This window comes from Microbulbifer mixtoriginis (SeqCode), from assembly GCF_052467705.1.
The window spans coordinates 132,011-245,893 of sequence record NZ_CP174322.1 but is presented as its reverse complement, the minus strand read 5'-3'; the positions used below and the strand labels follow the sequence as shown (position 1 = coordinate 245,893).

Below are 113,883 nucleotides of genomic sequence, written 5' to 3'. Positions count from 1 at the left end.
ATCCTGGTGGATGAGTTCCAGGATACCAACACGATTCAATACGCCTGGTTGCGCCTGCTCGCTGGGGAGCAGTGCCATATCACCGCTGTGGGTGATGATGACCAGTCCATTTACGGTTGGCGCGGCGCCAAGATCGAGAATATCCAGCACTTTTCTACAGATCTGCGTGAAGTGCAGACGGTGCGCCTGGAACAGAATTATCGCTCCACTTCCACTATTCTGAACGCCGCCAATGCGGTGATCGCTAATAACAGCGGTCGCCTGGGCAAGGAGTTGTGGACCAAGGGTGAAGAAGGCGAGCCTATCGCCGTCTACGCCGCCTACAACGAGCAGGATGAGTCGCGCTTTATCGTCGAGCGTATCAATGACTGGGTGCGCGATGGCAATCGCCGCGACAGCATTGCCATCCTCTACCGCTCCAACGCCCAATCCCGGGTGCTTGAAGAGGGGCTACTGCGCGATCAGGTGCCCTACCGTATCTACGGTGGCCAGCGCTTCTACGATCGCCTGGAAATTAAAAATGCCCTGTCCTACCTGCGCCTGATCGGCAATCGCAATGATGACACCGCCTTTGAACGGGTAGTGAATACCCCCACTCGTGGTATTGGTGCGCGCACGGTGGAGATGGTGCGCTCCTATGCCCGCGAGCAGGGCTGCTCCCTGTGGCAGGCGGCCAAGCTGATGTTACAACAGCGGGTTCTGGCTGCGCGCGCCGGTAATGCTCTGCAGAGCTTTCTGGATCTGATCAACCAGCTGGCTGCAAATGCGGAAGAGAAAGAGCTGGATGCCATTGCCGAGGATGTGATCGAGACTAGCGGCCTGCTGGAATTCCACGGCAAAGAAAAAGGTGAGAAGGGTCAAACACGAGTGGAGAACTTGCAGGAATTGGTCACTGCTTGTCGCTCTTTTGCCGGTGTGGACCTGCCCGAGGGGGAGGAAGATGAGGAGGAAATCCCTCTTCTTAACCAGTTCCTCGACAGCGCCGCCCTCGATGCCGGTGAAGGCCAGGCGGATGAGTTTGAAGATGCCGTCCAGCTGATGACCCTACACTCCGCCAAGGGCCTGGAATTTCCTTTGGTGTTTATGGCGGGCGTGGAGGAAAACCTGTTCCCTCACAAGATGTCTGCACAGGAGCCCGGCCGCATGGAGGAAGAGCGACGCCTCTGCTACGTGGGTATCACCCGTGCCATGCGTAAGCTGTATATTACCTACGCGGAAAACCGGCGCCTGTTTGGCAGCGAGACCTACAACAGTCCGTCTCGCTTTATCGGTGAGATTCCGCCAAATTTGGTGCACGAAGTGCGCTTGAAGACCGAAATTTCCCGTCCCCTCTACCAGGCGGATTATGGCAAGGTGGGCCAGTTTTCCGACCCGGCGCCAGATTTCGATGATTTACCACCATTGGCACTGGGTGGCCGGGTTGAGCATGCCAGGTTTGGCGAGGGCACCGTAGTGCAGTTCGAAGGTAATGGCCCCCGTGCACGCGTACAAGTGAATTTCGATGATGCTGGCAGTAAATGGCTGGTAGTGGCTATGGCTAAGCTGCAGCCTTTATAGATTGTTTGCTTTGGTAAAAACCAAGTCAGATTAGGAATTTTTTCTACACTGATTTCGGTTTTTCCCAAAATCCCGACCATTTAAAAAAGATCATCTATCGATGATCAGCGCCTTACAAGAAAAAAGATAATTAAAAGCGATGAAAAAAGTTAACTGGTATCCCGCTATTATTTTGGGCCTACTGGCCCTACTCGTTGTTACCTTTGCTGCACTGGTCACTTCCCGCGCAGCACAGGGCCCTGCACAACACTTTTCCGATAATGACAACAAAGAATTGTTCGAGTGGAAGCTTGTCACCACTTGGCCAAAAAATTTCCCCGGCCTTGGCCAGGCCCCAGAGCGCTTTGCAAAAAACGTTGAGTTGATGTCCTCGGGCCGCCTCAAAATTAAAGTTTATGGTGCGGGTGAGCTGGTACCCGCTCTAGGTATTTTTGGTGCGGTATCTGAGGGCGCTGCACAGATGGGACATGGTGCCGCCTATTATTGGAAAGGCAAGATTCCAGCGGCCCAGTTTTTTACCGCGGTACCTTTTGGTTTAAACGCCCAGGAGATGAATGGCTGGTTGCACCACGGTGGTGGTTTGGAACTCTGGAAAGAGATTTATGAACCGTTCAACCTGATACCCCTGGCCGGTGGCTCTACTGGGGTACAGATGGCCGGCTGGTTTAACAAACCAATTAACTCTGTTAAGGATTTGCAGGGCTTAAAAATGCGAATTCCCGGTCTGGGCGGTGAAGTATTAAACCGGGCCGGCGGTACCGCTGTGACTATTCCCGGTGGTGAACTCTATACCGCGCTGCAGACTGGTGTTATTGATGCGACCGAGTGGGTTGGACCTTATAACGATCTCGCTTTCGGTTTCCATCAGGTTGCCGAGTACTACTACTATCCCGGCTGGCATGAACCCGGCTCAATGATGGAATTTATCGTCAATAAAAAAGCCTTTGAGAAATTGCCCAAAGACCTACAGGCCATTGTGCGCGTGGCTGCCCGCGAAGCAAACCAGGACATGTTGGATGAGTACACCGCTCGTAATAATCGCGCCCTGCGTGAGCTGGTGGAAACACATGGAGTCAAAGTGAAGCGTTTGCCAGATGATGTGCTTGCCCATTTAAAGCAGATCAATACTCAACTGATGCAAGAGACCGCAAATAAGGACCCAGAATTTGCGCGTATCTATAAAGCCTTTAAGGATTTTGAGCGGGATGTGCGGCCCTATCACCAGATAAGTGAAGAGGCTTATTACCAGGCGCGGGAACTTGATGGGGAAAGCAAGAAACAGGAATAAAAGGCAGAATTAATATCATAGAAGGGAAACTGGTTTAAGGCAGTTTCCCGAAATAGTTTTGCAAGTCGTTTCAGGGCAGAGGTCTGGTATGCCCTCTATCGTCGATAGCGACAAAAACAAACTCACCCTCGGTGACCTTTACCTGCTCACCAGAGTCCACCCGTGTCAGCCATACCTCAACCATTGTTCTAATAGAGGAACGCCCTACCTCTATAGCCTCGGCATAACAGCTGACCGTAGAGCCAACCGGAACCGGGCGTAAGAACACCATACTGCCGACCGCTACGGTAGTTACCCTGCCGCGCGCAATGCTTTGGGCCAAGATTGCTCCAGCCAGGTCCATTTGCGACATCAGCCAACCAGCGAATACATCCCCCTGGGGATTGGTATCACGGGGCATAGCCAGGGTTTGCAGGGTAAGCGTGCCTGTTGGTTGCGGGTTTTCATCAAGGGCTGAAAGTGCGGACATCGACTACTCACAGATTGTTAGAGTTATTGGTTTCCACCTGAGGGAAGGTGGCGCATTCTAGCACAAATTGAGTAGTATTTGACCAGTACTTGCCTGAGTTTTTTCCAACGAAAACGAGGGAAGTTTTTCCCAGCCACCCCCCTAGGTGGCCGGGAAATTAGTGACAAGAGCCCTAAAGTGTCTCTATTGCCAACAGATTGTCGTCCGGGTTTTTATCGATCATCTTGATATAGGGATCAAAGCCAGCAATGCTCGGTTTGCCCTTCACCTCAAACTCCAGCAGGGTGGTCTCTTCACTGATCTCCTGTTTGGCCAAGTAGAGCACATTGTCTGAACTGGCGTTCTTGTCGGGATCTTCTGCAAAAATGGCAACATCTATCCAGTTATTGATGGGAATTTCTTGCTCCTGTCCATCCCCTTTGGCTTCATATTTGTGCGCTTCCAGCTCCAGTAATACGCGATAATTGCCGTTCTCCAACAGCTCATAGGTGGCATTTGCGACTTTGAGATCAAAGAGGACTACTCGCTCCAGCATATCGGTGATCAGCTCTTGCTGGGGTGGTTCGGCGTGGGCTCGGAGTCTTGCCACTAAATCCATGCTGGTGGGATAGGGATCACTGGAGAAGCCTTTGTCTTTTAACAGGGAAGCCAAAGCCGCATTGACGGCATCTTCACCCATCGCATCCTTAAGGGCGTACATCGCTAGCGAGCCCTTGTCGTAATGGATATAGGTCTGGTTCTCGTTGCGAGATAAAGGTAACTCCTCAAGTAACTCGGTACCCCGAGCGCTCAGGTAGCCATCCAGCTCATATTTGAGGAAACGACGCATTTTTTCAGGGCCGTACTCCCGCTCCATCACCATTAGTGCTGAGTACTGCGCCAGGGTTTCAGACAGTAGAGTCGCTCCTTGTACATTGGCGCCAATCAATTGATGCGCCCACCACTGGTGCGCCACCTCGTGGGCGGTTACATAGAAGACATAATCAATCTCATCCGGGTCTCGCAGATCGGCGACAAAACCGATAGATTCAGAGAAAGGTACGGTGTTGGGGAATGCCTGGGCAAAGGATTCATAGCCCGGGAACTCTACGATACGCAGTTGGCGATACTGATAAGGGCTGAATGCCTCACTGAAATACTCCAGGGACTTTTTCACCCCCTCAACCATACGATCTATGTTGTAGTCGTGGGGCTTGTGGTGGTAGACCTCAATGGCAACGTCCTGCCACTTATCTTTGACCACTGTGTAGTCCGCTGAAAGGTAGGAAAAAAAGTTGTGAATGGGCGCGTCCATCTTGTAATGAAAATAATGGCGCTCTCCCTCCTGCCAGTCTTTTTGTAGGTAGCCGGGGGCCAGTGCTATCTGTCCCAAGGAAGTACTGACGGTGGTTTCAAAGTTGATCCAGTCGGAGTCGCTGCGAAGATAGGATTTTCGGTAGTGCTCTTTGTCCTCCAGTTTGGGCATGCGCTGCGGCGGCGGTAGATCGTGCTTTTTACGCAGGTGACGATCAGTCAACTCAAAATTGCTGTTGTAACCGATAAAGGGCAGCGCTTCGTAGTTATTAAAGAAGGTACCGTTCTGCACCAAGGTGGTGGAGGAGCCGGAGTTCATAAAGCCGCGATTGATCCTGCTCAGATCAAACTCCAGCGTGAGGGACTGGCCGGGTTCAAGTGGGCGATCCAGCTCGAAGAAATAGTGTCCGAACTGCTCGTCCTTTTCGCGTAACTTGGCCTGATTTAGGGATAACTGGTTAACTGTAAGGCCGCGATCCAGCCCTATAACTACCTCATCAATCGACTCCTCACGCTTGTTAACCAGGAAGTAGCGGCCGCGCACTTCATAGCGGCGTTCATTGGGGAAGATATCCACATCCACTTTGACATCGGTGATATGTGGTGCGAGTTTATCCTCCAGGGCCTTGTATTTCTTTTCATAGTTTGCGGCCAGTCGCTCACGATCCTTGCTGGTTTCGTAGTGATTGAGAATATTGGTGTTGTAGAAAATAAAGGCGCCAGTGCCGATAAACAGTAGCAGGGTTGTGGAGGCAGTTAATCGACTGGAAAGCCCCAGTTGGAAGCGCAGGGCTTTGACCCGGCTAGTTAGAGGAGCCAGGGTACCGCGCTGCCAGAGCCCGTAACTCAAGATGGCCAGTATCAAGCTGAAGCTGATCCAATATAACGCAAACCAAGCCCGACCCTGATCAAAGTGACCATAACCATTCATATCTGAGTAAGGTGCGGCGTTCCAGTCTGCAAATTGATAGAGGTTGTGTTCGAACCCAAGACCATCAAGGACACTGGAGCTAATTAAGTAGCCCACCATCAGTAGCATGCCGAGGAATTTATTGCGGGTTATCACCTGGGCAAAGATAGATAGGACTGCCATCAAGTAGAACGGCAGCGCAAATTGATACCAGAGTCCGTAAAAATACAGTCCAGGCTCAAGAGTTGTATATCCCTTGCCCAGCTGTACAGCCACAGTGGTAAGCATGCAGGCTATCAGGATACCGCCCAGAACTACCAGCATTGCAATAAACTTGCTCGCTACGAAAATCCAGCTGGGTGTGGGCACGGCATCCATAATTTCATGGCAACCGGCCTGGCGTTCTCGCCACACCAATTCAGCCCCATAGTAGATCAGAATAATCAACATGATGAGGCTAAAAGCACCTTCTATCAGACTGACCATAGAACGAGTCACCGGGTATACCGAGGTGCCAAATACTGCCTCCAGGTTCAGGGATGCGCCCAAGACATTCAGAACACCCAGTGCCAGGATTACCCAAAAAGCTAGGCTTTTTACTACTGCTTTTACTTCAAAACCGCAGCGTATACGGAATTGTTGCCAAACCGTGGCTGCCCCAAAGTTTGGAGTAATTCGCGGTAGGGGCTTGATGTACCTAGGTATCTCACTATCTGCAGCTTCTGTGGTGCGGCGGCGCGACCAGAGAGGTTTGCGTTCGGCAAATGAAAAGCATTTATAGCCTAAGCCGATAAATAATAAGCTGGCGCCCAGCCATAGTAAGCGGTTGATTAGAAAGTTTCCCTCTAGTGTGATCATAGAGGTATTGCGATCGAAAGCGGTCCAGTAGCGAGTTGTCTCCTGGAAGGCGGCGATACCAAAGGGGTCAGCCAGTGCGGCAGCACTTCGATAGGCGGGTTCATCCATGATTCCCTGGCTGGTGAAATAGAGTACCAGGAAGGTGATCAACCCCAGGTAAGTGGCCATCATGCTGCGAGTTATGGCTGCCAGGCTAAAAAACATGGCGCTGCAAAACAGCATGGTGGGAAGGATAAGTATGAATAAGGTTTGCAGGTAGTGGGATATTTGAGTGGGGCCCAAGCGCTCTGGGTCTAACCAAGGCATCCATGAACCGAGCAGCATACCCAGCGCCGTAGATGAGAAAGCGAGGAAGGCCACGGCAAATGATCCTGTGAAGCGTCCCAATAGATAATCACGCTTACTGATAGGGGTACTGAAGACAATACCTTCCATTTTCATATCGCGATCACGCAGCACCGGATTGGCTGCGAAGGCGGCAGTGATAAAAATACTGAAAACGCACATTACTAACAGGGTTAGCATAATCGTGTAGGGAGAGTTGATCAGGGTGCTACCTCCACCGCCGCCGATCTGTATGTTGTCGACGGTCATAGCACCAAAAGTCAGTAGAAAAAATACCAGGCTGGTCACATAAAACAGTGGCTGGCGCAACTGGTAGTGAAATTCAAACTTAGCAACCGATAAAAACATATCGAAATCCTCCCCCACCTCAAGCGGCGCTAGCCACTTGAGCTTCTTTATTGCTAAACAGGGTGGAGAAGTAGACATCTTCAAGGTCCGGTTGCAGTTGCTCAAAGCCTACTGCCGGTTGGGTATCTGCCAGCGCATGCACAACATGGCGCCCGGCTAATAAACGAGTGGAAATCACATCAAAATTATTGTGGCATTCTTCCAGCTCAGATTTATCGACGGTGCGCCGCCATACACGTCCTTGCAATTTAGAGATAAGTTCTTCAGGTTTGCCTTGGGCCACAATTTGACCTGCGGCCAGGATCGCCATATTGGGGCACAGATCGGCAACATCTTCGACAATATGGGTGGAAAGAATTACCACTACGTTCTCGCCAATTTCGCTAAGCAGGTTGTGAAAGCGATTGCGCTCCTGAGGGTCGAGACCAGCGGTAGGCTCGTCGACAATAATCAGCCGTGGGTCGCCGATCAGGGCTTGGGCAATACCAAAGCGCTGGCGCATACCTCCAGAGTAACCGCTTAGGTTTTTTTTGCGATCCTTAAATAAATTGGTCTGGTGCAGTAATTCAGCCACCATTTCGCGACGCTCTTTGCGATTACTAATACCTTTTAGAACTGCCATATGATCGAGCATATCTTCAGCACTGATTCTCGGATAAACCCCGAAATCCTGTGGTAGATAACCCAAGGTGCTGCGAATTTTCTGAGGGTTACTGGCCACATCGATACCATCAAAAGTGATGGAGCCGCTGTCTGCAAATTGCAGCGTGGCGATAGTACGCATTAAAGAAGACTTGCCGGCACCATTGGGGCCGAGCAATCCGAACATACCCTTGGGAATATCCAAGTTGACGTTTTTAAGCGCATGCACGCCGTTATCGTAGGTCTTGGAAAGGCTGGTAATATTTAGCATTTTTTAAATCCTTTTTAATTTTTTATTCGTGCTTGGATATCGATAGCAGTGTTTAATTCCTTTTGATGGATCTATTTTTAAGGAGAGATATCCACAGAGGTTTATTGAAGGTCTGGCGAGCAAATTAAAAAATTTAATGCCAATTTAGCAGGTGCTGGTGACTTGCCGTAGGGAATCAAGATGTGCCGATGAATTTAAGGGGCGAAGGGTTTATTAAGTTTCAATGTTAGTACGATCGTTTTGGTCTGGATCCAATCGGTAGCGATACAAGGTCTTATCACTACCGATCGTTGTCTTTTGGGTTAATTCTGAACCACCCCCGGCAACCAAGTCACCAGAGCAGGCCAGAGTGCTAGGAGGCACAAAATCAACAGCTGAATAGCGATAAATGGCATAACGCCGCGATAGATAGCGGAAGTGGCCACTGAACTTGGCGCAACGCCGCGAAGATAAAACAATGCAAATCCAAAGGGTGGAGTAAGGAAGGAAGTCTGCAAGTTGATTGCAATCATGATGCCCAGCCAAATCGGGTCCACACCCATCGCCAACAACACCGGCCCAACAATGGGCACCACCACAAAGGTGATCTCAATAAAGTCGAGAATGAAACCGAGCAAGAAGATCACCAGCATGACCAGCAAGGTCGCACCAATAACACCCCCAGGCAGACTGTGGAAAATACTGGTGACAAGTTCTTCACCGCCATATCCACGGAAGACCAGTGAGAACAATGAAGCACCAATAAGAATGGCAAACACCATCGCGCTTACCTGTAGAGTGCTGCGACCCACCTCCCCCGCTTGCGCCCAATGCAGAGCACCGCGACTGTAAGCCAGTAATCCTGCGCCTAGAGCACCGACGGCGGCGGCTTCTGTAGGCGTTGCGGCACCGGTAATAATTGACCCCAGCACTAATAGCATCAAAGCGATAGGAGGAAAAAGGCTACTCAGTAGCGGCCAAACTTCCAGAGGTTGCTGCTGCGCGGTCTTGGCCTTACTCGGAGAACGGCGCGCCACAAACAATAGATAAACAATGTAGGCTGCTACCAGCAATAGGCCGGGAATAATGGCACCGATAAAAAGGTCACCAACGCTGACCGGCTTGGGGTTAAAAATACCTGCGGATAGTTGTGCCTGCTGGTAGGCGTTGGAGAGAGTATCCCCAAGCAGCACCAGAGCAATAGAGGGGGGAATAATCTGCCCGAGGGTGCCGGTGGCGCAGATGGTGCCGGTGGCGAGCTTTGGGGAGTAGCCCTGCTTCAACATAGAGGGCAGGGACATTAATCCCATAGTCACCACGGTGGCGCCCACAATACCGGTACTAGCGGCCAGAAGTGCGCCGACGACCACTACAGAAATGGCCATACCCGCCGGCGCGCCCATAAATACTTTGGTCAGATTGACCAACAAGTCTTCGGCGATTTTTGCTCTCTCGAGAATGACTCCCATCAAGACAAAGAGCGGCACGGCAACCAGGGTGCCGTTTTGCATAATGCCGTAGAGGCGGTCGGGGAAGGCACGCAGTAGCTCGGCATCGAAAGCGCCATACACGATACCCAACCCGGCGGTGATTAGGGCCGTACCGGCGAGCGTGAAAGCTACCGGGTAACCGAACATCAGTAGCCCGCAAACGGCGGCAAACATCAATAGAGGTATCAGCTCGATCATGCCTCTGCCTCCTCCACCTGCTTGAGCAATCGTGGTTTCGCTACAGATTCGCTTACCGGGCTTGAAACCTCCATAAGCTGTAGCAGAGCACGAATAAACTGGGCGGTGCCGGCGAGACCGAGGGTTACTGCCGCGAGGGGAATCAGACTTTTCAGCAGGAAAACACCGGGAAGGCCGCCGGCATTGGCGCTCTCCTCAAGCACTGACCAACTATTCAGAGCAAACTGCCAGCTGCTCAGCAACATAAAAGTGCAGACTGGCAAAAGAAATAGCAGAAAACCCACAGCATTAACCCAAGCCTTACCCCTGGGACCCATTCGCCGATAGAAGACATCGACACGCACGTGGGCGTCGGTTTGCAGCGCATAGGCCAGGCCCAACATAAAGGCGGCACCGTGCAGATAGATTACGGACTCCTGTAGCGCTATGGAGCCACTGTCGAACAGGTGGCGCAGAGCCACAACGCAGGACTGTATTAAGACCATGGCCCAGGTAAACCAGGCGAGCAGGTGGCCGGTGCGACTGGATAGACTCTCCAGTGCACGCGCTCCACGCATCAGAAATAGCATGGGGGCTTCTCTCTTTACATCTTATTGTTATCTCGTTTGTATGCAGGTTACCGCTTTGCCTGCCCGGGCACCAGCGGGGTAAATTTCCGGCTGTAACTTTTTTGTCATGTTTTATTCATAGAATCGTCATCCGTTGTTCCTAGCATCGCCGCGTGAAATAAAAAACACTCATCGGAGTTACACATGAACAAGCAAATTTTGGCTACTTCCCTGGCGGCATTGACCCTTGCCACCTCTCAGGTAGCCCTGGCGGCTCGCGACTACATCAGTGTTGTGGGTTCTTCCACTGTTTACCCTTTTACCACCACTGTGGCGGAGCGTTTCAGCCGTGCTACCCAGTTCAAGACTCCGGTAGTTGAATCCACAGGTACTGGCGGCGGCATGAAGCTGTTCTGTCAGGGCGTTGGTGAAAGCACTGCAGACATCACTGGTGCTTCCCGTCGCATTAAGCAGTCCGAGCTGGAGATGTGTAACGGCAACGGCGTTGATGTTGTGGAAGTACAGATTGGCTACGACGGCATCGTGCTGGCCAATGCGAAGAAAGCAACGCCTTTCAAGCTTTCCCGCAAAGATATTTTCCTGGCCCTGGCAAAAGAAGTACCGAACCCGGATGGTTCCGAAACGCTGGTAGCCAACCCTTACAAGACCTGGAAAGACGTAAACCCTGCGTTGCCCAATACCAAAATTGAAGTTTTGGGGCCGCCCCCCACTTCCGGTACCCGCGATGCCTTCGCGGAGCTGGCAATGGAAGGTGGTTGTAAGAAATTTGGCTGGATCAAGGCCATGAAGAAAAAAGACAAGAGCGCTTACAAGGCGATCTGTCACAACGTACGCGAAGACGGCGCTTATGTTGAAGCCGGTGAGAACGATAACCTGATAGTCAACAAGTTGGTTGCCAATCCGAATGCCCTGGGCATCTTTGGTTTCAGCTTCCTCGACCAGAATGCCGATAAAGTACAAGGCTCTTTGATCGAAGGACAGGCTCCGACTTTCGACTCTATCGCCGATCAGGGATATCCAGTTTCCCGCCCGCTGTTTATTTACGTGAAGAAGGCACATGCCGACGTAGTGCCAGGTATCAAGCAGTTCCTGGCGGAGTTCACTAATGAGCGCGCTTGGGGTGATGAAGGTTACCTGACTGACAAAGGTATGATCCCTTTGCCCCAAGAGAAACGCCAGAAAATTGCTACCGACGTTCGCAAGCTGAATGCCCTGAGCAATCTTGCTGCGAAGTAAATTTATCCTGGAGTAGTACAGTCAAAGGGAATTGACGGCCAAGCTCGAGAGGGCTTGGCCGTTTTTATGAAAGCCAAGTGGAAACACAGGGAAAAGTCGGGATAATGCCGACATCGACATTTTTAGCACGGTAATTCAATGCAAACCCCCACACTGTTCGCCCTTTTGCTGCTGTTGATTTTAGTGGCCTACGGTACCGGCTTTAGTCGTGCACTGAGTGCAGCGCGCAGCCGCGGAGGCCTGCGTAATCTGGCCTCACTGCCCAGCTATCATGGATTATTTACCGCGCTTTGGTGTGGTTTACCGGCACTTTTACTACTGGGTGCCTGGCTGATTTTTGATGATGCCATTATTCGCTCTATGGTGATGCACAGCATCGCCGACAAGCCCGATACCATTGCCGGGCAGAACCTGCTCTTTGCACAAATTCAAAATCTCGCCGCTGGCCATTTGGTGGGAGAGTCATCCCCACAGTTACAGTTGGCTGCCGAGCACCTCAGTCAGTTGCGCAATAATTCCAATACTCTACAGGCCTTTTTAAGCCTGGTATTGGCGGTGGGCCTGGGGGCATTTGCACTGTTGCGTTTTTCTCCGGAGCTGCGTGCCCGTGAGAAAGTGGAAAAAGTCCTGAAGGCTATTCTGATTACCTGTGCCTGCGCCGCGATTTTTACCACTGTGGGTATTTTGTTCTCGGTACTGTTTGAGTCGCTGCGCTTTTTCCAGTCGGTGCCAGTGACTGAATTCTTGTTCGGCCTGCATTGGAGCCCGCAGATGGCCCTGCGCGCCGATCAGGTTGGTTCCAGCGGAGCCTTTGGTGCGGTACCCCTGTTTACCGGCACCCTGATGGTTTCCGCAATCGCCATGTTGGTGGCGGTGCCTGTGGGCCTGATGGCCGCTATTTATCTGGCCGAGTACGCCAGCAAGCGCGTGCGCAACGTGGCCAAGCCTATTTTGGAAATTCTCGCCGGTGTACCCACCGTGGTATACGGCTTTTTTGCGGCACTGACTGTTGCCCCATTTATTCGCGACCTGGCCACCTCAATGGGTTTACAGGCCTCCAGTGAGAGCGCCCTGGCCGCTGGCCTGGTGATGGGGATTATGATTATCCCATTTGTCTCTTCATTATCTGACGATGTTATTAATGCAGTTCCGCAGTCCCTGCGCGATGGCGCTCTGGGATTGGGTTCAACCCAATCGGAGACCGTGCGCAAGGTGGTGATTCCCGCCGCCCTGCCGGGAATTGTCGGCGGTGTACTCTTGGCGGTATCTCGCGCAATTGGTGAAACCATGATCGTCGTGATGGCCGCGGGCCTCGCCGCCAACCTGACTGCGAACCCTCTGGATTCGGTCACCACTGTTACCGTGCAAATCGTGACGCTACTGGTCGGCGACCAGGAGTTTGACAGTCCCAAGACCCTGGCCGCATTTGCGCTTGGCCTGATGCTATTTATCTCCACTCTGGTGCTGAACTTTATCGCCCTGCACGTAGTGAAAAAATACCGGGAGCAGTATGACTAATCTCACCCAGACGCAGGTTCGTGAGCGCATCGAGAAGCGCCTCGCCAGCCGCCATCGCAAGGAAAAACTGTTTCGCGGGCTGGGCATTGCCAGTATCGCTTTCGGCATACTCGCGGTTGTCATTCTATTCAGCGATATTATCAGCAAGGGTAGCGGCGCCTTTGTGCAGACCGCCATTGAGCTGGAAGTGCACTACGATGCGCAGGTACTCGGTATTGAGAAGGTCGATGACGAGAGCCTTGCCTGGGCCAATTTCACTGGGGTGATCCGCGCGGCGTTGCGCGAGCGTTTTCCCTCGGTGACTGGCCGCAGTGACAAGCGTGAGCTCTATAGCCTGGTCTCCTCGGGGGCACCCTTTAACCTGCGTGATCGCCTGGCTGCAAACCCAGAGCTACTCGGTACGAGCGAGAAAGTATGGTTTGCCGCTGACGACGATGTGGATACTTTTGTTAAAAGCCTGAAGGATTCCAAAGAGGGCTTCCGCGGCCGCACATCCGAACAGAAAGCCGGCTGGATCGAACAGTTGCTACAAAGTGGCGAACTAAAGAAGCGTTTTAATACCACTTTCTTTACCAACGGCGATTCGCGCGAGCCGGAACAGGCAGGTATCCGCGCCGCTTTGATGGGCTCGCTATTTACATTGCTGGTGACTTTGGCGCTGTCTTTCCCAATCGGGGTGGCTGCCGCTATCTACCTGGAAGAATACGCGCCGAAGAATCGTTGGACCGATCTGATTGAGGTGAATATCAATAACCTCGCGGCGGTGCCGTCCATTGTATTCGGCTTGCTGGGGCTGGCGATCTTTATCAACTTTTTTGAGTTGCCGCGCTCAGCGCCTCTGGTTGGCGGTCTGGTACTTACCCTGATGACGTTGCCGACAATTATTATTTCCAGCCGTGCGGCGTTGAAGGCGGTGCCGCCTTCGATTCGCGAAGCGGCGATGGGCATGGGTGCCTCGCGTATGCAGGTGGTTTTCCACCATGTATTGCCGTTGGCCATGCCCGGTATGCTCACCGGTGCGATTATTGGAATGGCCCAGGCCCTGGGTGAGACCGCGCCCCTTCTGATGATCGGTATGGTTGCCTTTATTGTGGATGTACCCGGCGGAGTTACCGATCCGGCCACGGTATTGCCGGTACAGATTTTCCTCTGGGCCGACAGCCCAGAGCGCGCCTTTGTGGAGCGTACCTCTGCAGCCATTATGGTGCTGCTGAGTGTATTGATTCTTATGAATACCAGTGCAGTAATGCTGCGCAAGAAACTTGAGCGCCGCTGGTAACAGCGCGGATAATCGGAAAACAGGATTATTTATGAGTACCATGACCCTGGATGCCGCCGGACATTCTGAAGCGGCGCAACCCGAACTGACCGGTGAAAAAATGGCAGTGAGCCAAGCCGAGGTGCGGAAAACAGTGGGCCAGCCCTTCACTGATACCGCCAAGTTACGCATGCGCAATGTGAATGTGTTCTACGGTGAAACCCAGGCTATTCACAATGTGGGCCTGGATATCGGCCGCAATGAAGTTGTGGCGATGATCGGCCCATCCGGTTGTGGTAAGTCCACTTTCCTGCGCTGCCTCAACCGCATGAATGACACCATCGAAGGCTGTCGGGTGGAAGGCGAACTGAGCCTGGATGGCGACCCCATTTATGGTCCCAAGGTGGATGTTGTGCCTTTACGCGCTCGGGTGGGGATGGTGTTCCAGAAGCCCAATCCCTTCCCCAAGTCTATCTATGAAAATGTGGCCTACGGCCCCAAAATCCACGGGATCGCCAGCCGCCGCGCCGACCTGGATGAAATTGTGGAAAACAGCCTGCGCCGCGCCGGCCTCTGGGATGAAGTTAAGGACCGTTTGGACAAGCCGGGCACCGGCCTCTCTGGCGGTCAGCAGCAGCGTTTGTGTATCGCCCGAGCCATTGCCGTGAGCCCTGAGGTTATCCTGATGGATGAGCCCTGCTCCGCCCTGGACCCTATTGCCACTGCGCGTATTGAGGAGCTGATCGATGAGCTGCGCGAGAACTACACTATTGCCATCGTGACCCATTCCATGCAACAGGCGGCCCGCGTTAGTCAGCGCACGGCTTACTTCCATCTGGGGCACCTGGTTGAAGTCAACGATACAGAGACCGTGTTCACCAATCCGGAGCACGAACTAACCGAAGCCTACATTACCGGCCGCTTCGGCTAAGCCAATCTTGCTCCGAGGGATAACTATGGAAATGCACTTCGATCAGCATATCTCCCGCCAGTTCAATGAGGACCTGGAGGGAATCAAGACCGAGATGTTGGAAATGGGCGGCATGGTCGCCCGCCAAGTAGCCGATGCCGTCGATGCTCTGTCGAATGCCGATAGCCAGCTCGCCGAGGAAGTCCTGCGCGTCGAAGAGGAAATCGACAAGTGCGAGATGGCCCTGGACGAGCACGCGACTTTAATCATCGCCAAGCGCCAGCCCGCCGCTTCGGATCTGCGTATGGTGATGTCGGTAACCCGAATCGCCCGCGACCTGGAACGTATCGGTGATGAGGCCAGCAAAATCGCGAAAATGGCGATTGCCCTGACCGATGAAGGCACCTCACCGCGCGGCTATACCGAGATACGCCATCTGGCAAATGCTGTACGCAAAATGCTCAACGACGCCCTGGATGCCTACACTCGTTTCGATGTGGAGTCCGCATTGCGCACCCTCGCCGAGGATGAACAGGTGGACATGGATTACCGCACCGCCGTCCGTGAGCTGGTGACTTATATGATGGAAGATCCGCGCAGTATTTCCCGCGTCATTAATGTGCTGTGGACACTGCGCTCACTGGAGCGTATCGGTGACCACGCCAAGAATATTTGTGAGCAGGTAGTCTACTTGGTGGAGGGGGCGGATATTCGCCACGGCCACGAGAGGAATTTGAATTTAAGGAAATCCTAAGTTTCCTCAGCCAAAGAAAGGTCGCTCATAGCGGCCTTTTTTATTGCAGGCAGATTTTAAGAACTTGAAATATTTAGGGGCTTGGCGATGAAATATATTTTTGAGGTTCAAATTAAGGAAGGTTTCACAGCGGAAGAATATGCCGACGCCTGGGTACGTGCGTCTCAGTTAATTCAGCAAGCACCTGGGGCTATGGGCACGGAACTTTTGCAAAAGATCGGTGACGAAAATAGCCTCATAGCGATAGCCACTTGGCACAGTAAAACAGAACGCGATGCTATGCAGGCTGAACATACGTTTGCGATTGATAAAATTATTCAAAGCGTGGCTCCTTTTGTGGGTATACGACCTTTAGGAGAGTTTAAAGAATTTAGAGAGGTAGTAGCTTCTTATGCTGATGATGATGAACTTTCTTAAGCTTGCCTCGTCAAAACTGAACATAAGCTGAATAAATTAAATTTTTCAAAAATTAAAAAACTGTAAATTTTAATCGGTCTCTGAATGAGTATTTAAAATACTTGATTACGGATAATTACATCTAAGCAAGAAGCTTTAATTCTGTCTGCCCCCTGTTCTCATTCCCTTCGTCGCAAAGTCTTCTCAAACTGACTTTGTGTAATTAACTGTTGTTGCAGACAAAAATTCTTTTGTTACAATCCGCAGCCCAATTTGGATCCCTACGTTAACGAAGGATTTTGAAATGAGATTCAAGCTCGCAGCTCTCCCCCTGATGCTTCTTGCGGCTACTACAACTGCCGAGGAGTACAATTCTTTTACTAAAGCTAACTACAGCAATTTAGAAAAAGGTGATGATAGTTTTACTCTTGATAGTCGCTACTTCTTCAGCGGAAAAGAAACTCTAGGCCCACTGAAAGAATTTGAATATATAAACAAAGTTAGCAATGTTTACGGTGGCTTCTCTCATTTAAACGAAGGCAGTGAAGATTCCGATATTCTGACCATCGGTGGAGAGTATTTTGCATCCAATGGTCTGGTTTTAGGTGCTCAGTTAGCCGATTGGGGTGAAGAAAATATTGATACTTTATCAGTAGGTTATCTCTTCACACCTAACTTCCTGGTTAGCCTGGAACATGAAGATAACGACAGTGATAATGAGCTGTCTGTTAATGCTCGTTATAACCACCAGCTGAATGGAACCGATTATATCGGTTTCGACTTTTCAGTTGATGAAGAGTTTGATACTCGCAGCCTGTCTTCTAAGTACTTTACTCACCTGGGTGGTGAACAGTACTTAACGATTGATCTGGATTATATCAGCTACGATGAGGACGATGACTATTGGAAGTTGGGCACAGAGTACTTCTTTACTCAGCGCACCTCCGTCGGCTTTACTTTCGATGAAAAAGAAGAGTTTAAGCTGGGTATGAACCATTTCTTCAACCGCAACTTCGCTGTTGAAGCTGCTTATGTTTCCAATACTGATAGTGATATCGATTACGATATCTACCAAATTGGTATGACCGTACAGCTGTAAGTAAGAAAAGGGCTATCTTAGATAGTCCTTTTCTTTTCTTAGTTAATTATTGGATGTTACCTAAACGTTTATTTCTTGTCGTATTGTTATTGTCTCTAGAAATAAAAAATAAATCCTATTAAAATCTTACAAATCAAATCTATAGTTGGAAAAGGATTTTATGAAGGGTTTTAAAGTATCAGTTGTTCCCCTGATGGTGCTTGCTACTGGCGTAACGGCGGAGGAGTATAAGTCGATAACTACTTTGAGTTATTCAGATTTAGAGTACTCATTTCATGACCATTACAATAGCCCAATGGGGTGGCCATATTTTCCAACGTCCGGTTATAATGCTAAAGAAGTAAAAAATAAAACCTCAACCGTTGGTACTACTTACTATTTTGGAGGGAAAGAAACTCTAGGGCCTCTAAAGGAGTTTGAGTACATCAATAAGGTTAGCAATATATCAGCACAATTCTCCCGATATGAAATTCGGAATGATTATTTGCGGAATGATCATCATCAAAATTCAATTTCTACAAAAGGTGAGTATTTTGTAGAAAATGGTGTGGTGCTGAGTGCTACTATAGAGGATCAAAAATATGCCAACATTTATGATCAATCGATTGGTTATTTTTTCACCCCGAATGTTTTAGTGAAATTAAACTATAGTAATACTGATTTTAAGTATTTTGATGAAGAAGAAGAGTTTTCATTAACCGCCCAGTATAGCCACCAATTAAGTGATACTGGTTATCTTGGTTTTACAATGAATGTCGCTGAGGAAACTGACGATCACATTTTATCTTCTAAATATTTCGTAGATTTCGGAAATGATAAGTATCTAAGTGTTGAAGCGAGTTATTATCACGGAAACGGAAGAATATGGGGGGATGCCTCGGAGTTGAGCGCAGAATTTTATTTTAATAAAGAGACCTCCGTCAATATAGCTTATGATGAAAATCATCGTTATAAATTAGGGTTTTCCCACTTCTTTAATCAGAATATTGCCGTTGACGTAGCTTACTTAGCCGCAGCAACAAATAAATACAATGGGTATTATGCAGAATTTGGATATTTGGAGTGTGATGATTGCGATGCTTATCGGTATGATGAGTACCGGCTGGGCTTAAGAGTTCAGTTATAATTTTATGAAAATATAAGGGCTATCCACTAGCCCTTTTAAATTTTTAAATCAAAATTTCTAAACTATAAATTTAGCCCTTCCCAGTTAAGGCCTGTATCCGGGCCTGAGCTTTAGAGCCAATCTCTCCCCCTGCCCCGGCTGCTGTCTCGTAGTGCTTGAAAGCGCTTTGCTTATTCCCCTGCTTTTCATACACCTCGCCCAAATAGAAGTGTGCATAAGCTGTTTCCAAATAACGTAGAGAACGGTTTAAGTCCCTCTCCGCAGCAGTGTAATTTTTAAGTTGCGCACTAGCCATGCCGCGTTTTAACCAGTGGGAAGACAGTGCAGGGTTTTTCTGTACGGCACGGTCGTAGGCCTGATGGGCTTTATCAAATTGTTTTTTCTGGGCGAGTAAATCTCCTTCCAGTGCGAAGAAAGAGGCTTCTTTTGGTTGTTGCTTTTGTGCCTTTCGTACCAGATTCAGTGCCGTATCAAACTGCTTTTTATTGGCTGCTTTTAGAGCATCATCATAATTTTCATAGGCATCCGCATCGCGTTTTAGTTGTGCTATGGCCTTTTGATAGGCATCGCGGTTGGTGACCCCGTTCTTGGGCAGTGATTTACTGTGCTCGATATTGGCGCTGACGCGGGACTGTGATGGGGGGTGGCTGGCGAAGAGGGCTTCCAGGCCGTTGCTCTGCTGCCCTTTGGAGAGTTCGACGAATTTGCGCTGCAGTCGCACGGCGCCCTGGGGGTCATAGCCGGCGGCAGCCATATATTTCATGCCGTATTCGTCGGATTCCAGTTCGTTGCCGCGACCGTAGCGGGCGATATAGGCGGAACCTCCCAGCTGGCTGCCGGTGGAGATAAGGTCCGCATAGGCGGAATCTTTGGTGGCCGCACCGAGTACAGCCAGGCCGGCCCCGAGCACCTGTTGTTGTGACATGGCGGTGGCGGAGTGGCGTGCGGCGGCATGGACAATTTCGTGGCCGAGTACAGCGGCCAATTCCGCCTCATCCTCAAGCAGGACCAGCAGGCCTCTGTTAATGGCGATTTTGCCAGCGGGAAGTGCCCAGGCGTTGGGAACGGAGTTATTCAATACTACAAATTCGTAGGGCAGCTGCGGCTGGTCCGAGACCCGAGCCAACTTTTGCCCGACCCGATTCACATATTCCTGCAAGCTGGGATCTATGGTGTACTGACCGCCCTGTTGTTGTTGGTTGATTGGGTATTGCTGCTGTCCTAAGTTCAATTCCTGCTGGGCCGATACCAGAGAGAACTGTTGCTCTCCGGTCACTGGATTGGTGACACAGCCACTGATAATAGAGGTTGACGTCAACGCCACTGCGGCGAAGAAAGCCTGGTTACGCGAGATCATTGCTTGCCTCCCTGTATAATGCCGATTATTCAACGATCACCCATTGTACACAGTCGGGGAATAGAGGTTATGACGGCACTTCAGGTAATAGAGTTATTTGCGGGCACCAACCCCGATGGCGAGCCGGTGGTAGAGCGCTTACAGGTACGAGTCAATGAGGACGACAGTTGCCAGCTGGTACGTTCTCCCGCATTTATTAAAGGCATCGCCAGTGGCGATTGCATTAAAGTGGATAAAGATACCCAGCAATTTGAGCTGGTTAAGCGCTCCGGCAATTTGGCGATCCGTGTTTTTTGCCGCGGCGACAGCGCCGAACTCTCCGACCGCTTGAGCCCGCAGCTGGAGAAACTTGGAGGAGAGCTGGATCTGGAAGTTCCACGCATGCTGGTTTACAGCATCCATGTCAGCTGTGGTTTCGATAAGATTGAGGAAATTCTCAATAGTATTTGTGATGGTGCCAACAGTGCCTGGTATTACGGCAATGTCTACGATCCGAAGGATGGCCAAACACCCCTCAACTGGTGGCAGGATATATTGAAGCCCGAATAGAGCAGTGCCCCGATCCTAGCGGTTGGGCTCAAATAGAAAGCGAAGCAGCACAAGTAAGGCACCCGATGTTAATAGTGATTTCTCCAGCCAAGACGCTGGATTACGAGAGTGAAATACCCACACTGGAAACCACTCAGCCAGACTTTCTCAAGGAGTCAGCGGCATTAATTGGCGAACTGCGTGATCTGAGCCCACAGCAGATCTCCAGCTTGATGAAGATTTCCGACAAGCTCGGTGTGTTGAATTACGACCGCTTCCAAGACTGGAAACGCCCTTTCACAGATAAAAATGCGCGCCCGGCCCTACTCGCCTTTAAGGGGGATGTTTATACCGGCCTGGCCGCTGAAACTATGGGCAAGCGCGATTTCAGTTATGCGCAAAAGCATTTGCGAATGCTCTCCGGTCTCTATGGCCTGTTGCGCCCGCTGGACCTGATGCAACCCTACCGCCTGGAGATGGGCACCAGATTTGAAAACAGCCGCGGTAAAAATCTGTATGAATTTTGGGGAGAGCAAATTACTGAGACGCTCAATGCCCAGTTGCATGTGCTGAAGAGCCGGGAATTGGTCAACCTTGCCTCTAATGAGTACTTCAAGGCGGTAAAGCCCAAGGCGCTCAATGCAGAGGTCATTACCCCCCATTTTAAAGATCTAAAAAATGGTCAGTATAAGATGATCAGCTTCTTTGCTAAGAAAGCGCGGGGCATGATGAGCCGCTGGGCGATTGAGCAGCGGGTGAAGAAAGCGGAGGAGCTTAAGGGCTTTGATGTAGCCGGCTATGCCTATAACTCGGGCATGTCCAATGAGCGCGACTGGGTTTTCACTCGGGATGAACAGCAATGAGCGATACCAGCCTGCCGGATGCACCGGCTTGTGCGCGTAATCGCGATCCAATTCTTACTCATCTGTGCCGCCTGCTGGATGGTAGCCATAAGGTATTGGAGGTGGGGAGCGGCACAGGTCAGCACGCGGTCTTTTTTGCACCGCGCCTGCCCCACTTAATTTGGCAGACCTCGGAGCGGGCGGAAATGCTGCCCGGTGTGCGAGCTTGGTTGGCGAGTGCGCCCGCACAGAACTTGCGCGAACCTCTGACTCTGGATGTCGATGCGCCCTGGCCTGCGCTGAATTTCGATGCGGTGTTTACCGCGAATACCCTGCATATTATGTCGAGGGAGTCAGTACAGCGATTCTTTCACAAACTGCACACTCTGTTAGAACCCAATGGCTTGCTGGTTGTATATGGACCCTTCAAGATTGATGGCAGTTTTATCGGGCCCAGCAATGCGGATTTCGATACCTACCTCAAAGAGCGCAACCCCGATAGCGGTATCCGTGATCTGGAGTGGTTGGATCAATTGGCCAGTGATGTCGGCATGCGTCGGGAAGAGCTAAATTACCTGCCAGCGAACAACCAGCTGGTCGTTTGGCGTAAATACGATAACAAGGAGTGATTATGCCCGTATGGTTTGAAGTTTCCGTTGTTGTGGCGTTTGCCATTGCAGCTGTGTTTTTTTTCGCCAAATATCGTGAAACTGCTGCAGCTCTGCATGAAAGTGAGCGCATGAAAACGCGTCTCTCCAATGACCTGAATCGCTATAAAGATGTGCCGCGGCTGCGCGCTCTGCGCGATGCCTTGGTGGGAAACAAGCCTCTGCCTGTGGATGACAATGGCAATGAGCATCTGTTGTTAAGAGATGGGGATTTAAAGTTGCACCACCTGATCCTGCGCCGGGAGAGCACCCCGGTGCACGATGAAGAAGAGGCCACCTATATCAAAAATGGTGAGCCGGTAAAGCTGCCGGAATTTGAATAGTTTTATCATTGAGGGGGTGGATCAGGAATCCGCACCCTCGGTCTCCATTAGTTCCCGAGAGGGGCTCTCTTCCAGCTTGGTAGAGGGGAAGTGCAGGGTGAAAGTACTGCCCTGGGCTGGGACACTGTGCACGCTCATTTCCGCACCGTGGCGCAATAGTACATGCTTGACGATAGCCAGGCCCAATCCTGTGCCGCCGCTGTCGCGGGAGCGGCCGGGGTCTACCCGGTAAAAACGTTCGGTAAGGCGCGGGATATGCAGCGAGTCTATACCGATACCCTGGTCCCGCACACTGAAGTGGCCGCCATCGTTATCCTGCCACCAGCGCAGTTGTATCTCCCCGTTCCCCGGGCTGTATTTCACCGCATTGAGCGCCAAGTTGGCGAAAGCGCTGTGCAGCTCACTGGCATCGCCGCGGATACTGCAATCCCCTTCGCACGCCACACTGACCTGGTGACGGTCGCCGCTAAAGCTGCGCGCCTCACGGGCAACTCGCTCCATCAACTCGCGCACATCTACAGAGACGTCACCCGTTTTTCGCTCTGACGTTTCCAGGCGTGCCAGAAGAAGCAGGTCGTTGACCAAGGTGGTCATACGTGCCGCCTGCTCCTCCATCTGAACCAGCGGGCGCCGCCAGGCGGGAGGTGCCATATCACTGTTCTGCAGGGTTTCCAGGTAGCCGGCAATTACGGTAAGAGGAGTGCGCAACTCGTGGGAAACGTTGGCGACAAAATCACGACGCATCTGCTCGAGATTGTGCAGGCGGGTGATATCGCGAACGATAACCAGGGCTTCATCCTTGCCGTAGCGGGTCACTTCCAGTTGCAGATGCAGGGCTTCATTACCCGGCGCTGGCAGGGTCAGCGGTTCGCGAGGGCTGTTGTCCTCGCTGTGCATATAGCTGACAAAGCCAGGGTCACGCACAAAGTTCACCAGGGACTGCCCCTGATCACTGGACTGCAGGCCGAGCAGCTCGCCGGCGGCGGGGTTCCACCAGGCCAGGTGGTCGCCATTTTCCAGGGCTACAATGCCTTCGCGCAGGGCGCTGGTGCTGTCCTGAACACGGCGTAACATGACATGCAGCTTTTGCTTCTCACGGCGGTGACGGCGTTGCATACGGTAGAAGTCGTCATAGATTTCACCCCAGATACCAAAAGCAGTGGGAGCGGGGCCGCGGCGGCCATTGGCCAGCCAACGATTGAAGCGGTGCTGCTGCCACAGCACTGAGAGCAGGTAGGCTGCCAGCCCTAAAATCAGGGTGAGCGACCACTCGGACGTGGTGAAGCCGAGGGTCAAGCAGCCCAGAGCAATAATTAAGAAGCGCGAAAATTCGCCAATACTGCGATCCAACATAGCCTTGCCGTGTTACCTGGCAGTTGTCGGGAGGGCTGATGTCCACCCCCGCACTTAATACATCTTAGAAACCCGGTCCTCTGTGGGAGTGACCAATGGTTACCGCGGGAGTCAGTGCCGATCTTGGCAGATTGTCACACTTTTTCGGCAGTTTGCACAGAAAATCGATAGCCGGTGCCGCGCACTGTCTGGATATAACGGTCGTGACCGTCAAGTGCCAGAGCTTTGCGGAGGCGGCGGATGTGTACGTCGACGGTGCGCTCCTCCACATAGACATTGCCACCCCAGACGTGATCCAGCAGCTGGGTGCGTGTGTAGGCGCGTTCCTGGTGAGAGAGAAAGAAAGTCAGCAGGCGAAATTCAGTAGGCCCCATATCCACCGGCTGTCCCTTGATGGTGACCCTGTGGCTCAGAGGGTCCAGTACCAGATCGCCGGCGCTGAGGGGGTCTTCGGGGGTGGCCGGGCCGGCGCGGCGCAGTACCGCCTTGAGGCGCGCCACCAGCTCGCGGGGGGAGAAGGGCTTGGTGATATAGTCGTCGGCGCCCGTCTCTAACCCTTTGATTTTATTGTCTTCTTCGCCTTTGGCGGTGAGCATGATGATGGGCACCGCGGTGGTCAGCTCATCGCGCTTAAGTCGGCGGGCCAGCTCTACTCCGGATACATCGGGTAGCATCCAATCGAGAAGAATAAGGTCTGGCTTTTCATCGATGACTAAGGCGTGGGCCTCTTGGGCGTTTTCCGCCTCCAGGCAACGGTAGTCTGCCATTTCTAAAGCCACCCGCAGCATATCGCGTACAGGGGCTTCGTCGTCGACAATCAGGATCGTTTTACTGTGCATTTGGCTGCCATACCCGCTCTGTTGTCAGAAGTTCCCGGTTATGGCCGAGGATTAAACGGGATTTATATGACAAATATATGACGGTTATGCCTGAACTCCCAGACCTGGATCAATTGAAGAGGTAATGTAGGAATATTCCGGCAAAAAACACTAACCCTACCCAGTTGTTGTGGATAAATGCCTTAAAGCAGGCCTCTCTCTCCCGGTTGCGGATCAGCCATTGCTGGTAGGCGAAGAGCGCCGCTATAGCCGTAACTGCCAAGTAGTAAATGGCGCCGAGGCCGAAGCGCTGGCCGATCAACACCAGTGCCATTAGCACCAAAAGCTGCAGGGTGGCAGTCATGGCTCTGTCCATTTCCCCGAACAGAATTGCCGTGGATTTAACTCCAATTTTTAGGTCGTCATCCCGATCTACCATGGCGTAAAAAGTGTCATAACACAGGGTCCACAAGAGGTTGGCGACATAGAGAAGCCAGGCCTGGGGGGGGACTTCGCCGGTCACTGCGGCGAAGGCCATGGGGATCCCCATACTGAATGCCGCGCCCAACACCACTTGTGGCAGGTGAGTGTGCCGCTTGGCAAAGGGGTAGCAGAAGGCCAATGCCAGTGCTGGCAATGACAATAAAATCGTTAGCTGATTGGTGGTGAGCACCAGCAGAAAAGCCGCGAAGCTGAGCCCGGCGAATAGGCCAAGAGCCGCCTTGGGAGTAACGTTACCGGTGGCCAGGGGGCGCGTGGCGGTGCGCTTAACATGGCCGTCAATCTCGCGGTCGGCGAAGTCATTTACCGCGCAGCCGGCCGCACGCATCAGGATGACGCCCAAAGTGAACACTGCAAATAGGTGCAGCCCTGGCCAGCCCCCCGCCGCAAGCCATAGTGCGACCCAAGTGGGCCACAAAAGTAATAGGGAGCCAATGGGCCTATCCATGCGCGCCAATTGCCAATAGGGCATTACGGCGGGCCAGCGCGCGGCGATTTGTTGGCTAATCACGGTGGCTAATCTCCCTGTATTTGGTTATTGGTTTGCGGGGACTGCAGGTGGGCCATCGGGGCAGAACTGCGATAGAAAGGCCTCTGCGACCAAAAGGGGTTTGCCCCGCAGCCAAAAAATTGAGCGGCGCCCCCAGGCACTGTCGCCGCCGTCGCAGAGTCCTTGAGCCTGCAAGTCGGGGTTGCGCCGCAATTGGTTGAACTCTATTTCGCCTCGGCGAATCCCTGGTTCGCTGAACAGCAGCTCCCCCAGAGGGCGGTCGTCGAGACTGCGTAAGTTGCGGGACTTACCCTGCAAACTGCGCAGGGGAAGTACACTGCGCGCGTAAACCCAGGGTTGGCCACACCCTATCAGTAGTACCTCCCGCACCAGGGCGCGGCTGTGGCGATTTAAATTGAGCGCGCGGCATTCCTCCGCGCGGGGTAGCTGCCAGCTCTGACCAAGTACCCGCACACTGAAATCCCCTCCACTTAGTTGCTTCAGTGCAGCGGTGAGCGAACCGGTGTATGCCAGCCACGGCATCAGGTTTTCTGGTGGTTGGGACTGTGCCGATTCAAACGGCCGCCCCCGCCAATCGCCCGCAGGTACAAATGGAGACTGGTGCAACGATAACTCCGCAGTCGGTAAAAAGGGCATTGTACCCTGCCCACTGGCGGCTGGCGCCACCCCGTTGGATTTTTGCTCACCAGGGCGGCAATGGATATAGTGCTCCCTTTAATGAAAACAATGAATTTATAAAGAGAAGCTTGTTATGGGGCTTACGACCAAAATTCTGCTGGGGATGATCGCGGGTATTGGGCTGGGAATCCTGATCAATATCCTGAATATGAGCCAGTTGCTCGGTGAGGGTGTTACCAACGCAATCAACCTCTACCTGACGGGTGGCCTGTTCGACATTATCGGGCGAATTTTTATCGCCTCTCTGAAGCTGATGGTGGTGCCGTTGGTGTTGGTTTCTCTGATCAGTGGTGCCTGTGCCCTGTCTGAAGGAAGCCGGATCGGTCCGTTGGCGGGTAAAACTGTGCTGCTCTATATGCTGACAACGGCTATCGCTATTACCCTGGCCCTGTGCATGGCACTGATCTTCCAGCCTGGGGTAGGTGTGAGCGAGGCTGCTGCTGCGGCAACGTCTTCTTTCCAACCAAAAGAATCCCCCCCACTTTCTGAAGTGCTGGTAAATATTTTTCCCACCAACCCAGTCGCAGCCATGGCCGAGGGCAATATGCTGCAAATTATCGTGTTTGCCCTATTAATGGGCTATGCGATCTCCCGCTGCGGCGAGCCAGGGAAGCGCATTGCAGCTTTCTTCAACGATCTCAATAGCGTTGTACTGCGCATGGTGGGGGTGTTGATGGTGTTTGCTCCCTACGGAGTTTTTGCCCTGTTGGCGAAAACTTTTGCTGGTTTGGGCTTAGAAGGCTTACTGCAACTGGGTAAATACTTCCTGGTGGTACTGGCAGCCTTGATTATTCATGCACTGGGCGTCTATTCGATTCTACTGAAGCTGTTGAGTGGTCTAAAGCCCCTCGAGCTGCTGAAAAAGATGCGTCCGACGATGATTTTTGCTTTTAGTACAGCTTCCTCTGCAGCAACCATACCGGTAACCCTGGCGACAGTTGAGAAGCGCTTAGGTGTGGACAATAAGGTGGCTGCTTTCACCGTCCCCCTGGGTGCAACCATCAATATGGATGGCACCGCGATTATGCAGGGTGTGGCTACGGTCTTTATCGCTCAGTTCTTTGGTATTGAGATCGGCTTGACCGGATTTCTAACAGTAATTCTTACCGCTACTTTGGCCTCCATCGGTACCGCAGGAGTGCCCGGAGTGGGCCTGATTATGCTCGGTATGGTGCTGCAGCAGGTGGGACTGCCGCTGGAGGGGATTGCCATTGTGATCGGCGTAGACCGCCTGCTGGATATGGTGCGCACCGCAGTGAATATCACTGGAGATGCGGTAGTGAGCAGTGTGGTGGCGAAGAGTGAAGGCGCCTTAGATGAGGAGACTTACTATGACGCCAATTACAAGAGTGTCAGCATCAACGACAACAGTACAGTAGGCGCCCACTAGGGCGTTCTCCTCAAGCCTCGGCGAAACGGGGCTTGTTTTGTAACCAGCGCTTAATTAGCTGCTGTCGCATCCCTTCCGTCAAATGTGGGGATATGGCTATTTTTTGCACTTGTGGCAGCAGTTCCGCATCCCGCTGCAGATCTGCAATACGGTGTTGGATCTCTCCAGTCTGGCGGGTGCCGAGAATTTCCCCTGGTCCGCGCAGACGCAGGTCTTCCTCAGCGATGGCGAAGCCGTCGCTATGCTGACGCAGCGCCTGTAGGCGCGCCCGTCCATTTTGTGACAGCGGTGTACCGTAGAGAAGCACACAGTGACTGGCTATGGAGCCGCGCCCAACCCGACCGCGCAGCTGGTGCAGTTGGGCGAGGCCCAGGCGCTCTGGGTTTTCGATAATCATCAGACTAGCGTTGGGCACATCTACCCCCACCTCGATCACCGTGGTTGCCACCAGCAGGTCTACCTCACCAGCTTTGAAGGCGCTCATTACCTGCTCTTTCTGCTCCGGCTTAAGGCGCCCGTGTACCAGGGCCACACGCGCACCGTCGAGCATCTCCACTAATTCCTCGGCGGTGGACTCTGCGGCCTGAGCCTGCAGGCTCTCGGATTCCTCAATCAGGGTGCAGACCCAATAGGCCTGGCGCCCTTCGGCGATGGCACTGTGCACTCTTTCCATCACCTGGTCGCGGCGGTCGTTAGAGATCGCCACGGTGTTAATAGGCTGGCGACCGGGAGGCAGCTCATCAATGATGGAGCAGTCCAGGTCGGCAAATGCAGACATAGCCAGGGTACGGGGGATCGGGGTGGCGGTCATAATCAACTGGTGCGGTTGCAACCTGCCGGTGGCACCGCTGGCGGCGCCCTTCTCACGCAGCTCCAAACGCTGGCGCACCCCGAAACGGTGTTGCTCGTCGATAATCACCAACACCAGGTTATGGAATTCCACACCCTCCTGGAAGAGTGCGTGGGTGCCAACCACAAGCTGCGCCTCGCCACTGGCAATTTTGCCCAACTGCTCGCGGCGCTCGGCGGCTTTTAAGCTGCCGGTAAGTTGCGCTACCTGTACGCCGAGAGGCTCAAGCCAGTTATAGAAATTGATTCTATGCTGCTCGGCGAGAATCTCTGTCGGCGCCATCACCACCACCTGAGCACCAGCGCCGATGCCTTTGAGGGCAGCCATGGCTGCTACCAGGGTTTTACCGGCGCCGACATCTCCCTGTAGCAGGCGCATCATGGGGAGGTCTTGGGCGAGGTCTTCGGCGATCTCCTCACAGACTCTTTGCTGTGCACCGGTGAGCGAAAATGGCAGGCGCGAGAGGAAATCTCTCTCCAGAGATTTGTTTTTGGGCAGTGGCGGTGCCGCAACCCTTGCGCTGTTGCGCCGCAATTCCAGCAGGCTCAAATGGTGCGCGAGCAGCTCTTCCAGGGCCAGGCGTTGTTGTGCGGGGTGTGTGCCGGCGGCGAGTTTTTCCAACTGGGTGCCGGCAGGTGGAGAGTGCAAATAAACCAGGGCGTCACTCAGTGGGTAACGCAATGGCTTTGGAAGTAAATCTGCAGGGAGCAGTTCGGTCACGGCTCCACTGCGCAGGAGCTCCACGGCTTGCTGCATCAGACCGCGCATACGCCCCTGGCTGACGCCCTCGGTCAGGGGGTAAACCGGTGTCAGGGTTTCCTCGGTAGTAGCGTTTTCGCTGCCGACAACTTCAGTCTCGGGATGGTAGAGCTCCAGGCCGGCGGCGCCACGCCGCGCCTCGCCGAAGCAACGCAGGCGTACGCCGCGGGCAAAGCGGTTTTTCTGCGCAGCAGAAAAGTGGAAAAAACGCAGAGTGATACTGCCGCTCATATCCTGAAGCTTGACTACCAGACTGCGTCGGCGGCCGAAAACTACATCGGCGGCAGTTACCTCGCCCTCAATAACTGCATCCATCCCAGCAGTGAGCCCGGCCACCGGTACTACCCGGGTGCGGTCCTGATAGCGCAACGGCAAGTGGAACAGCAGGTCTTGCAGAGAGTGGATATGCAGTTTGGCCAGGACCTGGGCAAACTTGTCTCCTACCCCTTTGAGGTTGGTAACCGGCTGATCTGCAAGGTTGTTTATGGCTCGATCAGATGACACTGGCTGATGGCCTCACGCAATATATCGATAGCTCGGTGGCGTGGAAAGCTGGCACGCCAAGCCAATGCGACGGTGCGCCGGGGCCCCGGCGCCTTGAAGGGGCGTGTTTCCAGCAGCCCGCTGGCATATTGCGAAGCAGTGGCAGCGGAGAATGGCAATACGGTGATACCGAGACCCGAGGCCACCATGTGTCTCAGGGTTTCCAGCGAACTGCCATCGGCGGCTGTGCGAATGCCTCCACCACCGCTCTCCTTCTCCATCGTGACCTGCAAGTGTGGGCAGGCCTCCAGCACTTGGTCGCGGAAGCAGTGGCCCTCCCCCAGCAACAGCACATTATCTTTGGTGAGCTGCTCGGGATCTATGAATTCCTGCTGGGCAAGGGGGTGCCCAGCAGGCATCAATACCACGAAAGGTTCGTCATAAAGTGGTTGGGTGACCACGTCGGGCTCGGTGAATGGCAGCGCGATAATGATCGCATCCAGCTCGCCCTTGCGCAGGCGTTGGCGCAGTGTGGCGGTGTAGCCCTCTTCTACGTAGAGAGGCATATCTGGGGCCAGGTGCTGTAGCTGCGGAATAAAGTGTGGAAACAAATAGGGGCCGATAGTAAAAATCGCCCCGACCGAGAGGGGGCTCGCCAGTTGGTCCTTACCGGCGCTGGCGATGTCTTTAATAGCGGCAGACTGTTCCAGTACCAGTTGGGCCTGGGCGACGATACGTTCCCCCAATGGCGTGGCCTGTACCCGGGTTTTGGAACGCTCGAAAAGGGCGACGCCCAGCTCTTTCTCCAGCTTTTTTACTGCGATAGACAGGGTCGGTTGGCTGACGAAGCAGCGCTCGGCGGCGCGGCCGAAATGCTGTTCCTGAGCGAGAGTGACGATGTAGCGCAGTTCATTGAGAGTCATGGTAAAGACAATTAAGCGATAGTATTTGATAGCTATTATTCATAAATAATAGCTGCTGACCACTCCCCAGCGCTAAGCTGTCACCTCAGGCACAAAGTTGGGAAAAATTACCAATTGTGGACGCCTTTATGGAATTGAGGCGCAAAATTTTGCTATATCTTATGAGGGCTAACAGAATGGAGAAACGCCATGGGAGTTTTATCCTGGATTATTCTCGGACTGATTGCCGGCGCCTTAGCCAAATGGATCATGCCAGGTAAAGACCCAGGTGGTTGGATAGTCACAATGGTGATTGGCATTATCGGTGCCTTCATCGGTGGTTGGCTTGGTGCCCTGATTGGATTCGGTGGCCCCGTGACCGGTTTCGGATTTGGCGACATAATAACAGCCACCATTGGTGCGATTATCTTTCTCGCTGTCTACCGCCTACTCAAAGGGCGCGGTAATTAGTTCAATACCAGAGCGGCAGATGGAATGGTGAGGCGTGAAAGTGCCTCGCATCGTTATTCATGGATGGCAAAACCGCAATCGTTTGCGGATTTTTTTTGGCGCACCGTTTAATAGTTAATGAATAAGACTAGGGACTTCTCATCTGAGGAGTTCCGCGGGACGCAACAGCACAATATCAAGGGAATATGGCAGTCGACGCTGTTCCAGGCGCAAGATTGTCGGGAACTATATGACACAGAAAGAGAAGCTTTGGATCCTTGGGTGTGGTGATCTGGGGGCGCGCCTCGCTCTAAATATAGATCGCAAGCAGTACAGTGTTTACGGCATGCGGCGCAACCCTCTGGTGGCTCTGGCGAGTAAGCGCAGAGCGGATGCGGTTAATTGGCGTCGGGGGGATGCCACCAAGGTGGGGGATATCGAGCGCTTGCTGACGGATGGTGCCGATATCGTCCTCGCCACATTTACTCCGGATGAACATACCCCCGGCGGTTATCAGCGCGCTTACGTGGAAACCGCGCGGGCTTTGGGCGAGGCCATTTCACGCCTGCCAAAACCGCCGCGCTTGGTGATATGGGCGTCTTCAACCCGCGTGTATGGCCAGAGCGGTGATGATTTTCTCGATGAGCAGACGCCTCCTGCACCTAGTGGTTTTCAGGGAGAGGCGCTGCTCGCGGCGGAGGAGATCATACGCTCGGCGATTCCCGGGGTCTGTATTGTACGATTTGCCGGAATTTACGGTCCGGGGCGTGACCGCTTGCTCTCTCAGGTACGCGCCGGTCGCTGTGCCCCGCCCCAGCCCCCCCAGTTCAGTAACCGTATTCATGTGGACGATTGCATTGGCTTTTTGTTGCACCTGGTTGAAAGGCACAAGCAGGGTTGGATACCAGAGCCACTGTATATCGGCGCCGATAGTAAGCCGGTCCCCATGTATGAACTACAGCAGTGGCTGGTGAAGGCTATGGGCTATACCAGCGCTCATTTGCGTGAGATTGTGCAGACCAGCGAACGCCGCTCGAAAAAACTCAGTAATCAGCGCTTGCTCGCTAGTGGTTACCAGCTCAAGTATCCCGATTACAAAGTGGGCTACAGTGCGCTATTGGAAGCGGAAGGCTGACAGCGGCAAATCTACGAGAGAGAAATCTAGAAATGCAGTGCCGGACGGAAGTCCTGCACTGCAGGTTGGTGCTCTGCTGGGTTAAGGCACCATCACCCCCTCGGCTTCAAACTGGGCACCAAGCGGCAGCTCCTTAACGACCACCGTGGCACGCGCTGGGTAGGGCTCCTGAAAAAACTCCGCCATCACCTCATTCACTGCGGCAAAGTTGTTGCTGTCGGTGATGTAGAGATTGAGCTTCACAATATGCTGGAGCGATCCATCCGAGGCCTCACAAACGGCTGCAAGGTTGCGGAAAACCTGGTGGGCCTCATCGACAAAACCACCGGAAACCATCTGCTGAGTCTCGGGATCCAGTCCTATTTGCCCGGACAGGTATACCGTATCGTTGACCTTTACCGCCTGGGAGTAGGTACCGGCTGCTGCCGGAGCCTTGTCTGTTTTAATAATTGCGCGGTTGGGCATTGGGCACTCCATTACTTATTGCTATTTGTTGCGGAAAGCCGATAAATATAGCGCGCTTTTGTAGGGAATGGCAGCGAGCCATAGGCCAAAAAGCGGAGTAAAAGCTCGCTCTCAGTGAGTCGATAATTAGCTCGCCAGTACGCTATCCAAGTATCTTACGGGCGCGAGATACGGATCACCGACGGCAGGTTGCGCAGCCTTTTCATGACTCTCGCCAGATGAATACGGCCACTGACCTCTAGTGTGAGGGAAATAACGCTGTTATGGGCGTCTTTTTCATCCACATTGATCTGCTCGATACTGGCTCCCTCTTCGGTAATACGGGTGGCCAGGCGCGCGATAATGCCGCGCTCGGACTCCACTTCCACCCGCACATCCCCGAGGAACTCTCCGCGTACGTCTGGGGACCAGTTCACCAGCATCAGGTTTTCCGGGTGTTCGCGGAATTCGTTGGTATTGCGGCAGGTATCCCGATGTACCACTACACCTTTGCCGGAGCTGATATGGCCGATGATGGTATCCCCCGGAATGGGGCGGCAGCACCGGGCGAAACTGATCATCATGCCCTCCTGGGCATCAATGGTCAGTGGCGAGGAGATATTGCTCGTTTCCGCCTCTTCACTGTGCGCGGGAGCCAACAGCTTGGCCGCAGAGAAGGCAACTTTGTTGCCGAGGCCTATCTCCTCCAGCAATTTCTCCAGAGTCGCACACTTGGCTTCCTGCAGACCTTTTTCCAGTTGCTCCGGTGTCAGTTCTTCCAGGCGGGTATTAAATTTACCCAGGGCCTTTTCGAGCAGGCGCCGCCCCAGAGTAATGGAGTCGTGGTGGCGCTGGTGTTTGAGGAAGTGTCGAATGGCGCTACGGGCTTTGGCGGTTACAACAAAGTTGAGCCAGTTTGGGTTTGGCTGAGCATTTTTACGGGTGAGAATTTCCACCTTTTGCCCGCTGGCCAGCGGCTGTGACAGGGGCGCCAAGCGCTGGTTGATCCGCACGGCCACACAGGAGTTGCCGATATCTGTATGCACTGAGTAGGCGAAATCCACGGCGGTGGCACCGGCGGGCAGGTCGACAATCTGCCCTTTGGGGGTGAATACATAGACCTCGTCGGGGAAGAGGTCGATTTTAACGTTCTCAATAAACTCCAGGGAGTCGCCGGCACGCTGCTGCATCTCCAGCAGGCCCTGCACCCAGCGGCGAGCACGTACTTGGCTAGTACCACCAGTGTTGATCACCTCATCGCCGGAAGCCTTGTACAGCCAATGGGCGGCGATACCGCTATTGGCCATTTCGTCCATTTCCTTGGTGCGAATCTGCACCTCGATAGGCACCCCGTGCATTCCCAGCAGCACTGTGTGTAGTGACTGATATCCATTGGATTTGGGGATGGCAACATAATCCTTGAATTCGGAGATGACGGGTTTATAGAGGCTGTGCATTACGCCCAACACCCGGTAGCAGGTGTCCACGCTGTCCACGATGATGCGGAAAGCGTAGACATCCATGATCTCTTTAAAGGATTTCTTCTTGGCGCGCATCTTTTGGTAGATGCTGAATAGGTGTTTCTCGCGACCAATCACCAGTGAGCTGATTCCTTCACGCTGCAGGCGCAGCTCAATGGCGTTCTGGATCTGCTCCAGCAGTTCCTTGCGATTGCCGCGCGCGGCTACCAGAGCGGCACGCAGTCGGCTGGCGCGCAGCGGGTGGATCGCAAAGAAGGATCGGTCCTCAAACTCGATACGCACATCGTTCATACCCAGGCGGTGGGCAATGGGTGCGTAGATTTCCAGGGTTTCGCGAGCGATGCGCTGGCGTTTTTGTGGCTTGAGTGCGCCGAGGGTGCGCATATTGTGCAAGCGGTCGGCCAGCTTGACCAAAATTACGCGGATATCGCGCGCCATGGCCAGAGCCATTTTCTGGAAGTTTTCCGCCTGTTTTTCCGCGGCGCTGTCTGTCTCAAACTGGGTCAGTTTGGATACACCGTCGACAATATCGGCAACCTCGCCACCAAACTGCTCCTCCAGTGCGGCTTTGGGGATTCCGGTGTCTTCGATCACATCGTGGAGCATGGCAGCAGCCAGGCTCTCGTGATCCATATGCATGCCAGCAAGAATTGTGGCCACCGCCAAAGGATGGGTCACATAGGGTTCACCGGAACGTCGCTGCTGACCGTCGTGGGCTTGTTCGGCGTAGAAATAGGCGCGACGGACTATTTGGATTTGCTCGGGAGGCAGGTACGAGGAGAGGCGGTGGGCCAGACTATCGATGGTGTGCAATGCCGCGCGCGCCTCTCGTAAAACTCATAAACTCTAGGTCAGAACAGATCGAAATCAGATTTCCTGGTCGGACAGATAGGCCGGGGCCGCCATGGGTGCCGGGGCCTCTTCACGATCTGGCTGGTCGAGAATGCTCGCATCAACCAGGCCCTCTTCGATCTCACGCAGGGCGATAACCGTGGGTTTGTCGTTCTCTTCTGGAACCATCGGATCCTGTCCGCCGGTGGCAATCTGGCGGGCGCGCTTACTACCCACGATAACGAGTTCGAAGCGGTTGTCGACGTGCTCCAGACAATCTTCAACGGTGATACGTGCCATAAACTTTCGGTTCCATTCACTGTGCCCGGGTGGGCGAATTCTGTTCGGGGGACCGGTTATTTTACCGGACCGGGGAGTGTACGCAATTCGATCAACCGGCTCAATGGCGCAACAGTGCCTGCAACAGTTCACCGTGGCGTTTCTGTTGCTTTTCCAGACGTTGGCGTTGGGCGGTGAAGATGGAGCCAAGCTCTATTAGGGCCAGCTCGAAATCGTCGTTAATCACCAGATAGTCGGCTTCCACGTAGTGGGTCATTTCATCAATGGCCTGATCCATACGACGCTCGATCACACTTTCGTCGTCCTGGCCTCGACCTGTGAGGCGTTCGCGCAGGGCCTCCTGAGAGGGTGGCAAAATAAAAATACCAACGGTCTCTGGGTGCAGACGGCGCACTTGAGCGGCACCCTGCCAGTCAATTTCCAGGATTACATCGCGGCCACCAGCGAGAATTTCCTCGATACTGCCCTTGGAAGTACCGTAGTAATTATCACCGTATACCTGAGCGTGCTCGAAGAAGGCATCTTGCTCAAGCATTGCCAGAAACTCCTCGCGCGACACGAAGTGGTAATCGACACCGTTGACCTCGCCCGGACGCATGGAACGGGTGGTATGGGAGATAGAAACGGTGACCTGACTGTCGCTATCCACCAGTGCTTTGACGAGACTGGTTTTCCCAGCGCCGGAGGGGGCGGATACGGTATAGAGGGTTCCTGTTTGCACAACTGATCCTGTTCGGGGTGAAAGCGCGCATTATAACCGAAGCCGTTACCTGAGCGGTGACTGGCAGTTGCGCAATCCCAGGAAAAGGAGGAGGAAAAGGCTAAACCCCGGCCGGAATTGGGGGTAAGTGTTGGGAGTTTCAGGAGGCGCTATAAACTGCCTTCTGAGCCCGGCCGGGATCGCCCAGCGGGAGATCACTCGATCACCACCAACATCCTGCAATCGAGGTTCACTCCTTGTTGCTAATCGCAAACGACAGCGACTGTATCCTCTTTGCAAGTGATTGCCAACCACCCCCAGACCAGAGCACTGATCGCAATATAAGCGCTGAAAATTGGGACAAATTGTGTGTTTAACAGCGGCAGCACCCCGCAGTAGAGGGCCAGGCGTAAGGGTTCCAGATATTTGGTCAGTGGATGGTTATCGAGAATTCGCCCATTGATTACCAGGCCAAAAACCAACAGTGCTACTGCCCCCAGCAGTGAGGGAATTTCCAGGCTCTGGTAGTACCACAGGAGTGCCAGGGTGGCGGCGGAATAGCACAGGTGCTGGCCCAGCGCGTAGTTGCGTCGGGCCCGACGAATCTGTGGGTTGTAACGCTGGAAAGATTTCAGGTTGGTGGAGGGGACTGGCATTGCCGCTTCGGCATCTGCGGGACGATAGCCGGTGGGGCGGAACCAAAGGGTAAATTTGTCCCACCAGTTTTTTGTATACCAGGCGTCTTGCGCCATGCGTTTCAGATGTTGCAGGTTTGCCGCCAGAGGGTCGAAGGTATTAAGGGGTTTGCGCACACCGTAAATACAGGGCTCCCCCTCCAGCTCCTCTTGATAGGTACCAAACAGGCGGTCCCATAAGATCAGGATTCCGCCGTAGTTTTTATCTACGTACACCTTGTTCTGCGCATGGTGCACTCGGTGGTTAGAGGGGGTAATCAGCAGCCATTCCATCCAGCGGATTTTGGGAATTTTTTGCGTGTGTACCCAGAATTGGTAAATCAGATCTATGGCTCCGGCCACGATCACCATTTCCGCTGGCAAGCCAATCAGCAGCAGGGGTAAATAGAATACCCAATCCAACTGCAACCCACCGCTAGACTGGCGCAAGGCAGTGGTGAGGTTGTAATCCTCGCTCTGGTGATGCACCAGGTGTTCCGCCCAGAACACGTTGACCTCATGGCAGATGCGGTGCTTCCAGTAATAACAAAAATCGTAGGCGAGTACAGCTAGCGCCAGGTGCCAGCCATTACTCATGGACCAGTCGAAGCCGACTGCTTGGTAGTAAGGCAGCAGCAGCTGGTATAGCGGGATATAAATGACTAGAAATAGGCTTTTATAAGTAAGCCCAAGTATGCGGCTTAGGATACCCGTACTCAAATTTCCCAGGGCATCGTTGAGGCGGTAAAGCCCCCAACCTTTCCAGCGGTCCAGTGCGAGTTCTGTGAGTACGGCGATCAGGAAAAAAGGGATGGCGAAGGTAATCAGATCCACGGTGACCTCTTATTGTTATTACTCGATACCGTTTCTCCTGAATGTGCCATAGGGGCTGCGCTGGTCAAATAACCGCAGAGGCTGGATTCCGAAATCCGTCAGCGTTTGTATAAGAGGCCGCTTATAATCGCCTTTTTCTCAACTTGTGGTCTGCACGCAGGCTGGGTCAAACAACTGTTCGATCATTTGCCCAACCGCAGCGCGGTCCGAGGTGGCGCGGAGATAAGTTCGCAGCCCAATCATTTGAACCTGCAACTGGCGAGCGAGCAGCGCCGAGTCTGTCTGTTTGGAAAGCTCTCCAGCAGTCACCGCACTCTCCAGATACTGACGGAACTTTGCCCCATGTGCAGCCAGTAAAGCGCGGGCCTCGGCCAATAGTGCTTCTTCTCCTTCATCCAGCTCTGAGATGGCTTTAGCTAATAGGCAGAGCTCGTTTGGGGCATCAACATCGTCACCTAGCAATATGTGATGGAAATAGGCACGCAAGCCTCCAAGGTTGCTGCCTTCGTCATTTATGCATTGAAGGAGTAATTGGTCGCGATTTTGCGCGTAATAGCTGAGAACCTCTTTGAAAAGTCCAGATTTACTACCAAAAGCAGCATAAATACTACCAGGACGAAGATTGGTGGCCTGTTGCAGGTCACGAGTCGATGTGGCGTGAAACCCTTTTTGCCAGAAAAGCCAGGTTGCCCGCTGCAATACTTCCTGGCGGTCAAATTTCGCGGTATTCGCCATGTTGCCTCCACTTGAGCAATTGCTCAAATTTTACCCTTTCAAGAGATATCCGCCAATTACTCTTTGCTGTTGAACGATCGCTCAATATTGGTTAGTCTCACAATACTTGATCGACCGCTCAAGTATTTAACCCAAACATTAATGGTGAGTTCAGCGATGAAAGAGTTCCAGATTTACGATCTTGAAAGTGCACCGCAAGACAGCAAACCCCTCCTCCAGAAATCTATCAAGGCCTTTGGCTCTATCCCCAACTTGCACGGGGTTATGGCAGAGTCGCCCCAAGCCCTGGCGGCTTACCAGGATTTACATCAGTACTTCCTGGACACCTCATTCAATGCCGAAGAAATGACTGTGGTCTGGCAGAGCATCAATGTGGAGCATAACTGTCACTACTGTGTACCGGCACACAGCGCTATTGCCAAGGCGATGAAAGTAGCGGACGAAGTGAATGAGGCCCTTCGCAATAAGACGCCCCTACCTACTGAAAAACTTGAAGTACTGCGGGACACCACCCTGGCGATTGTGCGTGAGCGTGGTGTGATTTCAGATGAGGTATCAGAGCGGTTTTACGCAGTGGGCTATAACCGCCAAAACCTGCTGGAGATTATTGTTGGGGTTGCGCAGAAAGTGATGAGCAATTACATCAATCATCTTGCAGATACGCCGGTTGACCCCCAATTTGCCGCGTTTGTTCGTTAGATTGCGTGGGCCGGCACGGGAAAGCTATAAGGCCGGCATTTGCCGGCCTTTCTATAAGATCCACAAGCGGTGGGGATATCAGTTACTGGCCGCTGCCACTGCCGCAGCAGCGTCGACAATGCCAGAGCCACAGCGCGAGCAAGAGGATGGGAAACTGCGCGCGGTGCTGGTGAGAATAGACTCTACCTGATCGGGTGTCACATTGGGGTTCACCGAATAGATCAGAGCTGCGGCACCGGCTACATGGGGGGTGGCCATGCTGGTACCGGGATAGTAAGCATAGGAATCCGTACCGGCTACAGTGTTGCCGCTGTTGAGAGTGGATAGCACACCATCACTGCTCACCACATTGGTCTCACCACCCGGTGCGGCTACGTCGACCACATTACCGTAATTAGAGTAGTAGGCGCGACCACCGGAGCGATCTGTGGCGGCAACAGTAATAACCCCCGAGCAGCTTGCCGGCGTGTAACGGCGAGCGTTGCGAGCGGAGTTGCCGGCGGCAACCACGACGGTGGCACCTAGGCTGCGTGCGGTATTGATGGCATTCTGCGTTGTGGTAGCGCAACTGCCGCTACCACCCAGGCTCAAGTTCAGTACCTGGGCGGGGTTGGCGTTGGTTGGGACACCGCTGACAGAACCGCCGGCGCTCCAGATGATGCCGTCGGCAATATCTGAAGTGTAACCGCCACAGCGGCCGAGTACTCGCACGGGTACGATCTTCGCTTTGGGGGCCACACCGGCTACGCCCATATTATTGTTGGTCACTGCCGCTATGGTGCCGGCGACATGGGTACCGTGCCAGCTGCTGTCCGCTTCCGGGTATCGGGGGTCACCACAGTAGGTATTGGTATACCAGTCGCCGGGGTCGGTGGCGTCGCTGTCGCGGCCGTCGCCATCCACAGAGACATCGGTATCGGAAATCATGTCGTAACCGGGCAGCAGGTTAGCGGCCAGATCTGCGTGGGGCAGGAAGCCGGTATCGATAACTGCGACGACCACACCCTCGCCCTGAGTGGTATCCCAGGCTGCCGGCAGATTAAGGCCACCGTTGGACTCAAAATAGTGCCACTGATCGTAATAGCTGGGGTCATTGGGTACGGCCATGGCCTTCATCATCAGGTCGGGCTCTGCATACTCGACATCGGGGTCCTGTTTAAGGCGGCTGATAATAGCCTCGAGCTCTGCTTTGTTTTTGCGTCCCTCCAGGCGCATCACCTGAGCACCTGTGGCCATACGGCGCAGGTGACGCATTTTATGGCCGGCGCGGCGGGAGGCTTTATCTATGGTTTCTGGAGCTAGCCTGGCCGCCTGCCCTATTTTAGCGCCCTGCTTGTATTTGACGATAATGCGGTCGGTGATTTGAGCGTTGCTGGTATCTTCGACCTGGGCGGCAAAGGAGCTTGCACACAGCAGTGAAAATACGCCGGCCAGTGCGGACTTATGCAATAGATTTTTCAGTGGTGTTTTCATTATTGTTATCTCTCCGTGATGGATGGTTATCACCCTGGTCAATATTTAGCTGACAAGAGGGGAAATCCGGGTGCTTGGCTTTCGGTAGAACTGCAAAAAAGCGTGGCACCGTTAGAACACAGGCAAAATATGTGCCCGAAAAAAGTGCATTAAGGAATTTTGTCGATACAGCTGGCAAAGTTCGGGGTTGGTGCAGGGGGGCAGAGGCATGGCCTCTTACTTAGCCGCGTAACGCACAGCTCGTTATTTCCCTTCCCCCCGCACCAATTGGGTGAGGTACTTTGGTTCTTTATTGCTAATCCGCACCAAAATACCTCTTTCGTGGCCGGAGCTTTTGGCGCCGGCCTATGTCGTCAATTAGGGAGTGGTTTCAGCCTTTAGGGTGACGCCGCTGTAGGAGTCGTAACCGTAAACACTGACATACCAGGTACCCGAGTCAGGGTTGCTAATAGTACAGCTCTCTTCATTGCCCCAGAGGTAGGGGCGGCAATCGTACCGACGTAGAGTGGGGTAGTTGGCATGGCGGACATAGAGGTCGACTTCGCCACTGCCGCCAGACATCTCTATATTCAAGCTTGTGGTACCCGCAGCGACTTCGATGGTGAAGTCGTTCCAACTGCCGGAGCTGCCGGAAAGGTTGGATTCGGTCCAGCTGACACCGCCGCCATTTCCGTTATCGCCACCGTTGTCTCCATCGCTACCGCCGCTCGCCATGGCCACTGCTGCTGTAGCATCGACAATACCGGCACCACAGCCGCTGCATGAAGATGGGAAACTGCGTGCGGTGGTGGTGAGTATCGATTCGATGTCGTCCGGGCCCAGGTCAGGGTTTACCGAATACAGTAGTGCGGCAGCACCGGCAACATGTGGGGCAGCCATACTGGTGCCTTGCATATAGACGTAGCTATCGCTGCCCGCGACGGTACTGCCACTATTGTGGGTGGAAAGAATGCCGTTCGGGTCGTTAGCAAAACTCTGCGCTCCCCCCGGTGCTGCAACATCCACTACGCTGCCGTAGTTGGAGAAGTAAGAGCGGCCGCCATCGCGGTTCGTTGAGGCAGTAGTTATTACGCCATCGCAGCTGGCGGGAGTGTATTGGCTGGCGTTATCGGATTCATTACCGGCAGCGACTACGATAGTGGCGCCTAGGCTGCGTGCGGTGTTGATAGCATTCTGAGTTGTCGTGGCACAGCTGCCACCACCACCAAGACTCAGGTTGAGTACTTGTGCGGGGTTGGGGTTGGATGGCAGGCCGCTGACAGAGCCGCCGGCGCCCCAGATGATGCCATCGGCGATATCTGAGGTATAGCCACCACAGCGGCCGAGCACGCGTATCGGTACGATCTTGGCTTTGTAGGCGACACCGGCGATACCCATATTGTTATTGGTGACGCCTGCGATGGTGCCGGCGACATGGGTGCCGTGCCAGCTACTGTCGCTTTCCGAAGGGATGCGAGGATCATCGCCACAGGCTTTGTCCGTATACCAGTCGCCTGGGTCTGTGGCATCGCTATCACGGCCATCGCCGTCTACAGACACGAAAGTGTCAGAAATCATGTCGTAGCCCGGCAGAATATTGCCCACCAGATCAGGGTGTGGGCGGTAACCGGTGTCGAGCACCGCGACAACCGCTCCCTCACCCTGAGTGACATCCCAGGCCGATGGCAGGTTCAGACCGCCGGTGGACTCAAAGTAGTGCCACTGGTTGAGATAGCTAGAGTCATTGGGCACAGCCATTGCGCGCATCATCAGATCCGGCTCAGCGTACTCCACATCCGGATCCTGTTTCAGACGGTTGATAATCGCGTTCATTTCCGTTCTGTTTTTGCGACCTTCCAGGCGCATTACCTGAGCACCAGTGGCCATACGGCGCAGGTGACGCATTTTGTGGCCGGCGCGACGGGAGGCCTTTTCCACCGTTTCCCTGGCCATGCTGGCAGCCCGGCCAACCTTGGCACTTTCCTTGTATTTAACGATGATGCGGTCCGTCAGCAGAGCGTTGTCCGCTTGTTGTGCCTGGGCAGTGAAGGGCGCAGTGCATAGCAGTGTAAAAACGCTCGCTAGAGCCGTCTTCTGCCGAAGGTTCTTGAGTGGTGAAGTCATTATTATTTGCTCTTCGAAATTATTGTTATCCGACAGCCAGCCAATCAGCTGGTCTATCGGTCACTCCTGAAAAGATCTTTCACTGACAGAAATATATCTGCCAATAGAAAGTCCCGAATAGCCGCCAGAATAGGCATTTGGCGGTTAAAAAGACCAAAATTAGTACCAAAGTTTCACATTGGCACAGATATATAACGACTTTGAGATTATTGTCCTCAGCTGAGGAACCTGAAATTGTGTGGCTTATGACGACAAATTTATAATTTTTTAGAAAAAAGTCAGGTAATGAGAACTTGGTCAGTGAGAAGGTGTGTCTTAGTTCACGAGCTCAGTTGGCGAGGGGTGGTTATCGGTTTTGCAGAAAAAAACAGTAAATCACTGTTTGGCAGCAAATGATTTTATGCCTTTCTGGTGCGAGGTAATTTTAAGTATTTTTGTCACAGCGCATGCATTAATCCCCAGTGGTAGCTTCTTTCAGAGTTCGCGCTGAATACTGACTGGTAACTTTTCTGACATCACAATTACTTCAAAACAGCATTCAGCCGTCTGTACGAACTATGGCCGGAAACTTGTTTTTATTTTTTTGAGTGCACACAGAGAGCGGTCATCCGGCTCCCTGTGTGCCTGCTGTGAATTTGCTAGAGAAAAACTATGAATTTTTAGATACAGCTTGTCGGTCTGTAATAGGGTTGGGTGTGTGGGCCCATATTTTTGCAGCCATTATGCCAAAGAGAAAACCGAATAGATGCGATTCCCAGGAAATATACATTCCTTGTGGCAGCACACCAAAAATAAGCCCGCCATAAACCAATCCGACAAAAATGGATATCATTAGTCGAACAAACTGCTTGCTGATAAAGCCGGCCAGCAATAAGAATCCAAAATAGCCATAAATTACTGAACTTGCGCCCAGATGATTCCCGCCTCTAGCAAATAGCCAAACGGCAAGGCCAGTGGTGACAATAATCGTCAGAGTGACTTTTAGGTAGGTTTTCACTCCATATTGCAACAGCAAAAAACTGAAAACGCACAGGGTTACTATATTGGATAGAAAATGCCAGATGCTTCCGTGTAGCAATGGAGCGGTAAAAATATGGGGCAGATGGTCGATGGATCTAGGAACTAGGCCGAAGTAATTCAATGAGCGGCCGGATAATATATTAATAATTTCAATAATGGTTACAGCTAAGAATATAGCCCCAACCCATTTAATATTATTTCGCATATAAAATGTATTTTAATGTTAGCTGGGTAAAGCAGCAGATAGTTTTTTAGCAGAACGTGAATACGGGGCTCTTATTTTGGTTTTAAAAAGCCCCACAATATGCTTACTCAATATTTTGTACTTGCTCACGCATTTGTTCGATCAAGACCTTCAGCTCTACTGCAGCCTGGGTGGTGTCGGTTACCACGGACTTGGAGGATAGAGTGTTGGCCTCGCGGTTAAATTCCTGCATAAGAAAATCCAAGCGCCGACCTATAGCGCCGCCTCCAGCGAGTACCCGGCGGGTTTCTACAGTGTGGGCATTTAGGCGATCGAGTTCTTCATCGACGTCGGCTTTTTGAGCGAGCAGTACAATTTCCTGTTCCAAGCGCTCCTTATCCAATTCTATAGAGAGCTCTTCCAGGCGGTTGCGCAGTTTTTCCCGCTGTGCCTCTAGAATCTGTGGTAGCAGTTCCCGCACTAGGGCGACTTGTTCTTCAATGCCTTTTAAGCGAGCTTCAATAAATTTGGCTAACTCCGCACCCTCACGCTCACGATTCGCGCGCAGTTGTTCTAGCGCTTCGCGAAACGCCTGCAAAATAGTGGCGGATTGCTGCTCAGTATCGGCTTCCGGTTCGCTAATAACACCGGGCCATTGGAGAATCTGCAGGGGGTTGAGTGGTTGGGCGCCTTCACCGCCGGTCACTTGTTTGGCGGCGTTAATCAATGCTTGTGCCAGCGGCTGATTAATTTCAAGCCCACTCGTTTCCACACTGTTGGGTTTTACTGTAAGCGTGAGTTCCACTTTTCCACGGGATAAACTTTTCCGCAAAATATCTCGTAACTGCGCTTCCAGAGGGCGGGCGACCTCGGGCAGACGGAAGTGCGGCTCCAGATAGCGATGGTTGACCGAGCGCAGCTCCCAAATGGCGTTTCCTGTGGCATAAGCGGCTTCGGCGCGACCGAAGGCTGTCATGCTTCGCACTTTGTTCTGTTCCCGGTTATTGGCCATTGCTCATCCCCTGCAGGCGTATTTATCGGCTCGGCATCATAGCACAGCGTTCGGATATCCATGTGGGGGTATATAATGCAGGGCTTTCATTCATTGACCGAGGTGAGCTATGCAGCGTCCCAGTGGCCGCGCGGCGGCGCAGATGCGCCAGATAAAAATTACCCGAAACTACACCCGCCACGCCGAGGGCTCTGTGTTGGTAGAGTTTGGCGACACAAAAGTTCTGTGTAATGCCTCAGTGTCGAGTGAAGTACCGCGCTTCCTGCGCGGTCAGGGCAGCGGTTGGATCACCGCGGAGTATGGCATGCTGCCGCGCTCTACAGGTTCCCGCATGCCGCGTGAGGCAGCCAAGGGTAAACAGAGCGGCCGCACTGTAGAGATCCAGCGTCTGATTGGCCGCTCCCTGCGCGCAGCGGTGGATCTGGAAAAGCTTGGAGAGAATCAGATCACCCTGGATTGCGATGTTATCCAGGCCGATGGCGGCACACGCACGGCGGCTATTACCGGCGCTTGTGTAGCCTTGGTGGATGCGCTGCGCCATATGCAGCGGGAAAAAATTCTCGCTGAGGATCCGTTGCTCAACCTTGTCGCGGCGGTCTCTGTCGGAATTTATGACGGCGAGCCGGTTTTGGATCTGGACTATCCAGAGGACAGCGCGGCGGATACGGATATGAATCTGGTGATGGCGGCAGACGGAGGTATGATCGAAGTACAGGGTACCGCTGAAGGTAAGCCTTTTTCCGAGAAAGAGTTCGCGCAGATGCTGGGCTTGGGTAAAGCGGGAATCGATGAACTGATCGAGATACAGCAAAAAGCCTTGGATGAGTGAGGCTTTGTATTTTGCTGAGTTAGGACCGCTCCCGCTGTAAAGCGGGTCGGTTCGCGACAGGACTCGGCTCCCCTACTCTCAGCCGAAATGGGCCGAGTCCTCAACGGTTTATACTTCCAGGTCGTAATCCATCATTAGTGGCAGGTGGCTGGAGAAATTCACATTCTTGTTAATCGCACCGTACTCAATGCGATTTTTCAACCCGTGTGAAACGATCTGCATGTCGGTACGCCAGCCATCACCTTCGCCTACGGTGCCACTCGGCCACCAGGTAAATTCATCGGTGTCTTTGACCACGCGGCGAAAGGCATCGACATAGCCAATTTCATTGAACAGCTGGTCCAACCAGCGCTGTTCGTGACGCATGAAACCAGGGTTATCCTGGTGGTCCTGCCAGTTCTGCACATCGGCACGGCGGTGTGCCATGCCCCAGTTACCGCAGAAAATAAAATCGCGGCGCTTGCGGCTGATTTTGTGCAGGTGCGCTTGCATGTCGTCGAAAAACTGGACCTTTTTTTCCAGTGAAGCTTCGTCAGTGGCTATTGGCGCTAGCAGCGAACCCACACTCAGGCGTTCAAAATCTGCCTGTAAATAGCGCCCATACATATCCTCGCCGTTGGCGAAACCCATACCGAAAATAATGGCCTTGGGCTGGTTGCGTGTATAGATCGCCACGCCGTTTTCATGGGGCGTTCCCGAATCGAAGAAGTAGCTGTAATAGCCATCGGGGTGGAATATGGGGTGGTCTAGCTCCGGCTCCAGAGAGCGCAGGTCTTGAAGGCAGATAATGTCTGCATCCTGCTCAGCTAACCAATCGTAGAGACCGCGCTGTGCGGCCTGATGAACGCCGTCTACAGACAAGCTTACTATTCGCATTATTAGCCCCTTACCAGCGGACTGTGTATCATTAGAAACATTATTTGCATGCCTATCCCCGGAAGAAATGCTACGGGGAGGTCTCCCTTCACCTTAGCTAATAGTTAACAATTTTCCATGCAGCAATATCAGCGCAATTTTATCCAATTGGCCCTGGATCATCAGGTGTTGTGTTTTGGTGACTTCACTCTGAAGTCAGGCCGTCAAAGCCCCTATTTTTTCAATGCTGGCCGCTTCCACACCGGTGCGGCACTAGCCGCACTGGGACAGGCTTACGCCGAGGCGATTATCGCTTCGGGAGTGGAGTTTGATGTCATTTTCGGACCGGCTTACAAGGGTATCCCGCTGGGTGCGGTGACTGCCGTGGCACTGGCTCAGAAAGGTATCGATAAGCCTTTCTGCTACAACCGCAAAGAGGCCAAGGATCACGGCGAAGGCGGAACCTTAGTGGGTGCGCCGCTTAATGGCAAGGTTTTGATCATTGATGATGTGATTACGGCCGGTACTGCGGTGCGTGAGGTGATGCAAATCATCGAATCTCACGGTGCCGAAGCGGCCGGTGTAGTCATCGGTTTAAATCGCCAGGAAAAGGCCAGCGAAGATTGTGAATTCTCCGCTATTCAGCAGGTCGAACAGCAGTTTAATATCCCAGTCATTAGCATTGTACAGCTGGATGATATAGTCAGTTTCCTCGAGCAGGAGTCTCAGGATAGTGAAACCCTGCAAAAAATTGTCGATTACCGGCAGCGTTACGGCGTAACGGGTTAAGTGAGAGGCCCGATCGTTATAGCGGGCCGCATCAATTTAGTGAGAAGAGCGATGGCAATCGCCCCCATAAAATGTTTCCTGGTTCCTGCCATTCTGTTGTTTTGTACCCTGGCGAGTGCCGCCAGCGGTGAGCAGTTACTCTATCGCTATACCGATGAGCAGGGCATCATGGTACTCAATGAAATGGTGCCGCCGGAGTACGTGGCTAAGGGCTACGAAATTCTCAACCTTTCTGGCCGTGTTATAGAAGTGGTTCCACCGCAGTTGAGTCCCGAGGAGTTCAAAGCGCAGCGCCGACAGGAAGCACGCGAAGAAGCGGACCGCAAGCTGCTCAAACGCTATAACAGCCTCGCCGATATCGAAAGTGCGCGCAAACGCAAGCTGGCAATTGTCGAGCAGGATATGGCGATCATGCACTCGAATATCACCAGTCTCACTCGTCAAATTACCCAGGAAGAAACACAGGCGGCGCGCACCCAGCGCGGTGGGCGCGAGGTGGCTCCGGAGCTCCTGCAGCGTATTGCCGATTTGCAAAAAGAAGTGGCAGTACTGCGCGAGCGCCTTAAACGGCGCGCCGACGAGGCCAGTTCTATCGGTGAGGAATTTGATAAAGCCGCCGCGCGCTACGCAGAAATTACTAACAGATCCTGATAGTGCAGGACCATTAGCGCCTTTCTGGCTTCGTTACACGTGCGTCCTTCCTTTCCATACCGCACAGCCAGTTACCTGGCTGCGGCGACGGTCTCGCGGAAAAAGCCGGAGGTCAAAACCGGCCATTGCTCGGCCCAGTACTCGGTGGGCTTGCGCTTAAAGCCGCTGCGTACATATTGCACGATACGGCCCTCGGCACTGGCCAATAACAGGTTGGCGGCACCGCCCAGGGGCAGGGTTGGACGCAGGTGTTCACGCAGTTCCGCTTCACGCAAAATCTGACGGATTTGGGTTTCCAGGCGATCGAACAGCTGCAGGATACGCCCGTGCAAACGCTCGGTTTCGCCGGTCAACGCATCGCCAGTGAGAAGTCGGGTAATACCTGGATTGCGCTCACAAAAAGCCAGCAGAAGGTGCAGGATTCTCTGGCATCGCTCCAAAGCAGAGGGTTCTTCCTGAAGGATCAGCGCTATGCGACTGAAAATAGTCTCCTCGATAAACTCGATCAGGCCTTCGAACATTTTTGACTTACTGGGGAAGTGGCGGTATAGCGCCGCTTCAGAAAAGCCAACTTCCTTGGCCAGGGCTGCAGTTGTAATACGTGCGCCGGGACTGGCTTCCAGCATATGTGCCAGAGATTCCAGAATTTGCTGGCGCCGATTGATTTTTTCGCTGCTCATTGATTGCCTTTAGTCCACTTGGGGGGTGGACGGTGATTTTTGCTCTTGTCGCCTTAATATTTCGGCGGCGGAATCCTACCGATTCGGACGTCTGTCTTCAATTGCCAAGCGCTACTGTGCGATGGCTTTATGTCTCACTATTGGTAATCAAGGTGCCGACGCCGGTGTCGGTAAATATTTCCAGCAGGACCGCGTGAGGTAGCCGACCGTCGATAATATGGGCAGAAGTGACCCCGTCTTTTACCGCGTCGAGCGCACAACTGATTTTCGGCAGCATGCCGCCATGAATGGTGCCATCTTCAATCAACCCTTCCACCTGAGGCGTCGTCAGGCCGGTGAGTACCTCGCCCTGCTTATCTTGCAGGCCCGCAACATTGGTGAGCAGCATCAGCTTTTCTGCCTGCAAGCACTCGGCGACCTTACCGGCCACCAGATCGGCATTGATATTGTAAGAAACCCCCTCTTTGTCGACGCCGATGGGGGCGATTACCGGAATAAAGCCGCCCTGGATCAGCATATTGATGACATCGGTATTGACCTTTTCCACCTCGCCGACCTGGCCGATATCAATAATTTCTGAGGCGTGCAGGCCGGCGCTCTCATTTTTGCGACTCAGTTTGCGCGCTTCGATTAACAAGCCATCCTTGCCGGTAACGCCCACTGCGCGGCCTCCGTTCTGATTGATCAGATTGACAATTTGCTTGTTGACCGTGCCCCCCAATACCATTTCCACCACATCCATGGTCTCGCTATCGGTTACGCGCATACCGTCGACAAAGTGAGATTCGATATTGAGTTTGTTCAACAGCAGGCCTATTTGCGGGCCGCCGCCGTGTACCACTACCGGGTTCATGCCCACCAGCTTCATCAGGATAATGTCGCGGGCAAAGTCGCTTTGCAGTTCGTGATCCACCATGGCATTACCGCCAAACTTTACCACCACGGTTTTATTGGTGAATTGCTGGATATAGGGCAAGGCTTCATTCAAAACCTGAGCAATACGCAGAGCGGACTTCTTATCGAGGGACATGGCAATTCCTTTATGGTGGGATGCGGTTGGATAGCTTTCCCGCTGTCCAGCCGCTGCTGTAGATACTGCGCGGTCGAGATTTTTTTGATTAAAGCACGGAGCGCTAGTCGGTTGCGGCACCTGCCTGTGCCACACAGGTTTAAAACTGGTGCGCTAGTTGAGCAGTTCCCAATTGGGAACGACAACTGTGGGAGCAATTTTCTTGATCTGCGCCATGACTACTTTGCGAATACGCTCCAGAGCCTCTTTATTTTCGGCCTCGAAGCGCAGGGTCAACGCGCTGGTGGTATTGGAGGCGCGCACCAGCCCCCAGCCATCAGAAAATTCTATGCGCAGACCGTCGGTAGTATTGATATCGGCATTGTCAAAATTGCCTTGTTCGCGCAACTGCTCAATCAGGGAGAACTTCTCCTGCTCCTCTACGGGCAACAATATTTCCGGGGTGCTCTCCATTTGCGGCAGTGAGTCGAGGAGTTCATCCAGGCTCTGTTCCCGCAGGGCCATAATCTCCAGGAGCCGCGCCGCTGCGTAGATACCATCGTCGAAACCAAACCAGCGATCCCGAATAAAAATATGGCCGGATAACTCACCGCCAAGAATTGCCTTGGTTTCTAGCATTTTGTTTTTCATCGGCGCGTGGCCGGTCTTCCACATCACCGGGCGGCCGCCGTACTGGTTTATCAATTGAGCAAGGCTACGGCTGCTTTTCACATCGAAGACGATCGTCTCCCCTGGGTTGCGTGCCAGGATGTCTCTCGCCAGTAGCATAACCAGCTGATCGGCCCAGGCGATGCGCCCGCTGCTGGAAATCAGAGTGACACGATCACCATCGCCATCCAGAGCTATGCCCAGGTCTGCGCCGGTTTCCGCCACTTTGTCGATCAATGCTTGCAGGTTTTCCGGGCGCGAGGGATCGGGTGGATGGTTGGGGAAGTCCCCATCCACTTCACAAAACAGCGGAGTGACTGCGCAGCCCAGCTGCTCAAACAACCGGGGTGCCAAAACGGAAGTGGCTCCATTGCCCGCATCCACAACCAGGTGCGGTTGTCCGGCGAGGGCGACGTTGTTAAAGATCTCGTCAATATATTTGTCTTTAATATCCTGCTCGCGGTTACTGCCTTCCCCGCTTTTGAAGGGCCCCTGCTGCATAAGCTGGTGCAGGCCCTGTAGCTTTTCTTCAGAGAGGGGGCGGCCCTTGAGCACAATCTTGAAGCCATTGTATTCCGCCGGGTTGTGGCTCGCGGTCACCATAACACCGCTGCTGGTGTTCTTGCCCTTGGCGCAGGCGTAGTAAAGCAGTGGTGATGGGATCAGGCCCAGATCGATACTGTTACAGCCGCTATCGAGAATCCCCTCCATCAGGCAGTTGCTGAGCAGTGCACTACTGTTGCGGCCATCGCGCCCCACTAGCAGGATCTGCTCTCCGGCGTGCTGTGCCAGGGTACCGAGGGCCTTTCCCAGCTGGTAGGCAAAGGGCTCATCAATTTCCTCACCGGCGATGCCGCGGATATCGTATGCGCGAAATACATGAGGGGGAAACTCGGTAGTTAGCGGATGTTGGGGCTTACCTGATTTGGTCGCAGACCTTGCCTCAGCGCGATTTGTCATATTCTGTTGTAAAGCTTCGGGAGCGATACTGGGTGCCGATGCGAGCCCTTGGGGTAAAGCTTCATCCGCCAGCAGAGCATCCTGCTGCGACTCGGGCGCAGGGAATTTTTCACTTTCGCTTCTTCCGCCTTTCTGGCTGCGCTCCCAGGGGGCACGGTTGTCTCGGGGCAGGAAGCGTAGAAGTACCAGTAAGGAGAGCAGCAGGCCGGCGCCGGCTGTGAGATAGATCCACACAAGTGGCAAGCTGTGTTGCTGGATAAATGCAGGGGAGGGGCTGAACTGCACCTGCAAGTAACTATCCGGAATTGCTTCAGAATGGCTGAAGCCACTGCCCTGCCCGCCGCGCCAAAGGGGCTGTGCAATCGAATCGGGAAATTTTTGAAGCAGCTGAATCTGTCCCTGGTTTTTATCGAGCGTTTCCAGGGATGTTTGCAAAACAGCGAAGGGCTGGCTGACCAGAAGTTGTTGCCCAGCCAGGTTAACAGCATTGTGAAGCTGCCAGCTGTTGTCGAGGCCGGTACGCAGTATCTCTAGGGGCTGTTGACTGTCTTGTCGGGTACGCTTAAGCAGATCTACTAGCGCGAAGTTCAGGGTTGGCTTTTCACCTGCGCCCACGCGGATTTGTGCCTCTGAAAAGACCTGAATTCGCGATTGTTTCGGTAGTTGTGCTGTTTTTAGCTGTTCTTCAAGGGGTTGTTCACTGCGTTCAATTTGTTGCAGCTGCCGCGTGCGTTCGGCTAACAGAGACTCTACATCTTGCGCGAAGATTTTTCCCTGCGCCCGGGCTGCCTGTTGTACTTGCGCTTGATTGTGGGGGGTGACTATATGCTCAACGATTAGATAGGCCCCGCAAAGCCAGGCGACGGTCGCCAGCAACGAAGGCAGCAGCAACCCCTTGTGCAATAGTCCTTGGCTCTGATTTTTCTTGTTGAAAACCACTGATTTTCCTGCCTGTTAATCTTTATTTCTGCGCTTTGACGGCAATAATTTCTATTAACTGTCGAGCTAAGTCGGCCTTTAGAGCCTCGGGCAGTTGTGTATTGCCGTGGCGATCTATCACCGTGACGGCATTGCGGTCACTATTGAAGCCGGTTTCACTGCCACTAACGTCGTTGGCGATAATCATATCGAGGTTTTTCCGTTGCAGTTTGCTTTGCGCATACTGTTCGACTTGCTGTGTCTCAGCGGCAAAGCCCACGGTAAAGGGGCGTCGCTCGCTGCGCGCGGCGATGCCGGCGACGATATCCGGGTTTTTAACCAGGGTAATAGCGCTCTCGTCGCAGCCCTCGCGTTTCTTGATTTTTTGTTCCGCCACCGAGGCCGGGCGAAAATCGGCAACAGCGGCAGCGCTGATAAAAATATCGCAGAGGTCGGCCGCACGCTCGACGGCATCGCGCATATCCCGCGCATCGATGACATCGACGCGCTTCACATGTGCGGGAGTGGCCAAATTTACCGGCCCGGCGATCAGTGTGACCTCGGCGCCGGCCTTCCGGGCGGCCTCGGCCAGGGCGAACCCCATCTTGCCGGAGCTGTGGTTGCTCAGGTAGCGTACCGGGTCCAGGGCCTCGCGGGTTGGGCCGGCGGTAATCGCCACGCGCTTGCCGCGCAGACAGTCGCTAGAGCCGAACTGTGACTCGGCCTGCAGGGCCAAGTCAGCGGGCTCCAGCATGCGGCCGGGTCCCACGTCACCACAGGCCTGGCTGCCAGCCGCCGGTCCCCACAGCTGTACCCCGCGGTCACGCAGGGTTTTGGCATTAGCAGCGGTGGCTGGGTGGCGCCACATGGCCTGATTCATGGCGGGGGCCAGGGCCACTGGTGCTTCGCTGGCGAGACACAAGGTGGTGAGCAGGTCGTCGGCCATGCCACAGGTCAGTTTTGCCATCATCTGGGCACTGGCGGGGGCAATCAGGATCAGGTCGGCCCACTTGGCCAGCTCGATATGCCCCATGGCGGCTTCAGCGGCTGGATCCAGCAGATCGGTGTGTACAGGGTTGCCGGATAGGGCTTGGAAAGTCAGCGGCTGCACAAACTCGCGCGCGCCGGCGCTCATTACCACTCTCACCTGGGCACCGCGTTCTTTTAGGCGGCGTACCAGGTCGGCGCTCTTGTAAGCGGCAATACCGCCACTGATTCCCAAAAGTATGCGTTTATCGGCCAGTGAGGACATAGATACAGTTTCCGAATATATGCGAGCGGGTTAGATTAGCATTTCTGCGTCTGGACTTATAAGGCGCAGAATAGACGCGAAAATCGTGCTTGTGGTGAGTTGGGGAGAGAGTTCACAAAAAAAGACAGTCAGGGAAGGCGAGAAACGATTATGAAGATCAAAGATTGGCCGGCGGCTGAGAGGCCCAGGGAGAAGCTGTTGGCGCAGGGTGCCGCGGCGCTGTCGGATGCAGAGTTGTTGGCGATATTTTTGCGGGTGGGGCTGCCGGGCGTTTCTGCAGTGGATTTGGCGCGGGGTCTGCTCAGTGAGTTTGGCGGCTTGCGTGCCCTGTTGGAGGCCGGTAGGGAGCAGTTTTGTCGCGCTCGTGGATTGGGGGATGCCAAGTTTGTACAGCTGCAAGCGGCGCTGGAGATAGCGCGACGACATCTGGCAGAAACGGTGCGGAAGGGCAGTGCTTTGTGCAGTCCGGCGGCAGTGCGAGACTACCTGGCTATGCAGTTGCGCCATCGCCGCCGCGAGGTCTTTTGCTGCCTTTTCCTGGATACCCAGCACCGTGTTATCAGTTTTGAGGAATTGTTCGAGGGCACTCTGAATGCCGCCAGTGTTTATCCTCGTGAGGTGGTGCAGGCTGCTTTACAGCGGGGTGCGGCGGCTGTGATTCTGGCGCATAATCACCCATCGGGCATTTGCGAGCCTAGCCAGGCGGACATCTGGATTACCGAGCGTTTGGTACAGGCCCTGGAGCTTGTGGATATCAAGGTGCTGGATCATCTGATAGTGGGCGAGGGCCAGGCCCTATCCTTTGCAGAGCAGGGGCTGCTGTAGGCACTGCAATTGAGAAGCTGCGATTGGCGCAGAAGTACTGTACAAAACTTGCTCCCTACGGGCTCTTTTGGTATAAAACGCCGCTCTTTGCGGCCGGGCCAGATTCTGCACAGGTTCCGCCGCCATCCAGGAACCGGATTAGAATCCCGATTTTTATGTTCCCGCACACCCTTTTCCTCTTCAGGATTGGCGCCATGCGGGCACAAGCGTTTTGAAGAGGCCAACAGATGTCCAAGGTATGTCAGGTAACCGGTAAGCGTCCGGTAACCGGAAACAATGTATCCCACGCTAAGAACCGCACCAAGCGTCGCTTCGTGCCGAACCTGCACAGCCACCGTTTCTGGGTTGAGTCCGAGAAGCGTTTTGTGAAACTGCGTGTTTCCGCAAAAGGCATGCGCGTTATCGATAAGAAAGGTATCGACGCTGTCCTGACTGAGCTGCGCGCCCGCGGCGAAAAAGTATAATTAGCTGTATTCAGCTAACTGATTGGAGATTGAGCAATGCGTGAGAAGATTCGTCTGAATTCCAGCGCCGGTACTGGCCACTTCTACACCACTACCAAGAACAAGCGCAACATGCCTGAGAAAATGGAGATCAAAAAGTACGATCCCGTTGTTCGCAAGCACGTTATGTACAAAGAAGGCAAAATCAAGTAATTGCCTTCCGCGTACTCGCAGAAGAGCCCGGTTCTTGCCGGGCTTTTTTGTGTCCGCTCCTCGGCTACAGCCATCGTGAGATGAGAAATGCCTGAACTCCCAGAAGTAGAAACCACCTGCCGTGGCCTCGCCCCCCATCTAGAGGGACAGTGGGTGCGATCGGTTGTGGTGCGACAGGCGCGACTGCGCTGGCCTGTGGACCTGGACTTCGCCAAGCATATTAAAAATGCCCGTATTCTGAAGCTGGAGCGTCGCGCCAAATACTTACTGGTGCATACAGATAAGGGGTGTGCCATCTGGCATTTGGGGATGTCTGGAAGTCTGCGCCTGGTCGAGCAGGAAGAGTCCCCTGAGAAGCATGACCATATCGACTGGCGACTCGATAGTGGCCTGACCCTGCGCTACAGGGATCCACGCCGGTTTGGCGCTCTTCTGTGGACCGCAGCAGACCCCCTGGCCCACGATCTCCTCAGTCATTTAGGGCCAGAGCCGCTGTCGGAGAGTTTTAGTGGTGACTACCTGTTCGCCGCTTCCCGCAAGCGTAAACAGTCGGTGAAAACGTTCATAATGGATGGGCGTATCGTGGTGGGGGTGGGGAATATTTATGCCAGTGAATCGCTATTCCTGGCAGGTATCCGCCCGGATCGTGAAGCGGGCTCTATTTCAAAAGCCCGCTATCTGCGCCTTGCAGAGGCGATCAAAAAGGTATTGAGTCGTGCCATTGCCCAAGGTGGCACTACCCTGCGGGACTTTATCGGTGGTGATGGCAAGCCGGGATATTTCGCCCAGGAACTCAATGTCTACGGCCGCGCGGGAGCGCCTTGCCCCAGTTGTGGGAGCCCGGTGCGGGATATGGTTCTGGGCCAGCGCAGTACCTTCTTTTGCACTCGCTGCCAGCGTTGAGCTTACTTTGCGGTAGGGCATTGGCGGGAATTTGCTACTAATATCAGAGTATTGCTGTCTGTGGAGATGGCCCGTGGTATTGGTACTGCCTTTTCTCACCGTTCTGATTGCAGCCTGGTATATATGGAAGCGCCGCCAGCGCGCGGCCACCCTGTGGTGGTTGTTGACTATGGTGATTTACATCATCTGGTTGATTTATCACTCGAACACAACGCTGGACCTCTCTTTCTAGCCGGGGTGCCGCTATGGTGTATATGGTCCGAAGGCTCGATGCCCTGGCTCTTCTCGGCCTCTCTGCGGTTCTCTGGGCGGCTTTTATCATCGAGCTTTACGAGCACCAACTGCCCTGCCCCATCTGCCTGCTTCAGCGTGTAGCCTTTACCATGGCTGGCTTGGGCTTGCTGATGAACCTGCGATTTGGTGTACGTCCCGCTCACTACGGAATTGTTATCCTTTCGAGTATTGCCGGGCTGGCTGCTGCCGGGCGCCAGGTGTTGTTGCATATTCTGCCCAATAACCCCGGATTTGGAGAGCCCTTTCTCGGCTTGCATCTCTATACCTGGGCGGCCGTGGCTTTTTTTGGGCTGCTTACTTATTGCGGGGTCGCAATGATGTTGGGCTTCTTGCGGCGGAACCTGTCACCGCGTCGATTCACCTTTCCCGAGAAATTTATCGCGGTGCTGTTTCTCACCATTGCCATGGCGAACCTGGCCAGCACCCTATTGGAGTGCGGTCTAGGTCCCTGTACGAGAGGCTCTTTCGGCTATCACTGGCTGTGGCCTTGAGAAAATCGTTGAATTGCTAGTCTCGCTGAATTTTTTCACAGTGGAAAATTGAGGGGATAGGGCAAATCCGTGGGAAGCTATATGCGTTTATTCAGTTTGCTATCGGTTCTTTTGCTCCTCTCCTGTGATCCTCTAGAAAAGAGCGTGGGCTTCATTCCCACCGCCAATCCCACCCCAAGCAAGCCCGCTCAGTTAATTGTCCGTAACGCCACTATTTATACCGCGGATAAAGCCCGATCTATTGCTGCGGCGATGGCAATCAGGGGGGGGCGAATTGTCTTTGTCGGCACTGAAGCAGGTGTTGAAGCTTATATTGGCGGGGATACTGAAATTGTAGATCTGAATGGTAAGCTGGTTTTACCTGGCTTTTTCCAAAGGGCAAAAATTCGGGGGGCGGCATCCAGAATCAACTTATTTTCTGGAGGCTCCATTGAAGATTACCGTTTGGCGGTAGCGCGTTATATTCGAGAGAATCCGCAACAGCAAGTGATTGTGGGTGATGGTTGGAATTTGCAGACATTTTCTGCTGAGCCTCCGCATAAAGGAATTCTCGATCAAATCAATGACCTGATCCCGATTATTTTATTTTCTTCAGACCGAAACAATATCTGGACAAATTCAGAAGGTCTGGCTGCCGCAGGAATTAATAACGATAGTGTGAATCCTCCTAATGGATTTATAGAAAAAAACGAGCACGGCATTGCTACTGGTTGGTTGTGGGGTCCTGGCGCTGTCACACTAATAGAGAAATTGATCCCGCAGGATATAAACGGAGATTACCGAAAAGACTTGCTCAGTATGCAAGATTTAGCGGTTAGTAATGGTGTGACAAGTCTCTATGATTCCGTTGTTGTATTAAAAGATGAGGAAGGCCAAAAGGATTATTTTGATCAAATATCCGAAATTGAACCCATGGGTTTTCGCGTACTGGCCTCAATGGCGGTTAGTACAGATTTTGCCGACAGAGATTTTAGTTCGTTGCAGCAAAAGGTTAGTCAAATAGCAATCGATGACTTTAGGCTGACTTCGATAAGTTATATTGGATGGTTGCCGGAAAATTTAAGGGTGTGGATCACTACAGAACCAATCTCAAGAACTTCTGGTTCGATTAAAGAGGTTATTAACTTGGCGCAAAGGGCTAATGCTCACCAATTTCCCATACAGATTTTAGTCTCTGGAGAAGAGGAAACTGATAAAGCTTTAAATATACTGGAAAAGTTGGAGGGGGGCGACACCAAAATACGCAATGCAATTGTTAATGCTTCTTTAGATAAAGAGTCCACTCTGGATCAGCTTTCCCAGATGCATAGTGCCGTATTTATGCAACCAAAAAATATTTTCCTCTTGTATGGCGGCCGAGAAGGTTCAACGGAGGGCAGAAGTTTAAAGGGCGGAGAAAAATATATTCCCATGAGTGTCTCTTTATTATCTTCTGACCCCTCTCAGATTCGTGGCATGGTGGATCCAATGGCGGTTATTTATCGGGGATTAAATCTAGGAATTTCTATTGATGACCTAGTTGAGGCTTTTACAATTAATGCTGCCTATTCCGGGGGCTTGGAAAAGGAAACGGGCAGTATCGAAAAGGGTAAGTGGGCTGATTTTATTGTTTTAGATAGAAATATATTTAATTTTTCTAAAGATCAGGTTGATGAAGCCAAAGTGATAAAGACTTTTTATAAGGGACGCTTGGTATTTGATCGAAAATATTTTAGAAATTCAGGCAGTGAACCAAGATCAATACAACTAGACACCTTCTGACCTTTGTTGCATTGAGTTAAATTTAAATATAAGAAAGATATTCAGCTTTATAAGTATGTTTTTCTATAAATTCTAAAAAATCTTTTGGCGGTTCCAGTGCGCTGAGCCCAAGTTCAAAGATTTTCTTGCTGACTTTTGCGGCTGTATTTTGGGATATTTCTAAAATTTTTGATTGTGGCGGAAACAGACAGCCCTGCAGCAGCAGATCTTGACCGACTTGCTCAGCAACTCCACGGGCGGCCTCAATAAATAGTGAGTCGGGCACACGTTTAGCACTTGTTGCATAAATTGCCATTGCTACCGCGGGGAAGATATATAAATTATTCGCTTGGCCTGGCAAATAGGTTTTTCCATGCAGTGTGACCTTGGGGAATTGTACGCCGGCGGCATAGATGGCTCGGCCTTGGCTCCAACTGTAGGCCTGCTCCGCACTGCATTCGGCATGTTCGGTTGGGTTAGACAGAGCAAAAATAATGGGTCGCGGGTTGTGTGTGGCCATAGTTTCCACGACTTCCTGGGTAAATAATTGGCCAACAGTACTGACGCCAATCAAGGTGGTTGGCTTGTGAGTTTTTATGGCCTCCAATAATTGTGAAGTTGGGGATTGGTCGTGTGCGTAGGGGCGCTGGAAGTCGAAAAGGTCTTCGCGACTTTTTACCAGTAGTCCCTTTTCATCGAACATAATAATGCGGGCTTGGGCCTCTTCCCTACTGAGCCCCTCATTGACCAGTTCACTCACAAATAAATCCGCAAGCCCTATGCCGGCAGATCCGGCACCGGCGAAGAAGATTTTTTCATCCTTTAACGAGCCCTGTTTGATTTTCAGGGCGTTGATCATGCCGGCCAGGGCAATGCCCGCAGTGCCTTGGATATCATCGTTATAGCAGCAGGCCCTGTCTCGATATCGTTGCAGCAGGTGGACGGCGTCACTACCGGTCCAGTCCTCAAAGTGCAGGCAGCAATGTGGATAGCGCTGCTGGACAGTGTCCACAAATTCATCCACAAAACGGTAAAGCGTCTCGGTATCCGGGCGTTTACGACGCAGGCCTACATAGAGTGGGTCTGCGAGTACTTGTTCATTATCGGTGCCGGCATCTAAAAAGAGTGGCAGTAAATGTTCTGGCGGTACGCCCCCGGCGGCGGTGTAAAGCTGCAGTTTACCAATGGGGATACCCATGCCATTCGCGCCGATATCCCCGAGCCCCAGAATTCGTCCGCCATTGGTGACACAAATAAATCGAATGTCCCGGTCCGGCCAGTGAGACAGGGAGTCGGCGATACTGCCCTTCTGCGCAATAGACAGATAGACACCCCTGACCCTGCGCATGATATGGCTGAACTTGGTACAGGCTTCACCGATAGTGGGGTCGTAAATGATCGGAAGGAAGCGCACCGGATCGGACATCACCACTCGGTAAAAGAGCGTCTCGTTGGTATCCAGTAGACCGGTCAGGTAGACAAATCGATCGATATCCGAATGTTTGTGGCTCAGTTGCATCATCACCCGCTCTACCTGGGTTTCGATGGTTTCCAGAGCGTAGGGAATCAGGCCGTTAAGGCCGAACTTGTTGCGTTCCTCTTCTGTAAAAGCAGTGCCCTTATTGGTGCTGGGGTCGTGTAGGAGTTCGATACCAGTGGCATCTACTTTGCGGTAGTCCAAGAGGGGCCCTCCAGTTGCGTTTTAGCTTACGCTAGTTAGGGGGAAGTATGGACCACTCTAAAGAAGGGGCACGCTATCCGGAAAGCTGGTTTATGAATGACAGCCTGCTTGGGAGGATGGTTTTGAGGAGGCATGCAATATGCCTCCTCCAGAAAATCAGTGCCCCAGCGCACTGCCTTCCCGGCGGGGGTCGGCACCGCCGTGGAGTGTATTGTTTTTTACCGCGATTGCATGAATGCCGCTGTTGAGATCGCGCTCGACGACCTCATGCCCGCGTGCCCTGAGTTTATTGATGGTGTCCTGGCTAAAGAAACCGGGTTCAAGTTCGACACGCCGCCCGATAGCGCCAATGTTGCCGGCTGCAATGGCATCGGCAATGGGCATATTCAGCCCCAGGTGGTAAAGAATGGTGCGGGCGGTGTAGTCGATAATACGTGACCCCCCGGGTGAGCCCACCAGTAGGCGCAGGCTGCCATCTTTATTAAATACCACCGTTGGCGACATGGAAGAGCGAGGTCGTTTGCCGGCCTGGATACGGTTCGCCACCAACTGCCCTTTGGCTGTTTTTGGGGTAAAGGAAAAATCGGTCAACTGGTTATTCAGCAGAAAACCCTTTACCAGCAGGCGAGAGCCAAAGCCCGTTTCGATGCTGCTGGTCATGCTGACGCCATTGCCGTAGCGATCTACAACGACCAAATGGCTGGTGTTGGGCATCTCAGGTGATTGGGCCGTGAGGCGCTTTGTCGCCCCAGTATTCGGATTGCCGGGCTTGGCTATGCTGGCGCTGTCAGGGTCAATTAGGGTCGCACGTTCGCTCAAGTAAGCGGGGGATACCAAAGCCTTACTGGGCACTTTGATAAAATCTGAGTCGGCCGAATAGGTGTTGCGATCGGCAAAGGCCAGTTCTGAGGCTTCGATAAACAAATGGGTGAGCAGGTCGTCCCCGGCTTCCATTTCAGCGATGGGAAAAGCTTGCAGCATGCCCAAAATGCCGCCCACGGTGGTGCCGCCCGATGAGGGCGCATCCGCACCGCAGATTTGGTATTCGAGAAAAGCGGAACAGAGGGGCTGGCGCTGTTTGGCCCGATAATTGGCCATATCCTCAAGGCTGAGCAGACCGGGGTTTTCAGTGTCGCCGCGAACGGCCTTGACGACCGCCTCGGCGATCTCTCCTTTATAAAAAGCATCCGCACCATCGCTGGCAATCATGCGCAGGGTGCGGGCATATTCCGGATTCTTCAGCCGGTGGCCCACCGGCAGGGGCCTGCCGTCACTGTCAAAGAAATAACTGGCGATCGCCGGTCTTGCATCTACATGGGGTAGCCTGCTCAACAATTTGTGCAGACGCGGAGAGACTTCAAAGCCGCTTTCGGCTAGCTGGATGGCTGGCTGGAATAAAACTTCCCATGGCAGTTTGCCATCGCGCTGGTGCGCCATTTCCAACATGCGGATGACGCCAGGGACGCCCACTGAGTAGCCGCCAATAACCGCCTGCATAAATGAACGCGGTCTACCGTCGTGCATAAAGTAGTTTTCATCCACCTCTGCCGGAGCGGTTTCCCGGCCATCGTAATAGCGCAGCTGTTTATCTTTGGCGTCGTAGCTCAGCATAAAGGCGCCACCGCCAATACCCGATGACTGGGGCTCCACCAACCCGAGCACTAACTGAGCGGTGATGGCTGCATCCACGGCACTACCGCCCTGCGCGAGGATTTGTTCGGCGGCGCGACTCGCGTGGGGGTTGGCGGTCACCGCCATATAGGATTTGGCCGTGGCAGACTTGATTGCACTGCGGCCGGTATCGACTTCCGGTTGCGGCTCATCGGCCATGGCCGGAGATAGAACAAGGGCGAGAGCGAGGAGAATGTGACGCACGAAACACTCCGCGGATTGTGGAAAAATCCGCTCGAGTGTATCAGAAATAACCAATTCGGGAGTTAGCGGAATTTCTCTTCCAGTGCCTCTTGTACAGCACTTGGAACAAATTTTGTGACATCTCCACCGAGAGAGGCAATTTCTCTAACTAAAGAGGAAGAAATATAGGACAAGTGTTCTGCTGGGGTCAGGAACAGGCTTTCCATATTCGGCGCCAGTTGGCGGTTCATATTAGCCAGCTGAAACTCGTATTCGAAGTCGGATACTGCGCGCAGGCCGCGTAGAACCCCGTAGGCATCCACCTGGCGCACCAGGTCAGCCAGTAGGATATCGAAGCCGATGACTTCCACATTGGGCAGATGGCCGAGTACGCGCTGGGAGAGCTCCACCCGCTCATCCAGGGTAAACAGAGGATTCTTTCGATTACTGGCGGCTACGGCCACGATGACGTGGTCAAATAGGCGACAGGCCCGCTCCACCAAATCGAGATGACCATTGGTGATTGGGTCGAAAGTTCCGGGGTAGACAACTTTTTTCATACGCCAAGGATAAATGCGGGCTGAAAGGGATGCGAATGGTAAACAATTTACGGCTAAGGCTCAAAACCGAATGCGTTAACCTGACCCGCTGACCGGTCAGTGTTCAGTGGTTGCATCGGAGTTATTACGAAACAGTCGCATACAGACCTGACCAGTGCGCTTTTCCTTGATTAACGACCAGTCGTTCGCAGCAGAAATAACAATGTCTCGGGGTGTCTCGATATAAATCAGAGCACCTTCTGAGAGCCTGCCAGTGAGAGCGCCGAGACTCTCCTGCCACAAATCGTCTGCAAAGGGCGGATCGATAAAGACAATATCGTAAGGCTTGCCGCCACCGACCAAAAAATCTGCTGCCCGGCAGTTATGCACCTCGCCATCTGTGGCTTCGAGTAGCTGGAGTTGCTGGTTTAGGGTGCGTGCAGCCTGGGGATTCAGTTCGACGAAATCCACTGAGGCCGCGCCACGGGATAGAGATTCCAGACCCAGGGCGCCGGAGCCGGCGAAGAGGTCGAGGCATTGTGCGCCAGGTAGGTGAAACTGCAACCAGTTGAACAGGGTTTCGCGCAGGCGATCGCCGGTAGGTCTCAACCCCTCAACCGGGGCAAATTGCAATTTGCGCCCGCGCCACTGCCCTCCGATGATGCGCAATTGGGAAAGGGGCTGTGTGCTTTGCTTGCGCGATGAACTTCTGGCCAAGGTAACTCTCTACTGGGGGCTTAGCGATGCTAAGATTAGCGTCTTTCTGCAAGCGGTACACCCGGATAAACGAATGATCTTTGATTTCCTGCGCAAAAAGAAAAAGCGCAAGCCCGAACAAAGCGAGCCCCAAGGGGAGCAGGCCGAAGCGGTTGGCTCACCAGAGGAGGCCCCGGCGGAAGAGTGGCAGGAGCCATCTGTCACCGATAAAGAGCCCGCTGCACCCCAGGAGGCCGCTGCCGAGTCAGCAGAGGCGCCCGCTCCAGAGATGGAACAAGCGACTGCTGATGTGCAGGAACCTTCCACAGAAGCTGTTGAGCCGTCGCCCGCTAGTACAGCCAATGCGCAGCCCGAAATTCCGTCTAGCCCTGAATCTGAGTTGCCAGCCGATACTGCAGCAGCAGCGTCAGAACCGGCTCCTCGGGTTCAGGAGCCAGCGCCCAAGCCCACCCCCGTGCAGGAAAAACCCGTAGCGAAAAAGAAAGAGGGTTTCTTTGCACGTATTCGCCGCGGGCTCAGCCGCACCAGCAATCAGTTTGTCGAGGGCATGGGCAACCTGTTCCTCGGAGCCAAAGAAATCGATGAAGATCTGCTGGAAGAGCTGGAAACCCAGCTGCTGATGGCAGATGTGGGTGTCGAGGCCACCAGTGAAATTGTTGAGCGCCTCACTGAGCGCGTCTCACGCCGCGAGCTGGCCGATGGCGATGCGCTCTATAAAGCGCTGCAGCAGGAGTTGGCAGAGCTGCTCGACAGTGTCGACGCGCCTTTAGTGTTGGATACCAGTAAAAAGCCCTATGTGATTTTGGTAGTCGGCGTTAACGGCGTTGGTAAGACCACCACTATCGGCAAGCTGGCGCACCGTTTCCTCGGCGAAGGCAAATCGGTGATGCTCGCCGCCGGCGACACTTTCCGCGCCGCAGCGGTAGAGCAGTTACAGGTTTGGGGGCAGCGCCACGATGTGCCGGTGGTGGCTCAGCATACCGGTGCGGACAGCGCCTCGGTAATTTTTGATGCGGTCCAGTCGGCCCAGGCCCGTGGTATTGATGTGGTGATCGCCGATACAGCCGGCCGCCTGCACACCAAGTCCAACCTGATGGAAGAGTTGACCAAGGTGCGCCGCGTAATGGGCAAGCTGGATCCCAGCGCGCCCCACGAGGTGCTATTGGTGCTGGATGCCGGCACCGGCCAGAATGCAATTAACCAGGCTGCGCAATTCCGCGAGGCGGCCGGTGTCACCGGTCTGGTGCTCACTAAGCTTGACGGCACCGCCAAGGGTGGCGTGATCTTTGCCCTGGCGCGGCGTTTCGGTATTCCTGTGCGCTTTATCGGTGTGGGTGAACAGGCTGAGGATCTGCAGCCGTTCCGCGCGCGCGAATTTGTCTCGGCGCTGTTTGGCCGCGATACCGCTTGATCGCTACTAAACCCTCTTAGGGAATAACAAGAACAAAATCGTGATCACCTTTGACAATGTGAATAAGCGCTATGCATCGGGGCAGGACGCCCTGGTGCGTATCAGCTTGGAAGTCCCCCGCGGGGATATGGTGTTTCTCACCGGCCATTCAGGTGCGGGTAAGAGCACACTTTTGCGGCTGTTGACCGCCATCGAGCGCCCCACTAAAGGCTCGATTTTGGTTGCTGGGCAGAATCTCAACCGCCTGCGCAATAGTCAGATCCCCTATTACCGCCGCAACCTGGGTATCGTTTTTCAAAACCACCAGCTGCTGTTTGATCGCAGTGTGTTCGACAATATCGCTCTGCCACTGGCAGTGGCCGGCTGCAGCAAACGCGAAGTGGGCCGCCGGGTGCGTGCCGCTCTAGACAAGGTAGGCCTCCTGGACAAGGAGAAACACAATCCCATTACCCTGTCTGGAGGGGAGCAGCAGCGGGTGGGTATCGCCCGTGCAGTAGTGAACAAGCCGGCGATCCTGGTAGCGGATGAGCCTACAGGTAATCTGGACCCCCAGCTGTCACAGGAGATCATGCAACTGTTTTCCGACTTTAATGCTGTGGGCGTCACTGTACTGGTGGCAAGCCACGACCTGGAATTGATAGCGCGCATGCGCCGGCGGGTATTGACCCTGCAAGCCGGTCAGTTGATCTACGACGGAGTCCCGAGCCGTGAAGCACACCCAGTCTAGAGCCCAGCGCCCGGCGAGCAGTGGCATTGAAAAGCGCCCGCGTAGCAGTGGCGCGGTGGCTGCTCGCACCGGTATTTCGGATCGCTGGCAGTCCTGGCTCGACCACCATCGCCAGGTAGCGCGGGAATCCCTGCGTCGTTTTTTCGCTACGCCCATGGCTAGTGCTATGACCGCCCTGGTAATCGCTATCGCCCTGGCTCTGCCCGCCGCTTTGCAACTTGGGTTGGCAAATTTTCAGCGCGCTGTGGCCGGCTGGGATGGCCAGCCGCAGATTTCAGTATTTCTCAATAAGAGAGCGCAGAAAACGGCAGTAGACTCCTTCGCCGCCAAACTGCGCAGAGACCCGGCCATCGCAGAGGTGACTTATATTTCTCCGGAAGCGGCGCTGGCTGAATTCGAGCAGGCTTCCGGGCTCGGCGACCTCCTGGTGGGGCTCGATGCCAACCCTCTGCCGGCAGTATTGCTGCTGCGCCCGCGAGATACCCATAACAGCGAAAAATTGCAGCGCATTGTGGATAACCTACAGGAGCACGCCCTGAGTGACTCGGTGGTGCTCGATCTGGCCTGGGTGCAGCGCCTAACCCAGCTGACGGAGCTGGGGCAACGGATGTCCGCAGGGCTCGCGCTGCTGTTGGCGCTGGGGGTTATCCTGGTGGTGGTCAATACGATTCGCCTGCACATTGAGAGCCGCCGAGAGGAAATCCTGGTGGTAAAGCTTGTGGGTGGCACAAACGCTTTTGTGCGCAGACCTTTCCTCTACAGTGGTCTCTGTTATGGGGCTTTTGGCGGACTGCTGGCATGGGCTCTGTTACTGGGGGCGGTGTTGCTATTGTCCGGGCCGATCTCAGGCCTCTCCTCTAGCTACGGCAGTAATTACAGCCTAGTGGGGCCCGGTTTCAGCTATTTTGTTGGCCTTATCGGTGGCGCTGCTTTGCTTGGGCTGCTGGGGGCCTGGCTGGCGGCGGGCCGTCACTTGCGCGAGATCGAACCCAGCTGAGACGAGTGTTTACACGCCTTGGTTTAGCCAAGAAGCGTAAAGCTGTAGCGAATTGGGGAACCTAGGTGGGATTTGGTCCCTCTAAACGGCTGCAATACAAGGGAATACGGCAGTTGGCGGCGGACTTTCTTAACCGCTCGTGCAAGTGCTACACTGAGTCCAGCCTGTTGCCGGATAAAGTGTCCGACGACAGCGGCCGCTGGAATCGGCCGACTAATAATGAGAGGAGAAACCTGAATGGGAACCAGCCTACAGCCAGTGCATACGCTGTCTCCGGGCGCCAACCTGGGAGCTTACATCCAGACCGTCAGCAGCTTCGATGTGCTGTCCGCGGAGGAAGAAAAGCGCCTGGCAGAAGACCTCTATTATCGCGAAGATATTAACGCGGCCCGCCAACTGGTCATGTCCCACCTGCGCTTTGTCGTACATATTGCCAAGTCTTATTCTGGCTATGGACTCAACCAGTCGGATCTGGTGCAGGAAGGCAATGTTGGTCTGATGAAGGCGGTTAAACGCTTTAACCCCGAGAAAGGGGTGCGTTTGGTCTCCTTTGCGGTGCACTGGATCAAAGCGGAAATTCACGAATTTATCCTGCGCAACTGGCGCATCGTGAAGATCGCTACCACCAAGGCACAGCGCAAGTTGTTCTTCAACCTGCGTGGTCAGAAGAAGAAACTGGCCTGGCTGAGCAACGATGAAGCCAAGGCGGTGGCTAAAGATTTGAATGTAGATGTCGCCCAGGTCCATGAGATGGAGGGCCGCCTTGCCGCTCATGATGCCGCATTTGATGCGGGGGTGGACGACGATGACGACACCGCCTGGCAAGCGCCGGCACACTACCTGGAAGACCGCAGTTATGATCCGGCAGCTCAGTTGGAGCGGGATAACTGGCAGGAAACCAGCTTCAACAGTCTGGCCAATGCTATGGAGCAGCTCGACGAGCGCAGCCGCGATATTATCCAGGCACGCTGGCTGAGCGAGGAGAAATCCACTCTGCACGAGTTGGCAGATAAATACGGAGTCTCCGCCGAACGTATCCGTCAGCTGGAGAAGAACGCCATGAAAAAAGTGCGTGCGGCTATGGAGGCCTGATAGCGCACTTTGGCAGTTCGGAAAAAACCGCGCAACAGCGCGGTTTTTTTATTTCTGCGATGCATGGACCCGCTTCGTCGGGCGCAAAAAAATGGGATAAGCCATGGCTAAAGTTTACCTTCTACTCGCCGCATTATTTGGCGCCAGTGGCGTTGCTCTCGGTGCCTTTGGCGCACACGGCCTGCGTGGCAAGGTCGCCGAGCCGCTATTGGAAGCCTACAAGACCGGTGTGCAGTACCAGATGATCCACGCCCTGGCGCTATTGGCTGTGGCGCTGCTGATACAGAATTGGGGAGAACGTCTGTCACTCACTCTGAGCGGCGCTTTCTTTGTATTTGGCTTGGTGTTTTTTTCCGGTAGTCTCTACGCCCTTACCCTGGGTGGGCCGCGTTGGCTGGGGCCGATTACACCGATTGGTGGGTTATTGATGATCGCCGGCTGGGTGACACTGTTTATTGCCGCCGTGAATACCCCCAAATAGCCGGGCTGTCGCCTATCAAAACCCGAATAAGAGAAAACCGTTTCGCATAAGAGGTCGCGAACAATGCAAGACGAATCCGCGGAAGAGTTTCCCTACCGCACCGAGTACAAGAAAAAATCTATCCGCAGCTACGTGATTCGTGCGGGGCGGATGACTGAGGGGCAGCGCCGCGCCTTTGATACTTACTGGGGAAAATATGGTCTGTCGCTCTTCGATGGCCCTCTGAATCCAGTTGAGGCATTTGGCCGTGAGGCTCCGCTTGTGTTGGAGATCGGTTTTGGTATGGGCGACTCACTGCTTGCCATGGCCCAGGCCGAACCGGATAAGAATTTTATTGGTATTGAGGTGCATCCTCCCGGTGTGGGTCGGCTGATTAACAATGCTGGTAAAGCCGGGATTGATAATCTCAAAATTTATATGGCCGATGCGGTGGATGTTTTGAATGACTGCATTGGGGATGGCATTCTGGACAGGTTCCAATTGTATTTTCCCGATCCCTGGCATAAGAAGAAGCACCATAAGCGCCGCATCGTGCAGCCGCAGTTTGTGCGCCTGATTTGCAGCAAGCTGAAAACCGGCGGTGTTATGCATATGGCTACGGACTGGCAGAATTATGCCGAGCATATGCTGGAAGTGTTGCAAGCGGAGTCGCTGCTGGAAAATACCTCCTCCAATGATGACTATGTCGGGCGTCCAGAGTGGCGCCCGGAAACCAAGTTTGAGCGCCGCGGCCAGCGTCTTGGGCACGGTGTCTGGGACCTGGTGTACCGCCGCCTGCCCGGAGAAGCTCCTGCCCTAGCGCCGAGCGAAGAGACTGTTGAAAAGCCTTCCAAACCGGCACCGGAGGTCGAATAACATCCAATTTGCCACTTGGAGAGTTTTAGCAATAAGCGCCGACTGTAAGTCGGCGTTCTCCCCCACCTGCGGCAGTACCCCACCCTTTCTTTAAACGTACAGCTGCCAGTTCTTCTTGAAAGATTCCCAGCGCTGTTTGTCTGCGGTGATACGAATATTTCTTACCGAGTTTTCGTTGTAGTACATCCAATCCGATAACACGATATTGTTTTGGCTACCGGCATAGTAGCGCATGCGGAAGCGGCGAATATATTGGTTGGGTATTGCCAGGAAGGCTACCTCACGACCGGGGGTGACGTTGGCGACCTCAACGCATTCATGTCCAGTTTTGTCGAACTCATAGACAAATCCGGCGATGGCTTTATCCACCCTGTCGGTTTGGTGCAGGTAGTAGTAACGCACCGGGCAGTAAGTTTTGTTGTGCCAGGCAAAGCGTGCTACCACGTTGGGATCGTCAGTGCTGGATATCACCTGGCAGGAAGCGCCGCTACCGAGATGGGGGTCGTGGCGGTTGTTGTTATCCATTTTTGGAAAAAAACCCCCTGACTGCCACAGCATTTGCGGCGGTCGGGTATCCCCCCGGTACAGGCGCCCCGGTGTCATATGCAGGTTAAAACCCGAGCGGCTAAAACGATAACGATACAGATTGAAAGGGATGTCATTGTGGTTCTGAATATTGCCCAGAGCCAAAGGTTCTGACAATGCGGCTTCACTGGCCTGGCGATACCAGCAATAGGCGCCGCCCAGCAATGTGGTAATGGCGTTTTGACGTCGCTGTATTCCATCCGAGGTGAGCTGTTGTACCGGGTTAGAGGGATTGAAGCCGGTCAACCAGGTATACATTGCCTCTATAAGGCTTTGGGATGTGTTGGATATGCGGGTGTAATCCAGAGTCTGGATCAGTGCAGCCTGAGTCACTAACTGATCAATTCGGGTTAGTCCATCTTTACTGCGGCTGTACTTCCAACTGCAGCGAGAATTCTGTTGAAAATCGGTGGCGTATTCTCGAATAGTTTTTGGTGGGCGGCACGAAGTTTGAATCAACTCTGGGCGAACCAGGTTTCTTACGTAGTTATCTATGTTTGGCGCCAGCATCGGTTAACTCTCCGCTGTTTATAAGTATATTTTTTATTTCCCGTCTATGATTTTCATATTGGGCGCGGCATTAAATAGTAGTTTTATTAAAAATGCAGAACAAATAACACAAAGATAATCGAATTAATTTGAATTTAAAGTAGTTAATCAAATTAATAAAAATTGAAAGGGGGATAGTTTTAAAAAGATTTCGGTGTCAGTAATGGGTAAATGCCATACTTCCATTTCAATTCTCTGCGGTGCTGTGTTGCTTTTTTCTGTCAGCAATGTTTCGGCCGATTTTGTCGGTACCCTCAATCTCTATGCCAATGGCGGTAAATACTGGTTTAACAGTGACCGTTTAAACGGAACCCCTTTTCACGGATTGACTTTGCAGGATACCACCGGTGGTGGTGGTGGCCTGGGATTTAATATGACCAATTACTGGGCGATGGAGGGGGTGGTCGATTACTTTATTGTTGGAGTGGATGATTTTCCCGAAAAACTCGAGATTTACAATTACCACCTGGACCTCCTCTACCAATTTGGTGGGCAATTCTGTGGTGATTTTTGTTGGCAGCCATATGTGGCTTTTGGCGTTGGCGAGATGCGCATTAATTATGATAAAGCGCCGAAAAAACGTTACAGGAGATATTACACGGACGAGGATGGGATAGAACGTTACGACTGTAAATATCGGTATAAACACGGTTATAAATATCCTGACTGGCACCCCTACCGGAGATATCTGTGCAACTGGCATGATCGCCAAACCATGGTCAATCTCGGTCTGGGGATAAAATACAGCCTCGGTCCCCGCTGGCAGGCCCGTGCGGATGTGCGACTTTTTCAGGGGGTGGATCACGGTGGGTTGGATGGTTTTGCCAGCGTTGCGATTGGCTACCAGTGGATCGAGTACCCGGACTTTTGGTACGACGAGGATGCGGACGGGATTATCGATGCAACCGATCAGTGCCCACAGACCCCGGTAGGTGTGGATGTTGGCCCCGATGGCTGCCCCATGGATATCGACTTTGATGGGGTGCCGGCCTATATCGATCAGTGCCCGAATACACCAGTCGGCACCGCCGTGGATGAATATGGCTGTATTCGCAGATAGCTAATGCGTTTTTAAAGGCTTCCGGGGTAGCTCCTGGAGGGCGGTGATGATGCCCTCCAGGAGCTATTTTGATAGGCAAACGGTCTAGTTACTCCCCGCGCAATTGTTCAAGCTGCTCGGAAATTTCCAGCCATTCCATTTCCAGAAGGTCGAGAGCTTCGCGATATTCGGTTTGCTCTTTATTGAGACGTGCAATTTCATCTTGCTGGCCTCCCATGTAGAGTTGCTCATCGGCCAACTTGCCTTGAACTTTTTGAAATTTTTCCTCTGTTGCGGCCATTTGCCGCTCAATATTTTTTAATTTATTGGTCAAGGGTTTTAGTTGTTCTCGCAAGGCGGCAGCGGCACGGCGTTGGGCCTTTTTATCTTCTGCAGGTTTTTCCTGATTATCACCGCTTTCTACTGATTTTTCCTCACGTCGCTTTTCCCGGTTAAAACCCAGTAGCCACTGTTTGTAGTCCTCGAGGTCACCGCTATAGGGTTCCGCACGACCATTTGCGACCAGAATAAATTCATCGGCGGTATTGGCAAGTAGATGGCGATCATGGGATACCAAAATAACCGCACCGGGGAACTCGGCCAGGGCCATGGTAAGAGCATGGCGCATTTCCAGGTCTAGGTGGTTGGTGGGCTCATCGAGCAGTAGTAGGTTGGGTTTTTGCCAGGCGAGGATCGCCAATGCCAGGCGGGCCTTCTCTCCACCAGAGAAGCCGGCTACGGTTTCAAAGACCCGGTCGCCAATAAAGCCGTATCCGCCGAGGAAGTCGCGCAGAGACTGCTCACTGGCCTCTGGACTCAGTCGTTGCAGGTGTAATAAAGGAGAGGCCTTGCCATCCAGAGCTTCGAGCTGGTGTTGGGCAAAATAGCCAATAGCCAGATGTTCGCCACACTGGCGCTCACCGCTCTTGGGGGCAAGCTCGCCGGCAAGAGTTTTAATTAGCGATGACTTACCCGCGCCATTGGGACCGAGTAGGCCGATACGGCGGCCGGACTGAATACCCAGTTGTACTTTCCTCACGACCACTTTGTCGGCATAGCCGATATCAGTTTCGCGCAGGTCGATCAGCGGATTGGAAGTTTTATCCGCAGATGGCAGGGTGAAGTGAAAGGGTGAGTCCACATGGGCTGGGGCGATTTGTGCCATGCGGTCCAATGCCTTTAAACGACTTTGCGCCTGTTTGGCCTTGCTGGCTTTGGCGCGAAAGCGCCGCACAAAGTCTTCCATGTGGGCGCGTTCGGATTGCTGTTTTTCATATTGTATTTGTTGCTGGGCTAAGCGCTCGGCGCGTGTGCGTTCGAAGGCGCTGTAGTTGCCGCTATAAAGCACGAGCTTTTGCTGTTCAAAACTGACAATGCCATCAACCACTGCATCGAGGAAATCGCGATCATGGGAAATAATTAACAGGGTGCCGGGGAAACGCTGTAGCCACTGTTCCAGCCAGAGGGTCGCGTCTAGATCCAGGTGGTTGGTGGGTTCGTCCAGCAGCATCAAATCCGCGGGGCACATCAATGCTCTAGCCAAATTGAGGCGAATGCGCCAGCCACCGGAAAAGCTGCGCACCGGACGCTGTTGTTCCGCGTGCGCAAAACCCAGGCCGTCGAGTAACTGTGCGGCACGCGCGGGCCCGCTATAGCCGTCGATGCTGGCCATACGCTCGTGCAGCTCGGCCAGTTTGTGGCCATCGGATTCCCCGCTGGCTTCAGCCTTTTTGAGCTGGTCTTGCAGGTTGCGCAGTTCCCGATCGCCGTCGAGTACATAGTCGAGGGCCGACTGATCGCTAGCCTCCACTTCCTGGGCCATATGGGCAATTCGCCAGCCGCCGGGGATATCCACCTGTCCAGCGTCGCTTTCCAGTTGACCCAGTAGCAACTTAAACAGTGTTGACTTACCACAGCCATTCGCGCCGATAATTCCCACCTTGTGGCCGGGGAATATACGGCAGTCTGCACCGTTTAGCAGGTCGCGCTCGCCTCGATGCAGGGAGACACCTTGCAAATTAATCACTGGAAAAAACCTCTTATGAACAGGCCGATGAATGCTAGGCTATTCGACGTATTTGTACGTATTCGCCGCCGCTTGAGCGCGCCGAACCGCAAAGGGCCTGGATTTTAACGTGACAGATAGCACACCTCCATCCTCTTCCAAGGAAAACCCACTGTGGCAGTTCAGTCTGGACTTCTATCGTCATCAAGGGGTTGAAGACTTCTTGCTCGACTGCCAGGACACGAAGGGGGCCGACGTGTGTTTAATGCTTTGGGCTAGCTATGCAGCGGTTTGTGGACACCAGTTGAGTGAGGAGGGGTGGCGTGTGGCTGATCGCGGTTTGGCACCGCGTCGTAGAATGATTATCAGTGTACGCCACCTGCGTCGCTTACTGGGGCGCTTTCGCCCTCATACAGTGCGCGTGTACGAAATGTGTAAGCGTTATGAATTGAACTTGGAACGCTTGCAGCTGGCGGCACTTTGGAAAATTTGCCTGGAGGCATGGCCGGGAGATAAGCCTGCGCTACAGCTTGCGGGGCAGCAATATGGGCTTTTACAAAAAGATCAGGTTCACTGGGCGGGTCTGATTGAGAGTTTTATGGCTTCGGTCGAAAATCTGGATGCCGTCTGAATTTTTCAGGCAGCGGCTTTAGCAAACACAGTGTGCTGCCAATAAAATTGGAAGGTTTCTACCTACTACCAATCCCGTACTTCCAATAAATTACACCGTAATGGACTGGCTACTTGGCACCCACCCTAATAGAACCGGCCGGGTGCCAATCTGTTTACAAAGTATTAGGAGCGCCTATTCGCCACGGTGACCCTCTGTGGAAAACAGGCTATTGGCCGGTGTAGTTGGCGTAATCGATGGTGCTGGTGGAGTTTGCTCCAGTGGTTTTTGCTGCTCATCAGATGCCAGGTTCTTTGCTTCTTCAGTGGGTTTTTCCTGAATTTTGCTTTCACTGGGTGCGGCTTGCTTGGGTTTTTCCTGTTGCGGCTTTCCTTCTTTGGCCTTTACCTGCTCAGGTTTAGCAACTTCAGAAGTTTTTGTCGCTGTTGCGGCTTTAGTTTGGGTAGCTTTCTTGCTGGCGGGTTTTGCTACTTTTTGCTTGCTCGCGGTGGTAGTTTTTGCCGGCTTGGTAGCGGTTTTCTTTGTGCTACTAACTGCTGCCTTCTTAGACGGTTTAGCAGTACTCGTCTTTTTCGCAGCAGCTTTCTTTTCGCTGGCCTGTGCTGCTACCGTCTTTCTCGTAGATTTTGCCGTGCCAGCTTTTACAGACTTAGCAGAGGTTTTACTGGTGGCTTGCTTAGTGGCGGTGGGTTTTTTCGCCTTAGGCTGAGTCTTAAGCAGCTCTTTTTCCGTTTTGGCTGCGACTTTGCGTACGGTTTCCGCCGCTTTGAGCTCTGCCTTGGCTCTGGCTTGCAGATACTTGGCGTCGGCAGCAGCTTGCTTAGCCTGTTGAAATACCTCGTTAAATTTCTCTACATTGCTTTTAGCGGTTTCCACACGCTTTAGAGCTGCGGGCGTCTTGGTGGTTTTCGCCTTAGCGCGGGCTTCACCCAGTTTGTCCTTTGCCTTACTCAGCTTGTCTTTTGCTGAGGTCAGGTTTTTTCCGGCCTTAAGTACCGCTTTGCCGGCATCGGTGATTTTCTTATTGCGGGCTTTGTCCAGTTTTGCGGCGAGTTTGGAAATTTGTGCTTCCAGCTCTGCAACCGGATTGACAGCTTTTGGTTTGGCAGCCATGAGTAAATGTCCTGACGTTTATTATCGATTGGCACTTCCGGATAGTGCGCTCTTCTTCCTTTAAATACGATGGATACCGCTCTAGCAAGAGATATGCGCACCGCGCACTGCCCCAAACTGAAAAGCACTTCAAACAGTCCAGAACAATAACCGGTTACTGGCCGATAATAGCGCTGTTTTTAAAAAAAATGTATGCCGTGTACTGCGAAAAAAGCGTTGTCTGCAGATTTTTTGTGAAGCGGCTGGAACCAGCAAGGGGAATGTGGTGTCCTGCACAGTGTGCGCGTCATCAGTATGCACTGGGAGTCGCCTTGGGTTAGACTTGGGCGCACTGGCGGAAACTGTGCGCCTGGTGGCTTAGGGCCTGAACAGAGTTGCTTGAAATACCGCTGTTGGCGTTGGACCAAGGTCAAGCGCGAATCTATAAACGCAATACGGACAAAGAGACAACACCCATGAATAAATACCCTTTGGCTGCAGCAATTGCCCTTGGCCTGGCGCTGACCGGCTGTAACGAACAGGGACAGAAGCAGGAAAAAGAAGTTGCCCTGGACACTCAGGAGAAGAAGGTCAGCTACATCATTGCCGAAGACATGGCTAAGCGCCTCAAGGCTCAAGATGTGCAGCTGGATCCCAAAGTGGTTGCGATGGCACTGAACGACGTTGCCAGTGGCCGCGAGGATCGCTTGTCCGATGAAGAAAAGCAGCAGACCATTGCCGCTTTCCAGGAGCAGATGCAGAAGAAACAGCAGGAAATGCTGGCTCAGCAGGAGAAAGAATTTAAAGAGAGCGCCGACAAAAATATGCAGGAAGGCAAGACTTTCCTCGAAGAGAACGCGAAGAAAGATGGTGTAGTCACCACTGATTCTGGCCTGCAGTATAAAGTGATTAAAGAAGGTAGCGGCAGCAAGCCAAGCGCTACCAGCACCGTTGAAGTTGATTACAAGGGCACCCTGATTAACGGTGAGGAGTTCGACAGCTCTTACGCGCGCGGTGAGCCGGTTCAGTTTCCGGTAAACGGGGTAATCAAGGGCTGGACAGAAGCTCTGCAACTGATGAAAGAAGGCTCCAAGTGGGAACTTTATATCCCCTCTGAGCTTGCTTACGGTCCCGGTGGTGCAGGCGGTAAAATTGGCCCCAATGCCACTCTGATTTTTGAAGTGGAACTGCACAAAGCAAATGTTGCTGGTGATGAGGGTTCCGAGAAAAAAGAAGAAAAGAAAGAAGAAGCTCCATCTGAATAATCTGACTTTTCGAACTTTACTGAAAAAGGGCGCCAATAGGCGCCCTTTTTTTGTGCTTGAATTTATTTCACTTGGCTACCTGGTTTTATTTAAAGATTAAATGCATTCGCAGATATATTCCGGCTAACTGGTCGTCAGCCGGCGAGTGAAGGCGAGCAGAAAATAGGAGTCCCTGGGCAAAGAAAAATTGCATGCAACACGAAGTGGCTGTGCTAGGCGATCCGATTTTTGTGAGCGGTGTGTAACAGGGCGATCATTCTATCTTCGGAGCTAAAGCGGGTTTCTAGCGCCTCTCCCAGTTCGGACAGATCCGGTGCCAGGCTGGAAAGGTCGTCCGTCTCCAGATATTTATCGTTGAAATCAACGGCGATATCTGTAGTTCTATCGATATCATCGTAGAGTTCACAGGCTTTTTGCAGACCTTGTTTATCATCGAAGGCCTGCCCCTCACGCATCAGTTGTTCATAGACCTCAAAATGACCGGCCGACACATAGTCCACCAGCAGCTGGCACAGCTGACGGACACGGTCTTCGGTTTCAGGGTCATCCTCGCTGAATTCCTTTTTTTCGGAGAGGTGGTAGAAACTCACTAATAGGTTTTGTCGTGACTGAAGCCAGCGGTCAATAATTTCGCTGACACCACCCCAGCGCTCCCGCGCCGACTTGCAATTTTCCAGCATCGCCAAGATGTCCTTTTGTTACTGTTGCTGCAGTGGCAGCTTATTAGCTTTTTGCTGATCTCGAAGGCCCTTAGGAAGATAGGAGATTCCCCCGCCGGCAGCAAGGAGTCAGGCGCAAAGTACGTCAGAATGCTGTGACGGCTGTGTAAATTTCACTGCTCGCGTCGGCAGGTAACTCAGGGGGCGATAATTAGCGGTAACAATAGCGCGCTTAAGGCGCCACAGAGTCCCATAGCGAGGGCGGCACAGGCGCCACACAGCGCACTGATTTCCAGTGCGCGCGCCGTGCCCACGGCGTGGGCATTGATACCGAGCACCACGCCGAGAATCCGCTCGTCGCGAATACCTAGGCGGCGCACCAGCGGTGGTCCGGCCAGGGCTCCTACTACGCCGGTGAGCACCACGATTGCTGCGGTCAGGCTTAAGCTCGCGTGAATTTTTTCGGCAATTGCAAGTGCGATGGGTGTGGTAATGGATTTTCCGCTAAGGGCGAGTAGTACAGACTTCCCCACTCCGAGTAACAGTGCGATCCCCACAGCAATTGCTGGGGCCAACAGGGCTCCGACGGTGATGGTTACCAGCAGGGGCCAGCCAGCGCGGCGAATCACTGTCAGGTTTTGTTTCAGCGGTACGGCCAGCGCGACTACGGCCGGACCCAGTAAGGCGTAGAGTAGACCGCTGGCATCCTGGTAGTCGCGGTAGGGAATATCCAGGCTATAAAGAGCTGCGAAAACTAGCAGACTTGCGGTGATTATCGGGTGTAACAGTACCGTACCCGTGCGTCGGTACAGCAGTACCCCAAACCAGAAGGCACCGCAGCTCAATGGCAGGGCAAACAGCGGGCTATGTAGTAACTCACTGTTCATTGTTGTGCACTATATCGGTTTTTCTGAGTAGGCGGCGCAGCAACAGAGTACACAGCGTAAGGCTGATCAGGGTGCCAAAAAGAATTGCGGCGAGCAGGCCCAGCCATTCGGATAAGGAGAGATCGCGCAGAAAGAAGACCCCAGTGGCGGCGGGTAAAAATAGCAGCGGCAGTAAAAAGAGCAGCTGTGCACTGACTTTTGCCAGGCCGCGGGGCACGCTGCCGTAGACCATTAGGCCCACCAGTAGCAGCAACATCCCCACTACAGCACCGGGCACCGGTAGGGTGAGCGCCTTTCCGATCAGGCTACCGAGCCGTTCGCAGCCAAACAGGATTGCGATACCGAGCACCCAATGGGCTAGTTCGCGTGGGGATGGTGCTGTCATTGGCAAAGGGCGGCTCCGCTGAGCCGGGGTTTAGTGTCCGGTTGATTCAGGCTTTGCGAAATGCCTGCCAGCCGCCAAATAGGATCAGTCCGGCAAAACCAATAGCGGACCAGCCGGGGATACTGAGGCCCATCATGGTCCATTGGACCTCGGCGCAGTTGCCGTCGCCGGTGAGCAGTGCCTTAAGTACATCGGCCATAGGAAAGACCTCCATCATGTAGCTGACACTGGGTCCGCAGGCGGGCACCTGGCCCTCCGGCAGGCTCTGCAGCCACAGCTGGCGCCCGGCAAAATAGAGGCCGCCCAGAGCCCAAATGGAAACCAGCAACCCATAAACGCGCCGGCCGATCGTTGCAGGATTGTGCAGGAAGGCTATGAGAGAGACCAGTCCAATGCCAAGTAACATCACTCGCTGGGTAATACACAGCTTGCAGGGCTCCAGGCCCCGAGCGTACTCCAGATAAAAGGCGGAGCCGAGCAAAAAGACGACAATTAGAAATACCAACAGAAAGGTAATGCGTGGGTTGGGTAAGGTCATGGTTTATCGGATCCTGAATAGTGCTGCCGAAAGCGCTGGGCTTCGAGATTCAAGTCGGTTAGTAGTTTATTGAAATTGTTTTCCAGTTTTGCCCGCCCGCTACTGAGCTCAGGCAGTATTTCCTGCAGCGCAACCGGTTGGCGCAGGCGCTGACCTACCCGCTCCAGGGTGAGGCCGATGATGCGTTCCTCGCGGTAACTCTGCAGTAATTTAATTTGCTCGGCACGGGCCATAAATGCCCGTGCCTGCGGCGGAATATACCGGCTGTGGCTGCGAAAGTCTCTCCAGCACTGGTCGCAAAATTCTTCCAGGCTCTGTGGATGCCACTCCTGCCAATGCTGTGCCAACAGATGGTCGAACCAGATATCCAGTGCGATACCGGCATAGCGGCGCCAGCTGGGGTCCAACTGCGCCAGGGCCTCACGATAAGAGGCATTGCTGTCGGTGCTGGCATCAATGCGGCGGTGCAGTTTGATACCGGCCTCAATGGCCTCCGGCAACTCGCCTTTGAGTGGACCCTTCACAAAATCTCCGAGTAGCCCACCCAGGCGCCAGCGGGTGTCGGGACCAGAAAGCAGCAGGTGGGCGAGATAGTTCATGCGCTCAATCCCTATGGGCGGATATCCGGACCCTGCGCCGGTGCTCTGTGTTGCCAGGGCTAGCCCTGGCAACACATATATTGCGCGTAGTAGTGGCTGAGGAATTCCTCGAAGGAGCCCTTGTCTTCCGCTTCCACGCGCTTTTGTCTGAGCAGGGACTCCTCGGCTTCACGAGAGAAATCCCGCACCGACTCGCTGTCGAGAGGGCGCTCGAGAAAGTAGCGGCGATGTTGCTCGGCTTTGTGCATAGCCCAATGGTAGAAGTTCAGGTTTTGCTCCTGCATTTCCGCCAGGATCTGCTGGGCTGGGGTGGGTATCTCCCCTTTGACCTTGGCGCGCTGAACTCCTACGGCACTGCGGTACTGGTCGCCGCCCCAAGCGCTGTCGAGCAACTCGGCTACAGTATCCACCTCCCCGAGTAGCTGGGAAGCCCACTCACTGAGCTCCCGTTCGCTTCCGTTGCTGCGCAGCTTGAGGCCGGGCTCGTGGCCGCGATAGACGATACGCTGTTGGTTTTCCTGGGTCGAACGGTAATCGACCTCATCGGTCTCCGGGCTCTCTGTCAGCAGGCAGTGCAGCAGGAAGCTGTCGATAAAGCGCATTTGTTGCGCATCGATGCCCAGCGGCATAAACGGGTTCAGGTCGAGGCAGCGCACCTCGATATATTCGACCCCGCGATTATCCAGTGCCGCCAGGGCAGTCTCGCCGCGTTTGGCGGGATTTTTTGGCCTGATCGGTGAATAGAATTCATTTTCGATTTGCAGCACGCCGGCGGAAAGCTGCTGATACTGTCCATCGCTATCCTTGACTCCGAGCTCGTTGTAGGGGCCATAAGGCCGGCTTATCGCTGAACAGAGCGTGGACAGGTAGCTGCGCAAGTTGTTGTAGCAAACCACCAGAGACTGCTGCACTTCGCTGTTGTAGCCCAGGTCGCCCATGCGCAGGGAGGTGGCGAAGGGAGCGTGTAGGGTGTGACCGTCGCCGTTAAAAGCTTCGAGCTTATGCTGGCGTCCTTCGACAAAAGAGGAACACACCGCAGGTGCGGCTCCAAACAGGTAGATCAGCAGCCAGTAGTTGCGGCGGAAATTACGGATCAGGTCGAAGTAGCGGCGGGTCTTGAATTCGCACAGGGCTTCACTGCTGCCCTCGAACTCGTGTAGCCACAGCCAGAATTCATCCGGTAGAGAAAAGTTGTAGTGGATACCGGCGATGGTCTGCATGGCGCGGCCGTAGCGCAGTCCGAGTCCCAGCCGATAAATGGTCTTCATAGTGCCGCTGTGGGAATCTCCGTAGCGGGCTACCGGGATATCGCTATCGGCGCCGATAACACAGGGCATGCTGTTGACCCACAGGCGCTCGTCTCCGATCTGGCTGTAGGTAAAGCGATGAATGCGGTCGAGAATCCGCAGGGCTTCCTCCGGGGTAGCCACCGGAGGGGTAATAAATTCCAGCAGCGCCTCAGAAAAATCGGTGGTGATGCTCTCGTGGGTCAGCGCGGAGCCCAGTGTCTGCGCGTGTGGCGTTTGCGCCAGGGTGCCGTCGTGGGCGACCCGCAGACTCTCTTTTTCCAGGCCGCGACGTATGCCCTTGAGCAGTTGCACGGGTTTGGCCTGGGATAGGGCAGCCAGGTGGGGAATAGGCACTCGAATCTCCTTGGTACTACCGGAACTCTTTCTTGTTGTCGCCGTTGGGGCTACTTGTGCCGGTGCTAAAAGAATCTCCGCTCAGGCGGCAGACTCCGATTCCGATTTGTGCTCGCCGGGTTGTGCGGGCGTCTCATCCGGGGTTTGTGCTGGCGCGATCTCAGGAGCCTGTTCCGGAGCCACTTCCGGCTCTGGCTGTGGTTCCAGCTCGGTGGGCTCTGCAGCCGGGATCTCCTCTGGTACACCGGGCTCGATCTCCGGATCCTCGGGCGCCGAAGATTGCTCAGCGAGAGCTTCTTCCGGTATCAGTGGCTGGGCCTTGGGGTTCAGCGCACACTGCAGCAATTCGATACGCAAGCCGACATCACGGGTATTGGCCTCGAACATCTGGTTGATGGCGACATCTTTATGCTCGCTGCGAAACAGTTTGTTGGGCTCGCGGCCATCAAGCCATTCGCCGCTTTTGCTCAGGAACTGCTGGTGCTGGTTTGTCAGCACATACACGTGACTCATTGTGTTGGGCAACTTTGATGCTGTGACAGAAAGGCAGTTTAGCGACGGGTGCTTTATGGCTCAAGAAGTCTGTGGGGGTGAAAGCGGCAAACGCCCGCCCCGAGAGGATAAGGCGGGCTTCTAGGGATGAATTAACCGGCCCTAGAGTGTTTGCAGCGGGTAGTTTTCGGGGTAAGGCAGGCGGGCACAGCCGCTGTCTACCGCTGCGCGCGCTACTGCGGCGGCAACTTCCGGAAGCAGGCGTGGATCCGTGGGTTTGGGCAGGATATAACTGGGCCCAAAACTCAGCTCCACCCCGCCGTAGCCCTCGCGCACCGAGTCTGGCACCGGCAGGTGGGCGATCTTACGGATGGCTTCAATTGCGGCCAGCTTCATCTCTTCATTGATACGCGCCGCACGCACATCCAGCGCGCCACGAAATATAAAGGGAAAGCAGAGTACATTGTTGACCTGGTTGGGGTAATCCGAGCGCCCGGTAGCCATGATCAGGTCGTCGCGTACGCTGTGGGCCAGCTCTGGTTTGATCTCCGGATTTGGATTTGAGCAGGCGAATACCACTGGCTTCGGCGCCATGCGCTGCAGCTGTTCGGCGGAGAGCAGATCTGGGCCCGATACTCCGAGGAATACATCGGCACCGGTGATAGCGTCATCGAGGGTGCGCATATCGGTATCCCGCGCCCACTCACCTTTATAAGCATTGATATCGGTGCGGCCGGAGTGAATTACCCCACGGCTGTCGAGCATGGTGATTTGATCTTTGCGTGCGCCGGCGGCCAGCAGCAGTTTGCAGCAAGCGGTGGCGGCGGCACCAGCTCCAAGGCACACCATGCGCACGTCGCTGATTTTCTTACCCTGGATCTCCAGGGCATTTAGCATGCCGGCAACGGTCACAATTGCAGTGCCGTGCTGGTCGTCGTGGAATACGGGTACTGGGCAGCGCTCAATCAGTGCCTCTTCAATATGGAAGCACTCAGGCGCTTTAATATCTTCGAGATTGATGCCGCCGAAGGTATTGGCGATGGCGGCAACTGTCTGAATAAACTGCTCCGGGCTGTTGACGTCCACTTCGATATCCACCGAGTTGATATCGGCGAAGCGCTTGAACAGTAGTGACTTGCCCTCCATCACCGGCTTGGAGGCCAGTGGGCCCAGGTTACCGAGGCCGAGGATGGCGCTGCCGTTGGAAATGACCGCCACCAGGTTGCCTTTGCCGGTATAGCGATAGGCGGCCTCTGGGTCCTTGGCAATTTCACGCACAGGTTCCGCCACACCGGGACTATAGGCCAGCGACAGGTCCTCCTGAGTTTCAGCGGGGGTGGTCAGCTCGACTGAAAGTTTGCCGGGGCTGGGGAGTGCGTGGTAATCGAGCGCTGCCTGGCGCAATGAATCCGTCATTTGGGGGCTGTTCTCTCGAAAACGGGGGGCGACACTCGGGGCGTCATCCCGGTTACTGCGGGTTTCAGAGAATAACCGAGGGGTGCTTGCGGTCACAAGCTCACAGAGGCAATGAAACAGCTACTTATTACTATTTTGCCCTTAACATTTGGCCAAATTCAGGATGATCAGCCGTCTAATATTCAATTTAAAGGATAAATTTACTGCTAATAACGAATATATTAAGCGATACAAATCGATTTCGCCCCAGCACTCTGGATCTGAGCAGAGCGCTGAATTTGCAGCACAAAAAAGGGCGCCGTGGAAAATTCCAGGGCGCCCTTTCTGAAGTACCAAAGTACCTCTTTATCCGGATTACTTGCCGATGCGGCTGCCGAAACGCTTCTTGAAGCGGTCCACGCGTCCACCGGTAGTAGCCTGCTTCTGCTTGCCGGTGTAGAAGGGGTGGCACTGGGAGCAGACGTCGATCTGCAGATCTTTGCCCAGGGTGGAGCGGGTCTTAACAACATTGCCGCAGGAGCAAGTAGCGGTGATGTCGGTGTAGTTAGGATGGATATCTGCTTTCATGATTGCCTCTTTCCGAAACCGCCACCCGATCTGTTGCCGGGCACGGCATCGTCGTTGGAGCAGGAACCGGATTGGTTCCAGGCTGATTAAAAAGTCGGCGCATACTATCAGATTAGCGCCGGGGTTCAAGCCCAAATACAAGGCCGGGCAATGGTGTTATTCCGCGGCGGCGATAAGTTGCTGCAGAGCCTGCAGGTGCTTGTTCAGCGCCTCTCGCCCGCTCTCAGTGAGGCGATACCAGGTGACGGGTTTACGCTCTACAAAGTCTTTGCGCAGAGTAATATAGCCCTGCTCTTCCAAGCGGCGCAGCTGCGCGCCGAGGTTGCCATCGGTCACCTGCAACTGCTCCTTGAAGAGAGAGAAGCTGATTTCCTCGTATTTCGCTAGCATCACACAAATCGCGAGGCGTACCCGGTGTTCGAGGACCGGGTCCAAGTCCGCAAGGGCTTTCATTGCGCCGCTCCATTAGTTTGCCTGGCCCGCTGTACCAGGCCGGTCCAAACAAGTCCACAGCCGATCGCCAGGCCGCTCAGTACCCAGGCGTAGGGCGGTGTCAGCAAAATGATCAGCAGGTAACTGGCCAGCATTAATATACCGCTATAGAGCAGTGGGCGGATCAGGTGGATACCGGCGAGGCTATAGGAGAGTCCGGCTAAAAGCAGAAATTGCTCCGGGCCAGCGGCGTTGGGCTTGGCGATCATTGTGGCCAATATCAACAGGAAACCGATCCCAGTTACCAGCCAGTGCCAACCATACTTGCGACCAAAGGTACTGTTATTGATGCCAGTGCGGCGTGCTGTTCGCTCGCCCAGCCACCAGCTGAACAGTCCGCCGGCGGTACTCGCCACCAGGAAGTAATACACGGTGAGTTGCGGGGCCAGGTCCGCCAAAGCGAATCCGATAAAAATTAGTAGTCCCCACAAGAAATAGAGTGATGGGATGCCGTTCTCCATTTGGTTGCTGCGCACGGCATCGCTGACAAAATCCAGGCTGTCTTTGAGTTTTTCCATATCGGTCATGGCTGTCTTCCTTGCTAACTTAGTGAACTCTAAATATTAGAGTTGATTTATAGAGTACTCTGAATTTTAGAGTTGGCAAGTAAAATTTGCAGTCTCTGTACCTTGTCGTAACAGCCAGTACACTAGCGCCTTTTACCAAGGTTATTGGGGGCGGGGTGCAGCAGACGGTACCAAAGACAGTGCAACAGGGAGTTATCCTGCGGTTGGCGGTGCCAGTGCCACTGCGGCGTCTCTTCGATTATCTGCCCCCGGAGGGCCTCAATCCCGCTGAATTGAAACCCGGCCAGCGCTTGTGGGTACCTTTTGCTGGGCGCAAATTGGTAGCCGTATTGGTGGAGTTAGTGCCGGAGTCGCCGCAGGCACAGCTGAAACCGGCGCAGGAACTGATTGATAGCAAAGCCCTGTTCGACAGTGGCGCGCGCAAACTTCTCAACTGGATCGCCGATTATTACCAGGCCCCGGTTGGAGAGGTTTACGCCGCCGCCCTGCCCGCCGCGTTGCGCAAGGGCAAGCCGGCTGATCATTGGGCTGAGCAGTGGTTGCAACTCACTACCGAGGGCAAGGGGCTACCGGAATCTGCACTGGCGCGGGCGCCCAAGCAGCAGGCCCTGTTGCAACAATTACTGCGCGCCGGCCAGCAGAGCCGCACCTACCTGAAAACCCAGGGGCATACTCCGGCAGTGATTCGCGCCTTGCAGGAGCGCCAACTGGTGGAGTGGGTCTCGGGTCCTACGGTGCCGCCGCCCATTCCGGCAGCGGAGGCCACTCCGCCACCGCAGCTAAACAGTGAGCAGCAGCAAGTGCTCGAAGCGGTGGATTGCAGTTGCTTTTCTGCCACCTTGTTAGAAGGCACCACTGGCAGTGGCAAGACCGAGGTCTACCTGCGGTTAATGGAGCGGGTTCTGGCCGAAGGGCGCCAAGCCTTGTTGTTGGTACCGGAAATCGGTCTCACTCCGCAGACTTTGCGGCGTATCGCCGCGCGCTTTCCCGAGCACAGTATCGCCGCCCTGCACTCGGGGCTGGCCGAGGGCGAGCGCGCCCAATCGTGGCTCGCCGCCTCTGAGGGCCAGGCGGATATCGTTATTGGCACCCGCTCGGCAATTATGACGCCACTGCCGAGACTCGGTGTGGTGTTGGTAGATGAGGAACACGACGCTTCATTTAAGCAACAGGATGGCGTGCGCTATTCCGCCCGTGACCTGGCGGTGGTATTGGCGCGCAACAGTGATGTGCCGGTGCTGCTGGGTTCTGCAACGCCTTCCCTGGAAACCTTGCACAACGCCCTTAATGGTCGCTATCAACATTTGCGCATGCGCCAGCGCGCCGGCGATGCGCGCCCGCCGCAGATCCACGTGGTGCCGACCCTACGCGAGCCCCTGGAAGAGGGTTTTTCGCCTCAGGTTTTACGCCATATCGGCGAGACCCTGGCTCGCGGAGAGCAAGTGCTGGTGTTTATTAACCGGCGCGGCTTTGCACCGGCACTCAACTGTGATGATTGCGGCTGGATTGCCGACTGTCCGCATTGTTCCAGTAAACTCACCATGCACCGACGCCAGCGCCAGCTGCGTTGTCACCACTGCGATTATCGCCGCCCCCTGGTGGATACTTGTCCGCAGTGCCACAGCCGCTCAATCTCTGCCCTGGGAGGCGGCACCGAGCGCAGCGAAGAGTTACTGGCGCGGCGCTTTTCCGATTACCCGGTAATTCGCGTTGACCGGGATACCACCACTAGTAAGCAAGCTCTCGATCGCTTGCTGGCGCCGGCCCGCGATGGCGAACCCTGTCTGTTACTGGGCACTCAGATGCTGGCCAAGGGGCACCATCTACCGAGGGTGACCTTGGTGGTGATCCAGGATGCCGATGGCGGCTTGTTCAGTGCCGATTTTCGCGCGCCCGAACGCACAGGCCAGTTGCTGGAGCAGGTGGCGGGGCGCGCCGGGCGCGGCAGCTTGAGTGGCCGCGTACTGGTTCAGAGCCGCTTCCCGGAGCATCCGCTGCTGCAAATGTTATTGGAAAAAGGCTACGGGACTTTTGCGCGCCAGCTGTTGCGCGATCGTGCGGTGGCACAGCTGCCTCCGACCCACGCCATGGCACTGGTGCGAGCCGAGTGTGAGGAGCCCGCCTGGGCCGAGGAATTTCTGCATAATGCACGCCTATTTATGCAATCCCTAGTGCCGCCCTCACCCCAGTTGCAATATCTGGGTCCGGTGCCGGCGCTGCTTGAGCGCAAATCTGGTCGCTACCGTTTTTATGTTCAGGTGACCGCACAAAATCGCGCCCAGTTACAACCCCTGCTGGCCCGGGTATGTGCCTGGGCCGAGAGCAATAAGAATCGCCGCTTGCGCTGGGCGGTGGACATGGATGCGCAGGAATTGTCGTGAATTTTGCGAGAGAGCAATGCCCTTGTGTAAATTGGCGGTACAATTTGCCCGCTGAGTAGACTATCCAGGGAAGAATTCCACCATGAGCCGTCGCAACACGAAACGCCGCAGCAAAAGTGCCTCGGGCAAACCCGCATGGGTGTGGTTTGTACTGGGCAATGCCGTGGGTGGCTTTGCGGTGTTCTTGCTGCTGCAGTTCGGTGTGGCCGGCAATGGCAAAGGTGCCGCTGGTGACAGAGCTCCGGCAACCAAACCGACGGCGCAGGCGCCGTCCGAACCGCGCTTTGATTTCTATACCATGCTCAAGGAAAACGAAGTTTCGGTACCGCCACCCAAGGTGGCCAAGCCCGCCATTCGTGGGGAGTCTTCCTCCAATAAACAAGAGGCTGCTGATAAGGTCAAAGCGCAGGTTTATATCTTGCAGGCCGCCTCTTTCCGCGAGGCGGCGGAAGCCGAGCGCCTGCGCGCCCAGCTCACCCTGGCCAATCTGGATGTCAAAGTGGAGTCTGCCAGTGATAGCCGCGGCACTTGGCATCGGGTCTTGGTTGGCCCATTTGACAACCGCTCGCGCATGGCCAAAGCCCGCCAGGTTCTGGCAGAACATCGCCTGATGCCGCTGGTATTGAAGCGACCTGCAAATTAAATCAACTGCTGGATTCCTCATCTGGCGCCGCCAGTTTGCCCAGCAGACTTTTTATTACCGGTCTGATCAGTGGCGGCAATCCCAGTGAAATTATCCAGGCCAGTAACCAGGCCCGGCCCCATATCGGCAGAAATCCTTCGCTGAATCCCTGGTGGGAGTAGGTAATCGCCCCAGAGATTACTCCCGACATCACGCAGGTCATAACCAGGGTGAAAAGCGGCTTGAAGTAGCGGGAGGGAAGCAGAGCCAAGAGGCGAATCCGCAATGGATGACGGGTTCTCAGTATAGCAATTGGCCCTTCTCTTATTGAAATCGGTGCGTCCCGTCCTCACTTATCTAATCTGACTAATTTTCCCGGCGTGTAAGGCAGCAGGCCTTGCACAGCCACAGTACACGCGTAATCCGAGAGGTCTCCATTGGAACAGTATCGCGGAACCACCATTTTATCCTGTCGCCGCAACGGCAAAGTTGTGATTGGCGGCGACGGCCAGGTGTCTCTGGGCAACACCATTATGAAAGGCAATGCCCGCAAGGTGCGCCGACTTTACAAAGATAAGGTTATCGCTGGTTTTGCCGGTGGCACCGCCGATGCCTTCACCCTGTTTGAGCGTTTTGAAGCCAAGCTGGAAGCCCACGGTGGCCAGTTGACCCGCGCTGCGGTGGAGCTGGCCAAAGACTGGCGCACAGACCGCGCACTGCGTCGCCTGGAAGCTCTATTAGCGGTGGCAGATGACAGCGCTAGTTTGATTGTGACCGGCAACGGCGATGTGATTCAGCCGGAAGATGACCTGATTGCTATCGGTTCCGGCGGCCCCTTTGCCCAGTCGGCGGCGCGCGCGCTGCTCGACAATACCGATATGGATGCGCGCTCCATCGTTGAGCAGGGCTTGAAAATTGCCGGTGATATCTGCGTCTACACCAACCACAACAACACTATCGAAGAATTGACTTACTGACCGGGCGCACTCAGAAGAAGCACCTGAGTCCAGCGGGCTGCAACCTGGCCCGCACAACCGTTTTGCAGGAATTTGTATGTCCCAGATGACCCCCCGTGAAATCGTCCATGAACTCGATCGCCACATCGTTGGCCAGCAGGATGCCAAACGCGCGGTAGCGATTGCGTTGCGCAACCGCTGGCGTCGTATGCAGGTGAGCGAGGATCTCCGTGCCGAAATCACCCCGAAGAATATCCTGATGATCGGCCCCACCGGTGTGGGTAAAACCGAAATCGCACGCCGTCTGGCAAAGCTTGCCAATGCGCCTTTCATTAAGGTTGAAGCGACTAAGTTCACCGAAGTGGGCTATGTTGGCCGCGATGTAGAATCTATCGTGCGTGATCTTGTCGAGATGGCAGTGAAGCAGGAGCGCGAACTGGCCATGGCCGGCGTGCAACAGCGCGCTATGGATGCAGCCGAGGAGCGCATTCTCGACGCCCTGCTGCCACCTGCGCGTTCGGCTGAGCCCAACGACAAGGATTCCAGCACCCGCCAGCTGTTCCGCAAGAAGCTGCGCGAGGGCGACTTGGATAGTAAGGAAGTGGAAATTGATATGGCCGCCGCGCCTATGGGTGTGGAGATTATGGCCCCTCCTGGGATGGAGGAAATGACCAACCAGCTGCAGGGCATGTTCTCGAATATGTCCCAGGGCAAGACGCGCAAGCGCAAGCTGCCGGTCAAGCAGGCGATGAAACAGCTTACCGATGAAGAAGCCGCCAAGCTGGTGAACGATGAAGATATCAAAACCCGTGCGATTCGCGCTGCTGAACAAAACGGTATCGTTTTTATCGATGAGATCGACAAGGTGGCCAAGCGTCAGGAGAGCGGCGGTGCCGATGTCTCCCGTGAAGGGGTGCAGCGTGACCTGTTGCCACTGATCGAAGGCAGCACCGTCAACACCAAGTACGGCATGATCAAGACAGACCATATTCTGTTTATCGCCTCCGGTGCCTTCCACCTGTCCAAGCCCTCGGACCTGATTCCCGAGCTGCAGGGGCGTATGCCGATTCGCGTGGAGCTGAGCTCGCTGACTTCCGCCGACTTTGAGCGTATTCTCACCGAACCCTCCGCGTCTCTGACCGAACAGCAGAAGGCTTTGCTGGCGACAGAGGGTCTGGAACTGCAATTCACCGAGGACGGCATTCGCCGTATCGCCGAAGTGGCTTACGAAGTGAATGAGCGCACCGAGAATATCGGCGCACGCCGTTTGCACACGGTGTTGGAGCGCCTGCTGGAGGAGGTTTCCTTCGATGCCGGCGACGGCGACAAGTCTCTCAAAGTGGATGCGACTTATGTGGACAGTCACCTGGGTGAGCTGAGCCAAAACGAGGACCTTTCGCGTTTTATCCTGTAAATGAAACCGCAAAAAATACGATTAAATCGCGCAGAGAAAACTCTGCAGTTGCTGTTTGCCGATGGCGAGTTCAGCCTGCCGGCAGAGTATCTGCGTGTCTACTCCCCCAGCGCCGAGGTGCGCGGCCATGGCAATAGCCCCGCACTGCTGGTGGATGGAAAAATCCATGTGGGTATCGACAGGGTCGAAGCCGCCGGTCGTTACGGTCTGAAAATCGATTTTGATGACGGCCATGACACCGGCATTTACACCTGGGAATATCTGCGTGAACTGGCCGAAAAATACACCGTCAATTGGGAGGCCTACCTGGAGCGCTTGCGCGCGGCGGGCAAGGGGCGCGACCCGGATGAAAGTGTGGTGAAATTTATCGGTTAGCTGCCAAGTGCGCCCTTCAGTGGCGCACTTTCCTTCCCTCCCAAAGTATTAAAAAGCGAGGAAAAACAATAATTTCCAGCATTATTTCGCAATACTGTAACAATTATGTGGCTGCCTTTTTGCAGTTGTAACAAGCGTACAAATCTTTATGACAAAGAAAACGAGATGTTAATCGGCGCGTAATTCTTTTGTCATATTTCCGGACTCTAATGCTCGCCAAATTCACGAGTTCCGGAGGCCCACCGTGGCAAAAAAACTTGCCCGCGCACTCAGCGCCTTTTGTTTGATTCCTCTCGCTTCCGCGGTTTCCGCCGCGAGCCTGCCCGATTACCAAACTAAGAGTGAATGGTTTACCGAGGCGTCCGATCGCCTGGAAGAACGCGTTTCTCTTACCCGTGAAGCCAAAACTGCCAAAAACGTCATCCTATTTGTTGGCGATGGCATGGGGATTTCCACCCTGACCGCAGCCCGTATCTTCGAGGGCCAGCGCCGCGGTGAACCCGGTGAAGAGAACAGCCTTTCTTTTGAGGAGTTTCCTCACAGTGCCCTGATCAAAACCTACAACACTAACCAGCAGACCCCCGACTCCGCTGGCACCATGACCGCCATGATGACCGGGGTGAAAACTCGCGCTGGTATGATCAATGTGGATGGCAAGGGCCTGGTGACTGATTGTGCTGCGAGTAAGGAGCTGGGTTTGAACAGCTTCCTCGAGATGATGGAAAGCCGCGGCAAGGCTACCGGCATTGTCTCTACCGCACGTCTCACCCACGCCACTCCGGCAGCCACTTATGCCCATAGCGCCAGCCGCAAGTGGGAACACGCGGCCGATGAGGGCTGTACCGATATCGCTACACAAATGGTGGAAATGAACATCGGCGATGGCATGGAAGTCATGCTCGGTGGTGGCCGCAACTACTTTACACCGGTGGCTGAAGGTGGCCTGCGTGAAGACGAGCGCAACCTAACGGGTGAATGGCTGCTGCGCTATGACGGTAAGCAGAATGCGGTCTACGTCGAAAATGGTTTTGAACTGTCGGCAGTGGATATCGCCAAAACGGATAAGCTGTTGGGTCTCTTTACCGAAGATCACATGAGCTACGATGCCGACCGCATCGCCAAGAACAGCGAAGAGCCCAGTATCGTCGAGATGACCACCACCGCTATCGATATGCTGCAAAAAGATGAAGACGGCTTCTTCCTGATGGTGGAATCCGGCCGAGTCGATCATGCTCACCATTCCGGCAATGCCTATAACGCACTGAATGAAGCGATCGAGTTATCTGACGCGGTCAAGGCAGCGCTACAAAAAGTGAACCTGGAAGAAACCCTGATCCTGGTGACTGCTGACCACAGCCACGTAATGAATATGGCGGGCTATCCCACCAGGGGTAACCCTATCCTGGGCAAGGTGATTGGTAACGATGACAGCGGCGCGCCGAATGAGGCCGTCTCTCTGGCCGAGGACAATAAGCCTTACACCACCTTGACTTACACCAATGGTCGTGGCTTTGCCGATTTGGGTACTGAAACTGATGCAGACAAGCGCGATGACTACGATATCGCCGCCGGTCGCCATGATTTGACGCATGTGGATACCGAGATGCCTGGCTTCCACCAGGAGTCCCTGGTTGCTCTGGGGGGCGAAAGCCACGGTGGTGAGGATATCAGCCTGCACGCGATCGGCGCCGGTGCTGAAAAAGTGCAGGGACATCTGGAACAGAATGCGGTTTTCCACATAATGACTGCCGCGACCGACCTGTCGCTGTCAGAAGAATAATTGGGGGTATTGACCATGAAACAGTTTAAAAAGACCCTGCTGGCCTTTTCCGTTGCCGTACTGGCCAGTGCCTGTAGCGACGATAACTCCAGCTCCAACAATGTTGCCGAAGTGCCGGATGCTACTGAAACACCGCAGCAGCAGAATTACTTGGGCCTTTCCTCAACCCAAAGTGAAAGCAGCTGGTTCGAAGATGGCCAGAAAGCGGTAGCTGCGGCGAGCGCAGAGAAAATCAACAATACGCCGGGTGCCGCTAAAAACATTATTCTGTTTGTGGGCGATGGCATGGGTATCTCCACTGTGACCGCCGCGCGCATCTTCGCCGGCCAAAAACTGGGTCTAGACGGCGAGGAATACCAGCTGAGCTTCGAAAAAATGCCCTTTGCCGGTTTGGTAAAAACTTACAACACCAACCAGCAGACCCCGGATTCCGCTGGCACCATGACCGCTCTGGTTACCGGTGTGAAAACCAAGGCCGGTATCCTGAGTGTGGCCGAAGATGTCGCTCGCGGTGACTGCGCTGCCAGCCTCGAACGTCCCCTGACCACCTCCCTGGAGCTGGCCGAGGAACTGGGGAAAAGCACCGGTATCATCAGCACCGCGCGTATCACCCACGCCACGCCCGCAGCCACCTATGCCAAGGTGCCTGAGCGTGAGTGGGAATACACTGCTCCGGACGGCTGTCGCGATATCGCCACCCACCTGGTTGAACTGGAAGCCGGCGATGGTATCGACGTGGTAATGGGCGGCGGCCGCCGCAACTTCCTGCCAGCGGACTTCACCGATGCGGAAGGCAAGACTGGTAAGCGCACAGATGGGCGCAATCTGATTGAAGCGTGGAAAACTCGTTATAACGATGGCGTAACCACCGCGCACTACATGGAAGACAAAGCCGGGTTTGACCAGCTGGATGTGAATAACACCGATAAGCTATTGGCGTTGTTTAACTCCTCTCATATGCGCTATGAGGCCGATCGTGGCAACGATGTTGGCGGCGAGCCTTCCCTGAGTGAAATGACTGCCAAGGGCATCGAGATGCTCCAGCAAAACGATAAGGGTTACTTCCTGATGGTGGAGTCCGGTCGTATCGACCACGGTCACCACGCCAACAATGCCTACAATGCTCTCAGCGATGCGGAAGAGTTTGCCAAGGCGGTGCAGGTAGCCCTGGATAACACCAATGCCGAGGATACTCTAATCGTTGTTACCGCGGACCACAGTCACGTGATGACCATTGCCGGTGGGACTACCCGTGGCAACCCAATCCTCGGCAAGGTGGTTAAAAATGACAAGACCGGTGTGGCTGAAGAGATGCCCAAGCTGGATAAAACCGGCTTGCCTTACACCACCCTGAACTATGCCAATGGTCGCGGTTTTGCACATTACGGCGACAATACCGATGCTGATGACCGCTACTATGACGATATTGTTCAAGGGCGTCAGGATCTTACCGATGTCGACACCACCGCTCCCGGCTTCCACCAGGAAGTCCTTGTTCCTCTTTCTGGGGAGACCCACGGCGGCGAAGATGTGGGTGTCTGGGCCCGCGGTCCCGGTGCCCACTTGGTGAGCGGCACCAATGAGCAGAACTACCTGTTCCATGTGATGGCTCGCGCCGGCGGCCTGCTGGAGCAAAGCGCCAAATAAGTTGGCGAGTTTAAGGCGCGGGAAACCCTCCTGCGCCTTTTTAGTTTTTTGGTGAATAGTTTCAGCGCCCTCTGTGCCAGCATCACTTAGATCACAAGTGTTTTGTGGGCAAAGAAAATGGCGCAACCGTCTTCTATTTTTCTGCGCAGTCGCATCTTGTGCCAGTCCCCCATCTCCAATAACTTGATTAACTCTTCCCCTAATGGCTCTCCCACAGTGATGGCAAAGCGACACAGTAGGTATAGATCACGCCAGTCCCCTAGTATTTGTGCGAGTTGTTTGAGCGGTTCACAGCGCAGCGCTACAGATTGGGGGTGTTTCTCTCTGAGTAGGCGACAGTGGTACCAGTGATCTTTTACCCTTTTACGCAATTGATGCAGTTTATGGGCGTTATCTCCTTCGCGTGTTTCTAGCCAGGTTTTGTGCGCGCGCTGGTAGCCGCGTAAATATCCTACGTCGATATCTCTCCAATCAATATTTTGCAGGGGCCAACACTCAATACTCTTTTGTGCCTCATGCAGTAACCCTTCGACCCGAATAAGGCTCTCCTCATCTCGCAGCGACCGCTGTAATTGGTGCAGCACTCTATGCATTTTTTCAAAGTGGTTGGGGGGAGCTAGGGTAAGTAGCGCGGTGCGAATGGAGACCAGATCGCGGCCCGCCGATAGGGATCGCGCTAATTTCCGGTAGCGATCGTTCTCGAGTTGGAAGAGTGAATTTTCTTTCGGAAAAATCAGTCGCAGTAGAGCACGCAGTTTCTTGCAGTGTTTACGTAGCTCATGAACGGCATGTTCACCTGGCAGAAGCCGGGCATTATCACAGGCGGCGCGTATTTCTGCGTGAGCCGCAGTGCGCAGACTCAGTGCAGCGGGCATGTCGCTGTCGAGTCGGTAATCCATGAATTGGCCCTGGACTCAGTATTTTCTCTAGTGTGATTTAATTTTAGTGAGTTGCCACTGGGTGAATCATGGGCACTGTTCCGCCGGCTTGGTCGATGTACAATGGCGCACTGAATTTGGCTCAGCAGGCAGCACAGCATGAAGGATCGCAAGACCACCCACTTCGGCTACCAAGAGGTCCCGGTGGAGGAAAAGGCCGGTCGTGTGGCGGAAGTGTTCCACTCAGTGGCGGCGCGTTACGACGTAATGAACGACTTGATGTCCGGGGGTATTCACCGCCTCTGGAAGCGTTTCACCATCGAATTGTCCGGTGCGCGGCCGGGACAGAAAATTCTGGATATCGCCGGGGGCACCGGTGATCTCACCGCGCGTTTCTCGCGTATTGTGGGCGCCAGCGGTCAGGTGGTGTTGGCAGATATTAATGAATCGATGCTTAGGGTCGGCCGCGACCGCCTGCTCGATCGTGGCATTGCCGGCAACGTAGTGCCGGTACAGGCGGACGCCCAGTACCTTCCCTTTCCGGACAACACCTTCGACTGTATTACCATCGCTTTTGGTCTGCGCAATGTCACCGATAAAGACTTGGCGCTGCGCTCCATGTTGCGGGTACTGAAACCCGGTGGGCGCTTACTGGTACTGGAGTTCTCCAAGCCGGAATCGAAACTGCTGGAAAAAGTCTACGATCACTACTCGTTCCGCCTGCTGCCATTTATGGGGAAATTGGTGGCCAACGACGCGGAGAGTTACCGCTACTTGGCGGAGAGCATCCGCATGCATCCGGATCAGGAAACGCTCAAGCAGATGATGGTGGATGCTGGATTTGTCGATTGTGAATTTCATAATATGACCGGTGGCATTGTGGCGTTGCACCGTGGTATCAAGCCCTGAGAGGTGCCCGTCGTGATTGACCCCCAAGTGATGGCACGAGGCCAATAACCACCATGAGCGATCCCACCTATCGCGCAGGTTTTGACGCCGCGCTGGAAACCGCTATTAATACTGCCTTGCAATACGATCCCGCGACCCGAGCACGCCTGCAGGAATTGGATGGCAAAATCATGGCGCTCGACCTGACGGCTCCAAAGTTGCAATGCTGCCTTTGTATCGAGGGAGATCAGGTGCGCGTGCGCCAGCACTGGGAGGGAGATGTAACGACCACCATCAGCGGCTCGGCTATTTCCCTGGTCCGACTACTAAAGGACCCCGATGCTACGCCTGCGGCACTGGGTGTCTCTATCAGCGGCTCTAGTGCTCTACTGGCCGAGTTGCAGTGGATCATGAGCGATCTGGATATCGATTGGGAGGCACCACTTGCGCAAGTGTTTGGCGATATTCCCGCCCACTCCATCGGCAATGTGCTGCGCAGTGCTAGTAGCTGGTTAAGTGCCAGCCTTAGTCGCGCGCCGGTTGCGGCCGCAGAGACGATCAGTGAGGAATGGCAGTTGACGCCACCACAGGCACAATTTGAAGCTTTCGCGGATGACCTCGCCGAGTTGTCCCTGGCTACCGAGCGCCTGGAGGCGCGGGTGCGCCTACTGCAGGAACAGTTTTCCCGCGGGGAGGCCGAGTAGTCTTGCCTATATCCCGTACTGTTACCATCGCGCGGGTTTTCCTGCGCCATCGCTTAGATCTGTTATTACCAGCCGAACGCCGCCCCCTGTGGCTGCGCGGATTACTGGCTCCACTCAAACTGTTGCCGCAACCAAAGATGGAGCGCGGTGAGCGACTGCGCCGCGCGCTGGAAGAGCTGGGACCGATCTTCGTTAAATTCGGTCAGCTGCTCTCCACTCGCCCGGATTTGTTGCCGCCAGATGTGGTTGAGCAGCTCGACTACCTACAGGACAAAGTACCGCCCTTCCCCAGTGATCAGTGTCGCGCATTGATTGAGGAAGCCCTTGGCGCTAGTGTCGATGAAGTCTTTGCCAGCTTTGAGCACGAGCCCCTAGCGGCAGCTTCGGTGGCACAGGTTCACGCCGCCGTGCTTAACAGCGGCGAGTCAGTCGTGGTCAAGGTGCTGCGCCCGGGCATCGGCGAAGTGATTCAGGAAGATTTGCGCCTGTTGCGGGTGATTGCCCGGGCTATCGAACGCTTCGTGCCAGAGGGCCGGCGTCTGCGCCCGGTGGAAGTGGTGGAAGACTACCGTCATACCATCGAGGGCGAGTTGGATTTAACCCGCGAGGCGGCCAACGGCACCCAGTTGCGGCGTAATTTCACTAATTCCCCACTGCTATATATCCCCCAAGTTTACTGGGATTACACCCGCGAAAACGTGCTGGTGCTGGAGCGTATCATTGGTATTCCTGTCACTGATTTAGCGCAGCTGCGCGAGCAGGATACCAATATGCCGCTGTTGGCCGAGCGCGGTGTGGAGATCTTCTTCAAGCAGGTTTTTGAATACAACTTTTTCCACGCGGATATGCACCCGGGCAATATTTTTGTCTCCCGGGAACACCCGCAGCGTCCGCAGTATATCGCTATCGACACCGCCATTGTCGGCAGCTTGTCGCGAGAAGATCAGTACTACCTGGCGCGCAACTTGCTCGCCATGTTCCGGCGCGATTACCGCATGGTGGCGGAGCTGCACGTACAGAGTGGCTGGGTTCGTGCGGATACCCCTGTAAACGCCTTCGAGGCGGCAATTCGCGCCGTGTGCGAGCCGATCTTTGAGAAGCCGCTGGGGGAGATTTCCTTTGCGCGGGTATTGATCAGCCTGTTCCAGACTGCGCGACGCTTCGATATGGCGGTGCAGCCACAGTTGGTGTTATTGCAGAAGACCCTGTTGAATATCGAGGGTTTGGGACGCCAGCTTTATCCGGAATTGGATCTGTGGAAGACTGCTCATCCATTTTTGGAGCGTTGGATGCGTGAACGCATCCACCCCAAAACACTGGTGGGCGAGATCAAGCGCTACGGTCCCGAGTGGCTGGAGAAGTTTCCACAGATGCCGCAATTGGTCTATTCAGCCCTTGAGCAGTCGCGGGAATTGGCGCCACAACTGGAAAATATCGGTGAAAAACTGGCGAGCAGTCAGCGCCGTGGGCGCTGGCAGTATTTGCGTCGGCTCGGCGGGGTAGTGCTCGCTGTAGGTGCCCTGGCCTTAAGCCGGCCGCAGTGGCTGGAGCAGTTGCCACCCTCTGGTTGGGTATTGGGCATCGCAGCCCTGATTTTACTGCTTTGGCCCTAATGGCACTGGCGGCAGTATTTTGCCGGCGTCGCGCCGGCCTACACTTGGAATTCAGATGGAAGAGACATTGACTCAAGCTGTGCCAGCAAGCGGCTTTATTGATCAGGTCAGCTGGAACAGCGATGGCCTAGTGCCCGCCATTGCCCAGGATTTTAAAAGCGGTCGCGTGTTGATGATGGCGTGGATGAATCGCGAGTCTCTGGCACTGACCGCTAGCGAGGGCTATGCGGTCTACTGGTCGCGTTCCCGCAAAGGCCTGTGGCGCAAAGGGGAGTCATCCGGCTTCCTACAGAAAATACGCGAGATTCGCCTCGATTGTGACGGTGACACCGTGCTGTTAATGGTTGAGCAAGAGGGCGGAATTGCTTGCCATACGGGCCGTAGCAGCTGTTTTTACAACCTCTTGCAGGACGGTGAATGGCGCGTTAGCCAACCGGTATTGCAAGACCCCAAAGCCATCTACAAGTGAGCTCGGAAATGAGTGATCTGCTGCAACAACTCGATGCGGTACTAGAGAGCCGCAAATGCGCAGAGGATGCCGATAAATCCTATGTGGCCAGCCTGCATAGGAAGGGGCTCAACAAAATACTGGAAAAGGTGGGCGAGGAAGCCACCGAAACAATTCTCGCCGCCAAAGATGCGCAGGCCAGTGGCGACAACCGGGATATGATCGCCGAGACGGCGGATCTCTGGTTTCACTCATTAGTGATGCTTTCGCACCTGGGAGCGGACTCCCAGGATGTAGTGCGTGAACTGGGTCGGCGCTTTGGTCTCTCTGGCCTGGAGGAAAAGGCATCCCGCAGTAAAGAGGGATAAGAATTCAGTTGGAAGGACTGGCGTAACAGTCCTCTGATAAGTTGTGGTTTTACCCATGGTGGCCAATGGCAATGCAAATCGGCTGCCGTATTAAATGACATGGAGACAATTATGGGATTCGGTGGAATTAGCATCTGGCAGCTGTTGATTATCTTGGTCATTGTCCTGCTGCTTTTCGGAACCAAGCGCTTAAAAAACCTCGGTGGTGATCTGGGCGGTGCACTGAAAGGCTTCCGCAAAGCGGTTAAGGATGATGATAAGGATGAGGACAAAGATAAAGACAAAGACCCTGAGCGTCTTCAGCACGATGAGGAAGAAAAGCCGCAACAGGGCAGCACCTCGAAAGAAAAAGACAAGCAGTCCCAGGACAAATAATTCGGCACTGTTAACGCGAGTAATGCCCCGTGTTTGATATTGGCTTTTTTGAACTGCTACTGGTCGCGGTAGTGGCACTGCTTGTGGTGGGCCCGGAGCGCCTGCCCGATGCCATCCGCACGACAGCGCGCTGGTGGTCTGGCCTGAAGCGAACCTTGCAAGGTGCGCGTGAGGAACTGGAACGGGAAGTCGGTGCCGACGATATCCGCCGAGAGCTGCACAATGAGCGCATCCTCAAGGAGATCGAGGAGAGTCGCCGGGAAATGGAGCGTACCTTTAGTGAGGCCAACCGCGAGGTGAATGAATCCCTGCAGCAGCAGGAGGAGCCACAGCCCAGCGAGTCGGCCAAACCTAAGGAAAAAGCTCCAGCCAAAGTGCCCCAGGAGCCCGAACATCCGCGCGCGGAAAAAGAAGACTATTTACCGGAGCAGGATGAAACTGTTGAAGAGTTGCAGGACCCGGAATACCCGGAGCACTGGCACGATTTAGGTGATCCCGAACTGAATCCGGAGCACCCGGAAAATACGCCTAAAGACCTAGAAAAAGAATCGCAACAGGAAAAAGACAAGCAACCATGAGCGATCAATCACAAGACAGCCATCAGCCCTTTATCGATCACTTGATCGAGCTGCGGGATCGGCTGCTGCGCACTTTACTGGTTGTAGTGGTTTTGTTCGCCTGCCTGGTACCCTTTGCCTCGGATATCTACAACTTTATTGCCAATCCGCTACAGGAGCGTTTGGTCGGCGATGCAGGCATGATTGCCACAGAGGTGACCTCCACCTTCCTTACGCCATTTAAGACCACCTTTATTGTATCGTTTTTCATCGCCATTCCCTTTGTGCTCTATCAGGCCTGGGCTTTTATAGCTCCCGGTCTTTATAAAAATGAAAAGCGTATTGCGATTCCAATCTTGGTCACCAGCGTATTTTTGTTTTACGCCGGTGTGGCCTTTGCCTATTTTGTAGTGTTTCCTATTTTATTTGATTTCTTTGTTGGCTCGGCTCACGCAGATATCAAAGTTATGCCGGATATGCGCAGCTATCTGGATTTAGTATTGAAGTTATTTTTTGCCTTCGGCTTCGCTTTCGAGATCCCTATCGCCACGGTGTTATTGATTTGGAGTGGCGCAGTGGATGCCAAAACCCTGGGGAGTAAACGTCCCTATGTGATTGTGGGCTGCTTCCTGATCGGTATGCTGCTCACCCCACCGGATGTTATCTCCCAGTCCCTACTGGCCGTACCCATGTGGTTGCTATTTGAGGTGGGAATCTTGTTTGGTCGCTGGATTACATCGCGCCGGTCGAAAGAGCAAGCCGAGCAGTCTTGATTTGCGGATTTATAAAAAATTACATTTCCGCCATCACTTAAACGGCTCGAAGTAGTTTTTCAAATCAACATTTTGCTTGCGCAATAAAATGCCCCGACTGCTTTCGCAGCCGGGGCAGTCGCCCTGTTGTTTTACCTGCCCTAACCAAAATCCAACGCCGTGCTCTCAAACAGAGCTGGTTGTGGATAGACAGTCTGCGTTCCATGCAATAAAAAGCCGAACGATATTGGTTTTTGCGCCACTACTGGCAAGCCCCCATCGCAACAAAAACCAAACGGTCAGCTGAGGAAATTAGCGATTAAGATCAGAAACTCCTGTTTCTTAAAATAACCGCCTGCACCGCAAAAAACTTGCGGCAATGGTACTACCCTGAGACCCCAGGTATTAGCGAGATGCAGCCGCCGTTTTATTGACACGGGTGGCTGCAGCGCGCTCTTTCTTTTCCTGCTCCGCTACTGCTTTTTCCACATTGTTACTAACCAGTCGATAAAAATAGTATGCCATCAGGAATATAAACCCGATTACGGCCAGACTGAGCAAGCCGGAAAAGCTGGTAAATAGATCAATTAAGGCATCCATCTTTCTCTCCAGTACGCCAATGCTTCAGTTATGCAGTGTATGGAGTAGTGCTACAAACCTCTTGACCTAAATCAACTGGGCTTAAGTTACTGGAGAAGAGAAGGATCTGTGGTCTTTAGCTGGGCGTATATAAGCTGATACCAAGTGCAGGTGTTCTTAGGGGGCTACTTTTCCTAAAGGAGAAGATGCAGCACTGCGACTGACCAGTATTTTACTTGATAGAGTTAGCTAGGTTCATATATGCGCTTTAGAGCATAGGGAATTTTTTCATCAGTGCAGCACAAAACTTAATAGCAGGCAGGCAAGTGCTGCGCCCCATAAAAGATATAACTCCTGCTCCTGGCGCCAGCGAGGGAGAAGCAGCATAAGTGCCAAGGGAGGTATAAAAAGAGCGAGGAATCCGGCTATAGTGCTGTCGTCAAAGCACACTTTCACTAATCGCAGCCATGCAATGGCGGCAAAAGCCAGGGCAAATACTGTCAGAACCGCGCTAACTGGCATCATGCTATAACCCTTAGAGGCTATTGAAGGGGAAGAAAAGGCCCTGGCCAGATCACATAAAATGACAATAGGAAAGGAAGTGTATAGCAGATTGCTTATCACGGGCCTGCCAAAAAAATGGCTTAATTTGCGCTTATGGCTGCTTATCATCCCACTGTATTTGGCGGGCTGTGAAACCGTCGGTTATTACGCCCAAGCAGCTGCAGGCCAGTGGCGTATTTTGTCTGGGCGTCAGCCGATAGAAAAAGTCATTAATGAACCGGGTACCAGTGAGCAATTACAACAGCAGCTACAACTGGTATTGCAGATTCGTGCCTATGCAGCTGAAGTTTTGCAACTGCCGGTAGGTGATGCCTATAGCGCTTATGTACAGCTAGACGACACCTACCCGATTTGGAATGTCCTAGCAGCGCCGGAGTTTTCCCTTGAGCCTAAGCGCTGGTGTTATCCTATCGCCGGCTGCGCCAGCTACCGTGGTTATTTTCGCAAGTCTGCGGCAGAGGCAAAAGCGAATCAGCTGCGAGGACAGGGCTATGATGTATATCTGGGCGCAGTGCCCGCTTACAGCACCCTCGGTTGGTTTAACGACCCAATATTATCCAGTTTTGTTAATTGGCCTCAGGAACGCCTAGCCGGTCTTTTATTTCATGAGCTGGCCCATAGAAGGGTTTATATCTCCGGTGATACCCAGTTCAACGAGAGCTTTGCCACCGCCGTCTCAGAAATTGCCCTACCCGGCTGGCTCAGTAGTCAGGGCCTGGTCAGCTCCGCAGCTCAGGCACGTGCAGAAACCTTGTCTGTGCGTCAATTGATGGCAGCCGCACGCAGCCAATTACAAACAGTCTATCAATCTTCACAGCCAGATGATTTAAAGCGCGAACAAAAAGCCCGGGTTTTATCCCGATTACGGCAATGCTATAGAAAGCTATCTGCAAACTGGCCCAATCCAACTCGCTACCAGAGCTACATAGAAAAAACGAATAATGCCACCCTGGCTCTAGCCGCTGAATATGAATCCCAGGTGCCTGCCTTTAAGCAGCTTTATTTGGATAGTGGTAGTTGGGTGGCTTTTTATAATGCTGCGCAAAGGTTGGGAGATTTAGGTAAAGTTAATCGCGAAGAACGTTTACGCCAGTTGGGGGATGAATATCGCCGGTCAAACTCAGAGATAAAGCAAGGAGGGCTAGATGAAATGAGTTGCATTTTACATGATTAATATAAAAATTTCTTAGACGACCCTTTCTTGGTAAAGGGTTTTTATTGGGAATTTTTCTAACCATAAGAAGGATCAAACCTGATCCTATCACTATCAACAAGCCATGTTCAGATATTTATTTGCATTTTGTGACAGCTAGTTAGTGTAATTTCAAAACTTCATCTCTTAATTTTTCTGGCCTGGCTCTGCTTGTTTCTTTATAGTCCCGTCCCTCAGAATTCCATCCAGTATGAATGAGTAGAATGATGTACCCTAAATTCTTATCCAATTTTCTAATAATTGGTTGCTTATTACTTCTATCAGCTTGTAGCAGCGATGATAAAGACAAGAATAATGAGCTCCCCGAGAAAACGGTTAGCTTGACGATTGAAGGATATGTGGAAACTACGAGCTTTACCCATGCTGAGGTGAGGTTACAGGTAGCTGATACTGAATTTTATGGAGAGGTAGATGCGTTAGGGAATTACTCTATCGATATAGATATCCCTGAATCTCAGATTGATAGCTTTGTAAGAGCTGAAGCCATTTTTCCTGCCGAAAGTAGTATAAGACTTGTGAGTCTACTTGGCTCTGTAAGAACTTTGCTAGAGAAATCTGGTGAAGACGGAGTCTTAGTGCAGGAGGAAAAGAATGAGGTAAATATTACCAGTATTTCTACAGCTTTTTCCGCGTATCTAAAAAGCATAAATGCAGGGGAGATAAAGTCAGACTCAGAGTTAACTTTATCCTTAAGGAGTCTTGATGCTTCCGTAGTTTTTGATATAGCTGCTTTCATTAGTTTATATAGTAGTAATGAAAGTTTAATGAAAGATTCCGGTCTTTCTATCCCTAATGCTTATCGTGATATATATGAGTTAGCAGCCAATAAATCCGCAGTATCTATTTCTGTATATAACGCAAAAGAAAGGCTTGCTGATTTGTTCGATAAGGCACAGTCAAGTCTAATTGAGAATATAAAATTATTTGGCTATTTATCTAATAGTAATTTGCAAATAGCAGATACCTATTATCTACCATATTTGAAGGTGAGGCTTACTCTACGACCAGATGGAACCGGTGAAATTAATGGAGAAGTTGATAATACTAGTTTTACATGGTCAAAAAATGATAATGGAATTACGTTTAAAGATGCAGATTTGATAAGGCACGTTAGTTTTTTTGGAACCTACTCCGTAGAAAGCCATATCGTAATCAACGATCTTGTTTGGATGATGGACAGTGATGCTATTTCATCAGTTATTCTGCAAGTTGAAGAATATGATGTCAGTCCTGATCCTATTATTCTTGACCCAGAGATAAAGAGCAATATTTACGCAGAAACTGCGATTCGCTCCTCAAGCATAATAAAAGTTTCTGAGTCAGTTAAGTTGGAACAAGAATATAGTATGCCGACACCAGCTATGCTTGGAGAAGTCATAAATCCCGTAGATGGGGTTTCTCCCAGGCTTTCAGTTAGAGTTCTTGGTATGAGCTTTAGGGGAGAGTTTGAAACTGGTGGGACGGTCAATATATCTATTCCTGGTGTGGAGGGAGATGGAAGAAAGACAAGCACTAATATGTCAGGGGTTTGGCGCTTGGAAGACGATAAAAAAATCATTATAGATACCTCTGCAGGAAGTAAATTCACATATGTTTTTCTAGACTATATGTATAAGGGAAAAAATTTAACGTTTGTTCTAGAAGAGTCAGAGAAAGGACGACTAATAGATTTTGATACTGTACTAGCTAAAGATCTGGATTCATGGAAAGAGAATACAGTAGAGGGTATTTATCAATTTAGCTCGTACTTTGCTCAACCATTAGATTACTCTTGGTTTGAGGTGAATTCTGACGGCACAGTAAAAAGAATAACTATTTTTGATTGGGATTCTGATGGAGAGTTAGTTAGTGATGAACTTGATATTTATTCGGGGCTTTGGAAGCTATCTGATGATGGAAATTTGATTATTAGATTTTACCGGAGAATGAATGGTGACAGCTGTATGCCTAGTGACTGGGATCCCCAATCCAATGCAGATTGCTCACTTGGTAGTGAGCGAGAGTGGAACCTTTCTCAGGTATCAGAAGAGGAGCAGTTGTTCTGGATTAGAAAGGAGTTGAAATTTTTCTCAAATGAAAGACGTGATGAAATTCCTGGTTTATCTGATTTAACGAATAATATATTCGTTGGTGGGCATATATATAATTCATTTATGTATAAAGTTAGTGAAAGGCCCGTACCATTGCCTGTCGACCAATAAATTAGAGTTCCATAATCAAATAGAAGAACTGTATTTTTGCAATTGGCTTATAGGGCGGTAAGGATTTACCGCCTTTATTGTCCTTATCCAGAGCATGCTAAGTTGATGAGCTCTATACTTGGAACTGATATTTATTAGGTGTCGATTTTCCTATTAACGCAAAATCGGTATTTTAGTGCTAGAAGTAAATGGCTTTTTTAGCCCTAATGGGAGGTATTCTTTTGGGTTAATTCTCTGGCCACATCCAACATCCGATTCGCAAACCCCCACTCATTATCAAACCAAATCAATATCTTTACTAATTTTCCGCCGGCAACCCGTGTCTGACTGGCATCAATAATTCCCGAGCGCGGGTCGTGATTAAAGTCGCAGGAGGCGAGGGGTTCTTCGGTGAAGCCGAGTACGCCTTTAAACTCGGTCCCAGCTGTGGATTTTAGTAAAGCGTTGATCTCACTTTGACTTACGTCTTTTTGTAATTGAACCGATAGATCAATAGCGGAGACATTGACCGTGGGTACGCGCATAGCCTGGGCTTCGAACTTTCCAAATAAGTGCGGCAATATGCGCTCGATGCCGCGGGCGAGTGCGGTGTCGACGGGAATAATTGAGGTAACGGCGGAGCGTGTTTTTCTTAAATCGGTGTGGTGATAGGCATCGCTTACCGGCTGATCGTTCATGGCGGAGTGGATGGTGGTCAGCACGCCCGCTTCTATACCAAACGCCTTGTCGAGCGCTGCGATTACCGGCACGCTGCAATTGGTGGTGCAGGAGGCGGCAGAAATAATAGTTTCATTGCCGTTCAGGGTGTGATCGTTAACCCCATAAACAATGGTGGCATCCACATCGCGGCTGGCGGGCTGGGAGAATAAAACTTTTTTTGCCCCTGCGGCCAAGTGCAGTTCGGCACAGCGCCGCTCTTTAAAACTACCGGTGCACTCAAGCACGATATCGACATTTTCCTCGCGCCAATTCAGGTCTTCCAAACGCTCGAAATGCGTGACTGCGATGGAATCGCCATTAACTGTTAGTGTGTCATTTTCCACTGAGACATCACCGGCGAAGCGACCGTGTACCGAATCGTACTTGGTAAGGTGGCCGATGGTCGCGCAGTCTGCCAGCTCGTTGATGGCGACAATCTGCAGGGTATCGCGAGCGCCGGATTCGTACAGAGCGCGCAGAACGGAGCGGCCGATACGGCCATAGCCATTAATGGCGAGTCGGGTGGTCATAGCGGTACATGCCGGATAGGAATTGAAGGCGTAGCCGAGACGCCCCTCGCGATATTGTGTGCAAGGGGCGCCCGGCTAGAGTGCTGAAATTAGTTCAGCACTTTCTCGACGGTTTCCACCACATTTTCCACGGTGAAACCGAAGTGACGCATCAGCTCGCCGCCGGGGGCGGACTCACCGAAGCTGCTCATGCCAATAATGGCGCCGTCAAAGCCGACGAACTTATACCAGTAATCCTGGTGGCTGGCCTCTACGGCCACGCGTGCGCGCACGGCGGAGGGCAGTACCGATTCGCGGTAGGACTCGTCCTGTTCCATAAAGGCCTCGGCGCAGGGCATGGAAACCACACGCACCTTCTTGCCCGCGAGCTTCTCTTGGGCGGCCATGGCCAGTTCCACTTCTGAGCCGGTGGCGATAATGATCGCTTCCGGGGTGCCGTCGCAGTCGGACAGTACATAGCCGCCCTTCTCTACCTGGGCCAGCTGTGCGGCGTTGCGCGGTTGCGGCGCTAGGCCCTGACGGCTGAACACCAGGGTGCTGGGTCCATTTTTACGTGCGATAGCCATTTTCCAGCTCACTGCGGATTCGGTGGCGTCGCAGGGGCGCCAGGTGTGCAGATTGGGGGTAGAACGCAAAGCGCTCAGCTGCTCAACTGGCTGGTGAGTGGGTCCGTCTTCACCAAGGCCGATGGAGTCGTGGGTGTAGACAAAGATCACGCGTTGCTTCATCAGTGCGGCCATGCGCACGGCGTTGCGGGCGTATTCCATAAACATCAGGAAAGTGGCGCCATAGGGGACGAAACCGCCGTGCAGGGCGATGCCATTCATCATGGCGCTCATGCCGAACTCACGCACGCCGTAGTAGACGTAGTTGCCGGAGGCATCTTCGGCACTGACGCCCTTGGAGCCGGACCAGATGGTGAGGTTGGAGCCGGCCAGGTCGGCGGAACCACCGAGGAATTCAGGCAGCAGCGGACCGTAGGCGTTCAGTGCATTCTGGCTCGCCTTGCGCGAGGCGATTTTCTGCGCATCGTCCTGGCACTGCTGAATATAGTCATCGGCCTTTGCAAAAAAGTCTGCGGGCAGTTCGCCGCGCATACGGCGCTCGAATTCGGCAGCCAGCTCGGGGAACTCTTCGCGGTAGTCGGCGAAAATGTCTTTCCACTCGTCTTCCTGGGCTTCACCTTTGGGTTTGGCGTCCCAGTCGGCATAGATCTCCGCGGGGATTTCGAAGGGGGCGTGGGCCCAGCCGAGGGTTTCGCGTACCAGGGAGATTTCATCGTCACCCAGAGGTGCGCCATGGCATTCTTCGCGGCCCTGCTTGTTGGGGGAGCCGAAGCCGATCACGGTTTTACAACAAATAATGGTTGGCTTATCGCTGTTCGCGCGGGCCTCTTCGATGGCGGCTTTAATGGCGGTGGCGTCGTGGCCATCCACATTGGGGATTACGTGCCAGCCATAGGATTCAAAGCGCTTGGGCGTGTCGTCGGTAAACCAGCCTTCTACTTCTCCGTCGATGGAAATGCCGTTGTCGTCATAAAAGGCGATTAGTTTGCCCAGGCCCAGGGTGCCGGCCAGGGAGCAGGCCTCGTGGGAAACACCTTCCATCAAACAGCCGTCACCCATAAATACATAGGTGTGGTGGTCGACCAGCTCGTAACCCGGACGGTTGAACTGTGCTGCCAATACTTTTTCAGCCAATGCCATACCAACGGCATTGGTAATACCCTGGCCGAGAGGGCCGGTAGTGGTTTCTACGCCCGGCGCATAACCGTACTCCGGGTGGCCCGGGGTTTTGGAATGCATCTGGCGGAAATTTTTCAGCTCTTCGATCGGCAGGTCGTAACCGGACAGGTGCAGCAGCGAGTACAGCAGCATGGAGCCGTGGCCGTTGGAGAGCACAAAGCGGTCGCGGTCGGCCCACTCGGGGTTGGCTGGATTGTGCTTCAGGTAGTCATTCCACAGCACTTCGGCGATATCCGCCATACCCATAGGCGCACCGGGGTGGCCGCTGTTGGCTTTCTGGACGGCGTCCATAGACAGGGCGCGAATAGCATTGGCCTTGTCTGTGCGAGAGGGAATAGAAGACATAGGAAGAACTCTCTGATTTTCGGATGGCCGCGGGGTGCTCTACAGGCGCTTCCCGCAGCGACAAAATGGGGGCGTATTTTCCCGTAAAGGTGTGTCTCACGCAAAGGCTTGCGGAGGAAAATTGCTATTAAGTGAAGCAACAATTGCCCAGGTTTATGTGCAGATGGTGGCCATAAGCACCTACATCAAAATAATTTTATAAAGCTATATCAAAGTTCTTTGATATAGGGTGGTGTGCCTGATAGACTCGTCCGCATGTCTGAAATCCAGCCCATTTCTCAATCCGGCACCAGCGCGGAAATTCCCCAACTGGCGGCGACCCTAAAAGCTGCGGGGGATCCCCTGCGCCTGGAGATTTTGCGCCTGCTTAGCCAGGACTCCTACAGCGTGCTGGAACTCTGCCGAATTTTTGATCTGCGCCAACCGGCCCTGAGTCACCACCTAAAGGTGCTTGCCCAAGCGGGGTTGGTGAGCAAGCGCCGCGAGGGTAACAACCTTTTTTACCGGCGCACAGGCAGCACACCGCTGCTCGCTCAGCTGTTCGCCAACCTGGACCAGTTGCCGCTATCAGACGCGCGGGCTCAATCGGTGGCGCGTATCTCGGAGGAGCGCGCCGAAGCCTCGCGTCGCTTCTTTGCGGACTACGGAAATCGCTTTCGCGAGCAGCAGGAGTTGATCGCCAGTTACAGCGTGTATGGCCCGCAGGTGGCACAGCTGCTCAACTCTGGCCGCCATGCCCTGGAGGTGGGGCCCGGCGAGGGGGAGTTCCTACAGGAGTTATCCCTGCGTTTTGCCACAGTCACTGCGCTGGATCTGTCCTCGGCTATGTTGGAGCGCGCCCAGGCATTCGCCGATGAGCAGGGCCTGGCCAATATCGAATTTGTCTGTGGTGACACCCGTGCTGCAGCGGCACGCCCAGCCAGTGCGGACAGCATTGTGGTGAATATGGTATTGCACCACACCCCCGACCCCGCACAGATTTTCCAGGACTTACAAGGCGCGCTGAAAAGTGGTGGCCAGTTACTGGTGGCAGAGCTACAGGAGCACGGTCAGGACTGGGCGCGGGAAGCCTGCGGTGATCTATGGCTGGGATTTGCCCCTGAACAGCTGAGCCAGTGGGCACAAACTGCCGGTTTAAGGGACGGCCGCAGTGTCTACAGTGCGCTGCGCAATGGCTTTCAGATTCAGATCAGAGAATTTGTAAAACCCTGACAACTGCAGTCGATTGTCAGGTCCAGAATTTTGCTAACCGCCCGCGGCGGAACACATGGAGACTCTCACATGAGTGAATACAAACTGTTTACCTCGGAATCCGTGTCTGAAGGGCACCCGGATAAAATCGCCGACCAGATTTCCGACGCGGTATTGGATGCTCTGTTGGCTCGTGACAAGCAGGCGCGCGTTGCCTGTGAAACTCTGGTAAAGACCGGTATCGCGGTTATTGCCGGGGAAATCTCCACCTCCGCCTGGGTTGATCTGGAGGAATTGGTGCGCAAGGTGATTACCGATATCGGCTACACCTCCTCCGACGTGGGTTACGATGGGGAAACCTGTGGTGTGATCAACGTTATCGGCAAGCAATCCCTGGATATTGCCCAGGGTGTCGACCGCGCCAAGCCAGAAGATCAGGGTGCTGGCGACCAGGGCCTGATGTTTGGCTACGCTACCAATGAAACACCGACTTTTATGCCGGCGCCTATCTATTATTCCCACCGCTTGGTGGAGCGTCAGGCTGAGGCGCGTAAGTCCGGCCTGCTGCCCTGGTTGCGCCCGGATGCCAAGAGCCAGCTTACTTTCCGCTACGACGACCAGGGCCGTCCCTGCGCTATCGATGCGGTGGTGCTCTCCACTCAGCACAATCCCGATGTGAGCCAAGCCGACCTGCGCGATGCGGTGATGGAGCTGATCGTGCATCACACCCTGCCGACAGAGTGGCTACACAAGGACACCAAATTCCATATTAACCCCACCGGTAACTTTGTGATTGGCGGCCCCGTCGGTGACTGTGGCCTGACCGGGCGCAAAATTATTGTGGATACCTACGGCGGTTCCGCGCGCCATGGCGGCGGTGCCTTCTCCGGTAAGGACCCGTCCAAAGTGGACCGCTCTGCGGCCTATGCCGGTCGCTATGTGGCCAAGAATATTGTCGCCGCAGGCCTGGCCAAGCGCTGTGAAATTCAGGTGTCCTATGCCATCGGCGTTGCCGAGCCTACCTCGGTTGCCATCAATACCTTTGGCACTGGCGTGGTTTCCGAAGAGAAACTGGTGGAGCTGGTGCGCGAGAATTTCGATCTGCGCCCCTATGCCATTTCAAAATCCCTCGATCTGCTGCACCCCATGTATCAGCTGACTGCAGCCTACGGCCACTTTGGTCGCGATCCCTTTACCCACACCTATAACTGGGTGGATGGCAACGGCCAAGCGCGCAGTGAAACTTTCACCGCCTTCCCCTGGGAGAAGACTGACAAGGTCGATGCGCTGCGTGCGCAGGCGGGCCTGTAATCTACTGGATAAACGCGGCTCCATATTGTGAGTTGCTATCAGGAGGCGCTGCGGCGCCTCAGTGAGTGAAAAGAACATTACTGGAACTCAAAAGAATGAATCAAATGAGCACTGAATTTAAAGACTTTAAGATCGCGGACATCTCACTGGCCGAGTGGGGCCGCCGTGAAATTGAAATTGCCGAAGGTGAAATGCCGGCGCTGATGACCCTGCGGGAGAAATACCGCGCGGAACAGCCTCTCGCCGGTGCGCGTATTATGGGCTGTATCCATATGACCATTCAGACCGCAGTACTGATTGAAACTCTGGTTGCCCTGGGTGCTGAAGTCCGCTGGTCTTCCTGTAATATTTTCTCCACTCAGGACCACGCTGCCGCCGCTATCGCTGCACGCGGAATTCCTGTGTTTGCCTGGAAGGGTGAAACGGAGGAAGAGTACGAGTGGTGTTTAGAGCGTACCGTGGGTGCCGATGTTGCCGGCTGGCAGCCGAATATGATTCTCGACGACGGTGGTGACCTCACCGAACTGCTGCACCGTAAGTACCCCGCCGTCCTGAACAATTGCCACGGTATCAGTGAGGAAACCACCACTGGCGTACATCGCCTGCAGGACATGTTGCGTGAAGGCACCCTTAGAGTTCCGGCGATCAACGTCAACGACGCTGTAACCAAGAGCAAAAATGACAACAAATACGGTTGTCGTCACAGCCTGAACGATGCAATCAAGCGCGCCACTGATCACCTGTTGGCGGGCAAGAAAGCGCTGGTTATCGGTTACGGTGATGTGGGTAAAGGCTCCGCCGCTTCGCTGCGCCAGGAAGGCATGATTGTAAAGGTTTCAGAAGTGGATCCCATCTGTGCCATGCAGGCCTGTATGGATGGTTTCGAGCTGGTTTCTCCCTACATTAACGGTATTAACACCGGCACCGCCGAAGGTATTAATAAAGAGCTACTGGCCAATACTGACCTGATTGTCACCACCACCGGCAATGCCAATGTCTGTGATAAGCATATGCTGGCGGCACTGAAGAGCGGCGCTGTAGTTTCCAATATTGGCCACTTCGATAATGAAATCGATACCGCCTTTATGCGTGAGAACTGGGAGTGGCAAGAAGTGAAGCCCCAGGTGCATAAAATAGTGCGCAATAGCGAAACCAATGATCACCTGCTGTTGTTGTCCGAAGGCCGCTTGGTAAACCTGGGCAACGCCACTGGTCACCCCAGCCGTATTATGGATGGGTCATTTGCCAACCAGGTTCTCGCGCAAATTCACCTGTTTGAAGAGAAGTTTGCCGACCTGGCCTCCGATCAAAAAGTGTCTGCACTCTATGTCAAGGTACTGCCCAAGCACCTCGACGAGGAAGTCGCGCGCTATATGGTGGAAGGTTTTGATGGAGTAATTACCCGTATGACCGAGGAGCAGGCCAAATACATTGGTGTTTCTGTCGACGGTCCATATAAGCCCGAAAGCTATAAATATTAATACCCTCATAAAAGATGCCGGCTGTGCCGGCATCTGAATTTCGGAGGGCCTGGAAAATATAATGAAAAATCCCATTCGCATCAGTTTCGAATTTTTCCCACCCAAAACCCCCGAAGGCCGCGTCAAGCTGTATAAAACCCGCGAGGCTTTACAGGCGTTTAATCCCGAATTCTTTTCAGTCACCTATGGTGCCGGTGGTACCACGCGTGAAACTACCGCCAATATTGTTACCAATATGCGCAAAGATGGTATTTCCATCGCGCCGCACCTGTCATTTGGTGGAGACAATGAAGAGATCATTCTCGGATTATTAGATATATATAAAGAGGCCGGTGTAAATCGTATTGTGGCCCTGCGTGGGGATATGCCCTCTGGAATGGGTGCGGTGGCGCAACTGGTCTACGCGAATGAGTTGGTGGCTTTTATTCGGCGCCATACTGGCGATCATTTCCACCTGGAAGTTGCCGCCTATCCGGAAATTCATCCGGAGTCCAACAGTTATGATGATGATATACGCTATTTAAAAGGAAAGTTTGAGGCGGGAGCGAATAGCGCCCTGACTCAATACTTCTATAACCCGGATTCATATTTTTATTTCATAGATCAGTGTGAGAAAGCCGGTATCGATGCACCGATCTATCCGGGGATTATGCCAATTATTAACTTCGATAATTTAGTGCGTTTTTCGCGTAACTGCGGCGCAGAGATTCCGCGCTGGCTGAAAAAACGAATGGAAAGTTATCGCGACCCCGATGATATCCGTAAGCTGGGTCTCGAAGTAGTTACCGACCTGTGTGAAACCTTATTGGAGGGGGGCGCACCGGGATTGCATTTTTATACGATGAATCAGATTGGTGCCTCAGAGAGTATTTTAAAGGACCTGGGCCTTGAGGCTCGCTAGTCCTCCTTGATATTTTATAGTGCCACCGGGTGTGGGCATTAGCATTTAGCAGGTTGTAAGAGTTAAATAATGCGTAAATATTGCCCACCAACTGAGCCTTTTTTATCGGTCATTTATCAGGATTCCTCCCTTCTAATTTTAAATAAACCCAGTGGTCTCCTCAGTGTGCCAGGTAGAGACCCGGCCCATAAAGATAGTCTGGCAAGTAGGGTACAAAAAAACTACCCGGAAGCACTGATAGTGCATCGCCTGGATATGGATACTTCGGGCCTGTTGGTATTGGCGCGGAGTCCTGAAGTTCACCGCAAACTCAGCACACTCTTCCAAAATCGCAAGGTCGATAAAACCTATCTTGCTAGAGTGTGGGGGGTACCCACTGCAGACTCAGGTGAGGTGAATCTGCCTCTGATTTGTGACTGGCCAAACAGGCCAAAACAAAAAGTGGATCATGAGGTGGGTAAGCCCTCTCTCACGCGTTGGGAAAAAATATCTAGTACAGCAGACAGCAGCTTACTGCGCCTCTTGCCGGTTACAGGCCGTTCCCATCAGCTGCGGGTGCATATGCAGGCGATGGGACACCCGATATTGGGTGATCCATTCTATGCACACTCAGAAGCCTTAGCTGCGGCCCCGAGATTATTATTGCATGCGAGTGCTCTGGAATTTTTGCATCCAGAGACGCAAGAACGCCTGAGTGTTACCAGTGAATTACCAGAGGTATTCTCAGCTGAATAATCGTTAATGCTAGTTTTACAATCGGCTTTGATTTTTCATTAAATAAAAAAAGGCGATCTGGTGATCGCCCTTTTTTTGTTGGTTCGCCGTATTATTTTTTATTCTTCATTGCCGCCATTAACAGATCGCCCATGCTGCCACGGCTATTCCCTTGGCTGCCCTTTTGCTGCCGATTGCCCTGCTGCTTGTTATAGCGCTGGGCCTGGCGGTTTTCACGCTGGTCGCCTTTGTTGATACCGCCGCTGCCCTGCTCGCCGGGCTCGTCGGATAGGCGCATGGAAAGACCGATGCGCTTGCGTGCGACATCCACTTCCATCACTTTCACTTTGACGATATCGCCGGCTTTAACCACCTCGTGGGGATCTTTCACGAACTTTTCTGAAAGCGCGGAGATATGGACCAGTCCGTCCTGGTGCACGCCGATATCCACAAACGCACCGAAGTTGGTGACGTTGGTAACCGTGCCTTCCAACACCATGGCCGGGCGCAGGTCTTTAATTTCCTCAACGCCCTCTTCGAAGCGCGCAGTACGGAATTCAGGGCGTGGGTCGCGGCCGGGTTTTTCCAGCTCGGCGATGATATCGGTAACGGTGGGCACACCGAATTTTTCATCGGTGTAATCTGCCGGGTTGAGGCGGCGCAGGAAGGCGGAGTCGCCGATCAGGCTGTTGATCTCGCGGTCGTTTTTCTCGGCGATGCGTTTCACCACGATATAGGATTCGGGGTGTACGCCGGATTTATCCAGCGGGTTTTCACCGTTATTAATTCGCAGGAAGCCGGCGGCTTGCTCAAAGGCTTTGGGCCCCAGGCGCGGTACTTCCATCAGCTGTTT

At 53.6% G+C, this 113,883-nt stretch carries 111 protein-coding genes (2 of these 111 only partly in view); 59 read left to right on the top strand and 52 right to left on the bottom strand.

Annotated elements, in window-relative coordinates:
• A protein-coding gene (gene uvrD, locus ACJJIB_RS01185) for a DNA helicase II (RefSeq protein WP_444887602.1) crosses the window boundary here: on the top strand, positions 1-1,557 show its 3' portion. Its footprint begins 648 nt before the window's first position; the window shows 1,557 of its 2,205 coding nt (coding positions 649-2,205); its start codon lies off the left edge, out of view; it ends in the stop codon at positions 1,555-1,557.
• Between the two features lie 139 nt (positions 1,558-1,696).
• Positions 1,697-2,845 carry a TRAP transporter substrate-binding protein gene (locus ACJJIB_RS01180; RefSeq protein ID WP_444887601.1) on the top strand — a complete coding sequence of 383 codons (1,149 nt, stop codon included), beginning with the start codon at positions 1,697-1,699 and terminating at the stop codon, positions 2,843-2,845.
• Positions 2,846-2,915: 70 nt separating this feature from the next.
• On the opposite strand, the gene ACJJIB_RS01175 is transcribed toward ACJJIB_RS01180, so the two are convergent.
• The 5 genes from ACJJIB_RS01175 to ACJJIB_RS01155 all read right to left on the bottom strand — a co-directional run bounded on the left by ACJJIB_RS01175 (position 2,916) and on the right by ACJJIB_RS01155 (position 10,217).
• Positions 2,916-3,314, bottom strand: coding sequence for an acyl-CoA thioesterase (locus ACJJIB_RS01175; protein WP_152455932.1), 399 nt, complete (start codon positions 3,312-3,314; stop codon positions 2,916-2,918).
• A gap of 172 nt (positions 3,315-3,486) precedes the next feature.
• Positions 3,487-7,146, bottom strand: coding sequence for an ABC transporter permease/M1 family aminopeptidase (locus tag ACJJIB_RS01170; RefSeq protein WP_444887600.1), 3,660 nt, complete (start codon positions 7,144-7,146; stop codon positions 3,487-3,489).
• Positions 7,088-7,981: an ABC transporter ATP-binding protein gene (locus ACJJIB_RS01165; RefSeq protein WP_444887599.1), complete on the bottom strand. Its 894-nt coding sequence runs from the start codon at positions 7,979-7,981 to the stop codon at positions 7,088-7,090. The genes ACJJIB_RS01170 and ACJJIB_RS01165 overlap by 59 nt, the downstream gene beginning before the upstream one ends.
• A gap of 302 nt (positions 7,982-8,283) precedes the next feature.
• Positions 8,284-9,648 (bottom strand): TRAP transporter large permease, encoded by a 1,365-nt coding sequence (locus ACJJIB_RS01160; protein ID WP_444887598.1) that lies wholly within the window; start codon positions 9,646-9,648, stop codon positions 8,284-8,286.
• Positions 9,645-10,217, bottom strand: a complete 573-nt coding sequence (locus ACJJIB_RS01155; RefSeq protein ID WP_444887597.1) for a TRAP transporter small permease subunit — start codon at positions 10,215-10,217, stop codon at positions 9,645-9,647. Before ACJJIB_RS01155 ends, ACJJIB_RS01160 begins: the two co-directional genes overlap by 4 nt.
• Before the next feature lie 183 nt (positions 10,218-10,400).
• On the opposite strand from ACJJIB_RS01155, the gene ACJJIB_RS01150 reads away from it, so the two are divergent.
• The 8 genes from ACJJIB_RS01150 (at position 10,401) to ACJJIB_RS01115 (ending at position 18,514) form a co-directional block, all read left to right on the top strand.
• Positions 10,401-11,453 (top strand): PstS family phosphate ABC transporter substrate-binding protein, encoded by a 1,053-nt coding sequence (locus ACJJIB_RS01150; protein ID WP_444887596.1) that lies wholly within the window; start codon positions 10,401-10,403, stop codon positions 11,451-11,453.
• Positions 11,454-11,591: 138 nt separating this feature from the next.
• Entirely contained in the window at positions 11,592-12,971 is a 1,380-nt protein-coding gene (gene pstC, locus ACJJIB_RS01145; protein WP_444887595.1) for a phosphate ABC transporter permease subunit PstC, read from the top strand.
• Entirely contained in the window at positions 12,964-14,250 is a 1,287-nt protein-coding gene (gene pstA / locus ACJJIB_RS01140; RefSeq protein ID WP_252083914.1) for a phosphate ABC transporter permease PstA, read from the top strand. The genes pstC and pstA overlap by 8 nt, the downstream gene beginning before the upstream one ends.
• Positions 14,251-14,281: 31 nt before the next feature.
• Positions 14,282-15,160 carry a phosphate ABC transporter ATP-binding protein PstB gene (gene pstB, locus ACJJIB_RS01135; protein ID WP_252083913.1) on the top strand — a complete coding sequence of 293 codons (879 nt, stop codon included), beginning with the start codon at positions 14,282-14,284 and terminating at the stop codon, positions 15,158-15,160.
• A 25-nt stretch (positions 15,161-15,185) separates the two neighbouring features.
• Positions 15,186-15,893, top strand: a complete 708-nt coding sequence (phoU, locus tag ACJJIB_RS01130) for a phosphate signaling complex protein PhoU (RefSeq protein ID WP_252083912.1) — start codon at positions 15,186-15,188, stop codon at positions 15,891-15,893.
• An 87-nt stretch (positions 15,894-15,980) separates the two neighbouring features.
• Positions 15,981-16,310 carry an antibiotic biosynthesis monooxygenase family protein gene (locus ACJJIB_RS01125; RefSeq protein ID WP_444887594.1) on the top strand — a complete coding sequence of 110 codons (330 nt, stop codon included), beginning with the start codon at positions 15,981-15,983 and terminating at the stop codon, positions 16,308-16,310.
• Positions 16,311-16,593: 283 nt separating this feature from the next.
• Positions 16,594-17,388: a putative porin gene (locus ACJJIB_RS01120; protein ID WP_252083910.1), complete on the top strand. Its 795-nt coding sequence runs from the start codon at positions 16,594-16,596 to the stop codon at positions 17,386-17,388.
• A gap of 160 nt (positions 17,389-17,548) precedes the next feature.
• Entirely contained in the window at positions 17,549-18,514 is a 966-nt protein-coding gene (locus ACJJIB_RS01115) for a putative porin (RefSeq protein ID WP_444887593.1), read from the top strand.
• Between the two features lie 70 nt (positions 18,515-18,584).
• On the opposite strand, the gene ACJJIB_RS01110 is transcribed toward ACJJIB_RS01115, so the two are convergent.
• On the bottom strand, positions 18,585-19,871 hold the full coding sequence (locus ACJJIB_RS01110; RefSeq protein ID WP_444887592.1) for a M48 family metalloprotease: 1,287 nt from the start codon (positions 19,869-19,871) through the stop codon (positions 18,585-18,587).
• Positions 19,872-19,940: 69 nt separating this feature from the next.
• Between ACJJIB_RS01110 and ACJJIB_RS01105 the strand changes: the two genes are divergently transcribed.
• The 4 genes from ACJJIB_RS01105 to ACJJIB_RS01090 all read left to right on the top strand — a co-directional run bounded on the left by ACJJIB_RS01105 (position 19,941) and on the right by ACJJIB_RS01090 (position 22,232).
• The gene (locus ACJJIB_RS01105) at positions 19,941-20,420 is read left to right on the top strand and encodes a DUF4265 domain-containing protein (protein ID WP_252083907.1); all 480 of its coding nucleotides are present in this window, start codon (positions 19,941-19,943) and stop codon (positions 20,418-20,420) included.
• 65 nt (positions 20,421-20,485) lie between these two features.
• Entirely contained in the window at positions 20,486-21,262 is a 777-nt protein-coding gene (gene yaaA / locus ACJJIB_RS01100; RefSeq protein WP_444887591.1) for a peroxide stress protein YaaA, read from the top strand.
• Positions 21,259-21,870, top strand: a complete 612-nt coding sequence (locus ACJJIB_RS01095; RefSeq protein WP_444887590.1) for a DUF938 domain-containing protein — start codon at positions 21,259-21,261, stop codon at positions 21,868-21,870. The genes yaaA and ACJJIB_RS01095 overlap by 4 nt, the downstream gene beginning before the upstream one ends.
• A gap of 2 nt (positions 21,871-21,872) precedes the next feature.
• Positions 21,873-22,232, top strand: coding sequence for a hypothetical protein (locus tag ACJJIB_RS01090; RefSeq protein ID WP_252083904.1), 360 nt, complete (start codon positions 21,873-21,875; stop codon positions 22,230-22,232).
• A 21-nt stretch (positions 22,233-22,253) separates the two neighbouring features.
• Here ACJJIB_RS01090 and phoR read toward each other — a convergent pair whose 3' ends face one another.
• From phoR to ACJJIB_RS01070, 4 genes are all read right to left on the bottom strand, one after another.
• Positions 22,254-23,585, bottom strand: a complete 1,332-nt coding sequence (gene phoR / locus ACJJIB_RS01085) for a phosphate regulon sensor histidine kinase PhoR (RefSeq protein ID WP_252083903.1) — start codon at positions 23,583-23,585, stop codon at positions 22,254-22,256.
• Positions 23,586-23,719: 134 nt separating this feature from the next.
• Positions 23,720-24,424, bottom strand: coding sequence for a phosphate regulon transcriptional regulator PhoB (gene phoB / locus ACJJIB_RS01080; RefSeq protein ID WP_252083902.1), 705 nt, complete (start codon positions 24,422-24,424; stop codon positions 23,720-23,722).
• Positions 24,425-24,533: 109 nt separating this feature from the next.
• Entirely contained in the window at positions 24,534-25,376 is an 843-nt protein-coding gene (gene ubiA / locus ACJJIB_RS01075; protein WP_444888888.1) for a 4-hydroxybenzoate octaprenyltransferase, read from the bottom strand.
• 63 nt (positions 25,377-25,439) lie between these two features.
• A complete protein-coding gene (locus ACJJIB_RS01070) occupies positions 25,440-26,051 on the bottom strand; it encodes a chorismate--pyruvate lyase family protein (protein ID WP_444883213.1) in 612 nt (203 codons plus the stop codon).
• A 115-nt stretch (positions 26,052-26,166) separates the two neighbouring features.
• Here ACJJIB_RS01070 and ACJJIB_RS01065 point away from each other — a divergent pair, with 115 nt between their 5' ends.
• Positions 26,167-27,483, top strand: coding sequence for a dicarboxylate/amino acid:cation symporter (locus ACJJIB_RS01065; protein ID WP_444883212.1), 1,317 nt, complete (start codon positions 26,167-26,169; stop codon positions 27,481-27,483).
• 10 nt (positions 27,484-27,493) lie between these two features.
• Here ACJJIB_RS01065 and recG read toward each other — a convergent pair whose 3' ends face one another.
• Positions 27,494-29,596 (bottom strand): ATP-dependent DNA helicase RecG, encoded by a 2,103-nt coding sequence (recG, locus tag ACJJIB_RS01060; RefSeq protein WP_444887589.1) that lies wholly within the window; start codon positions 29,594-29,596, stop codon positions 27,494-27,496.
• The gene (locus ACJJIB_RS01055; protein ID WP_252083898.1) at positions 29,575-30,498 is read right to left on the bottom strand and encodes a hydrogen peroxide-inducible genes activator; all 924 of its coding nucleotides are present in this window, start codon (positions 30,496-30,498) and stop codon (positions 29,575-29,577) included. The genes recG and ACJJIB_RS01055 overlap by 22 nt, the downstream gene beginning before the upstream one ends.
• A gap of 189 nt (positions 30,499-30,687) precedes the next feature.
• On the opposite strand from ACJJIB_RS01055, the gene ACJJIB_RS01050 reads away from it, so the two are divergent.
• Together ACJJIB_RS01050 and ACJJIB_RS01045 are read left to right on the top strand one after the other, a co-directional pair.
• On the top strand, positions 30,688-30,948 hold the full coding sequence (locus ACJJIB_RS01050) for a GlsB/YeaQ/YmgE family stress response membrane protein (RefSeq protein ID WP_252083897.1): 261 nt from the start codon (positions 30,688-30,690) through the stop codon (positions 30,946-30,948).
• Positions 30,949-31,177: 229 nt separating this feature from the next.
• Positions 31,178-32,062, top strand: coding sequence for an NAD-dependent epimerase/dehydratase family protein (locus ACJJIB_RS01045; RefSeq protein ID WP_444887588.1), 885 nt, complete (start codon positions 31,178-31,180; stop codon positions 32,060-32,062).
• 81 nt (positions 32,063-32,143) lie between these two features.
• Here the strand turns inward: ACJJIB_RS01045 and ACJJIB_RS01040 are convergent, their stop codons facing one another.
• From ACJJIB_RS01040 to ACJJIB_RS01015, 6 genes are all read right to left on the bottom strand, one after another.
• On the bottom strand, positions 32,144-32,527 hold the full coding sequence (locus ACJJIB_RS01040; protein WP_444883209.1) for a Rid family detoxifying hydrolase: 384 nt from the start codon (positions 32,525-32,527) through the stop codon (positions 32,144-32,146).
• A gap of 155 nt (positions 32,528-32,682) precedes the next feature.
• Positions 32,683-34,800 carry a bifunctional GTP diphosphokinase/guanosine-3',5'-bis pyrophosphate 3'-pyrophosphohydrolase gene (gene spoT / locus ACJJIB_RS01035; protein WP_444887587.1) on the bottom strand — a complete coding sequence of 706 codons (2,118 nt, stop codon included), beginning with the start codon at positions 34,798-34,800 and terminating at the stop codon, positions 32,683-32,685.
• Between the two features lie 54 nt (positions 34,801-34,854).
• The gene (gene rpoZ, locus ACJJIB_RS01030) at positions 34,855-35,118 is read right to left on the bottom strand and encodes a DNA-directed RNA polymerase subunit omega (RefSeq protein ID WP_252086044.1); all 264 of its coding nucleotides are present in this window, start codon (positions 35,116-35,118) and stop codon (positions 34,855-34,857) included.
• Positions 35,119-35,218: 100 nt separating this feature from the next.
• The gene (gene gmk / locus ACJJIB_RS01025; RefSeq protein ID WP_444887586.1) at positions 35,219-35,839 is read right to left on the bottom strand and encodes a guanylate kinase; all 621 of its coding nucleotides are present in this window, start codon (positions 35,837-35,839) and stop codon (positions 35,219-35,221) included.
• Positions 35,840-36,081: 242 nt separating this feature from the next.
• Positions 36,082-37,326, bottom strand: coding sequence for a sterol desaturase family protein (locus ACJJIB_RS01020; RefSeq protein ID WP_444887585.1), 1,245 nt, complete (start codon positions 37,324-37,326; stop codon positions 36,082-36,084).
• A 138-nt stretch (positions 37,327-37,464) separates the two neighbouring features.
• Positions 37,465-38,061, bottom strand: a complete 597-nt coding sequence (locus tag ACJJIB_RS01015; RefSeq protein WP_444887584.1) for a TetR/AcrR family transcriptional regulator — start codon at positions 38,059-38,061, stop codon at positions 37,465-37,467.
• 156 nt (positions 38,062-38,217) lie between these two features.
• On the opposite strand from ACJJIB_RS01015, the gene ACJJIB_RS01010 reads away from it, so the two are divergent.
• On the top strand, positions 38,218-38,760 hold the full coding sequence (locus tag ACJJIB_RS01010; protein WP_444887583.1) for a carboxymuconolactone decarboxylase family protein: 543 nt from the start codon (positions 38,218-38,220) through the stop codon (positions 38,758-38,760).
• Between the two features lie 78 nt (positions 38,761-38,838).
• On the opposite strand, the gene ACJJIB_RS01005 is transcribed toward ACJJIB_RS01010, so the two are convergent.
• The 4 genes from ACJJIB_RS01005 to ACJJIB_RS00990 form a co-directional block, all read right to left on the bottom strand.
• Positions 38,839-40,233 carry a S8 family peptidase gene (locus ACJJIB_RS01005; protein WP_444887582.1) on the bottom strand — a complete coding sequence of 465 codons (1,395 nt, stop codon included), beginning with the start codon at positions 40,231-40,233 and terminating at the stop codon, positions 38,839-38,841.
• A gap of 357 nt (positions 40,234-40,590) precedes the next feature.
• Entirely contained in the window at positions 40,591-42,336 is a 1,746-nt protein-coding gene (locus ACJJIB_RS01000; RefSeq protein WP_444887581.1) for a S8 family peptidase, read from the bottom strand.
• A gap of 649 nt (positions 42,337-42,985) precedes the next feature.
• Entirely contained in the window at positions 42,986-43,561 is a 576-nt protein-coding gene (locus tag ACJJIB_RS00995; RefSeq protein WP_444883202.1) for a rhomboid family intramembrane serine protease, read from the bottom strand.
• A gap of 103 nt (positions 43,562-43,664) precedes the next feature.
• Entirely contained in the window at positions 43,665-44,552 is an 888-nt protein-coding gene (locus ACJJIB_RS00990) for a YicC/YloC family endoribonuclease (RefSeq protein ID WP_444883201.1), read from the bottom strand.
• Between the two features lie 109 nt (positions 44,553-44,661).
• Between ACJJIB_RS00990 and rph the strand changes: the two genes are divergently transcribed.
• Entirely contained in the window at positions 44,662-45,381 is a 720-nt protein-coding gene (gene rph, locus ACJJIB_RS00985) for a ribonuclease PH (RefSeq protein WP_252083885.1), read from the top strand.
• Between the two features lie 108 nt (positions 45,382-45,489).
• Here rph and ACJJIB_RS00980 read toward each other — a convergent pair whose 3' ends face one another.
• On the bottom strand, positions 45,490-46,257 hold the full coding sequence (locus ACJJIB_RS00980) for an exodeoxyribonuclease III (RefSeq protein WP_252083884.1): 768 nt from the start codon (positions 46,255-46,257) through the stop codon (positions 45,490-45,492).
• Positions 46,258-46,374: 117 nt separating this feature from the next.
• Here ACJJIB_RS00980 and pyrE point away from each other — a divergent pair, with 117 nt between their 5' ends.
• Together pyrE and ACJJIB_RS00970 are read left to right on the top strand one after the other, a co-directional pair.
• The gene (pyrE, locus tag ACJJIB_RS00975) at positions 46,375-47,025 is read left to right on the top strand and encodes an orotate phosphoribosyltransferase (protein ID WP_252083883.1); all 651 of its coding nucleotides are present in this window, start codon (positions 46,375-46,377) and stop codon (positions 47,023-47,025) included.
• A 51-nt stretch (positions 47,026-47,076) separates the two neighbouring features.
• Positions 47,077-47,676, top strand: a complete 600-nt coding sequence (locus tag ACJJIB_RS00970; protein WP_444887580.1) for a hypothetical protein — start codon at positions 47,077-47,079, stop codon at positions 47,674-47,676.
• A gap of 71 nt (positions 47,677-47,747) precedes the next feature.
• Here the strand turns inward: ACJJIB_RS00970 and slmA are convergent, their stop codons facing one another.
• The 4 genes from slmA to coaBC form a co-directional block, all read right to left on the bottom strand.
• The gene (gene slmA / locus ACJJIB_RS00965; RefSeq protein ID WP_252083881.1) at positions 47,748-48,356 is read right to left on the bottom strand and encodes a nucleoid occlusion factor SlmA; all 609 of its coding nucleotides are present in this window, start codon (positions 48,354-48,356) and stop codon (positions 47,748-47,750) included.
• Positions 48,357-48,483: 127 nt separating this feature from the next.
• The gene (gene argB, locus ACJJIB_RS00960; RefSeq protein ID WP_444887579.1) at positions 48,484-49,386 is read right to left on the bottom strand and encodes an acetylglutamate kinase; all 903 of its coding nucleotides are present in this window, start codon (positions 49,384-49,386) and stop codon (positions 48,484-48,486) included.
• A gap of 153 nt (positions 49,387-49,539) precedes the next feature.
• Positions 49,540-51,933 carry a phosphomannomutase/phosphoglucomutase gene (locus tag ACJJIB_RS00955; protein ID WP_444887578.1) on the bottom strand — a complete coding sequence of 798 codons (2,394 nt, stop codon included), beginning with the start codon at positions 51,931-51,933 and terminating at the stop codon, positions 49,540-49,542.
• Between the two features lie 22 nt (positions 51,934-51,955).
• Complete coding sequence (gene coaBC / locus ACJJIB_RS00950; RefSeq protein WP_444887577.1) at positions 51,956-53,164, bottom strand: bifunctional phosphopantothenoylcysteine decarboxylase/phosphopantothenate--cysteine ligase CoaBC; 1,209 nt, start codon at positions 53,162-53,164, stop codon at positions 51,956-51,958.
• Positions 53,165-53,314: 150 nt separating this feature from the next.
• Between coaBC and radC the strand changes: the two genes are divergently transcribed.
• From radC to ACJJIB_RS00915, 7 genes are all read left to right on the top strand, one after another.
• Entirely contained in the window at positions 53,315-53,989 is a 675-nt protein-coding gene (gene radC / locus ACJJIB_RS00945; RefSeq protein WP_444887576.1) for a RadC family protein, read from the top strand.
• 227 nt (positions 53,990-54,216) lie between these two features.
• The gene (gene rpmB, locus ACJJIB_RS00940; protein WP_020413982.1) at positions 54,217-54,453 is read left to right on the top strand and encodes a 50S ribosomal protein L28; all 237 of its coding nucleotides are present in this window, start codon (positions 54,217-54,219) and stop codon (positions 54,451-54,453) included.
• 36 nt (positions 54,454-54,489) lie between these two features.
• On the top strand, positions 54,490-54,645 hold the full coding sequence (gene rpmG / locus ACJJIB_RS00935; protein ID WP_020413983.1) for a 50S ribosomal protein L33: 156 nt from the start codon (positions 54,490-54,492) through the stop codon (positions 54,643-54,645).
• An 87-nt stretch (positions 54,646-54,732) separates the two neighbouring features.
• Positions 54,733-55,548: a bifunctional DNA-formamidopyrimidine glycosylase/DNA-(apurinic or apyrimidinic site) lyase gene (mutM, locus tag ACJJIB_RS00930; RefSeq protein ID WP_444883195.1), complete on the top strand. Its 816-nt coding sequence runs from the start codon at positions 54,733-54,735 to the stop codon at positions 55,546-55,548.
• A 73-nt stretch (positions 55,549-55,621) separates the two neighbouring features.
• Positions 55,622-55,780, top strand: a complete 159-nt coding sequence (locus ACJJIB_RS00925; RefSeq protein WP_252083875.1) for a DUF5993 family protein — start codon at positions 55,622-55,624, stop codon at positions 55,778-55,780.
• Between the two features lie 13 nt (positions 55,781-55,793).
• A complete protein-coding gene (locus ACJJIB_RS00920; protein ID WP_252083874.1) occupies positions 55,794-56,333 on the top strand; it encodes a disulfide bond formation protein B in 540 nt (179 codons plus the stop codon).
• Positions 56,334-56,414: 81 nt separating this feature from the next.
• Positions 56,415-58,094, top strand: a complete 1,680-nt coding sequence (locus tag ACJJIB_RS00915; protein ID WP_444887575.1) for an amidohydrolase — start codon at positions 56,415-56,417, stop codon at positions 58,092-58,094.
• A gap of 22 nt (positions 58,095-58,116) precedes the next feature.
• Here ACJJIB_RS00915 and ACJJIB_RS00910 read toward each other — a convergent pair whose 3' ends face one another.
• From ACJJIB_RS00910 to rsmD, 4 genes are all read right to left on the bottom strand, one after another.
• Positions 58,117-59,754: an NAD-dependent malic enzyme gene (locus tag ACJJIB_RS00910; RefSeq protein ID WP_444887574.1), complete on the bottom strand. Its 1,638-nt coding sequence runs from the start codon at positions 59,752-59,754 to the stop codon at positions 58,117-58,119.
• A 156-nt stretch (positions 59,755-59,910) separates the two neighbouring features.
• Positions 59,911-61,629: a gamma-glutamyltransferase gene (ggt, locus tag ACJJIB_RS00905; RefSeq protein WP_444887573.1), complete on the bottom strand. Its 1,719-nt coding sequence runs from the start codon at positions 61,627-61,629 to the stop codon at positions 59,911-59,913.
• Between the two features lie 62 nt (positions 61,630-61,691).
• Positions 61,692-62,168 carry a pantetheine-phosphate adenylyltransferase gene (coaD, locus tag ACJJIB_RS00900; RefSeq protein WP_444887572.1) on the bottom strand — a complete coding sequence of 159 codons (477 nt, stop codon included), beginning with the start codon at positions 62,166-62,168 and terminating at the stop codon, positions 61,692-61,694.
• 96 nt (positions 62,169-62,264) lie between these two features.
• The gene (gene rsmD / locus ACJJIB_RS00895; protein WP_444887571.1) at positions 62,265-62,864 is read right to left on the bottom strand and encodes a 16S rRNA (guanine(966)-N(2))-methyltransferase RsmD; all 600 of its coding nucleotides are present in this window, start codon (positions 62,862-62,864) and stop codon (positions 62,265-62,267) included.
• A 268-nt stretch (positions 62,865-63,132) separates the two neighbouring features.
• Here rsmD and ftsY point away from each other — a divergent pair, with 268 nt between their 5' ends.
• The 6 genes from ftsY to trmB all read left to right on the top strand — a co-directional run bounded on the left by ftsY (position 63,133) and on the right by trmB (position 68,427).
• Positions 63,133-64,275, top strand: coding sequence for a signal recognition particle-docking protein FtsY (gene ftsY, locus ACJJIB_RS00890; protein WP_444885937.1), 1,143 nt, complete (start codon positions 63,133-63,135; stop codon positions 64,273-64,275).
• Positions 64,276-64,315: 40 nt separating this feature from the next.
• Entirely contained in the window at positions 64,316-65,002 is a 687-nt protein-coding gene (ftsE, locus tag ACJJIB_RS00885) for a cell division ATP-binding protein FtsE (protein WP_252083868.1), read from the top strand.
• Positions 64,983-65,999, top strand: a complete 1,017-nt coding sequence (ftsX, locus tag ACJJIB_RS00880; protein ID WP_444887570.1) for a permease-like cell division protein FtsX — start codon at positions 64,983-64,985, stop codon at positions 65,997-65,999. The genes ftsE and ftsX overlap by 20 nt, the downstream gene beginning before the upstream one ends.
• Positions 66,000-66,236: 237 nt before the next feature.
• A complete protein-coding gene (gene rpoH, locus ACJJIB_RS00875) occupies positions 66,237-67,091 on the top strand; it encodes an RNA polymerase sigma factor RpoH (RefSeq protein ID WP_252083866.1) in 855 nt (284 codons plus the stop codon).
• Positions 67,092-67,194: 103 nt separating this feature from the next.
• Positions 67,195-67,572: a DUF423 domain-containing protein gene (locus ACJJIB_RS00870; protein WP_444887569.1), complete on the top strand. Its 378-nt coding sequence runs from the start codon at positions 67,195-67,197 to the stop codon at positions 67,570-67,572.
• Positions 67,573-67,635: 63 nt separating this feature from the next.
• Positions 67,636-68,427, top strand: coding sequence for a tRNA (guanosine(46)-N7)-methyltransferase TrmB (gene trmB, locus ACJJIB_RS00865; protein ID WP_444887568.1), 792 nt, complete (start codon positions 67,636-67,638; stop codon positions 68,425-68,427).
• Between the two features lie 90 nt (positions 68,428-68,517).
• Here the strand turns inward: trmB and ACJJIB_RS00860 are convergent, their stop codons facing one another.
• Positions 68,518-69,522, bottom strand: coding sequence for a hypothetical protein (locus ACJJIB_RS00860; RefSeq protein WP_252083863.1), 1,005 nt, complete (start codon positions 69,520-69,522; stop codon positions 68,518-68,520).
• Positions 69,523-69,724: 202 nt separating this feature from the next.
• Between ACJJIB_RS00860 and ACJJIB_RS00855 the strand changes: the two genes are divergently transcribed.
• Positions 69,725-70,621: an outer membrane beta-barrel protein gene (locus tag ACJJIB_RS00855; RefSeq protein ID WP_252083862.1), complete on the top strand. Its 897-nt coding sequence runs from the start codon at positions 69,725-69,727 to the stop codon at positions 70,619-70,621.
• Between the two features lie 88 nt (positions 70,622-70,709).
• Here the strand turns inward: ACJJIB_RS00855 and ACJJIB_RS00850 are convergent, their stop codons facing one another.
• Positions 70,710-72,626 (bottom strand): ATP-binding cassette domain-containing protein, encoded by a 1,917-nt coding sequence (locus tag ACJJIB_RS00850; RefSeq protein ID WP_444887567.1) that lies wholly within the window; start codon positions 72,624-72,626, stop codon positions 70,710-70,712.
• A 109-nt stretch (positions 72,627-72,735) separates the two neighbouring features.
• On the opposite strand from ACJJIB_RS00850, the gene ACJJIB_RS00845 reads away from it, so the two are divergent.
• Positions 72,736-73,236 (top strand): TIGR02444 family protein, encoded by a 501-nt coding sequence (locus ACJJIB_RS00845; protein ID WP_252083860.1) that lies wholly within the window; start codon positions 72,736-72,738, stop codon positions 73,234-73,236.
• 174 nt (positions 73,237-73,410) lie between these two features.
• Here the strand turns inward: ACJJIB_RS00845 and ACJJIB_RS00840 are convergent, their stop codons facing one another.
• Complete coding sequence (locus ACJJIB_RS00840) at positions 73,411-74,349, bottom strand: hypothetical protein (protein ID WP_444887566.1); 939 nt, start codon at positions 74,347-74,349, stop codon at positions 73,411-73,413.
• A gap of 455 nt (positions 74,350-74,804) precedes the next feature.
• On the opposite strand from ACJJIB_RS00840, the gene bamJ reads away from it, so the two are divergent.
• Positions 74,805-75,593 carry an FKBP-type peptidyl-prolyl cis-trans isomerase gene (bamJ, locus tag ACJJIB_RS00835; protein ID WP_252083858.1) on the top strand — a complete coding sequence of 263 codons (789 nt, stop codon included), beginning with the start codon at positions 74,805-74,807 and terminating at the stop codon, positions 75,591-75,593.
• 212 nt (positions 75,594-75,805) lie between these two features.
• Here the strand turns inward: bamJ and rsd are convergent, their stop codons facing one another.
• The 11 genes from rsd to ACJJIB_RS00780 form a co-directional block, all read right to left on the bottom strand.
• Positions 75,806-76,273 (bottom strand): sigma D regulator, encoded by a 468-nt coding sequence (gene rsd, locus ACJJIB_RS00830; RefSeq protein WP_252083857.1) that lies wholly within the window; start codon positions 76,271-76,273, stop codon positions 75,806-75,808.
• A gap of 176 nt (positions 76,274-76,449) precedes the next feature.
• Positions 76,450-77,139 carry an LrgB family protein gene (locus ACJJIB_RS00825; protein WP_444887565.1) on the bottom strand — a complete coding sequence of 230 codons (690 nt, stop codon included), beginning with the start codon at positions 77,137-77,139 and terminating at the stop codon, positions 76,450-76,452.
• Complete coding sequence (locus ACJJIB_RS00820) at positions 77,129-77,524, bottom strand: CidA/LrgA family protein (protein ID WP_444887564.1); 396 nt, start codon at positions 77,522-77,524, stop codon at positions 77,129-77,131. Before ACJJIB_RS00820 ends, ACJJIB_RS00825 begins: the two co-directional genes overlap by 11 nt.
• Before the next feature lie 46 nt (positions 77,525-77,570).
• A complete protein-coding gene (locus ACJJIB_RS00815) occupies positions 77,571-78,062 on the bottom strand; it encodes a disulfide bond formation protein B (RefSeq protein WP_252083854.1) in 492 nt (163 codons plus the stop codon).
• Positions 78,059-78,661 (bottom strand): acyl carrier protein phosphodiesterase, encoded by a 603-nt coding sequence (locus ACJJIB_RS00810; RefSeq protein WP_444887563.1) that lies wholly within the window; start codon positions 78,659-78,661, stop codon positions 78,059-78,061. The genes ACJJIB_RS00815 and ACJJIB_RS00810 overlap by 4 nt, the downstream gene beginning before the upstream one ends.
• Before the next feature lie 59 nt (positions 78,662-78,720).
• Positions 78,721-80,304: a glutamate--cysteine ligase gene (gene gshA, locus ACJJIB_RS00805; RefSeq protein WP_444887562.1), complete on the bottom strand. Its 1,584-nt coding sequence runs from the start codon at positions 80,302-80,304 to the stop codon at positions 78,721-78,723.
• 81 nt (positions 80,305-80,385) lie between these two features.
• Positions 80,386-80,817 carry a hypothetical protein gene (locus ACJJIB_RS00800; RefSeq protein ID WP_444887561.1) on the bottom strand — a complete coding sequence of 144 codons (432 nt, stop codon included), beginning with the start codon at positions 80,815-80,817 and terminating at the stop codon, positions 80,386-80,388.
• Between the two features lie 141 nt (positions 80,818-80,958).
• Positions 80,959-82,212, bottom strand: coding sequence for a malic enzyme-like NAD(P)-binding protein (locus tag ACJJIB_RS00795; protein WP_444887560.1), 1,254 nt, complete (start codon positions 82,210-82,212; stop codon positions 80,959-80,961).
• A 354-nt stretch (positions 82,213-82,566) separates the two neighbouring features.
• On the bottom strand, positions 82,567-82,779 hold the full coding sequence (gene rpmE / locus ACJJIB_RS00790) for a 50S ribosomal protein L31 (RefSeq protein ID WP_083922744.1): 213 nt from the start codon (positions 82,777-82,779) through the stop codon (positions 82,567-82,569).
• A gap of 156 nt (positions 82,780-82,935) precedes the next feature.
• Positions 82,936-83,232, bottom strand: a complete 297-nt coding sequence (locus ACJJIB_RS00785; RefSeq protein WP_444887559.1) for a winged helix-turn-helix domain-containing protein — start codon at positions 83,230-83,232, stop codon at positions 82,936-82,938.
• Positions 83,229-83,798: a hypothetical protein gene (locus tag ACJJIB_RS00780; protein WP_444887558.1), complete on the bottom strand. Its 570-nt coding sequence runs from the start codon at positions 83,796-83,798 to the stop codon at positions 83,229-83,231. The genes ACJJIB_RS00785 and ACJJIB_RS00780 overlap by 4 nt, the downstream gene beginning before the upstream one ends.
• A gap of 155 nt (positions 83,799-83,953) precedes the next feature.
• On the opposite strand from ACJJIB_RS00780, the gene ACJJIB_RS00775 reads away from it, so the two are divergent.
• Positions 83,954-86,179, top strand: coding sequence for a primosomal protein N' (locus tag ACJJIB_RS00775; protein ID WP_444887557.1), 2,226 nt, complete (start codon positions 83,954-83,956; stop codon positions 86,177-86,179).
• 82 nt (positions 86,180-86,261) lie between these two features.
• Positions 86,262-86,822, top strand: coding sequence for an SPOR domain-containing protein (locus ACJJIB_RS00770; protein WP_444887556.1), 561 nt, complete (start codon positions 86,262-86,264; stop codon positions 86,820-86,822).
• Between the two features lies 1 nt (position 86,823).
• On the opposite strand, the gene ACJJIB_RS00765 is transcribed toward ACJJIB_RS00770, so the two are convergent.
• Positions 86,824-87,072, bottom strand: coding sequence for a DUF2798 domain-containing protein (locus ACJJIB_RS00765; protein WP_444887555.1), 249 nt, complete (start codon positions 87,070-87,072; stop codon positions 86,824-86,826).
• A 166-nt stretch (positions 87,073-87,238) separates the two neighbouring features.
• On the opposite strand from ACJJIB_RS00765, the gene hslV reads away from it, so the two are divergent.
• The 5 genes from hslV (at position 87,239) to ACJJIB_RS00740 (ending at position 92,973) form a co-directional block, all read left to right on the top strand.
• Positions 87,239-87,778, top strand: coding sequence for an ATP-dependent protease subunit HslV (gene hslV / locus ACJJIB_RS00760; RefSeq protein ID WP_252083840.1), 540 nt, complete (start codon positions 87,239-87,241; stop codon positions 87,776-87,778).
• 76 nt (positions 87,779-87,854) lie between these two features.
• Positions 87,855-89,171: an ATP-dependent protease ATPase subunit HslU gene (gene hslU / locus ACJJIB_RS00755; RefSeq protein ID WP_444887554.1), complete on the top strand. Its 1,317-nt coding sequence runs from the start codon at positions 87,855-87,857 to the stop codon at positions 89,169-89,171.
• Complete coding sequence (locus ACJJIB_RS00750; protein ID WP_444883173.1) at positions 89,172-89,546, top strand: gamma-butyrobetaine hydroxylase family protein; 375 nt, start codon at positions 89,172-89,174, stop codon at positions 89,544-89,546. It begins immediately after the preceding gene.
• 244 nt (positions 89,547-89,790) lie between these two features.
• Entirely contained in the window at positions 89,791-91,326 is a 1,536-nt protein-coding gene (locus tag ACJJIB_RS00745; protein ID WP_444887553.1) for an alkaline phosphatase, read from the top strand.
• A gap of 15 nt (positions 91,327-91,341) precedes the next feature.
• Positions 91,342-92,973, top strand: a complete 1,632-nt coding sequence (locus ACJJIB_RS00740) for an alkaline phosphatase (protein WP_444887552.1) — start codon at positions 91,342-91,344, stop codon at positions 92,971-92,973.
• Positions 92,974-93,059: 86 nt separating this feature from the next.
• On the opposite strand, the gene ACJJIB_RS00735 is transcribed toward ACJJIB_RS00740, so the two are convergent.
• Positions 93,060-93,872, bottom strand: a complete 813-nt coding sequence (locus tag ACJJIB_RS00735) for a CHAD domain-containing protein (RefSeq protein WP_444887551.1) — start codon at positions 93,870-93,872, stop codon at positions 93,060-93,062.
• Between the two features lie 138 nt (positions 93,873-94,010).
• On the opposite strand from ACJJIB_RS00735, the gene ubiE reads away from it, so the two are divergent.
• The 8 genes from ubiE to tatC all read left to right on the top strand — a co-directional run bounded on the left by ubiE (position 94,011) and on the right by tatC (position 99,577).
• On the top strand, positions 94,011-94,760 hold the full coding sequence (gene ubiE / locus ACJJIB_RS00730; RefSeq protein ID WP_252083834.1) for a bifunctional demethylmenaquinone methyltransferase/2-methoxy-6-polyprenyl-1,4-benzoquinol methylase UbiE: 750 nt from the start codon (positions 94,011-94,013) through the stop codon (positions 94,758-94,760).
• 53 nt (positions 94,761-94,813) lie between these two features.
• Positions 94,814-95,443, top strand: coding sequence for a ubiquinone biosynthesis accessory factor UbiJ (locus tag ACJJIB_RS00725; protein ID WP_444887550.1), 630 nt, complete (start codon positions 94,814-94,816; stop codon positions 95,441-95,443).
• Between the two features lie 2 nt (positions 95,444-95,445).
• Positions 95,446-97,056 carry a ubiquinone biosynthesis regulatory protein kinase UbiB gene (gene ubiB, locus ACJJIB_RS00720; RefSeq protein ID WP_444887549.1) on the top strand — a complete coding sequence of 537 codons (1,611 nt, stop codon included), beginning with the start codon at positions 95,446-95,448 and terminating at the stop codon, positions 97,054-97,056.
• A gap of 55 nt (positions 97,057-97,111) precedes the next feature.
• On the top strand, positions 97,112-97,525 hold the full coding sequence (gene hisI, locus ACJJIB_RS00715; protein WP_444887548.1) for a phosphoribosyl-AMP cyclohydrolase: 414 nt from the start codon (positions 97,112-97,114) through the stop codon (positions 97,523-97,525).
• Positions 97,526-97,533: 8 nt separating this feature from the next.
• Positions 97,534-97,872: a phosphoribosyl-ATP diphosphatase gene (locus tag ACJJIB_RS00710; RefSeq protein WP_252083830.1), complete on the top strand. Its 339-nt coding sequence runs from the start codon at positions 97,534-97,536 to the stop codon at positions 97,870-97,872.
• 111 nt (positions 97,873-97,983) lie between these two features.
• Positions 97,984-98,247, top strand: a complete 264-nt coding sequence (gene tatA, locus ACJJIB_RS00705) for a twin-arginine translocase TatA/TatE family subunit (protein WP_252083828.1) — start codon at positions 97,984-97,986, stop codon at positions 98,245-98,247.
• 29 nt (positions 98,248-98,276) lie between these two features.
• On the top strand, positions 98,277-98,825 hold the full coding sequence (gene tatB / locus ACJJIB_RS00700; protein WP_252083826.1) for a Sec-independent protein translocase protein TatB: 549 nt from the start codon (positions 98,277-98,279) through the stop codon (positions 98,823-98,825).
• A complete protein-coding gene (gene tatC / locus ACJJIB_RS00695; RefSeq protein WP_252083825.1) occupies positions 98,822-99,577 on the top strand; it encodes a twin-arginine translocase subunit TatC in 756 nt (251 codons plus the stop codon). The genes tatB and tatC overlap by 4 nt, the downstream gene beginning before the upstream one ends.
• 384 nt (positions 99,578-99,961) lie before the next feature.
• Here tatC and ACJJIB_RS00690 read toward each other — a convergent pair whose 3' ends face one another.
• Positions 99,962-100,156 carry a DUF3149 domain-containing protein gene (locus ACJJIB_RS00690; RefSeq protein ID WP_444887547.1) on the bottom strand — a complete coding sequence of 65 codons (195 nt, stop codon included), beginning with the start codon at positions 100,154-100,156 and terminating at the stop codon, positions 99,962-99,964.
• 270 nt (positions 100,157-100,426) lie between these two features.
• The gene (locus ACJJIB_RS00685; RefSeq protein ID WP_152455765.1) at positions 100,427-100,660 is read right to left on the bottom strand and encodes a hypothetical protein; all 234 of its coding nucleotides are present in this window, start codon (positions 100,658-100,660) and stop codon (positions 100,427-100,429) included.
• A gap of 76 nt (positions 100,661-100,736) precedes the next feature.
• On the opposite strand from ACJJIB_RS00685, the gene ACJJIB_RS00680 reads away from it, so the two are divergent.
• Together ACJJIB_RS00680 and ACJJIB_RS00675 are read left to right on the top strand one after the other, a co-directional pair.
• Positions 100,737-101,873, top strand: coding sequence for an aminopeptidase (locus ACJJIB_RS00680; protein WP_444887546.1), 1,137 nt, complete (start codon positions 100,737-100,739; stop codon positions 101,871-101,873).
• A gap of 242 nt (positions 101,874-102,115) precedes the next feature.
• Positions 102,116-104,113: a hypothetical protein gene (locus tag ACJJIB_RS00675; protein WP_444887545.1), complete on the top strand. Its 1,998-nt coding sequence runs from the start codon at positions 102,116-102,118 to the stop codon at positions 104,111-104,113.
• A 203-nt stretch (positions 104,114-104,316) separates the two neighbouring features.
• Here ACJJIB_RS00675 and gap read toward each other — a convergent pair whose 3' ends face one another.
• Complete coding sequence (gene gap / locus ACJJIB_RS00670) at positions 104,317-105,342, bottom strand: type I glyceraldehyde-3-phosphate dehydrogenase (protein WP_444887544.1); 1,026 nt, start codon at positions 105,340-105,342, stop codon at positions 104,317-104,319.
• Between the two features lie 89 nt (positions 105,343-105,431).
• Positions 105,432-107,423, bottom strand: coding sequence for a transketolase (tkt, locus tag ACJJIB_RS00665; RefSeq protein ID WP_444888887.1), 1,992 nt, complete (start codon positions 107,421-107,423; stop codon positions 105,432-105,434).
• Positions 107,424-107,687: 264 nt separating this feature from the next.
• Between tkt and ACJJIB_RS00660 the strand changes: the two genes are divergently transcribed.
• The 5 genes from ACJJIB_RS00660 to ACJJIB_RS00640 all read left to right on the top strand — a co-directional run bounded on the left by ACJJIB_RS00660 (position 107,688) and on the right by ACJJIB_RS00640 (position 113,051).
• On the top strand, positions 107,688-108,644 hold the full coding sequence (locus ACJJIB_RS00660) for a metalloregulator ArsR/SmtB family transcription factor (protein WP_444887543.1): 957 nt from the start codon (positions 107,688-107,690) through the stop codon (positions 108,642-108,644).
• Between the two features lie 69 nt (positions 108,645-108,713).
• Positions 108,714-109,934: a methionine adenosyltransferase gene (gene metK / locus ACJJIB_RS00655; RefSeq protein WP_252083816.1), complete on the top strand. Its 1,221-nt coding sequence runs from the start codon at positions 108,714-108,716 to the stop codon at positions 109,932-109,934.
• Between the two features lie 95 nt (positions 109,935-110,029).
• Positions 110,030-111,415 (top strand): adenosylhomocysteinase, encoded by a 1,386-nt coding sequence (gene ahcY, locus ACJJIB_RS00650; RefSeq protein WP_252083815.1) that lies wholly within the window; start codon positions 110,030-110,032, stop codon positions 111,413-111,415.
• Positions 111,416-111,476: 61 nt separating this feature from the next.
• Positions 111,477-112,316 (top strand): methylenetetrahydrofolate reductase [NAD(P)H], encoded by an 840-nt coding sequence (gene metF, locus ACJJIB_RS00645; RefSeq protein WP_444887542.1) that lies wholly within the window; start codon positions 111,477-111,479, stop codon positions 112,314-112,316.
• Positions 112,317-112,385: 69 nt separating this feature from the next.
• The gene (locus ACJJIB_RS00640; RefSeq protein ID WP_444887541.1) at positions 112,386-113,051 is read left to right on the top strand and encodes an RluA family pseudouridine synthase; all 666 of its coding nucleotides are present in this window, start codon (positions 112,386-112,388) and stop codon (positions 113,049-113,051) included.
• Between the two features lie 91 nt (positions 113,052-113,142).
• On the opposite strand, the gene ACJJIB_RS00635 is transcribed toward ACJJIB_RS00640, so the two are convergent.
• On the bottom strand, positions 113,143-113,883 hold the end of the coding sequence (locus ACJJIB_RS00635) for a Tex family protein (protein ID WP_252083812.1). The gene runs 1,614 nt beyond the window's last position; only the last 741 of its 2,355 coding nucleotides appear in the window; its start codon lies beyond the right edge, outside the window; its stop codon occupies positions 113,143-113,145.

Bases quoted from the DNA above. Each gene is read 5' to 3' on its own strand.
- ACJJIB_RS01180 (WP_444887601.1), top strand. From the start codon at position 1,697: ATGAAAAAAGTTAACTGGTATCCCGCTATTATTTTGGGCCTACTGGCC.
- ACJJIB_RS01175 (WP_152455932.1), bottom strand. From the start codon at position 3,314: ATGTCCGCACTTTCAGCCCTTGATGAAAACCCGCAACCAACAGGCACG.
- ACJJIB_RS01170 (WP_444887600.1), bottom strand. From the start codon at position 7,146: ATGTCTACTTCTCCACCCTGTTTAGCAATAAAGAAGCTCAAGTGGCTA.
- ACJJIB_RS01165 (WP_444887599.1), bottom strand. From the start codon at position 7,981: ATGCTAAATATTACCAGCCTTTCCAAGACCTACGATAACGGCGTGCAT.
- ACJJIB_RS01160 (WP_444887598.1), bottom strand. From the start codon at position 9,648: ATGATCGAGCTGATACCTCTATTGATGTTTGCCGCCGTTTGCGGGCTA.
- ACJJIB_RS01155 (WP_444887597.1), bottom strand. From the start codon at position 10,217: ATGCTATTTCTGATGCGTGGAGCGCGTGCACTGGAGAGTCTATCCAGT.
- ACJJIB_RS01150 (WP_444887596.1), top strand. From the start codon at position 10,401: ATGAACAAGCAAATTTTGGCTACTTCCCTGGCGGCATTGACCCTTGCC.
- pstC (WP_444887595.1), top strand. From the start codon at position 11,592: ATGCAAACCCCCACACTGTTCGCCCTTTTGCTGCTGTTGATTTTAGTG.
- pstA (WP_252083914.1), top strand. From the start codon at position 12,964: ATGACTAATCTCACCCAGACGCAGGTTCGTGAGCGCATCGAGAAGCGC.
- pstB (WP_252083913.1), top strand. From the start codon at position 14,282: ATGAGTACCATGACCCTGGATGCCGCCGGACATTCTGAAGCGGCGCAA.
- phoU (WP_252083912.1), top strand. From the start codon at position 15,186: ATGGAAATGCACTTCGATCAGCATATCTCCCGCCAGTTCAATGAGGAC.
- ACJJIB_RS01125 (WP_444887594.1), top strand. From the start codon at position 15,981: ATGAAATATATTTTTGAGGTTCAAATTAAGGAAGGTTTCACAGCGGAA.
- ACJJIB_RS01120 (WP_252083910.1), top strand. From the start codon at position 16,594: ATGAGATTCAAGCTCGCAGCTCTCCCCCTGATGCTTCTTGCGGCTACT.
- ACJJIB_RS01115 (WP_444887593.1), top strand. From the start codon at position 17,549: ATGAAGGGTTTTAAAGTATCAGTTGTTCCCCTGATGGTGCTTGCTACT.
- ACJJIB_RS01110 (WP_444887592.1), bottom strand. From the start codon at position 19,871: ATGATCTCGCGTAACCAGGCTTTCTTCGCCGCAGTGGCGTTGACGTCA.
- ACJJIB_RS01105 (WP_252083907.1), top strand. From the start codon at position 19,941: ATGACGGCACTTCAGGTAATAGAGTTATTTGCGGGCACCAACCCCGAT.
- yaaA (WP_444887591.1), top strand. From the start codon at position 20,486: ATGTTAATAGTGATTTCTCCAGCCAAGACGCTGGATTACGAGAGTGAA.
- ACJJIB_RS01095 (WP_444887590.1), top strand. From the start codon at position 21,259: ATGAGCGATACCAGCCTGCCGGATGCACCGGCTTGTGCGCGTAATCGC.
- ACJJIB_RS01090 (WP_252083904.1), top strand. From the start codon at position 21,873: ATGCCCGTATGGTTTGAAGTTTCCGTTGTTGTGGCGTTTGCCATTGCA.
- phoR (WP_252083903.1), bottom strand. From the start codon at position 23,585: ATGTTGGATCGCAGTATTGGCGAATTTTCGCGCTTCTTAATTATTGCT.
- phoB (WP_252083902.1), bottom strand. From the start codon at position 24,424: ATGCACAGTAAAACGATCCTGATTGTCGACGACGAAGCCCCTGTACGC.
- ubiA (WP_444888888.1), bottom strand. From the start codon at position 25,376: ATGCCCTATTGGCAATTGGCGCGCATGGATAGGCCCATTGGCTCCCTA.
- ACJJIB_RS01070 (WP_444883213.1), bottom strand. From the start codon at position 26,051: ATGCCCTTTTTACCGACTGCGGAGTTATCGTTGCACCAGTCTCCATTT.
- ACJJIB_RS01065 (WP_444883212.1), top strand. From the start codon at position 26,167: ATGGGGCTTACGACCAAAATTCTGCTGGGGATGATCGCGGGTATTGGG.
- ACJJIB_RS01055 (WP_252083898.1), bottom strand. From the start codon at position 30,498: ATGACTCTCAATGAACTGCGCTACATCGTCACTCTCGCTCAGGAACAG.
- ACJJIB_RS01050 (WP_252083897.1), top strand. From the start codon at position 30,688: ATGGGAGTTTTATCCTGGATTATTCTCGGACTGATTGCCGGCGCCTTA.
- ACJJIB_RS01045 (WP_444887588.1), top strand. From the start codon at position 31,178: ATGACACAGAAAGAGAAGCTTTGGATCCTTGGGTGTGGTGATCTGGGG.
- ACJJIB_RS01040 (WP_444883209.1), bottom strand. From the start codon at position 32,527: ATGCCCAACCGCGCAATTATTAAAACAGACAAGGCTCCGGCAGCAGCC.
- rpoZ (WP_252086044.1), bottom strand. From the start codon at position 35,118: ATGGCACGTATCACCGTTGAAGATTGTCTGGAGCACGTCGACAACCGC.
- ACJJIB_RS01015 (WP_444887584.1), bottom strand. From the start codon at position 38,061: ATGGCGAATACCGCGAAATTTGACCGCCAGGAAGTATTGCAGCGGGCA.
- ACJJIB_RS01010 (WP_444887583.1), top strand. From the start codon at position 38,218: ATGAAAGAGTTCCAGATTTACGATCTTGAAAGTGCACCGCAAGACAGC.
- ACJJIB_RS01005 (WP_444887582.1), bottom strand. From the start codon at position 40,233: ATGAAAACACCACTGAAAAATCTATTGCATAAGTCCGCACTGGCCGGC.
- ACJJIB_RS01000 (WP_444887581.1), bottom strand. From the start codon at position 42,336: ATGACTTCACCACTCAAGAACCTTCGGCAGAAGACGGCTCTAGCGAGC.
- ACJJIB_RS00995 (WP_444883202.1), bottom strand. From the start codon at position 43,561: ATGCGAAATAATATTAAATGGGTTGGGGCTATATTCTTAGCTGTAACC.
- ACJJIB_RS00990 (WP_444883201.1), bottom strand. From the start codon at position 44,552: ATGGCCAATAACCGGGAACAGAACAAAGTGCGAAGCATGACAGCCTTC.
- rph (WP_252083885.1), top strand. From the start codon at position 44,662: ATGCAGCGTCCCAGTGGCCGCGCGGCGGCGCAGATGCGCCAGATAAAA.
- ACJJIB_RS00980 (WP_252083884.1), bottom strand. From the start codon at position 46,257: ATGCGAATAGTAAGCTTGTCTGTAGACGGCGTTCATCAGGCCGCACAG.
- pyrE (WP_252083883.1), top strand. From the start codon at position 46,375: ATGCAGCAATATCAGCGCAATTTTATCCAATTGGCCCTGGATCATCAG.
- ACJJIB_RS00970 (WP_444887580.1), top strand. From the start codon at position 47,077: ATGGCAATCGCCCCCATAAAATGTTTCCTGGTTCCTGCCATTCTGTTG.
- slmA (WP_252083881.1), bottom strand. From the start codon at position 48,356: ATGAGCAGCGAAAAAATCAATCGGCGCCAGCAAATTCTGGAATCTCTG.
- argB (WP_444887579.1), bottom strand. From the start codon at position 49,386: ATGTCCCTCGATAAGAAGTCCGCTCTGCGTATTGCTCAGGTTTTGAAT.
- coaBC (WP_444887577.1), bottom strand. From the start codon at position 53,164: ATGTCCTCACTGGCCGATAAACGCATACTTTTGGGAATCAGTGGCGGT.
- radC (WP_444887576.1), top strand. From the start codon at position 53,315: ATGAAGATCAAAGATTGGCCGGCGGCTGAGAGGCCCAGGGAGAAGCTG.
- rpmB (WP_020413982.1), top strand. From the start codon at position 54,217: ATGTCCAAGGTATGTCAGGTAACCGGTAAGCGTCCGGTAACCGGAAAC.
- rpmG (WP_020413983.1), top strand. From the start codon at position 54,490: ATGCGTGAGAAGATTCGTCTGAATTCCAGCGCCGGTACTGGCCACTTC.
- mutM (WP_444883195.1), top strand. From the start codon at position 54,733: ATGCCTGAACTCCCAGAAGTAGAAACCACCTGCCGTGGCCTCGCCCCC.
- ACJJIB_RS00920 (WP_252083874.1), top strand. From the start codon at position 55,794: ATGGTGTATATGGTCCGAAGGCTCGATGCCCTGGCTCTTCTCGGCCTC.
- ACJJIB_RS00915 (WP_444887575.1), top strand. From the start codon at position 56,415: ATGCGTTTATTCAGTTTGCTATCGGTTCTTTTGCTCCTCTCCTGTGAT.
- coaD (WP_444887572.1), bottom strand. From the start codon at position 62,168: ATGAAAAAAGTTGTCTACCCCGGAACTTTCGACCCAATCACCAATGGT.
- ftsY (WP_444885937.1), top strand. From the start codon at position 63,133: ATGGAACAAGCGACTGCTGATGTGCAGGAACCTTCCACAGAAGCTGTT.
- rpoH (WP_252083866.1), top strand. From the start codon at position 66,237: ATGGGAACCAGCCTACAGCCAGTGCATACGCTGTCTCCGGGCGCCAAC.
- ACJJIB_RS00870 (WP_444887569.1), top strand. From the start codon at position 67,195: ATGGCTAAAGTTTACCTTCTACTCGCCGCATTATTTGGCGCCAGTGGC.
- trmB (WP_444887568.1), top strand. From the start codon at position 67,636: ATGCAAGACGAATCCGCGGAAGAGTTTCCCTACCGCACCGAGTACAAG.
- ACJJIB_RS00860 (WP_252083863.1), bottom strand. From the start codon at position 69,522: ATGCTGGCGCCAAACATAGATAACTACGTAAGAAACCTGGTTCGCCCA.
- ACJJIB_RS00855 (WP_252083862.1), top strand. From the start codon at position 69,725: ATGGGTAAATGCCATACTTCCATTTCAATTCTCTGCGGTGCTGTGTTG.
- ACJJIB_RS00840 (WP_444887566.1), bottom strand. From the start codon at position 74,349: ATGGCTGCCAAACCAAAAGCTGTCAATCCGGTTGCAGAGCTGGAAGCA.
- bamJ (WP_252083858.1), top strand. From the start codon at position 74,805: ATGAATAAATACCCTTTGGCTGCAGCAATTGCCCTTGGCCTGGCGCTG.
- rsd (WP_252083857.1), bottom strand. From the start codon at position 76,273: ATGCTGGAAAATTGCAAGTCGGCGCGGGAGCGCTGGGGTGGTGTCAGC.
- ACJJIB_RS00825 (WP_444887565.1), bottom strand. From the start codon at position 77,139: ATGAACAGTGAGTTACTACATAGCCCGCTGTTTGCCCTGCCATTGAGC.
- ACJJIB_RS00820 (WP_444887564.1), bottom strand. From the start codon at position 77,524: ATGACAGCACCATCCCCACGCGAACTAGCCCATTGGGTGCTCGGTATC.
- ACJJIB_RS00815 (WP_252083854.1), bottom strand. From the start codon at position 78,062: ATGACCTTACCCAACCCACGCATTACCTTTCTGTTGGTATTTCTAATT.
- ACJJIB_RS00810 (WP_444887563.1), bottom strand. From the start codon at position 78,661: ATGAACTATCTCGCCCACCTGCTGCTTTCTGGTCCCGACACCCGCTGG.
- ACJJIB_RS00800 (WP_444887561.1), bottom strand. From the start codon at position 80,817: ATGAGTCACGTGTATGTGCTGACAAACCAGCACCAGCAGTTCCTGAGC.
- ACJJIB_RS00795 (WP_444887560.1), bottom strand. From the start codon at position 82,212: ATGACGGATTCATTGCGCCAGGCAGCGCTCGATTACCACGCACTCCCC.
- rpmE (WP_083922744.1), bottom strand. From the start codon at position 82,779: ATGAAAGCAGATATCCATCCTAACTACACCGACATCACCGCTACTTGC.
- ACJJIB_RS00785 (WP_444887559.1), bottom strand. From the start codon at position 83,232: ATGAAAGCCCTTGCGGACTTGGACCCGGTCCTCGAACACCGGGTACGC.
- ACJJIB_RS00780 (WP_444887558.1), bottom strand. From the start codon at position 83,798: ATGACCGATATGGAAAAACTCAAAGACAGCCTGGATTTTGTCAGCGAT.
- ACJJIB_RS00770 (WP_444887556.1), top strand. From the start codon at position 86,262: ATGAGCCGTCGCAACACGAAACGCCGCAGCAAAAGTGCCTCGGGCAAA.
- hslU (WP_444887554.1), top strand. From the start codon at position 87,855: ATGTCCCAGATGACCCCCCGTGAAATCGTCCATGAACTCGATCGCCAC.
- ACJJIB_RS00750 (WP_444883173.1), top strand. From the start codon at position 89,172: ATGAAACCGCAAAAAATACGATTAAATCGCGCAGAGAAAACTCTGCAG.
- ACJJIB_RS00740 (WP_444887552.1), top strand. From the start codon at position 91,342: ATGAAACAGTTTAAAAAGACCCTGCTGGCCTTTTCCGTTGCCGTACTG.
- ACJJIB_RS00735 (WP_444887551.1), bottom strand. From the start codon at position 93,872: ATGGATTACCGACTCGACAGCGACATGCCCGCTGCACTGAGTCTGCGC.
- ubiE (WP_252083834.1), top strand. From the start codon at position 94,011: ATGAAGGATCGCAAGACCACCCACTTCGGCTACCAAGAGGTCCCGGTG.
- ACJJIB_RS00725 (WP_444887550.1), top strand. From the start codon at position 94,814: ATGAGCGATCCCACCTATCGCGCAGGTTTTGACGCCGCGCTGGAAACC.
- hisI (WP_444887548.1), top strand. From the start codon at position 97,112: ATGGAAGAGACATTGACTCAAGCTGTGCCAGCAAGCGGCTTTATTGAT.
- ACJJIB_RS00710 (WP_252083830.1), top strand. From the start codon at position 97,534: ATGAGTGATCTGCTGCAACAACTCGATGCGGTACTAGAGAGCCGCAAA.
- tatA (WP_252083828.1), top strand. From the start codon at position 97,984: ATGGGATTCGGTGGAATTAGCATCTGGCAGCTGTTGATTATCTTGGTC.
- tatC (WP_252083825.1), top strand. From the start codon at position 98,822: ATGAGCGATCAATCACAAGACAGCCATCAGCCCTTTATCGATCACTTG.
- ACJJIB_RS00690 (WP_444887547.1), bottom strand. From the start codon at position 100,156: ATGGATGCCTTAATTGATCTATTTACCAGCTTTTCCGGCTTGCTCAGT.
- ACJJIB_RS00685 (WP_152455765.1), bottom strand. From the start codon at position 100,660: ATGATGCCAGTTAGCGCGGTTCTGACAGTATTTGCCCTGGCTTTTGCC.
- ACJJIB_RS00675 (WP_444887545.1), top strand. From the start codon at position 102,116: ATGATGTACCCTAAATTCTTATCCAATTTTCTAATAATTGGTTGCTTA.
- gap (WP_444887544.1), bottom strand. From the start codon at position 105,342: ATGACCACCCGACTCGCCATTAATGGCTATGGCCGTATCGGCCGCTCC.
- ACJJIB_RS00660 (WP_444887543.1), top strand. From the start codon at position 107,688: ATGTCTGAAATCCAGCCCATTTCTCAATCCGGCACCAGCGCGGAAATT.
- metK (WP_252083816.1), top strand. From the start codon at position 108,714: ATGAGTGAATACAAACTGTTTACCTCGGAATCCGTGTCTGAAGGGCAC.
- ahcY (WP_252083815.1), top strand. From the start codon at position 110,030: ATGAATCAAATGAGCACTGAATTTAAAGACTTTAAGATCGCGGACATC.
- metF (WP_444887542.1), top strand. From the start codon at position 111,477: ATGAAAAATCCCATTCGCATCAGTTTCGAATTTTTCCCACCCAAAACC.
- ACJJIB_RS00640 (WP_444887541.1), top strand. From the start codon at position 112,386: ATGCGTAAATATTGCCCACCAACTGAGCCTTTTTTATCGGTCATTTAT.